Raw genomic sequence first — 115343 nt, forward strand, 5'->3', positions numbered from 1 at the left:
GCGCGTTCCCGATTGCGTCGGCCTGACACCGCAGAATGTGCGCACCATCAGCTGGCTGCCCAGCACCTGCGGCTACCGGCTGGTGGCCGAGGGCCGCGACCTTTATTGGTGGCACCGGCTGGTGTCGGGCAGCGCCGAGACCGTGCACGAGGCCGGCATTTCGATCCGCGGCCGGGTCAAGGCCAGCGAGACCGAGCTGGCCGAGCCTGAAGATTATTTTGACTATATGCTCGATGAGGAGCCATAGGGCCCGCGCCGGGACGATGAGCTCGTGCCCGCGGGGCGCGCGGGAGCCAGAGACCGGGCAGGGCGTTTGGGGACATATTTTGAAGGCTGGCGCAGATTTCACGCCACATGAACCGCAGATGAACGGCAAGTTCGTAAACAGTTCAGACAGGCCAGTGCATTGTCACTGCATCGATTTCACGAGGACGGGCGCGAGCCTGCAATAAGGAGAGAGAACCATGTTCAATACGATCAAGACAGTAGCCCTTTCGGCGCTGGTCGGCCTCGGCACGCTGGCGGCCATGCCCGCCCATGCCGACAACCTCTATCTCGGCTTCGGCAACAACAACGACCCGCGCGTCGGCGTCTATGTCGGCGAGGACGGCTATCGCCATCGCCGCGACGAGCGCCGTGACGATGACCGTCGTGACGGCTGGCGCCGCGGCTGCTCGCCGGACCGCGCCCTCGACAAGGCAGAGCGCATGGGCCTGCACCGTGCCCGCATCGTCGATGTCAACCGCCGTACGGTTAAGGTGATGGGACGCCAGGACGGCGACCGCGTCGTCATCGTGTTCGCCAATGAGCGCGGCTGCCCGGTAATCTATCGCTAAGGCTTTCGGCATAACCCTCTGCGAGGGTTAGCCTGTGCCGGGGCTGCTCTTCTTTGAAGAGCAGCCTGGGACATGACCCCCAAATGGGTCAGTCCGGAGACACGACCTTCTGCGAAGCTCGGTCTGTGGTAGCTGAGACCCCCGTACCTCTGGACGGGCGCGGCTCAAACAAAACCCCGCGGGAGCGATCCCGCGGGGTTTTTCATGCGCAGCAGTTGTCGTTGGGTGGTGATGCGTGCCGGGCAAGTCCCGACCACGCATCATCCGAGTGGCCTACTTCAGTTCGAACGTCACAGTAACCTGCACATTGTAGGCGTTCTCGCCGGCTTGCGTAGGCACTGCCGCACCGGCGGCCGCGTCGAAGGCCTTGGCGTTGATCGCCATCGGCGGCGGCGCGATGTTCTGGTCGGAAATCTCCAGCACCCGGCCGATGGTCACGCCGGCGGCTTCCGCAAGCGTCTTGGCCTTGGCCACGGCATTGGCCACCGCCTTCTTGCGCGCCTCGGTGATCGTGGCGTCCGGGTTGTCGTTGGTGAAGGAAATGCCGCCGCCCTGATTGACGCCGAGCGAGACAGCCTTGTCGAGGATCTCACCTGTTTTGTCGATGTCGCGCACACGCACCGCAAGCGTGTTTGTCACCTGGTAGGCGACAAGCTCGGCATCCTGGCTGCCATCGGGCTTGTTGGTGTAGTTGTAGCGCGGGTTGATCTGGATGCCTGCCGTCTGCAGGTCGCGATCCTTGATACCGGCCGCCTTCATCGCCGCGATCACGGCGGCCATGGCGTCGTTGTTGGCGTCGAGTGCCGCGCGAGCCGTCTTGGCCTCGCGCATCACGCTGAGCGACAGCAATGCAAGGTCCGGCGGCGTGGTTGCTTCGCCTTCACCCGTAACAACGATGCGGGGCGGCGTCGGCAAATCGGCGGCTCCAGCCATCGCCGGAAAAGCGATTGCAGCGGCGAGCGCGAGGGGCAAAAGATGTCTGGTCATGAAAATCTCCTTGGTCTGCGATCAGGTCGCAGGCGTCGCGTAGGGCGCGATTATGGGTTGATTTGGGCGATCTGTGAAAGCCCGCCGGGAAAGCCTTGTGCCGCGAGGCGAAAAACATTAATCCAGCCCGCGTGGGGCCTGTAGCTCAATGGTTAGAGCCGGCGGCTCATAACCGCTTGGTTGGGGGTTCGAGTCCCTCCGGGCCCACCAGATTATTACATATCAATATTTTACGCCTAATTCCTCGAGTTTGAATTGGACGTCATCGGGTAAGCCTATGGCTTCGGCGGAAAATGGTTTTGGGCCTGTTCGTCAATTTTCTGGTAACTCCGGTCCCCTCGGTCCGGTCCGAAAGGACAACCTTCTGAAGCCCACGCCTAGATAACCGTTTCTCCGCCATCGATAACCAGAATCTGGCCCGTCATGTACGAGGACCGGTCGGATACGAGAAACAGCACGGACTCGGCGATTTCCTCGACGCTTGCCCAACGACCAAGCGGCACTTTTTCGCGGATGTAGGCTTCGATGGCTTCCCGGCCTCCCATCTGGGCGATGAAAGGGCCATTGAACGGCGTGTCGACCCAACCGGGGCAAAGCGCGTTGACGCGAATGCCAAAGCGGCCATAGTCGCCCGCCATCTGCCTCGTCATCGCGATCACCGCGTGCTTGGTCGTCGTATAGGCGATCATCTCGCGGTCGTAGAGCACTCCGGAGCTCGACGACGTGTTGAGGATGACCCCGCGACCTGCCTCTTTCATGAACGGCATGACGATGCGGGCGCCCAGAAAGTGAGCCCGCACGTTGAGCGTCCAGGATGCGTCGAAGCCTTTGACACTCACAGCAAGCAGGTCACCCTCGACCTGTGCGCCGGCATGATTGTGGAGGATGTCGATCCTGCCTTGCGTGTGGATGAAATCGTGAAAGCCGGCTTCAAGCGCCTGATCGTCGGTCAGGTCGAACACAAGCGCCTTTGCCCGGCCACCGGCAGCAAGAATCTTTTCGACGGTCGCGTTTGCGCCGTCAGCGCTGCGGTCCGCCACACCAACCACCGCACCCTCGCGCGCGATGATCAGCGCTGCCGCCCTGCCGATGCCCGATCCTGCCCCGGTGACGATCGCGGTCCTGTTCTTCAGGATCATCTTTCAGCCCCCTTTCTCGCCAGCCCGTAATCCTGCATCATCAGGCGGACGAGCCTCGCCCGCTTGGATGCGCGCCGATCAATCTCTGGGGAAAAAACAGGCATGTACGAGTTCGGCCCCTTCAAGTTCGAGTCGAAGCAGGATTTTTTCGACAAGGCAATCCGTTTCTGGAATCCCGACAAGACCAGGTTCTGGCAGAAAGCCGGGATCGATCTGGTGATCGGCAGGCGTGAAGGCTATTTCCTCTACGACATGTCGGGCCGCCGCCTGATCGACCTGCACCTCAATGGCGGCACCTACAATCTCGGTCACCGCAATCCGGAGCTGGTCGAGACGCTGAAGAGCGCGCTCGACTATTTCGATATCGGCAACCACTGGTTCCCCTCCGTGGCGCGAACGGCGCTGGCCGAATCCCTCGTCAATGTCTCGCCCGGAATGAAATACGCGATCTTCGCGCCGGGCGGCGCCGAGGCGGTGGACATCGCCATCAAGAGCGCTCGCTATGCCACCAAGCGGCGCAAGATCGTGTCGATCATCAAGGGGTATCACGGGCATTCGGGGCTCGCGGTGGCGACTGGCGACGAGCGCTTCACCAAGATCTTTCTTTCCGACCAGCCGGACACGTTCATCCAGGTTCCGTTCAACGATATCGACGCCATGGAGCAGGCGCTGAAGGGCGAAGACGTCGCGGCGCTGATCATGGAGACGATCCCCGCCACGTACGGCTTCCCAATGCCGAAGGACGGCTATCTCAGCGCCTGCAAGGCGCTGTGCGAAAAGCATGGCGCGATGTACATCGCCGACGAGGTTCAGACCGGGCTCATGCGCACGGGCAGCATGTGGGGCTGGCAGGCCTATGGCGTCCAGCCGGACATCATGGTGACGGCAAAGGGCCTGTCCGGCGGGCTCTATCCGATCAGCGCGACGCTGGTGAACGACAGGGCCGGCGGCTGGCTCAACGAGGACGGGGCGGCCCACATCTCGACCACCGGCGGGGCCGAACTCGGCTGTGTCGTTGCTCACAAGGTCATCGAGATGCTGCAGCGACCCGAGCTGGTGGCCAATGTCGGCACCGTGACCGAATTCATGGCGCAGGCCATGCGTGAGATGCAGGCTCGTCACGGCGACATCTTCACCGGGGTGCGCCAGAAGGGCGTGATCCTCGGCCTGGAGTTCAGCAACCACAGGGAAGGCGCCGTCTTCGTGTCACGCGCACTCTACGAGCAGGGCGTCTGGGCGATCTTCTCGTCGCTCGACAAGCGGGTGCTGCAATGGAAGCCCGGCGTTCTTCTCGATCACGAAACCTGCCGGGACATCATGGATCGCTTCGATGCGGCAATGCCGCGCGCCCGCGAGTTGCTGCATCAGGCAGGCAAAGCGAGTTGACATGTCCCGAACCTGGTTGAAACTGCCAGGCGTCCAACTCGGGCTGGACTCTGGACTTGCCGGGATCTCGCAGGTTCCGCAAGAAGACAAGGGCACAGGGATGGGGCAGGGCGGACAGTGACGGATTTCGACGCGCTCACCCATGATCAGCAGCTCGGCATCCTGCAGGAGACGGCGGAGGCGGCGATCGCCAACTACGATCTGCCGGCGGATGTTTCCGTCGCGATGATCAACCTGTCGGAGAACGCGACTTACAAGATTGCAGCTCGCGACGGCAGGCGCTGGGCGCTGCGCATCCATCGCGACGGCTACCATTCAAGGACGGCCATCCAGTCCGAACTGGCCTGGCTGACCGATTTGCGCCAGACCGGGATTGTGCTCACCCCCGTGCCGGTGGCGGGCAAGGACGGCGAGCACATCCAGCGTGTCGGCCATGCCAGGCTGGCGCAACCCCGCAATGTCGTGCTGTCGCAATGGGAGACCGGTTCGGAGCCGGGCATAGGCGAAGCGCTCGCCGAACCTTTCGAGGTGCTTGGCGAGGTGACGGCCCGCATGCACATCCACGCCCGGCAATGGAAGCGCCCATCCTGGTTCAGCCGCCATGTGTGGGATTTCGAGACAAGCCTCGGCGAGGAAAACCCCCATTGGGGACGCTGGCGTGACGGGATGGGCGTCGACGCCGCGAAAGCCAAACTCTTTGGCCGCACCGCGGACCTGATCGGCCGCAGGCTCGACGCCTTCGGCAAGGGCCATGACCGATTCGGCCTCATCCATTGCGACCTGCGGCTCGCCAACCTGCTGATCGACGGCAAGACGGTGAAGGTCATCGACTTCGACGATTGCGGCTTCGGCTGGTATATGTACGACGCGGCGACGCCCATCTCTTTCTACGAGCACGAGCCGCAGGCTGCTGATCTTATCCACTCGTGGACGACCGGCTATCGCCGCGTGCTTGACCTGCCCAAGGCGGATGAGGACGAGATCCCGACCTTCGTAATGCTGCGCCGCCTGCTCCTGGTTGCGTGGATCGGCTCACATGCGGAGACGGACCTCGCCAAGTCGATGGGCTTGCCCTACACCGAGGGAACCGTCGGGCTGTGCGAGGCCTATCTACGCAAGTTTTCCTAGACGGTCGCTATCATCATGCCAGTGCTTCCAGGCTCTCGGGCAGGATCTGGCCGCCGTCGACGATGATCGTCTGCCCGGTCACGTAGCCGGCTTCCTTCGACGCAAAGTAGAGTGCGGCGTAGCCGATGTCCTCCACGGTTCCGAGCCGCTTGAGCGGGACAGAGGCGGCCATGGTCTTCTGATAGTCTTCGCCCAGGCCGGCAAGCCCCTCGGTGATGATGTTGCCCGGCATGACGGCGTTGACGGTGATGCCGTATTTCGCCAGCTCGATGCAGGCCGTGCGCATGAAGCCGAGTTGCCCGGCCTTGGTGGCGCCGTAGTGCGACCAGCCGGGAAAACCGGTGACCGGGCCGGTGATCGACGAGGTCAGCACGATGCGGCCCTGGTCGGATGTCTTGAGGTAGGGAACCGCCGCCTTGACCGCGTGGAAGGTGCCCTTGAGGTTGGTGTCGACAACCTCGTCCCATTGGTCCGAGGTCATGTCTTCGAGCCGCGCCTGCGGGAAAATCCCGGCATTGGCGCACAACACGTCGATGCCACCGTTTCTCGCGGCCACTGTAGCAAACGCGCTCTCGATGCTGGCGAGTGAGGTGACGTCGCCCACCACGCCAAAGGCGCCGTGGCCGATCGCGGCGGCCGCGGCTTCAGCCTGATCGATATGGCGCCCAATGATAGCGACCTTGGCGCCCGAGAGCGCGAACACCCCCGCTATGCCCTTGCCGATGCCTTTCGATCCGCCGGTAACGACGACGGACCGACCCTTCAAAGACTGGGTCATGATTTGAAGCTCCAAAATGAGACGGGGACAGAGTGATACTCTGTCCCCGTTACCGAAAAGGATTCCAGGGCGATGGACGCCCTAGCCTTCGTTCACCATGTGACCGATGTTCTGGTACGCCTGGGGGTTGGCGGACTTCAGCACGAAGCCCCAGATCAGGCCGACGATAAGGATCGCAAGCCCGACATAGGGAATGCTCCTGGCGAAGCCATTGGTGCCGCCGAGCGTCGCGAGATTGGCCACCAGCGTGTAGACGAGGACAAGCTGGACAACCAGCGAGATCAACGGCGCAATGACGGTCGTCAGCACGCCGCCGCCGCCGTTCTTCTTGAACCACATGTAGATCGCCAGCGAGACAACGGCCTGCAGCACCAGCAGGAGTCCCGTGCCAAGCACCGCAAAAAGCGTATAGACACCAAGCCAAGCCTGTCCCGACGGATCGTCGAAGCCGTAGCCCAGACCGTAGAGCAGGACCCATACCGCCGCCAGCACCGATTGCAGGGCCGAGGCCTTGTGGGGGCTCTTGTGGTGGTCATGCGTCTCCGCGATCACCTGGGGCAGGACGCCTTCGCGTGCCAGCGAGTACAAATAGCGGGAAGCGGTGTTGTGGAAGGCCATGCCGCAGGCGAAGGAACTGGTCAGGATTAGAAGCGACATCAGCTGGTAGCCCCAGCCGCCGACAAAACTCTGAACCGGTGTCAGGAAGAAGTTCACCCCGTCGGAGAATGCCTTGGCCACCATGTCGGCCTCGGTGGGATAGGCCGCCACCGCGCACCAGCTGACGAAGGTGTAGAACAGGCCAAGGCCAATGACCGAAATCAGCAGCGACTGCGGAATGATGCGCTTCGGATCGCGGGATTCCTCGGCATAGTTCGGCGCCATCTCGAAGCCGACCCACGACCAGAACGCCATGAAGATGCCGACGGCCGCGGCGCCCGCGGGTATGGCTACGGTTCCGACTGTTTGCTCGGCGACAGGCGTGAACACCTTGAACACATTCAACGAATCGCCGGAAAAGTTCGTCCCGCCATGGGCGAAAAGCACACCCAGCGAGAAGATCACCAGCATGATCACTTCAAGAATGAGGGCGATCCCGAGCAGCCGTGCCGACACCTTCACGTCGCGATAGGCGAGTGCCGCGATGACCACGATCATGGCGAGCGCCAGCACGATCCACGGTACGTTGATGCCGAAATGCTGGGAGATCCAAAGATTGCCGAAAAATGCGAACAGCCCGGTGAGCGAGGCCTCGAAGAGAGAGTAGCAGGCGAGCGAGCCTATGCCCGCCGACATGCCGACCTCACGGCCGAGCCCCTGGCTGATGAAGGAGTAGAAGCCGCCGACGGACGATACGCGCGATGCCATCGCCGCATAGCCGACCGAGAAGATGGTCAGCACGATCGTGGCCATCAGGAAGGCGGCCGGCGTGTACTTGCCGATGCCGTAGCCTGCCGCGAACGGTACATTGCCCAGCATCGCCGACATTGGCGCCGCGCCGGTGACGGCCAGGAAGAGCACTCCCGCGAGCCCCACGGCCTTGGAGTGCAAAAGATTGATGCTGTTACTCTTCGAGACGTCGATCGTCCCGCGTGCAGTTTCTATGGCCATGAAGCCCTCTCCATTCGTGACAGCTGTATTTGGTCCCCGCACGTGGCGGCCGATGTGTCCCGGCCTGCGAGTGCAGCCATGACACTACGGACGTAGCGTCATTTTGCCAAGGCCATGATTTTGCATAGCTCGACGCTCGACATCACGTGGCAGTAGATCATGTTGATGATTTCGAGCTCCTTGCGATGAAGCTCCTCGGTCGCCGCCGCGCAGCAATCCTCGAGTACGATGACAGCGTAGCTCTCATCCGCCAGGCTGCGCACCGTCGAGGACACGCACTGGTCCGTGAAGATGCCGCAGCAGATGACATTCCTGATGCCGAGATTGTGAAGGATCAGGCGCAGATTCGTCCCAGTCAGCGCGGAATCGGTGGTCTTGGTCACGACGATTTCGTCGCCGGCCGGCTGAAGCTCGGCAACGATCTGCGACGGCGGGTCGTTCTTTGGCAGCAGCAGATTGTTCCAGCCCGGCATTTTCTGGGACAGCGAGCGATCGCGCCCGTCCCTGGTGTGGCAGGCGATGCGGGCAAAAAGGCATTCGATACCATTTTGTCGTGCCAGCTCCAGCAATCTTGCCGTGTTCGGTATGACCGTGCCGTGCATGCGCTCGTGGAACGGCGTCCACAGATCGTAGCGGTGCTGTTCCTGCGCAGAAAGCGAGGCGCGATCCGGCCGTTCCAGGTAGGTGTTCTGAACGTCGATGACCAGGATGGCCGTTTGCGCCGGCACCAGCACCGGATCATCCGGCTCGGGCGCGCCGAGGTAATAGAGCGAACGGAATCCGGTTTTCCAGTCCATGCGGTCCTTTCAGAAGCGGAAGGTGAAAAGGCCGCGCGCCGCATAGGTCTCGGCGGCCTCCTCGATGAAACGGGCGATGCGTTCGGCCTGGTAGGTGTCGCGCATCGTGGCGGCGGCCTCGAGCAATTCTTCCTTGGACTTGGCGCGGCCTGGGCGCAGCAGTTCGTAGACCTGCATGATGAAATCCTGCGGCACCTCGACCAGCTCCGCCCCGCGCTCGAAATTGAGGGCGAGAGTCGGCCGGCCGACATCGCGCGCCACGTCGGCCTGGGCCTGCAGCGCTTGCGGCGTGATGCGAAGGTCTTCCATGGTCACGTCGCCGGCAAGCACCGCATCCAGCGTGATCTCCGGAAGCGCCTTGCCGTGCTTGCCGGTCACGGCGCCGGGCTGGGTTTCGGCGAGCGGATAGTCGGCGCGCGTATGGGTCACGATTTCGCTCCCGTCAGGGTGATGTCGACCTCTTCGGGAGCGGCACCGGCCTCGATCAGCCCGGTTTCTATGGCGTAGATGAGGGCGACGCGGGCGTGGTAGCGCGACCCCATGGCCTCGCCACGCTGCGGCACCACGATGGGCTCCGGCATTTCGCCCAGCGCATAGGCCGCGGCATTGGCGCCGAGCGCACGATAGTGCTCGAGCCTGGTGATCGGCGCATTGGAAAACAGTTCGAGATTGTTGTGCGGCTGGCGGTCGCGCTGATGGATGACGGCCGTGCCCTTGGCCTGGATGCCGATGCCGATGCCGCTGCCGGCAAGCCTGGCGGCGGACAGACCGAGGAAGGAGGTATCGGCCGTATGGCGAAAGCGAACGACGCGCGCCTTGAGCCCACGCGCGCGGATCGCATCCAGCATCGCGCCAAGCACTTCGGAAAGCCGATGTCCGGCCGTCGTCCGGTAGAGCTTCAAGCCGAAGGCCGGACTGATGCCGATGACGACATCGTCCTTCGCCGATCCGTTGGCTGCCGGCCCAAGGTTGCGATAGCGGATGTGCCTTGCTTCGTCCTTCTCGTGCAGGGCTTCCGAGCGCAGCACTTCCTTCTGATCCAGCACGTCGCGGATATCGTTGAGCTGCAGGCGCCGTTCTTCGGACACACGATAGCCGGAGCCGGGGCCGAGATAGTCGTTCGGATCGTTCACCGCGCTGACGATCCGCCCGTTGCGGATCATGGCCGAGGTCTGGAGATAGTCGCCCGAAAGGCGCAGCTTCACCACGTTCAGCAGATTCTCGGCCTCTTCGCGGAAACCGCGGTTGGCCAGCGCCTTGACCACATCGATCACAGTGATGCCGCGCTCCTTGATGGCCTCGCTGATGAACGACACGTCGCGCGGCATCAAGCTGCGCGTATCGTCGGAGCCGGAGGCGTAAACCACGCTGGTCTTCATGTCCTCGGTAGGCGTCGACAGGCCGAGCTCCTCGAACACGGCGGCGATCGCCTCCACCGCCCGCTCGCGCAGCTCGATCGCGCGTGACTCGGGCAGTGGCGTCAACCCGCCATCGGCCTCGAAATCGCGCTGCAGCACCAGATAGTCTTCCAATTCCTCGCCGTTGATCAGCGACGGGTTGAACGAATTGTCGTATTTCAGGATCGATCCCATTCCCGAACAGATCAGGTCCGAGCCGGCGATCAGATAGGGAAGGATCTTGGCGCCGACACGAATTTCGGATTCGGTGGAGCGCGCGTCATTGCCGGACGCGCATTCGAGATCGAGCCAGACGGCGATGAGGTTCTCGGCCATCAGCTCGCGAACGCCACCCGGTATCGTCGCGGTCAAGGGCGCTCCGTCAATGCCGCCATTTTGCGTGCCCTGCACGCCCATGCCACGCTGCAGGCAGAGGCAGCGCGCTTCCAGGTAAAGCAGCGATTTTGCTTCATGGAAGCCCATCAGCAATTCGGAGCCGGCACCCGATGTGCAGCGCATCTTGACGCCGCGCGAGGCATAAGCGGCGGCCAGAAATGCCTTGGACCACGGCGTGTCGTCGCCATCGGTGAACGATTTCTCGGTGCCGTAGACGGAAACGGTTTCGGCGTAGGAGGTAAAGCCTGCCATGGCGATGCGCAGCTCCTCCGCTTCCTCGCTGGAGCACTGGAACAGCGTCCCCCAGCGGCCGACCGCGCCGCCCACCGCACACGCCACCGCGTTGGACCAGGCGTTGCGTGATACGCGCATCGTCGTTTCGATCTCGTCGAAGCCAAAGGCGACGGCGGTTGCGGCATCGGCGGCGAGCTGGAGCGGGTCGTCCTTGGCGTTGGTGACATGCGCCTGGTTGCCCGGCGTCTTGCGTGCCCGCATTTTCGAATAGGCGAAGGCGATCTCCAGCGCGTTGAGCTGCGCCACCACCTCGGCAAGTTTCGCGGGTGTCATGCCGTGCGCGAGCCGCACCAGCGTTTCGCGCGGCACATTCATGTCGACCAGCCAGCGTGCGACGGTCGCCGAGTCCAAAGCCATCGCTTCAGGCGCCACCTCCGGGTCGATGTGGTGGCGGGCAATGAAGCGGTCGATCATGTCGTAGTCGTGTTCGAGCACGCCGTCGAGGGACACAACGCGCCCGCCCTTGATGCCGATGCCGGGTTTGGGATCGGCCGGGCTGGAGAAGGCGGAGAAGCCGTTGGCCGGGTCTTCCGCCGCGAACTTGTCCAGCCGCAACGGCCGCTCGTCCCAGTCGGCGAAGCGCTTCCAGCGGTTCAGTTTCGGCGTCATGCGTGCATTTCCCAGCCTAACGGGAAGACTAGTGAATGCCCACTCTTCACACAATGGCCTGGATCGAACGTCGCCGAAGGGCCTGCACGCCAGTACTTACTGCAAGCAGATCTCGCACGAAGCCCGGCTACTTTCCGCTCATCGACAAGCCCAAGCGCTGGAACAGCCGGGCCCAGGCGATCTGGCCGATTTTGAAATTCTCGAGCCGGAGGAATTCGTTCGGCGCATGGTAGTCCTCGTCGGAGGTCGAGAACGAGAAGAAGATGGTACCGACGCCAAGGTGCTCCTTGAAGACGCTGCCGATCGGGATCGTTGCGCCCATGGCAACCCGCAACGATTTGGCTCCCATCATCTCGCCGAGCAGCGTTTCGGCGATGGCAAGGGCAGGCAGGTCGGGATCGATCGAGAACGCCTTGGTGCCGGGGCCGTGGCGTTTGACGTCGAGCGAATAGCCAGTCGGCAATTGTGCCTCAAGGTGGCGCCGGATCGCCTCGGCGACCTTGTCGGGCTCCTGACCGGCGACGAGGCGGCAGGTGATCTTGGCGCCAGCCGACGAGGGGATGACCGTCTTGGTGCCGGGTCCCGAATAGCCGCCGAACATTCCGTTGAATTCGAGCGTTGGCACCAGCCACTGGCGGACCAGAAGCTCGTGGCCGCTGGGCAGTGGATCAGGTGCCGGAGCGCCGATCTCGGCGAAATAGGCGGCGGTGTCGAACGCGGCAGCATCGATCGCGTCGAGAATGGCGGGGTCGGGCGGTGTGATGCCCTCTGTGAAGCCCGGCACGGTGACGGCGCCGTCCCTGTCGTGCAGGCTGGCCAGCAGGGCGGCGAGCGCGCGAATGGGATTTGGCGCACTGCCGCCGTGGCGACCGGAATGAAGATCCTTCGCCGCGCCCGTCACCACCACGTCCAGCGCGACCATGCCGCGGCTGGCCACCGTCATCGATGGCCGGTCGGCACGCCACATGGCGCCATCGGCTGAGACAACGAGGTCGCAGGTCAGGCGCTGGCGCATTTTTTCGACCAGCGGCGAGAAATGCGGGCTGCCGGATTCTTCCTCGCCCTCGACCAGCATCTTGATGTTGAGCGGCAAGCGGCTGGTCGTCTTCAGGAATGCCTCGACAACCAGGATCGGGATCAGCACCGGGCCCTTGTCGTCCGAAACGCCGCGCCCATAGAGCCTGTCGTCGCGGACCGTCGGCTCGAAGGGCGGCGTGGTCCATTTCTCGACCGGATCCGGCGGCTGCACATCGTAGTGGCCGTAGACGAGGATGGTCGGCGCTGCGGCGTCGCCGATGATTTCACCGAACACGGCCGGATGGCCATCTGTCTCGATGATCTCGACGGTTGGGAATCCGGCCCGCGTCAGCCGCTGCGCGACAAAGTCTGCCGCCGAACGGATGCCGTCGCGATAGGCCGGATCGGTGCTGACGCTTGGAATGCGGCAGAACGCCTTCAAGTCTTCCAGGGCTTCGCTGGCGTGGGCGACTAGGTAGGCCTCGACAGCACTCACTTGCCGCCATCCACGCTGATCACCTGACCGCTGACCCAGCCGGCGAAATCGGAGGCGAAGAACATCACCATCGCGGCAATGTCGTCGGGTGAGCCGAGCCGCTTCATCGCGATATTCTGCAGCAGCTTTTGCTGGCCTTCCTCGCCCATCGCCTCCCATTGCCGCTCGGTGGTGGGATTGGAGCGCACGAAACCCGGCGCGACATTGTTGACGGTGATGTTCCAGGGGCCGAGTTCATGCGCGAGCTGCCGCGTCAGCCCGATCTGGCCAGCCTTGGCGCTGGCATAGGCCTGGATGCCGGTGAGGCTGATGCCGAGCCCGGCGCCGCTGGAGATGTTGATAATACGCCCATAGCGCTGCTTTTTCATGCCGGGCGCCACGGCCTGCGTCATAAAGAAGGCGCCCGAGAGATTGACGTCGAAAATCGTCTGCCAGTCGGCCTGGGAGATTTCTTCCAACGGTCGCCCGACCTGACCGCGCACGCCGCCGGCGTTGTTGACGAGAACATCCACCGCGCCCGCATCGGCCTCAATCGCGCCGACGACCGCCTGCACGGCATCGCGGTCGCCGACATCGACGACATGCGAGCGGCAGTGTTCGCTGCAGAGTTGGCGCGTTTCGGCAAGGCCGGCTTCGTTGACGTCCAGGATATGAACCGCCGCGCCGCGTTCGGCGAAAGCTTTGGCGATCACACGGCCAAAGCCGTGTGCGGCGCCGGTGACGATGACGGTGCGCCTGTCGAAACCGATGTTCATCTGGCGCCTGCCGGAGTGATCGGCATGGCTTCGGCCAGTTCATCGAGATTGCTCAGAACCAGGCGCCGTTTGCCGTCCTCGATTTCGTGGATCATCTCGACGGTACGCGCCGTCAGCGGCGTCGGCATGCCGAGCTTCTGTCCGATCTCGACGATCGGGAATATCTGCGCATCGACTTCCGTCTTGCGCTTGCGGATGGCAAGGTCGCGCCAGATGCCGGTGTGAGACTTCGCCGATCGGCGGTTGTGCACGACCATCTCGTCGAAGGAGCGGTCGGTGGCGGCGGTGGATGAGCCGGGCGCGAAAGCGCCGGGGTCGAAGCCGTCGAATGCCTCTGCCCTGACGCCATTCGCCTTGGCGACGGCGCCGACTTCCAGCCCCACCGCCGCGAGTACCGGGCGATAGCGGCGGTCGGCGAACACATCGGCGATGGAATCGTCGGTCAGCGCCGTGGCGAAGAGCAGCGCGCCGTAGATCATCTTGCCCCAGAGATAGCCCCAGATGTTGTCGGTGAGCACCGCTTTCGGCTCGAAATCCTGCATCAGCCGGTGAAGCTCTATGATGCGCGGGGTGCGCTTGCCGTCGAGTTCGCCGATGACCACGGCGCCATGGCCGCTGTAATGGACCACGCCCGGCTCCAGGTAATCCGCGCCGAAATTGACGAAACAGCCGATCGTGCGCTGCTCGCCCACGATTTCGGCGATGGTGAGTTCGTTCAACCCGTTCTGGGCCGAGACCACGCAGCCGCCATTGGCCAGATGAGGCAACAGCGCTGCGGCGGCAATGCGCGTATGATGTGCCTTGACGCACAGGAAAATCCGCTCGAAGCGGCCGGTGACGGTGGCCGGCAGGAAGGCCGGTGCCATGACGGTATCCTGGAAAATCGGCCCGTCTATACGCAGGCCATTCGCGTTGATCGCGTCGACATGGCCGGCATCGCTGTCGACGAAGGTGACGGCATGGCCGGCGCGGATGAAGGCGGCACCAAGCGTGCCGCCGATCGCTCCGGCGCCCCAGATCAGGATCGGTCCGGTCTCATTCATGACCATGGCCCTTCGAGCAGATCGCGCGTCTCCTTGACCGCGATGTCCCAGATCGCCTGCATGTCCTCATCCGGCCGCTCGTAGTAACCGCCGAAATTTCCGTCACCGAGATAGTCGCGAACCGCCTTGGGCGACATCAGACGCATGCGGGCAAGATCGATCATCGGTTTCTGCTGCGTCGGAGGTTTCACGCCGGCCAGCCGGGTCCAGGGGAAATTCTCCATCCAGGAGGCGTGCGAGGCGACCGGATCGATCTCCAGCACCTTGCCCATCGTTGCAGGGGCAGCCCACCAATTGTGGAATTTTATCGCGGTATCCGGATTGTCGGCCATCCATTCGATCGCCAGGGCGCCGGCCGGCTGGTTGCCGCCATGGCCGTTGACGATCAGGATGCGCCGGAACCCTTGCGCGCGCATGCCGTCGAGAATGTCCCTGACGAGACGTATATAGGTTTCGGTGCGCAGGCTGATCGAACCTGGATAGGCCATGAAATAGGGCGTCAGCCCATAGGCCACGACCGGAAATACCGGGATGCCGAGCGGCTCGGCCGCTTCCACCGCGACGCGCTCGGAGAGGATCGAATCGACCGACAATGACAGCTGCGCGTGTTGTTCGGTGCTACCGAGCGGAAGGATCGCACGGTCGTCCTTGCCGAGATACTGCTCGACCTGCCGCCAGTTGCATTCGGAAATTCTCACGATGCTTTCCTTTCCTCGTCCGTCGCATTGATAAGCGGCACCAGCACACGCTCGATCTCGGCGGTGTCGGGGGCGTGCCGGTATTCGAACGCAGTGACACCGGCCTGCAATTTCGCCAGGACATCCTCGGAGCCGCTGGCGAACACCACGACATCGGACCTGCTGAGCAGGTCCTCCAGATTCGGCGTTTCAAGCGTGGCGCCGGTCAGATGCTCGACATGGGGGGCGAAGCGCTGGACGCCGGCTTTCATGATCGGCAGGAAGTCCGGAAACCTGGAGATGACGGCGACGCGCGCCAGCGAATCCAGCGCGGCCAGCGCCTTTCGCGTTTCTTCCGAAGGGATGAAGCTGATCGACACCACCTTGGTGTTGGTGACCAGCGACATCACCTCGCGCTGACGATTGACGAAGGTGACGGCGAGATCGGCCGAATTGGCGCGCGCGCGGGCGGCAGGATCACGTTCGATGGCCGAGATTGTCAGCGGCTCGACGGTTACACTATTTCCGAGGCGCGCGGCGATGAAGCGCGCATAGCTGGCGGTGGCGTCGGTGAACAGTCCGATCATGACGATCCTGGTCCTGGCACCTACGCTGTCGCGATAGAAGGCGCGCGCGCTGACCAGCGAGACGAGTTCGGCCGGCCGGATCCCGGCGGCGGTTCCGGCATCAATCAGCGCGTCGATCCGCCTGTGCAGTTCCGTCGCCTCCGGGCGGGCGGCCAGCCTCGCACGCCCGCTGCTGGTGACGAACGTGCCGGAACCGGGACGCGTTTCGATCATGCCTGAAGCCTTGAGGTCGCCATAGACCTGGCTGACTGTCATTGGGGCCACGCCGATGCGCTCGGCCAGTTCCCTGACGGACGGAAGCAGCTCCCCCGGCACCAATTCGCCGCAGGCGATGCCGTACTCGATCAGTCCCTGCAACTGCGTGCGCAGGGGAACTGGCAGATCGCGATCGACCGAGAACTCCATTCAGGTCCCAATTCAAGTGTATTGCTTACCTATAACGCTTAGTCCGGTCGTTCTTGGGTGACAAGCGCGTTGTTACGCCAGAGTGCCGCTTTCCTTGGGACAATCCCGTTGACACGATAGGCCTTGCGTGAAAACGTTATAGCCAACAAGAACACTTGAAAATTCCTCTGGAGATACGGGAGCCGTCATGAACACGCTCGTCAAGGCCGCGCTGAGCGCGGCACTTCTCGTTGGAACCAGCTACAACGCGCTTGCGGTGGAACGCGGTGGCACCCTGAAATACGGCCGCTATGCAGACAGCCTCTTTCTCGATCCGGTGCTCAACGATGCAAACGTCGACATCTGGGTACTGTCCAATCTCTACGACACGCTGATCCTGCCCACCGACGACGGCAAGGGCCTGAAGCCGGGCCTGGCGACGGAGTGGAAGGTGTCCGGCGACGGGCTCACCGTCACGCTGACCTTGCGCGATGGCATCAAGTTTTCCGACGGATCGCCGATAACCCCGGCCGACGTGCAATGGTCGCTGAAGCGCGCCGCCGATCCGAAGAAAGGCATCTGGAATTTCTTGGTCGGTTCGATCCAGGACGTCACCACCGATGGCGATCACACCGTCATCATCAAGCTCAAGAACACCGATCCGGCGATCCTCGCCGCACTCACCGTGTTCAACACCGCGATCCTGCCGATGAAGGCGTTTGAGGCCTCGGAAGGGACAACCGACGAGGAAAAGGCGAAGAGCTTCTCGGCGCACCCGATCAGTTCCGGTCCGTTCGTCCTGCAATCCTGGGACCACGGCCAGTCGATGAAGCTGACCCGCAACGAGAACTACTGGGCGAAGGGCGAGGACGGCAAGCCGCTGCCTTATCTCGACGGCATCGATTTCGAGGTGATCCCCGATGATGCCACCCGCATCCTGAAATTGCAGTCGGGCGAGATCGACGGCGCGGAATTCATCCCCTATGCGCGCGTCGACGAGTTGAAGCAGGCCGACGGTATCGACATGAAACTCTACCCGTCGACCCGCGTCGAATACATCACCATGAACGTGCGCCCGAAGATCGGCGACAAGGACAATCCGCTGTCGAACGAAAAAGTCCGCCAGGCGATGAACTACGCGACCAACAAGGAGGCGATCATCCAGGTGGTGACGCATGGTGTGGGGTCACAGATGACTTCGTTCATGTCCTCGGCGACGCCGCTGCACAAGGGTGACAAGCCGCTCTATCCCTACGATCTCGACAAGGCCAAGCAGTTGATGAAGGATGCCGGCTTCGAGAACGGCTTCGAAACCAGCCTGCTCGTGCTTGCCGGCAACCAGGACGAGATCGGCATCGCCACGGCGGTGCAGCAGATGTGGGGGCAGATCGGCATCAAGCTCGACCTGCAGCAGGTCGACAATCCGAGCCGCACCCAGCAATACCGCGACGGCACGTTCACGATGCGCGAGGCGGCGTGGACCGACGACATCGCCGACCCGAACGAGATCGCATCGTATTTCGTCTATTCGCCGACCATCGGCGCGCTGCACAGTGGCTGGAAGAGCGACGAGGCCGACAAGCTTTTCGAAGCTTCACAAAAAGAGATCGACGCCGCCAAGCGTGCGGATCAGTATGCAAAGATGCAGGACATCTACAACGCCAGCGGACCGATCCTCCCGCTCTACGAAACGCCTTATCCGGTCGCGTTGAGCAAGAAGGTGCAAGGCTTCGTGCAGATCCCGCTCGGCAACAATATCTTTGGTGCCGCCTGGCTGCAGAAGTAGGCTGATCGCGTTAGGCGGCGCACGCCCGATCGTTCGCCGCCATCGTGCTGCTAGAGCCGGGATGATTTCAGGTCGAATCGTGCTGAAATCTGAATCCGCCTCTAAGTCAAAGAGATAGAGCATGACGTCGTCCGAAAACCGCTTCACACTTTTCGGCATCATGCTCTAGTCAACAAGGTCTGGATCGCCGCTTGCCACTGTTGGGCTTCATTTTCCGACGAGTTCTGCAGACCATTCCGACCATTGCCTTCATCCTGGTGGTCACTTTCATCCTCGTTCGGCTTTTGCCGGGCGATCCGGCCAGCGCCATGCTCGGCGACCGCGCCATCGACGCCGACGTCCAGCGCATCAATGCCAAGCTAGGGCTCGACCGGCCGATCCCGGTGCAGTTCCTCTACTTCACCAAAGCGGTCTTCACCGGCGATCTCGGCAACTCGATCGGGCTGAAGCTGCCGGTGATCGAGCTGATCTCACGCCGCCTTCCCGTCACATTGATGCTTACCGGAATGGCCGCCCTGATCGCGCTGCTGGTGGCGGTGCCGCTGTCCTTTGTTGCGGCGCTCAACCGTGGCGGCGCGCCGGACGCCATCATCCGCGGCACCTTCCAGATCGGCCTATCGATGCCCGTCTTCTATGTCGGGCTGGTGCTGCTGACCGTGTTTGCCGCAAAATTGCGCTGGTTTCCGGTCGGCGGCTATGGCCAGAACTTCTTCGACGATCTCTATCATCTCTTTCTTCCCGCCACGACGCTGGCGCTCAGCCTTTCGGCCGTGCTCATGCGCAATCTTCGGGCGGCGATCATCGGGGTGGTCGGCGCCGACTATGTCGACTTTGCCCGCGCCAAGGGGCTTCGCGCGCGGGTGATCATGGTGCGCCATGTCCTGCGAAATGCGCTGATTTCGACAGTTACGCTGTTCGGCCTCTCAATCGGCACTCTGCTCGGCGGCGCGGTCATCACCGAAACGGTATTCGCCATCCCCGGCGCCGGGCGGCTGATGATCGAGGCCATCTACGGCCGCGACTATCCCGTCATCCAGGGACTGACGATCGCGCTGGCGCTGCTCGTGTCATTCACCTTCCTACTGACCGACATCGTCCAGGCGTGGCTCGACCCACGGGTGGTCCGATGAGCGCGGGCGCCGGCCAGATCGCCTTGCCGGCGAAACGGCGCCGGGCATTGCCGGGCACGCTGGTCGGCGCGGTCATCGTGCTTGGCGCCAGCCTTGCCATGGCGTTCTTTCCTAGTCTCTTCGCGCCCTACGATCCGACCGCCTTCGACTACAACGCCATCATGCATGGGCCGAGCTGGGCGCACCCTTTCGGCACCGACAATTTCGGCCGCGACATGCTTTCGCGTGTCATCCACGCCTATCGCATCGACATGCAGATCGCGGTGTTCGCGACAATCGGACCGTTCCTCTTCGGCACCATCGTCGGCGCCATGGTCGGCTATGTGGGCGGCTGGGTGGAGGCGGTGTTCGGCCGCGTCGTCGATGCGGTCATCACCTTCCCGTTCCTCGTGCTGGTCATAGCCATCGTCTCGGTGCTCGGCCCCGGTCTGCGCAACATGTACATCGCCGTCGGCGTGGTCGACTGGGTGTTCTATGCAAGGCTGGTCTCCGCCGAGGTCAAGATCCAGCGCCGGCTCGACTACGCCGACGCGGCACGTGGCATGGGTTACGGCCATACGCGCATTATCTTCCGGCATCTGCTGCCCAACGCGATAACGCCGGCGGTGGTCTATTTGATGACCGACATGGCGCTCGCCATCCTGCTCGGCTCCAGCCTCGGCTATCTCGGCCTCGGCGCGCAGCCGCCGGCCGCTGAGTGGGGTGTGCTGATCGCCGACGGCAAGAATTTCATGACCACCGCGTGGTGGGTGTCCGTATTCCCCGGCATTGCCATCGTCATCACCGGCCTCGGCTTCAGCCTTGCAGGCGACGCGCTGGCCGATCTTCTAAGGGTCAACCGATGACGGCGCCGTCGCCAGATCCAAAGACAGCCGGCGCCGGTCTCAAGGTGCGCGGCCTGACCACCACCTTCGCCACACCGGGAGGCCTGGCCACCGTCGTCGACGGCATCAATCTCGATGTCGCGCCGGGCGAGATCGTCGGCCTGGTCGGCGAGTCCGGATCGGGCAAAAGCATGACACTGCGCTCGATCGTGCGGCTGGTGCGCGAACCGGGCAAGGTGAGTGGTCAGGTCGAATGGCAGGGCCGCGACCTGATGGCGATGAGCGAGGCGGACCTTCGCAAGGTGCGCGGCGCCGAGATCGCGATGATTTTTCAAGAGCCGATGACGGCGCTCAACCCCGTGCTGCCGGTCCGCCTGCAGATCGAGGAAAATCTCAGCGCCCACACCACCCTGGACCGCCGTGCCCGCCGTCAACGCGCGCTGGAACTGATGAACATCGTCGGCATTCCAGCCGCCGAGCGGCGACTCGACGAATACCCGCACCAGTTCTCCGGCGGCATGCGCCAGCGGGTGATGATCGCGATTGCGCTGGCCAATTCGCCGAAACTGCTGCTCGCCGACGAGCCGACGACGGCGCTCGACGTGACCATCCAGGACCAGATCCTGAAGCTTATCCTCGACCTGCGCGACCGTTTCGGCATGAGCGTGGTGTTCGTCACCCACGATCTCGGCGTCGTCGCGGCGACCTGCGACCGCATGGCGGTGATGTATGCCGGGCGCATCGTCGAGACCGGCACGGTGGCGCAGGTGTTCGCCGAGCCACACCATCCCTATACGCGCGGGCTGCTTGGTTCCGTGCCGCGCATCGGCGCCGAGCGCAGCATGCTTTTATCGATCGAGGGTACGCCACCGGGCCTGATCGATTTGCCGGACGGCTGCGCCTTTCATCCGCGCTGTTCCTTCGCCACGGACCGCTGCCGCGCCGAACGGCCGCCGCTCGAAAGCTTCGCCACCGGCAGAGAGGTCGCCTGCTTCCACCATCGGACAGTGGCCGGGATGGCGGAGGCGGCCTGATGCGGGACATGCCGCTGATCTCCGTCGAAGGCGTCTCCAAGCGGTTCCGCTTTGCCCGGACCGCGTCCGACATACTCACCGGCAGACCGCCTGCCGCTGTCCATGCGTTGAACAATGTCGACCTGGAAGTGCATCGCGGCGAGACGCTCGGCATCGTTGGCGAATCCGGCTGCGGAAAATCCACGCTGGCGCGTTGTCTCGTGCGGCTCCTGGAGCCTGACGAAGGACTGGTGCGTTTCGACGGCAAGGATATCGGTCTGCTGCCTCAGGCGGAACGGCGCGCCTTCAACCGCCGCGTCCAGATGATCTTTCAGGATCCCTACTCCTCGCTCAATCCGCGCATGTCGGTGCGACAGGTTCTGTCCGAAGCACTGAGCGTGCATGCGATGCGGCCGAAGGCCGATATCCCGGCGCGCATTACCGAGCTGCTGGGCCTTGTTCGCCTCCCGGCGGACGCCGCCGACCGCTATCCGCATGAGTTCTCCGGCGGCCAGCGCCAGCGCATCGGTATCGCACGCGCTCTTGCCGTCGAGCCGGAGGTGCTGGTCGCCGACGAACTGGTCTCCGCGCTCGACGTCTCGGTGCAGGCGCAGGTCATCAACCTTTTGCTGGACCTCCAGGAACGGCTGAAGCTTACCGTCGTCTTCGTCGCCCATGACCTCAGACTGGTGCGCCACATCTCACACCGCGTCGCGGTGATGTACCTGGGCAAAGTGGTCGAGATCAGCCCAACGGAAGCGCTGTTTGCAACACCCCGCCACCCCTATTCGAAGGCGCTGCTCGATGCCGCGCCCGAACTCGATCCGGCGCGGCGAACGCGGGTGGCGGCGGCACGCGGTGAACTCCCCAATCCGCTTGACCTGCCCACCGGCTGCCTGTTCAACACGCGATGCCCGTTCGCGTTCGAGCGTTGCTTTGCCGAGCGGCCGAACCTGTCCAACCGGGGGCCGGCCCACTTTGCCGCCTGTCACCTGACTGACTTCGGCAAACCGACGCCCGCGACAATCGCTGCACAATGAGCTGCTGAAGAACCGAATTTCCCAAATGGCCAAGAGACGCCGATGAGCTATGCCGCATTCGAAGCCGAGATCGCGAAGGTCAACGACATCTTGTGCGCGGTGAACGTGCTTGTCTGGGATTCGCGTACCATGATGCCCTCGCTTGCTGCCGAGGCGCGCGGCAGGCAATTAGGCACGCTGGCGACGGTCGCACGCGAAATCGCTACTGGCGATACTATGCAAAAGGCGCTCGATGCCGCGCGCCTGGAACTCACGGGAATGCCCGACGAGCAGCTTCGAAGGCGTGCGCTCGATGACGCGACGGGCGCGATCGCCACACTCGGCCGCATCCCGGCACGGCTGGTCCAGGAAGCAGCAGAGCGGCGGACCGAGGGCCAGGCGGTCTGGATCAAGGCGCGTGCCGAGAACGATTTCGCCGCCTTCGCGCCGGTGCTTGAGCGAACCGTCGCGCTGCAGCGCGAGATCTGCGAGCATATCGGCTATGTCGACCATCCCTACGATGCGGCGTGCAGCACCTTCGAGCCCGACATAGACTGGGCGCGGCTCAAGGGTTTGTATGCTGAACTGAAATTGGCGATCGGACCGCTGCTTCAGGCTGCGCTGCAAGCGCCGCCTGCGCGCATCGATGTTCTGGAGCGCACCTATCCAATCGAAAGGCAGAAGGCCTTCTCCAAGGCAGTGGCCGCCCGCATGGGGTACGACTTCGAGCGCGGCCGGCTTGACGACACGGTTCATCCTTTCGAGATTTCCTTCACGCGTAGCGACGTACGCATCACTGGCCGCTTCCGTGAGAACTGGCTGCCAGGCGGCCTCTTCGCTGTCTGGCACGAAGCTGGCCACGGCATCTACGAGCAGGGCGTTTCGCCCGCATTCACCCGCTCGATCTTCACGACCGACCTCGTCAATCTCTACGCGGTCGGCGGCACCAGCTTCGGCATGCATGAATCGCAGTCCCGCCTGTGGGAGAACCGCGTCGGCCGCTCCCGCCGCTTCTGGGAGCAGAATTTCGGGGCATTGCAAGCCGAGTTTCCCGACCAACTCGCCGACGTCTCGGTCACCGACTTCTGGCGGGCGGTGAATGCGCCACGTCCTAGCCTGATCCGGGTGGAGGCCGACGAACTCACCTATGACCTGCACATCATTCTGCGTTCGGAGATCGAGGCCGGATTGATGGACGGCAGCCTGCGCATCGCTGACCTTCCAGCGATCTGGGCGGACAAGATCCGCGGCTATCTTGGCCTTGACGTGCCGACCGACACGCTGGGCGTCTTGCAGGATGTGCATTGGTCGGCGGGCATGATCGGATCCTTCCCGACCTACACAATGGGCAACGTCATGTCCTCCCAGCTCTTCAAGGCGGCGACCAAGGTGCCTGGGATTGAGCGCGGGCTCGAGACCGGCGACTATGCGCCGCTGAGGACGTGGCTGGCGGACAATGTGCATCGTCACGGCCGCTCGCTGACGCCAGCCGAAATCCTGAAGGCCGCAACCGGCAAGGTGCTAGGGACCGACGACTACATTGACGATCTCCGTCGCAAGGTGGCCGAGCTTGACGCATAGCGCCTGTCTGGAGCTTGTGTCGTCAATGATAGGCAGTCTGTGCGGAACGATGCGGAAAGATCCTCCGGGCCTACCATTATTTACCCCCACCGTTATTTGCAGGCGTGGTCGAGCCGATGCTGACCTGCCTTCGGCGCAAGCCCAGGCGCCATCTCTGCGGCCGCTGCGACTGGAATGGTCTGCCTGTCTTGCCGCAATGGGTACTTTTCGCGGCCTTTGCCTGATGTAGACCGAGGTTGCAAGGGAGCAACCGGACGTTGGCGGAATTCGACTTCATCATTGTTGGTGCCGGCACCGCCGGTTGCCTGCTCGCCGAGCGTTTGACGAAATCCGGAAAGCATCGCGTGCTTTTGCTGGAAGCTGGCGGCAGTGACCGTCGCTTCATGGTCCGCATGCCGATCGGCTACGGCCACAGCTTCTACAATCCGCGCGTCAACTGGATGTTCTGGTCAGGCGCGCAGGAGGCGCTGGCCGGCCGCAGGATCTACTTTCCGCGCGGCAAGCTGCTGGGTGGTTCGAGTTCGATCAACGCCATGGTTTTCGTGCGCGGACAGCACCGCGATTTCGACGATTGGCGCGATGCCGGCAACCCCGGCTGGGGCTGGGATGATGTTCTGCCCCACTTCAAATCGTTCGAAAGATTTCATGGCAAGGCGAGCGTCGAGCGCGGGACCGACGGGGCGCTTGATGTCATCGACATGGCCGGCGGCGTGCATCCCATGAGCCACGGCTTTCTTGCCGCAGCCGGGCAGGCTGGCTTTGCAGCGACACCGGATTACAACGGGTCTCAGCAGGAAGGTGTCGGCATCTACCAGATCACCACACGCAATGGCATGCGGGCGTCCTCGGCAACCGCATTCCTTCACCCGGCATTGAAACGCGACAATCTCCAGCTTGTGACCGGCGCAGTGGCTGCCAGGCTTGTTTTCGACGGTCGCAAGGTCATCGGCGTCGACTATTCCACGGGCGCTACAAAACACACGGCCAGGGCACGTCGCGAGGTGATCCTCTCGGCAGGGGCGGTCGGTTCGCCAACCCTGATGCAGCGCTCGGGCGTTGGCGCGGGCGATAGGCTTCGAACGCTGGGCATCCCTGTCGTCCACGACCTGCCGGCGGTCGGCGAGCATCTGCAGGACCACCTCGGTATCGATTATCTCTATCGCTCCCGCAAACCGACATTGAACGGTCAATTGCGGTCGTGGACCGGTCGCCTGATGCTGGGCATGCGTTATCTTGCGTTCCGCGACGGGCCGCTGTCACTCAGCGTCAACCAGGCCGGCGGCTTCGTGCGTTCCGATCCCGCGCGCGATTATGTCGACACCCAGCTCTACTTCTCGCCGGTCAGCTACAGCAAACCGATATCGGGCGTCCGGCGTCTGACCCTGCCCGACCCGTTCCCGGGGTTTTTCATCGGCATCTCGCACTGCCGGCCAAGGAGCTGGGGCAGCATTCGCATCGCCTCGGCCGATCCAGATACGGCCCCGGTCATAGACCCCAACTATCTCTCCCACCCAGCGGATTTGGCGGAAATGCTGGCGGGTGTGCGGCTGATACGCAAAATCGCGGCGCAGCCGGCGATGGCGGAGCTGATCGAAGAAGAGTTCGAGCCCGGCGTTGCAGTGACGACCGACGAGGAACTGTGTGACGACATTCGCCGCCGCTCGGGCAGCATTTTCCACGCCTCCTGCACCTGCCGCATGGGCCCGGATCCGCAGTCTTCGGTCGTCGACCATCGCCTCAAGGTCCACGGTCTGTCGGGACTGCGGGTGATCGACGCTTCGATATTCCCCCAGGTCACATCGGGCAACACCAACGCGCCGACGTTCATGGTGGCGGAGAAGGGTGCTGCGATGGTGCTTGAGAACCACGCCTGATCGATGACTGCTCCAACACGTTCGCCAGCAACTCGACCCCCTTGCGGATGCTGCGCGGGTCGATGGCGCTGACGCCGAGCACGAGACCCTGATCGGCGACGGGGTCGATGCAAAATCGCCCGATCGTGGAGACGAGGACGCCGGCGGCTTCCGCTGCGGTCTGCACCGCATCTTCCCTGTGCCCCGGCTGGGCGAACCGCGCGACGACGTGAAACCCGGCGTTGGAGCGCGCCGTGTCGAGCAGGCCGCCGAGCAGCCGGTCGGCCGCGTCGTGGAAAACCTCATGCCTTTCCCGATAGATATCGCGCATGCGGCGAAGGTGGGTCGAGAAATGCCCCTCGTTGATGAAGGCCGCCATCACCGCCTGGACGCTCGACGGGACCCCTTGGAGGAAGGCGCCGGAAACTCTCTGAAAGACCGCGACCAGCGGCCGTGGGGCGACATAGAAGCCGAGCCGCAGCGACGGGAACATCGACTTGGAGAACGTGCCGACATAGATCACGCGCTCGGCATTGTCGGCGCTCTTCAGCGTCGGCAGCGGCCGGCCGTCGTAACGGAATTCGCCATCATAGTCGTCCTCGATGATCCAGGCATCGCGGTCGTTGACGACGCGCAACAGGTGCGCTCTGCGCCGCAGGCTCATCTCCACGCCCAAAGGGTGCTGGTGTGACGGCGTCACGAACGCCAGGCGGAAGTCTGGCGCCTTGCTCAGTCCCGCCTCCACGGACAGGCCTTCGGCATCGACCGGAACCGGAACCATCGTGGCGCCGCAGGCGATCAGCGAGTTGCGCGCGCCGATCGCGCCGGGGTTCTCGAACCACACCGCATCGCCGCGATTGAGCAGCACGCGGCCGATCAGGTCGAATGCCTGCTGTGCGCCGTTGACGATGAAGATTTGCTCGGCCTCGCAGACCACACCGCGGCTGGCGCGCAGATGCTCGGCGATCGCCTGCCGAAGCTGCGGCAAGCCATTCGGGTCGGAGTAGCCCATGATCGCGTCGCGCGGCTGGCGCCAGTGCTTGGCCGACAGCCGCGACCAGATGGCCAGAGGAAACGCGTCGAACGCCGGCATTCCGGTGACGAAGGCGCGTGGCTTTTGCGGGTGCGACAGACGCTGCAGGAAGCGCGGCGAAGCTTCGGCGATAAGGTCCGCCAGCTTTGTCGTGGCCGGGCGTTCGTTGCCCACCGTCACCGTGGCGCGTGGGCGCTGGGCTTCCGCGACATCAGACACGAACGAGCCTGAGCCGGTGTGCGACACGATCAGGCCTTCAGCCGCCAGCCGTTCGAACACGGCGATCGCCGTTGTGCGCGACACGGCGAGTTCCCTGGCAAAGGTGCGGCTGGATGGCAGACGCTTGCCGACCGCCAGATCGCCAGAGACGATCATCTGCTTCACGGCGCTGTAAACCTGCGCGGTGATTGACCGTGTGGAGCTGCGATCGATGGCGATCGCAAACAGCAACTCGCCCCCTGACCGCTTGACCATTTCGCTCGCTCCATCGATGACGAGCTATATCGGCTCGCGCATTTTTCGATAATGGACCTTATACGCGCGGTCCGTCAGGTTGATAGACCTAAGCAGGTTCCGCAAAAGTGTCCTGCGGTTTTGCGACAAGAACCTGCGACAAACAAAGAAACCTAGGCAGACGACGCGTTGGCGAAGCCAGCGGAGTCTGCCTAGGTATCGAGATCGACCGGGCTGGCCACATGCGTATCGACTGTATCGAGACTTTCACGACCCGCGACATCGGTTTCGTTCGCATCACCACCGCCGACGGCGGTCACGGCATCGGCCAGGTATCGACCTACCACTCCGACGTAACCTCGACGGTGCTGCACCGCCAGGTCGCGCCGTGGGTGCTCGGCGTCGAGTTTGACGATGTCGATGCGCTCACCGACAAGGTGATCGAGCGCGAGCACAAATTCCCCGGCTCGTACATGAAGCGCGCCCTGGGCGGGCTCGACACGGCGATCTGGGATTGCCGTGGCAAACAGGCCGGCAAGCCCGTGGTCGAGCTTCTCGGCGGCACGCCGGGCAAGCTGCGGGCCTATGCCTCCTCGATGAAGCGCGATATCACGCCGGAAGCCGAAGCCCGGCGTTTCAAGCGGCTGCAAGGCGAGTTCGGTTTCGATGCATTCAAGTTTCGCGTCGCGGCAGAGTATGGCCACGATGTCGACGAATGGCCCGGCCGCACGGAGCAGATCGTGCCGACGATCCGCAAGGCGCTTGGCACGTCGGCGTCCCTTCTCGTCGACGCCAACAGCGGCTTCTCGCCGGCGCGGGCGATCGAGGTCGGCTCCATCCTTGCCGATAACGGCATCGAGCATTTCGAGGAGCCGTGCCTCTACTGGGAGCTCGAGCAGACCAAGGAGGTGGCGGACGCATTAGACGTTGCCGTCACCGGCGGCGAGCAAGATTGCGAGATCGCTACCTGGCGGCGGATGATCGAGATGCGCGCCGTCGACATCGTCCAGCCGGATATCCTCTATCTTGGGGGTATGAGCCGTACCATGCGGGTGTGCAAGATGGCGAAGGCCGCCGGCCTGCCGGTCACGCCGCACTCGGCCAATCTCGGACTGGTGACGTTGTTCACGATGCACTTGCTGCGTGCCATCGATGGCGCCGGCAAATATCTCGAATTCTCTATCGAGGGTCCGGACTACTATCCCTGGCAGGAAGGCCTGTTCGTGAAATCGCCCTACGGCGTCGAGGATGGGCAGGTCTGCGTCTCCGACGAACCCGGATGGGGTGTCGAGATCTGCCCGGAGTGGCTGGCCAAGTCCGCCTACCAGAAGAGCGAACTGAGCTGACGGATATGCTTGGTGCGGCGCGATCTTTGGATCGGCTCGCCGGCTTGCCCGACAGCCATTTCATCGACGAAGGCTGTGGCTGCCGCAATCGGCGCTCCGGCATCGGCCGGAAAAAGGGGCTGATCGCCTTGGCCAGCCAATGCAAGACCAAATCGGTCACGATCCGCATAGGACGGCCTTGGCCACATCCGCCGCGCGGGTATCTCGGTCGCCGACACTTCAGCGACTCGACGGATGGCGAATGGTCTGCCATTTTGTTGAGAATGGCAGTGTCCTGGGACAATTCAGGCCCTAACACTGTCGGATGGCAAGCTGCGCCGGCTTGCAAGGAAGCCTCCCGGCATCGTTTCGGTGTGCCGGTAAGAAAACAAAATTCAGGGGAATCCCGCTTCCGAGAACGCCGGCCGGCCGAAACGTGAACGATCAACGTTGGGAAAATGGGAGAATTGACTTGAACAGGTTCACCACATCAGTGAGCCGCCGCACCTTGTTGAAGGTGACGGCGGTAGGCGCAGGCGCTCTCGCGGCTCCTGCTTTCATCTCGCGAGCAGCACTCGCCTCGTCGGGCGAGTTGAACTTCATGGGCTGGGCGGGCTATCCCGACCTCGCCGCAAAGGTCTTCCCGGCCTTCGAAAAGGCGACCGGCATCAAGGTTAACTTCAACGAGCAGCCTGACCAGGATGCAATGTTTGCCCAGGCCAAGCTGTCGCTGCAGACCGGTGCCATCGACGTCGCCGAGCCGACCGTCGACCGCATCGGCGGCTGGGCTTCGAACGGGCTCACCCAGGGCTGGGACGTCAGCAAGCTGAACATCGACAACTATCTGCCCGGCCTGGCCGACGGCAAAATGGGTGAGATGGCGACAGTCGGCGGCAAGCGCATGATCGTGCTGAGCGTCTGGGGCACCGAGGCGATCGTCTATTCCAAGGCCGATGCGCCGACCGAATACGGCAAGGCGAGCCTCGGCGATCTGTTCGATCCGAAGTTCGTGGGCAAGGTCTGCCTGCGCCCGCATTCGGCGCTGGCCGCCATGGGGCGCTACCTCGAAAGCGAAGGCAAGCTGCCCAAGCCATGGCTCGACGGCTACAAGGACGAAGCCACCATGAAGCAGCTTTGGGACATCGCGCTCGCCGAGGCGGTCAAGACCAAGTCGAATGTCGTCCAGTTCTGGTCGGGCGAAAATGAAGCCCAGGCAGCCTACCGCACCAACGGCGCGGTGATCGGCCTCAACTGGGACTCCACCGGCTATAATCTGCGTGCCGACGGGTTTGGCTACATCGCGCCGAAGGAAGGCGCGTTCGCCTGGAATCAGGGTTTTGCCCTGCTGTCCAACGCCAAGAACGTCGAACAGGCGCATGAATTCGCCAAATGGGTCGCCACGCCCGAAGGGTCGGCAGGATGGGCTGCCGCTTTCTCGGCCAACCCGGTCGCCAAGGGTGCGATCGACCTGGCCAGCGCCGAGGTGAAGGCGTTCTACACTTCAGCGCTTCCGAGCGACGCGACGCAGAAGCTGTGGTGGTGGCCGGAACAGCAGGCCTGGTTCATCAAGCTGCGCGGCGAGTATGCCGACAAGTACAAGGCGGCCTAGTCAGTTCGCGACAAACCGCCGGATTCTGACGGAATCCGGCGGTTTTTTGCTGCACTGCGGCAATCTGGACTAGCATATTTCTCTTGAATTGGGGCAGACTACGCACAGCATGAGCGCGGGCGTCGATCTCGACAACGTATGTGCGGACTTCGGTTCCTTCCGGGCCGTCGACCGCGTAACCGTTCACATAAAGCCGGGTGAGTTCTTCTCGTTCCTGGGTCCGTCGGGCTGCGGCAAGACGACGATCCTTCGCATGGTCTCCGGATTCATCAGGCCGAGCGAGGGGAAAATCACGATCGGTGGCCAGGACATGCGCGACATCCGCCCGAATCAGCGGCCGACTGCGCTGATCTTCCAGAACCTGGCGCTGTTTCCGTTGATGCCGGTCTGGGAGAACATCGCCTTCGGGCTGGAAGTACGCGGTGTCGACAGGAAGGCGCGGCGCGACAGGGCCGAAGAGCTGCTGCGTCTGGTCGACCTGCCGGGAGCCGCGGACAAGACGATCAGCCAGCTTTCGGGCGGGCAGAAGCAGCGCGTCGCCATCGCGCGTGCGCTTGCCGTCGAGCCGAAGGTGATGCTGCTCGACGAGCCATTGTCAGCGCTCGACCTCAAACTCAGGCAGCACATGCGCGCCGAGCTGCGCGCCATCCAGAAGCGCACCAACGTGACCTTCATCTACATCACCCACGACCAGGGCGAGGCGCTGGCCATGTCCGACCGCGTCGGCGTGATGTCGCAAGGCCGGCTACAGCAAGTGTCCGTGCCTCAGGACATCTACAACCAGCCGGTCAACGGCTTTGTTGCGTCGTTCGTCGGCGAAAACAACATCTTTGCCGGCAAGATCGGCAATATCTCCAGCAACATGGCGCAGTTCGAGACCAGCGTCGGCACGTTCAGGGCGACCGTCGGCCCGGATGCGGGAACTGCCCACAATCCAAAGCTCTATGTCAGGCCCGAGCACGCCAGGCTCGTAGCCAAGCCGGTCAATGGCGAGAACGCGATCGCCGTCGAGATCGCCGATGTCGCCTTCGAGGGCAATTTCATCAGCATCCAGGCCCGTGATGCGCATGGCGGCATTCTCGTGGCCGAGGCCCGCAACGACGGCCAGGGCTCGGTGCCGTCGCCGGGCGAGAAGCTGCACATGGTCTTCGACGCCGAGCGAGCCGTTATTCTGGCCGACGAGACGCCGGCCGCGAACGCCGCGCCATGAACGATCTCCTGCGCCGCTACGGACCCGTGCTTTCTATTCTGTTCGCGGCGCTGACGGCGTTCTGGCTGCTGGCGCTGGTGGTGCTGCCAGACCTGTATCTGTTCGAGAATTCGTTCCGGCCCTATTTGCCGATTTCCGAAGTTGGCGGGCCGAAGGATTTCTACAGCTTCGACAACTACCTGACCTTCTTTCACAGCCCGATCCACATCCAGGTGTTCGTCTGGACGATCGTCTACAGCACGGTCGTCACGGTCCTCTGCTTCGTGATCGCCTATCCGCTCGCCTACTATCTGTCCAAGGTGGCGCGCAGCAATCTGCTGCCGACGCTGTTCCTGCTCATCCTTGTTCCGTTGTGGGTGAGCGAGGTGCTGCGGTCGTTTGCCTGGTTCATCATCCTGGCGCTCAAGGGGCCGCTCAATATCCTGTTGCTCGGCATCGGTGTCATCGACCAGCCTATCCGCTGGCTTACAGGCTTTCGCGGCGTCATCATCGGCCTGGTGTATACCTACGTGCTGTTCATGCTGTTTCCGCTTTACAACGCCATCCAGTCGCTCGACACCAACCAGATCGAGGCCGCCGAAGATCTGGGGTCACCGTGGTGGCGAACGCATTGGCGGGTGATCCTGCCGCACGCCAAGCCGGGTATCGCATCGGGGTCGGTGATGGTGTTCATGCTGTCGGCCGGCTCGATCCTGGTGCCGACGCTGCTGGCATCCACGTCGTCGCGGTGGTTCACGGAGATCATCCAGCAATGGATGTTCGAATCGCAGGACTGGAACACCGGCTCGGCCTATGCCTTCATGCTGCTGCTGCTGTGCACGATCTTTGTCTCGGTGGTGATGCGGCTGTTCCGCGTCAAACTGTCGGACATCGCGAAATGAGTCCGTCATGAGCCAGGCGCGCCGATCCGATTGGCTGTTCCACGCCTACATGGTGGTGTTCCTGCTCTATATGCTGCTGCCGCTGGTGGTGATGGGCGGTGCCGCCTTCAACGATTCCCGCTTCCCGTCCGTCTATCCGTGGGTCGGCTTCACCGATCGCTGGTTCGTCGAGTTGTGGAATGACGGGCGGCTGTGGGGTGCGTTCCGCAACACGCTGTTCGTGGCGCTCGCGGTCGTTGGATTGTCCATTCCCATCGGAACCGCTGCCGCCATCCTGATCAACAGCCTGTCCGGCGCCGCACGCTCGGTCCTCTATGGCCTGATGGTCGCGCCGGTGCTGACGCCCGGCGCCGTGATCGGTATCTCGACCCTGCTGTTCTGGAACAAGTTCTCGGTTCCGGCCGGGCTGCATTTGTCGGTGCTCGGCCAGGTCTCCTATATCGCCGCCTTTGTCATGCTTCTCGTGCTGGCCCGGCTGCAGAGTTTCGACCGGCAGTTGGAGGAGGCAGCGCTCGACCTCGGCGCAAGCCACGCGCAGGTGCTGCGGCGCATCTTGCTGCCGCATCTCTACCCGGCGATCGGCGCGGGTGCGGCGATCGCTTTCTTTCAGTCGATCGAGAATTTCAACACGACGCTGTTCACGCGCGGAACTTACGACACGCTGACCGTCTATGTGTTCTCCAAGGTGCGCAGCGGCATCACGCCGACCATCAATGCACTGGCGCTGATCCTGATCAGCGTGACGCTCGCCTGCGCGATCTGCTATGAAATTTCTCGCCGGCGTTCCGAGAAACGCGCGGCCAGGACAGCTGAGTAGCGCAGAGTGGGGGGCGAGGTTTGTTGGCGACCTTCAGCGAAAACTTGACTGCTCCCCATGCCAGACGTGAGCTGCTTCGCCTTTCCCTGACCGATTCACGATGAGGATTCTGACGTGACCGATGGGCTCCGCATCGCTGTCGAGGAAGACCTGCCTTTTGTCGAGGCGATCGTCGAGGCCGCCTACTCTCACTATATCCCCATCATTGGCCAAAAGCCGGGGCCGATGGTCGACGACTATGCCGCGCTGATCGGCGATCGGCGGGTCCATGTGCTGCAAAGCGACGGGGTCATCAAAGGCGTCCTCGTGTTGATTCCCGAAGAGAACGCCATGCTCCTGGACAACATTGCCGTCATTCCCGCCGCCAAGGGGGCGGGCCTTGGCCGAGAGATGTTGATGTTCGCCGAGCAGTCGGCCCGAGACGCCGGCTACAAATCGATCCGGCTCTACACGCACGAGAAGATGACGCAAAATATCGCACTTTATTCTCGCATTGGTTATGTCGAGACGCACCGAGGCGAGGAGAAGGGGCTGCGCCGGGTCTACATGACCAAAGCGCTCGATTGAAATCGGCATCGGGAATGGCATCGGGCGGGGCAGGGATGGCCAGATGCCGCTGGGAAACACCGTCCCGCGATAGATAATCAGCACAACGGCATTTTGAAGGTTTGCTGGCTTCTTGCCGTACCTCTGCCGCTTGCGGTCCTTTTGGCCGGAGTCCTCTGCTGGAGGTGTCGGCTTTTTTGTCTCGCCCTGGAACAGGCCTGATCTTTTCGTCCAGTTGAAGGAGATATCTTTTCGACCTGTGTACCAGGTGCCTGAGGCACCTGGGGTGCCTCAGGTAGCGCCCGAAATCATATTCAGCGTCAAAAAAGCGAAGCGGGATTGCGCCGCAAATGCTCTTGTTGTACGAACGTTCAACAAGAGCATTTGCGGGTACCTGCCGTGGTACGAACCGAGTTTCCCGTTGCCGTCGAAACCGTCGATCCGCTGTGGATCACGCTGGCCGACGGCACCCGTATTGCCGCGACGCTGTGGCGTCCGCGCACCGAGGGCAAGGTGCCTGTCGTCGTCGAGATGGTGCCCTATCGCCGCCGTGACGGCACCGTTGCCCGCGACATCGACATCCATCCCTGGCTCGCCGGCCACGGCATTGCCTGCGCCCGCATAGACATTCGCGGCAGCGGCGATTCCGACGGTGACCTGGCCGACGAATATCTGCCGCGCGAACAGGAAGATGCCTGCGAGATCATCGCGCATCTCGCCGCACTTCCCTGGTGCAACGGCAATGTCGGCATGACCGGCATTTCCTGGGGCGGCTTCAACGCGCTGCAGGTCGCGGCGCGCCGGCCGCCGGCCCTGAAGGCGATCATCGCCAACTGCGCCACCGACGACCGCTACGCCGACGACATCCACTATATGGGCGGCGCGCTGCTGACCGAGCAGGAGATGTGGTCGAACTTCATGCTGGTGAAGAAGGCGATGGCGCCCGACCCGCAGATCGTCGGCGACGCCTGGCGCGCCATGTGGGAAAGCCGGCTTGCGGCGACGAGCTCGCTGTCGGAGGTCTGGCTCGCGCATCAGCGCCGCGACGATTACTGGCGGCAGGGCTCGGTCTGCGAGGATCATTCCGCGATCGAATGCGCCGTCATGGCCGTCTGCGGCTGGGAGGACAGCTATTCCAACTTCGTGCCGCGCCTGCTCGAGCATCTGCCGGGGCCTAAGCTCGGCATCGTCGGGCCTTGGTCACATGCCTATCCCTGCCGCGGCGCGCCGGGGCCGCTGATCGGCTATCTGCAGGAGGTGCTGCGCTGGTGGCGTCACTGGCTCGTCGGCGAAGACACCGGCATCATGAATGAGCCGCTCTACCGGGTCTGGGTGACGGGCGAGGAGCGGCCGCAGCCCTTCTATCTCCCCGACCATGCCGGAAGCTGGGCCGCCGAGGACCAATGGCCGTCGCCGCGCATCGAGCGCCGCGCGCTGCATCTGAACGCTGGCGGGTTGAGCAGTGAACCTGCACCGGGCGCGGTGCTTTCGGTACAATCGCCCGCCACCGCCGGGCGCGATTGCGGCCGCTGGGGCGGCTATGGCGGCTCCTGTCCTGATATGCCCATCGACCAGCGCCGCGAAGACGGCATGGCGCTGTGCTTCGACACGCCAGCGCTCGACGACGACCTGATCTTGCTCGGCGCGGTTGAACTTGACCTACTCGTCAGCGTCGACCAGCCGCATGTCAATCTCGCCGCCCGGCTCTGCGATGTCTATCCCGACGGCACCTCGGCGCTGATGACCTATGGCGTGCTCAATCTCAGCCACCGCGACAGCCACGAGCACCCGACGCCGTGTCCCGTGGGAACGCCATTTCGCGTCAAGCTCAAGCTCAACGATTTCGCCCGCACGGTGCCCAAGGGCCATCGCATCCGGCTGGCGCTGGCCAACCAGCATTGGCCGATCCTGTGGCCGCAGCCGCATTTGTCGACGCTGTCGGTCGTAACCGGCGACAGCGCGGTGATGCTGCCGATGCGCCCGCCGTCACCTCGCGATCGCGACGTCCGCTTCGAGCCGGCCGAAACCGCGCCGCCGGTTCCGACCACGACATTGGACGAGGGATTTGATCGCCGCATCGTCACCGACGATGTCGGCTCGGGCGTGCAGACCATCGCGTTGAATTCAGACCATGGACGCCGGCGCTATGACGATCGCGCCATCACTGTCTCCTCGGCCAACAGCGACACGATGAGCATCAGCAGTGACGACCCGCTATCGGCAAAACTCGTCACCGAATATCGCTGGGCGATTGCCAGCGGCGAGGCCGACACCGAAGTGATCGCCGTGACCGAACTGACGTCAGATGAAACGCATTTCAACCTGAGTTGGCGGCTCGAGGCGCGAGAACGGGGCACGCTCGTCCACAGCGCCTCGGCGACACGGCGCATCAGGCGCGATTTTGCCTGAGGGGAGGAGGAGACCATGCTCGCATATGCAGTGAAGCGCATCGGTCTCGGCCTCCTGATCCTCATCCTCGTCATGATCGCCATGTATGCGGCGGTCTTCCTGGTTCCCGGCGACCCGGCGACTGTCGCGCTCGGCCCGCGCGCCACGCCGGAACTGAAGCGGCTGCTGATCGAACGCATGGGGCTCGACCAGCCGGTGTGGTGGCAGATCATCGAATTCTTCCGCAACGCGCTGACCGGCAATCTCGGCTACGACGTCTGGTCGAACCGGCCGGTCTCGACGCTGGTGCTGGAGGCGCTGCCGAACACGCTGATCCTCGGCCTGACCGCGCTTGCCGTAGCTCTCCTCATCGGCGTGCCGCTCGGCTGCCTGTCGGTGATGCGGCGCGGCACGGCGGCCGATGCCGTCATCGGCGTGCTTTCGGTCGGCGTCATTGCCGTGCCGTCCTTCGTCGTCGCCATCTATTCGCTGCTGCTGTTTGCGGTCACGCTGCGCTGGCTGCCGGCGATCGGCGCCGGCGAGGCCGGCGACTTCGTCAGCCAGGCCAAGGCGCTGGTCATGCCGGCGGCGGCGATCGCGCTCGGCTGGATCGGCTACATCGCCCGCATGGTGCGCGCCTCGATGATGGAGGTGATGGGCGAGCCGCATATCCGCACGGCGCGCTCGTTTGGTCTGCCCGAGTGGAAGATCGTCTCCAAATACGCGTTGCGCATCGCCATCATCCCGACCATCTCGCTGGTCGCCGTCGGGCTCGGCAGCATCCTGTCCAGCGCCGTCTTCGTCGAGGCGGTGTTTGCTCGGCCCGGCATCGGCAAGCTGATCACCGACGCCGTCAATACCCGCAACTATCCGGTGGTCATGGGCACGGTGCTGATCATGACGGCCATCTATGTCTCCATCACCATTGCCGCCGATCTGCTGATCGCGCGGCTCGACCCGAGGGTGCGCGATGTCTTCCGTGGCTGAGGCCTCCCTGTCCACGCCCGATCGACAACGGTTCGCGCTGCTGCGCGCACTGCTTGCCGATCCGTTCACTTGCGTGGCGTTGATCCTGGTCACCGGCTTCCTCGTCACCGCTGTCTTCGCGCCGTTTCTGGCGCCCTATTCGCCGGTCAAGATCGACGTGCTGCACAAGCTGCAGCCACCATCGATGGAGCATTGGTTCGGCACCGATCATCTCGGCCGCGATCTCTTGTCGCGCGTTATCTATGGCGCGCGCACGGCGCTGACGATCGCCATCGTGTCGGTGGCGATTGCCGGCGCCATCGGACTGATCCTTGGTCTCATCGCCGGCTACGGCCCGCGCTGGCTCGACGCCATCCTGGTGCTCAGTTTCGACAGCCTGAATTCGCTGCCGATGATCATGTTCGCGCTCGCCATCATCACCGTGCTCGGCGCCGGCACCGGCACGCTGATCATCGTCATCGCCGCGACCTCATTCCCGAGCTATGCCCGGCTGATCCGGGCGCAGACGCTGGCGCTGAAGAACAGCGACTACATCCTCGCCGAGCGCCTGATCGATGCCAGTGCGGCGCGCATCATCTTCATCCATCTTCTGCCCAATGTGGTGGGACCGCTGATCATCCTTTTGTCGATGGACATTCCGGTCGTCATCATGGTCGAGGCTGGCCTGAGCTTCCTTGGCCTAGGTGTCCGGCCACCGACGCCATCCTGGGGCTCGATCCTCTATGACGGCTACACCTCGATCCGCTCGGCCCCCTTCATGGTCATCTTCGGAGGCCTGCCACTGGTGCTCGCCACGCTCGGCTTCACCTTTCTCGGTGAAGGCCTGCGCGACTATCTCGACCCACGGCTGCAATTGCGGAGGCCGGCATGAGCGGTTCACTCGCCGCCAGCGATCTCAGCGTCCGCTACGAGACGCCGCATGGCGCGGTGCATGCTCTGCGCCACGTCGACATCGAGGCGCATCCGGGCGAGGTCATCGGCATTGTCGGCGAGAGCGGCTGTGGCAAGTCCACGCTGGTCACCGCTCTGGCCAATCTGTTGCCGGCTAACGCCCGCGTCGACGGATCGATCCGTTACAACGGCGTAGACCTGGCCAAGCTCGACGCGCACCGCCAGCGCCTGCTGCGCGGCGACGAGATCGCGCTGGTCAGCCAGGATCCGATGACGGCGTTCAACCCGGTGCTGACCATCGGCGACCAGCTCGTCGATTTCCAGCACCACCGCAAGGACCTTGGCCGGGCGCAGAAGCGGGCGCGCATCGCCGCCATGCTTGGCCGCGTCGGCATCGCCGACGCCGAACGGCGCATGCAGAGCTATCCTCATGAACTCTCCGGCGGCATGCGCCAGCGCGTCGCCATTGCCGCCGCTTTGTTGACCGATCCCGGCCTGCTCATCGCCGACGAACCGACAACGGCGCTCGATGTCACCATGGAAGCGCAGATCATCCATCTGCTGCGCGAACTGCGGCGCGAGTATAACGGCATCATCATCGTCATCTCGCATCATCTCGGCGTCATCGCCGAACTCTGCGACCGGGTCTATGTCATGTATGCCGGCGAGGTGGTCGAAGGCGGCGAGGTCGACACCATCTTCCACGATGCGCGCCACCCCTATACCCAAGCGTTGCTCGCCTGCGACCCCGCCCGTTTCCATGAGCGGCTGGACAGGCTGCCGACCATTCCGGGCTCGTTGCCCAATTTGACCCAGCCGCCGTCGGGATGCGTCTACGCACCGCGCTGCGACCGCGCCTTCGCACCGTGCGGCTCCATTGCTCCACCGCTGGTGAAACTCGCCGATGCCCATGTCGCGCGCTGCCATGCGGTGACGCCATGAGCCCGCTGCTTGCCGTGGAAGACCTCTCTGTGAGCTTCGCTCGTGGCGGCTTGCTCAACCGGCTGATCAATCCGTTCCCGCTGCCCGGCTTCAACGTCATCGACGGCGTGACGCTGTCGCTGATGCCGGGCGAGACGCTCGGGCTGGTGGGCGAATCCGGCTCGGGCAAGACGACGCTGGCCCGCACCATCCTAGGCCTTATCAGGGCCGCCGCCGGCCGCATCATCTTCGAGGGTAGGGACGTGGCGACGCCTGCCGATTTCCGCGCCATGCGGCGGCGCTCGGCGATGATGTTCCAGGATCCGGTGGCATCGCTCAGCCCGCGCCTGCGCATAGGCACGCTGCTCACCGAACCGCAAATCATCCAGGGCCTGCCGATGCCGGATCGCCGCGCTGCCGCCAAGGCACTGCTGGCGCTGGTCGGGTTGCCGGCCTCCTTCGTCGACCGCTTTCCGCACGAGCTGTCGGGCGGACAGGCGCGCCGCGTTGGCGTTGCGCGGGCTTTGGCAATGAAGCCGCATCTTCTGCTCGCCGACGAGCCGACCGCAGGCCTCGATGTCTCGGTGCAGGGTGATGTGCTGAACCTCATCGGTGAACTGAAGCGCGAGCTCGGTTTCGCCGCCATGATCGTCACCCACAACCTGGCGATGATCCGCCATGTCAGCGATCGGCTGGCCATCATGTATCTGGGACGGCTGGTCGAGACGGGGCCGACGCAGGAGGTTTTCTCCGCGCCGATGCATCCCTATACCGCGACGCTGATACAGTCCGAGCCTATTCCCGATCCGCGCCGGCGCAGCCACAACCCTGCCGTCACCGGCGAGATCCCGAGCGTGTTCCGGCGGCCTTCGGGCTGCGAGTTTCACACGCGCTGCCCGATCGCGCGCGACCGTTGCAAGACCGAGGCGCCAGCCTATCGGCCGATGGGCGCCGATCGCATGGTGCGCTGCCATTTCCCGCTGGAGACAGGCGGGCAAGAACGGGAAGCCTTCTCACGTGCTTCCACAAATCAAAGGGGAAATTGACATGACAGAATGGTCCATCAACAGACGTGCATTCCTGAAAGCGGCCGGCGCACTAGGCGCCGGCGTGGCGATGAAGCCGGGCTTTGCCTGGTCGGCCGCCGGCGACACGTTGCGCATTCGCATGGAGGGCGATCTGCAGTGCCTCGATCCGGCCTTCATGAATGGCGGCATCGAGGATGTCATGATGCGCGGCATCTATGTCTCGCTCAACCATTTCGGCGACATCCGCAAGGGCTCGCCCTGGTCGCTGTGGGGCGCGGAAAAGCTTGAACAGAAAGACCCCAAGACCATCGCCTTCACGCTGATCGACGGGTTGAAATGGTCTGGTGGATTCGGCGCGGTCACCGCTGACGACGTAAAATTCTCGTTCGAGCGCATCGCCGACAAGGCGCTGGCATCGCCGTGGGCCTACCAGTTCGAGAAACTCGATCGCGTCGAGGTGGTCGATGCGCGCAACGGCATCATCCATCTGAAAGAACCCTACCAGCCGATCTTCGTCACCAGCCTGCCTTACTATGGCGGCCACATCATCAGCCGCGCCGGCACCGAGAAGGCGGGCGGCAAGTTCACCACGCAGCCGCCGGCGACCTGCGGTCCCTATCTCTTCTCGGACTGGCAGCAGAAGCAGAAGGTGACGCTGACCGCCAATCCGGATTGGCCGGGACCGAAGCCGGATTTCTCAAAGGTCGAAATCTATGTCGTGTCGGACGATCAGGCAGCGCAACTCGCCTACGAGGCCGATGCCTTCGACTACACCAAGATCGCGATTTCGGCGACCAAGGCGGTCAAGGCCAGCCCACCCGCCGACACGACCCTGATCGAGGCGCAATCGACCCGCTATGTCTGGTTGACCATCAACATGCTGAGCCCACGCCTCAAGGATTTGAAGGTCCGCCAGGCGGTGCAGTATGGCGTCGATGTCGGGCAGGTTCTCACCGGCGTTTATGACGACCTCACCAAGCGCTCCACCGGTGTCGTCCAGCCTGGCACGAAGTTCGCTCGTGCCAGCAATCTGATCGCGTCGCCCGACTATGAGAAGTCGATCGCGTTGCTTAAGGAAGCAGGTGTCGGCGATCTGTCGCTGACCTTGACAGTGATGAACGATTCCATCCGCACAGCCACAGCACAGATCATCCAGGCCAGTCTCGAACAGGCCGGCATCAACGTCGAAATCCAGCCTTATGACGAGGCTGCCTTCTGGGGCGTTGGCGACAAGACGCAGGGCGATGGCTACAAGAATATCGACCTGGCGCTGATGGATTTCGCCGGCGGCATCGATCCTTCCGAAAACCTGGTCTGGTTCCGCCCCGACCAGATCGGCGCCTACAATTGGTCCGGCTTCGACAGCCCCGAATTCGAGACCAGCTACCAGCAATTGGTGGCCGAAAGCGACGATACCAAGCGCATCGCGCTGTCCAACCGCATGGAGGATCTGATGGAGCAGTCCGGCGGTTTCGTCTTCATCTGCCACCAGCCGCTGGTCGCCATCCACAAGACGGCTTTCGAGCCGGTCATCTATCCCGATGGCCATCCCAATCCGGTGCTGTTCAAGAAGAAGGCGTGATCCCTTCCGTGGACAGGAAGGGCGCAATCGATTAGCTGAGGTCCATGACGGAAGCCCAACCAGACGGTGCAAAAAGGAAGCGCGGCGCGAAGAAGGCTCCGCCGCGCTTCAGCCGCGAACAGGCTGACGTGCGCCGCTCCATGCTGATCGAAGCGGCGACGCGCTGCCTGTCGGTCGGCGGTATCGGCGCCTTCACCATCGATCGCATCTGCAAGGAGGCTGGCGTCTCGCGCGGCCTCATCAACCACCATTTCGAAAGCCTCGACGGGCTGCTGGTCGAGGTCTACAAATCCTCGCTCTATGCCAGCGTCAACAACCAGATCGCCGAAGCCAAGCGCCGCCGCGCCGAAACATCGGACTGGTCGCCGCAGGCAGCCCTTGCCGCCCTGGTGCATTCCAACTTTTCACCGGAGTATTTCAGCCGCGAGAACCTGCTGATCTGGCTGTCGCTGTGGGGCGAGATCGCCGTCAATCCGCGCCTTAAGGCGGCGCACCGCGAACTCTACGATGCCTATCGGGCGGAGCTTGCCGAGGACATCGCCGCAGTCGCGGTGCCGCGCGGCAGGCACGTCGATGCTCCGGCGCTGGCCCGCAATTTCATCGCGCTTGTCGATGGGCTGTGGCTGGAGTGGTGTCTTGATGAAAGCGTTGTGACGCCACAGGGGGCGGAGGCGGCGGGGTTTGAGATGCTCGAGGCGCAGGTGGGGCCTTTGCGGGGCGAGTAACGATTGCAGGTCGGCGCTGCACCCCCCTCTGCCCTGCCGGGCAGAGAGGGGGGCTCGTGCTGACCTCGAAAATCAGCTTCGCCCCCTCATCAATTCAGCGGCGAACCGCCCTCGCGTTTGCGCCGCTCCATATAGTCGCGCAGCGCCTCGTCGATGCCGGGATCGATCGGCGGCTGTTCGTATTCGGCGACCATGCGCTTCCACACGACATTGGCGCGCTCGCGCGCGGTGACCTGGCCGCGCTCCATCCAGGTGTCGTAATTGTCCCAGTTGGACACCATCGGCGAATAGAAGGCGCGCTCGTAGCGCTGCATGGTGTGCGCGGCGCCGAAGAAATGTCCGGCCGGGCCGACCTCGCGCACCGCTTCCAGCGCCAGCGTGTCGATGTCGACCACCGGCGGGTCGAAATAGGCAGACATCATCTGCAGCATCTCGGCATCGATGACCAGTTTCTCGAACGACGCGGTCAGCCCGCCGCCGAGCCAGCCGGCGGCATGCAGCACGAGGTTGGCGCCACCCATCAGGCAGCCCCACAGCGACATGGCGCTCTCATAGGCGGCCTGCGCGTCGACCGAATTGGCGGCGGTGACATTGCTAGAGCGGAACGGCACGCCGATCAGCCGGCAGAGCTGCCCGGTGATCTGCGCGGCTTGCGTGTATTCGGGCGTGCCGAAGGCCGGCGCGCCGGTCTTCATGTCGACATTGGATGTGAAGCCGCCATACATCACCGGCACGCCGGGGCGCACGATCTGCGTCAGCACGATGCCAGCCAGCGCCTCGGCATGCTGCTGCGACAGTGCACCGGCAAGCGTCACCGGGCTCATCGCGCCGGCCAGTGTGAACGGCGTGATGACATTGACCTGGCCGTGCTCGGCCAGCGTGATCAACCCCTCCGCCATCGGTTCGTCGAGCTGCAGCGGCGAATTGGTGTTGATGATGCCGGTGAAGACCGGCATTTCCCGCGCCAGCTTCTCGCGCGTCGTGCCGAGCGAAATCGCCACCATTTCCAGCGCGTCGGTGGCACGACCCCGGCCAAGGGTTTGCGGTTGCCAATTCTTGTCGAGCAAGGTGATCTCGGCGTAGTAGAGGTCGAGATGGCGGGTGTTCTGGTGCAGGTCGAGCGGCTCGAACGGTCCGCCGCCTTCCTGATGCAGCACGTTGAACGACTGGATCAGCTTCAAATAATCGCACATCTCGGCATAGGTGCCAGGGCGGCGTCCCTTATCATTGTCCATGACATAGGCCGGACCGCCGACCGACGACAGGATGCAGTGCCGTCCACCGACCTTGACGTTCTTCGCGGGATTGCGGGCGCGCAGCTCGAACGATGACGGCGCCATGGCGACCCGCTCCATGACCATGGCGCGGTCGAAGCGCACACGCATCTCGCCTTCGTCGATATCGCAGCCGGCCGAGCGATAGAACTGCCGCGCCTGCGGCTGCAGCACGCGCATGCCGATCTCTTCGAGAATGGTGAGGCCCATTTCGTGGATCGTCTGGACCTGGTCGGCCGACAGGATCTCGATCGGCGCATAGGGACGTGTCAGCTGCTTCCAAGGCCGCTGCTCGATGCCGCCGATCTCGCGTTGCGGACGGCCGGGTCTGCGACGTGCAGCGATACGCTCCATAACCTCTCCTATTCAGCAGCTGTGCGCATATCGAAATCCGCCACCGCATCGACGATCGACGTGTCGCGGCGGTAGGGCCGCACGTGGATTTCTGCACCGATCTCTCGCGCAAGCTTGTGGCCGCTGTGCACGGCATGGGCGATGGCGCCGGGCGCCAGCGTGTCGCCGATGCGATCGACGCTGCGGATGCCGGCAGCGGTGAGCGCCTCCGCGCGTTCCGTCAGCGCCTCGAACAGCTCGTTGCGCGGCAAGCGCAGCCCGACGATCAGCACCGAGCGGCAGGCGATGAGGGTCTCCTCGCCGGTGAACAGATGCGCCAGCGTCGCCGTCTCGCCGTCGAAGGATTTCAAGAGATGCAGCGTCGTTACCGGCACCTTGCGCCGCGCCAGCGCGCGATGCACCAGCGGCAGCTCGTTGGTCATGATCGTCCAGGCCGACGCCTGGCCTGCCGGGGTCACGTAGCTGACCGGAATACCCTGCGCGGCAAGATGCTCGGTCAGCACGCCGCCCATGTAGTAATTATCGAAATCGAAGACGAGTGTTGGCCCTTGCGGAAGCCGACCGGCGGCGATGTCGTCGGGCGTGAACACTTCCGGGTGGTCGAGCCGGCCGACCGGAATCTCCATCGAGGAATAGAGCATGTTGGTCCAGCGCGCGCCGGTGGCCAGCACCACACGGTCGGGCGCCAGATCGATGATCTCGTCAACGCCCAACGCACTCTCGGGGTAGAGCGAGACATTGCTCATCTCGCCGAGGCGGCCGAGACGGTAGTCGACGACCCGGTTCCACGCCGACAGGCCGGGCAGGGTCTTCTCGAAGGTCAGCCGTCCGCCAAAGTTGCGGCTTTTGTCGGCGAGCATCACTTCATGGCCGCGACGGCCAAGCGTCAGTGCGCATTCGAGCCCGGCCGGTCCGCCGCCGACGATCAGGATGCGCTCCGGTCTGTCGGTACGGTCGGTGCGTTCGGGGTGCCAGCCGCGCCGCCATTCCTCGCCGGCGGTCGGGTTCTGCGTGCAGCGCACCGGCACGCCGTCATGCCAGCTCGAAATGCAGATGTTGCAGCCGATGCATTCGCGGATTTCGGCCTCGCGGCCTTCGCGGATCTTGGCCGGCAGGAAGGGGTCGGCGATCGAGGGACGCGCGCCGCCGATGAAGTCGAGCACGCCGCGTTTGATCTGCGACACCATCGTGTCGGGCGAGGTGAAGCGGCCGACGCCGACCACCGGCTTTTTGGTCAGCGATTTGACGAAATCGATGACCGGCTCATGGCTGCCTTCGCCGGTGAAGCGCGACGCCGAACAGTCGGTCGGGCTGGAATCCATCTTGACGTCGAACAGGTCAGGCAGGTCGGCCAAAAGCTCGATCAGTTCGTGCGCTTCCGAGGGCTGGTTGCGGCCGGGCCGGCCGCGCAGTTCTTCGAGACTGACCCGCAAGGCGACGCCGCAATCCTTGCCGACGGCATCCTTGGTGACCTCGATCATCTCGCGCACGAAGCGCACCCGGTTCGCGATCGGTCCGCCGTATTCGTCCGAGCGGTGATTGTATTCGGGCAGCAGGAATTCGTAGCCGAGATAGCCCATGCCGGCATAGACGTAGACCACATCGAAGCCGGCCGTGCGCGCCTTGCGCGCCGCTTCGGCCTGGCACCGCAGCACCTCGCGGATATCAGCCTTGTCCATGGTCTTGGGCCGCAGATTGCCCATGAAGCCGACATGGGTGGCCATCCAGGGAATTCCCGACGGTGACAGCGGCGGCAGGCGGCTGGTCCTGTTCATGACGGATGCGCCGCCGTGCCAGAGTTCCACCCCTGCAAGCGAACCATGGCGGTGCACGGCCTCCGTCATCAGCGCATGGGCGCGGATGTCATTGTCGTCCCACAGCGTGGCGAAAGGGAGCGGCGCGTCGTCCGAGCTCGGATCGATCGAACAGGCGCCGGTGCAGATCACCCCCCAGCCGCCCTCGGCCTTGGCTTCGCGAAAGGCGGCGCGGACGCGCGGCAGCGCGTTGGTCATGCCGCTTGCATGCGGCACCTGATAGAAGCGGTTCGGCGCGGTGACCGGCCCGATCCGCATCGGCTCGAACAGGATTTCGTAGCGGGGATTGCATGTCATCAGGGCTTCGCGAATATGCTTGTTGAACGATCGTACAACAAGCATATTCGCTGATATGGCAGAACGCAATGGCCCAAAGCACCGGGACAGTCGGAGGCCCGAAAAAGCAGTGAACGTGCGATGGATACTGGGCTGATGCGTGGCCTTGTCACGCGATCAGGTCGGGACCGATCTGGCTGAACGCGGGCGTGCCGGCGAGCTTGAGGCCGTTGGCGATGTCCTCCAACAGGATGTCGAGCACCCTGGCCACGCCGGCTTCTCCGGCCGTGGCGCCGAACAGCGCGGCCCGGCCGATCGCCGCCGCGGAGGCGCCAAGCGCCCCGGCCTTTATGATGTCCATGCCGGTGCGGATGCCGGAATCGATGAGGATCGGCACCTGGGAACCCAGCGCATGGCGGATAGCGGGCAGGGCATCGATGCTGGAAATGGCGCCGTCGAGCTGGCGGCCGCCATGGTTGGACACCCAGATGCCGTCGGCGCCGGCCGCCACCAGGCTTGCCGCATCCGTGGGGTGCAGAACGCCCTTCACCAGCAGCCGGCCCTTCCACCAGTCGCGGATCCGGCGGAAATCATCCCAGTCGAAACCGGCATGGAGATTGGAGCCGACCCTTGCGGCGATGGTCAGTCCGGCGCTGGTGTCGCCGAGATAGCCGCGGACATTCTCGAACCGCGGCAGCCCGCCGCGCAGCAGACGCAGCGACCAGCCGGGATGAGCCAAGCCTTCCAAGAGGTGGCGAGGCGAGGGGCGCAGCGGGATCGAGATGCCGTTCCGCAGGTCCTTCTCGCGCCTGCCGCCAGCCTGCAGGTCGACGGTTACCACCAGCGTCGAATAGCCGAATTTTTCCGCCCGCCGCACCAGCTGGAGGTTGAAGTCGAAATCCTTCAAGACATAGAGCTGGAACCAGAGCGGTCCCTCGACCGCTTTGGCCATGCGCTCGATGCTGGTCGTGGCCATGGTGGAGAGCGTGTAAGGAATGCCACGCGCGCTCGCCGCCTTGGCGATGGCGATGTCGGCCCCGGGCCTGACCAGCGCGCAGGAGCCCATCGGGCTGATCACCAGCGGCGTCGGCAAGGTCTGCGACCACAACGACGTGGAAAGGTCTGGCCGGGAGACGTCGGTGAGCACGCGCGGTATGAGCCGGATCCGCTCGAAGTCAGCGCGGTTGGCGGCGAGCGTCAGTTCCTGTCCTGACCCGCCATCGACAAATTCGAAGATCGATTTCGGCAGCCGGCGGCGCGCAAGTCTGCGGAAATCCTCGACCGAAATCATGCGATCGAGCGCAGCCATCTCAGGCGTCTCCCGCTGGCCTGGTCATGGCCGCTTCATGCCGGGACCATCGCCAGCCCGTCGCAGACGGCATGGGTGATCGCACGGGTCGACGCGCTGCCTTTCAGGTCGGCGCTCAAGAGCCCGCTGGCCAGGCAGTCTTCCGTCACGCGGCGGATGCGATCGGCGGCCTGGTTGAGCCTGCCGTCGCCGTGCTTGTGGCCGAGCCAGTCGAGCATCGAGGCGCCCGACAGGATCGTGCCATAGGGATTGGCGATGCCCTTGCCGGCAATGTCGGGCGCCGAGCCATGCGCGGCCTGGAAGAAGCCGTTCGCCGCGCCGATCTCGGCCGACGGCGCCATGCCCATGCCGCCGACGGTCGCGGCGGCGAGGTCGGACAGGATGTCGCCGAACATGTTCTCGCTGACGATGACATTGAAATGGCCGGGCTTCAGCACGAGGTGCATCGCCATGGCGTCGACCAGCGCATGTTCGGTCGCAATGTCGGGATAGTCCTGCGCCACCTCGTCGAAGACGGAGCGGAAGAAGGCATAGCTGCGCAGCACGTTCGCCTTGTCGCAGCAGGTGACCCGGCGCACGCCGTCGCGCGGCGCGCCGCTGGACTGGCGCGCCAGTTCGAAGGCCTTGCGCACGATGCGCTCTATGCCGGATCGGGTCTGCACCAGCGTGTCGACAGCGACCTCGCCGCGCAGCATGGCGCCCGAGCCGCGCGCGGCGTAAAGCCCCTCGCTGTTCTCGCGCAGGATGATGTAGTCGATGTCGCCAGCCTTCACGCCGTTCAACGGACTCGGCACGCCTTCGAACAGCCTGATGGGGCGGATGTTGGCGTAGAGGTCGAGCTCGAAGCGCAGCCTCAGCGTGAAATCGAGCCCGGCTTCGGTGCCGTCCGGGTGCACCACGCCGGGCAGGCCGCCGGCGCCATGCAGGATCGCGTCCGCGGCCCGGCAAGCCTGGAAGGTCGGCTCGGGAAAGCTCTGGCCGGTTTTCAGAAAGTGCTCCGCGCCGGCCGGATATTCGGTGAAGCGCAGCGGGCTCTCAGCCCCGAGCGCGGCCTTCACCACTTCGACCGTGGCGGCGCAGACTTCCGGGCCGATGCCGTCGCCATGCACCACCGCGATTTCGTAGATATCTTTCATCGGGATGCCTCAGATGCATTTGCCGCCATCGACATTGAGGTCGACGCCGGTGATCATGCTGGCCTCGTCGGAACACAGGAACGCGGCGGCGTTGCCCATGTCCTGAGGCGTCGAAAGCCGGCCGATGGGGATGGTGGCGACGACGCGGGCGCGGTTCTCCTCGCCGGAACCGATGAAGGTGGACAGAAGCGGCGTGTCGCCGGCGACCGGGTTGATGGCGTTGACCCGGATGCCGAAAGGCGCGAGCTCCACGGCCATCGCCCGGGTGGCGGCGATCGCCCAGCCCTTGGAGGCATTATACCAGGTCAAGTTCGGGCGCGGCGAGACGCCGCCGGTCGAGGCGACGTTCAGGATCGCGCCCGATTTGATCGACTTGAAATGCGGAACGACGGCGCGGGCGCCGTTGTAGATCGAGCGCATGTTGACGTTGGCTATCCTGTCGAACAGGTCTTCGTCCATCGTTTCGAGCGGCAGCGGCGGCTGCGCGACGCCAGCATTGTTGACCAGTATGTCGAGACCGCCAAAGGCCGAGCGGGCCAGGTCGGCCGCTGCCTCGAAGCTGTCGAGTTTCGAGACGTCACCAGTGATCGGCCACACGTTCTTGCCGACCTCGCCAGCAACCCTGCCGGCAGCGGCTTCATCACGGTCCATCAGCACGACCAGTGCGCCCTCGGTGACGAACTTCCTGACGATGCCTTCGCCAAATCCCGAACCGCCACCGGTGACGATGGCGACCTTGCCAGCAAGTCTCATATCTGTTCCTCCGTTGCCGGCACCATCGGGGAAGTCGCTTGCATTGCACAGTCCGATTATCTGAACGCCCTTTTAGCTTTCCTTGTTTGAGGTCGCCGGCAGCGGGAGTAAGAGTCGCCCCGGAATTCGTGAGGAGGACGCCATGACGCTGAATTTCGACCCGAGGGCGAAGGCCACGACGCTCTACCGTGGCGAATTCCGGCCGATGTTCATCGGCGGAAAATGGGTTGCGGCGCAGTCCGGTGAGGTGATGCAGGCGCTGAACCCGGCGACGGGCGAGGTGCTGGCGACCGTGCCGCGAAGCTCGGCGGCCGATGTCGATGCTGCGGTGGCTGCGGCGCGTGCGGCCTTCGAAGGGCCGTGGTCCAAATTCTCGCCCTACGAACGGCAGTGCGTGCTGTTGCGCATCGCCGATCTGTTCGAGACGCATTGGGAAGAGCTCAGCGTTTCCGACACGCTCGACATGGGGCTGCCGATCACCCGCACGCTGGCCAACCGGCGCCGCGTCATCGGCATGCTGCGCTTCTATGCCGGCATGGCGACGGCGCTGCATGGCGAATCCATCGACAATTCCATCCCTGGCGAGATCGTCTCCTTCACAAGGCGCGAGCCGGTCGGCGTCGTCGGTGCGATCATTCCCTGGAATGCGCCGACCGCCGCCTCGATCTGGAAGATCGCGCCGGCGCTCGCCACCGGCTGCACCATCGTGCTGAAACCTTCGGAGGATGCCTCACTGACGCCGTTGCTGATCGCGCGGCTGATGCAGGAAGCCGGCGTTCCCGACGGCGTCGTCAACATCGTCACCGGCACTGGCGGCGAGGCCGGCGCGCGGCTCGCCGAACATCCCGACGTCAACAAGATCGTCTTCACCGGCTCGACGCTTACTGGACAAGCGATCGCGCGGGCAGGCGTGACCAACCTCAAGCGCGTTTCGCTCGAGCTCGGCGGCAAATCGCCGATCATCGTCTGCCGCGACGCCGACATCGACAAGGCGGTTCCCGTCGCGGCGATGGCGGTGTTCATACATTCGGGCCAGATCTGCATCGCCGGCTCGCGGCTGTTCGTGGCGCGCGAAATCCATGACGAATTCGTGCGCCGCGTCGCCGAATTCGCCGGCAAATTGCGCATCGGCCATGGCATCGAGGCGGAGACCGAAATAGGGCCGCTGATCAATGCCAGGCAGGCCGGCAAGGTGGAAGGCTATATCAAGGCCGGCAGCGACGAGGGCGCGGAACTGGTCACCGGCGGCTCGCGGCTGACAGGCGCGCTCTATGATGGCGGCAACTTCATCGCGCCCACCGTATTCGGCCAGGTGTCGGACAAGATGACCATCGCACGCGAAGAAATCTTCGGGCCGGTCATTTCGGCGATGCCGTTCGACACGCTGGACGAGGCCGTCGCGCGCGCCAATGCCACGCCCTATGGCTTGGCCGCCGGCATCTTCACCACCCATCTCGGCACCGCGCACAAGCTGGCGCGGCGCATCAAGGCCGGCTCGGTCTGGGTCAACATGTACCACGCCATCGACCCGGCGGTGCCGTTCGGCGGCATGAAGATGTCCGGCTACGGCCGCGAAGGCGGCATCGAACATCTGCATGAGTATATGGAGACCAAGTCAGTCTGGATCCAGACCGACTGAGCCTGTGTCCACCACTTCGTCATCCTAGGGCGAAGCAAGGAGCGAAGCGACGCGCGCAGACCCTAGGATCCATTCCGTGACCTCAAGGCGTTGCAACAGCGCAGAACGCTCACCACCCGGTTCCACGGAAAAGCTCAAACCAATCCGGATTCGCTTTCTCGATGAGCTCAATCTTCCACTGCCTTAGCCAGCGTTTCAGCGATTTCTCTCGCTGAATAGCATCGGTGATATCGAAATATTCTTCATACCAGACCAGCCGCTGCACGCCGTATCGACTTGTGAACTGCGACCCTTGCCCGGACTTGTGTTCGGGCATGCGGCGGCCAAGATCATTGGTGACGCCGATATAGATCGTGCCGCGCTTCTTACTTGAGGTCATGTAGACATAACCGGTCATGGATGTACGTTAGCTGTCAAAGCGAACGCCTTCTATCCTGGACCGCTGCATTTTTGACTGATGTCACGGAATGGATCCTAGGGTCTGCGCGCGTCGCTTCGCTCCTTGCTTCGCCCTAGGATGACGACGTGGGGGATGCTTACTGACCTTAATCAATGCGCCAGTTCGCGCAGGTTGGTGCGGATCAGGTTCATCAGCTGTTCGGAGAAGGAGTGATGCACATAGCCCCGGGCGGTGATGATACCGACCGAGCGGTGAGCGTCGCGGTGGTCGATCGGCGCGACGCGCATACGCTCGTCGTTGCGCGAGATGGCGATGCGGGGCACGACGCAGACGCCGAGCCCCGATGAAGCCAACGCCACCGCCGTCTGCGCGCTCTCGACCTCGTATTGCGGCTTGAGCTCGATGCCTTCGGCCGCCGTCAGCCGGTCGACAAGGCCGCGCACGGCGGTCTTGCGGTTGAGCAGGATGAGGGGATAACGCAAGAGGTCGGAGAGCAGCAGCTTCTTTTCGCCGCCGTAGATTTCCGTGGGAATGCAGGCCATCAGCGGATCGTCGAGGATGGACTCGAACTGGAAGTCGCTCAGGTTCGGCAGTTCGGGGCCGATGTAGAACTCGACTTCCTGCTGCTGCAGCAGGCCAAGTGCCGCCTGCGGCGGGGTCTCGATGACCTCGACGATCGAACGGGGATAGCGCAGCTTGAAGGTCGCCAATATGTCGCCCAGCCGGCTTGCCGCGAGCGTCGGGGCGCAGGCGATCTGGACCTTTCCCTTGCGCCGCGCCGCGATCTCGGTCAGCCGGTCGAGGCTGCCCTGCACCTGCGACATCGCATTGGCGATCTCCTCGAACAGGATCTGGCCTTCCGGTGTCAGGCTGGCACGCTGCGCGGTGCGGATGAACAGCGAGATGCCGATCTGTTCCTCGAGGTCGCGGATCTGCATCGAGACCGCCGATGGCGAGCGGTTGCTCTCTTCGGCAGCACGACGGAAGCTGCCGTTTTCAGCGGCAAGCAGGAACGTCTGCAGAAGTTTGAGGTTGATGCTGGACATGTCCGCTCGGGCAGGTGATCTGACCTCCTGACCTATTCAGACGCGGAAGTGATTGCAAGGCAATAGGCCGGGCCAGCCATTGGTCCTGGCTTAGCCAGCAAAGATATTGCTCTTCAGCCCGGGATCAGTGGACGGCGGCGAACATAACCCGTTCCTCGGTGGCATCGGACAGCATCATCTCTTCCACCACGCGGCCGCGCTTGACGACCAGGATGCGGTCCGAAACGGCAAGGATTTCAGGCAAATAGGACGAGATGACGACGACGGCCATGCCCTGGTCGGCGAGATCGCTGATGAGCTGGTGGATCTCGACGATGGCGCCGACATCGACGCCGCGCGTCGGCTCGTCGAAGATCACCAGCTTCGGCTTCTGGATCAGCGACTTGGCGATCACGACCTTTTGCTGATTGCCGCCGGAGAGTTCGATCATTCGGGCGCGGTCGCTGGTTTGCCGCAGGCTGAGGCGCTCGCCCCATTCGCGGGCCAGCTGCCTCGCGCGGCTCAACGACACCATCGAGATCGGGTTGGAACCCTCGGTCAGCTCGCCCATCTGCAGGTTCTCGCCGGCCGTCATGGTCTCGAAGAAACCGTCGAGCTTGCGATCCTCGGTGACATAGACGATGCCGTCGCGCACCGCCGGCCTCGGCACGCGGTAGCGCACCGATTTGCCGAGCAGGCGAATTTCGCCGCCATGGAAGATGTTGCGCTTCAACAGGCCGGCAACAACCTTGGCCATCTCGGTGCGGCCGGCGCCGACGAGGCCGAACATGCCCGTGACCTGGCCCGAAAAGGCCGAGAAGGACGAGTTGCGCACCAGGCCGGCGCAGGACAGGTTCTCCACCGAAAGCACCTTGTCGCCATAGGGCCGCGCCGTGCGCTTGACCTCGCCATGCAGCGTTTCGGTCAGTGTGCGGCCGACCATGGCCTGCACGATCGAAGCGCGGGTGAAGCCCTTGGCGTCCCCCGAAGCGACGATCTCGCCGTCGCGCATGACGGTGATGCGGTCGGCGACCGCAAGCGCTTCTTCCAGCGCATGGCTGATGAAGATGATGGCGATGCCTTCCCTAACCAGCCGATGCAGAAGGTTGAAGAAGTGGCTCTTCTCCTCCGGCGTCAATGTGGCGGTCGGCTCGTCGAAGATGATGACGCGCGCCTTGTGGTGGACGGCGCGGGCGATTTCCACCATCTGCTTGTGCGCCGCGCCCAGCGTGCTGACCTGCGCGGTCGGGTCGACCTGAAACCCCATGCCGGCGAGGAACTGCCGCGCCTGGATGTAGAGGCCGCGCAGCCGGTTGAACATCTTCTCTTCGCCGAGATAGAGGTTCTGCGCGACCGTCATGGCCGGCACCAGATTGGTTTCCTGGAACACCATGGCGATGCCGGCGCGCAGTGCTTCGGCGGGTGACGCGAAGGACACGTCCTTGCCGTCGAAGGTCATCTTGCCCTCGGTCAGCTTGAACACGCCCGCCATGACCTTGGTCAAAGTGGATTTGCCGGCGCCGTTTTCGCCAAGCAGCGCGTGGATCTCGCCCTTGCGCAAGTCGAAATTGACGTTCTTGAAGGCCGGAATGCGCGAGAAGGCCTTGGTCGCATCCTTGAGTTCGATGATGTTATCCGACATCGCTTAACCCCGCTTGCCGCTGGCGGCGCCGGTCACGCGCACGATCCTGGCGCCGCCGCGCGAGGCGACCAGCAGATCGTCGCCCGTCTCGCAGGCGCTGACCGTGCCGTGCACCGTGCCGTCGGCGCGCGAATGGAAACTCGACAGCGGTTTCATGTTCTGGTCGCAATGCACCACCAGCCCGTAGGACCGGGTGACCGCGTAGGGCTTGAGCACATTCATCTGCTTGAGCTGGCTGCCTTGCATCGGCTCGCGGTAATCGCGCCATGAACTCAGCGACGGCGCCATCCAATAGGCTTCCGGGACTTCGGCCAGCATACGCTTGCGGTAGGTCTCTTCGCGCAGGATGAATTCCACCAGCTGGTTGCGGACGGAATAGAAGGTCAGCCAGTAGCCGGCATTGAAGGCGGGCGCGATGCGGGCGGGATAGGCTGGCAGATGTTCCAGCACCGGCGCCGTTGCCCTGGTGGCGAGGTCGATCGCCAGCACGCGGTGGACCCAGGCTTCGGTGACGTAGATGCGGTTGGAGCCGGTGGTGGCGATGCCGGCGGGCCAGGCGAGGCCGTCGCGGATCAGCTCCAGCCGGCCGCTCTTGAGGTCGAGACGCCAGAGCGAACCGGAAGCGTTCTTCTGCATCAGGTCGCGGCGCCAGCCGCTTGCCGGCAGCGAGGCCGAGCCATTGGCGATCAGCAGGCTGTTGCTGTCGAGGAAGGTGAGGGCGGTGATGCAGGAGAGCCGCAGCGCCTCGTCGCCCGTCGCTTCGCGCCCGTCATGCAGGCCGCCCCGTATGACGACGCCCTTGCCGTCGATCGCGATCGCCGTCATGCCGCGGGCATGGGCAAGCGCGGTGATCTCGCCGGGAAACTCCTGCAGCACCTCTGCCTGGGCCTCAGTGCCGAAACGCATCAGCGAAGCGGCGCTGCTCGCCAGCACGCCCTTGTCGGTGCGCACGAGATTGTCGGCGTCGGCGAGGCTGGCAAAAGTCTCGGCTTCCTCGAGGCCCTGGTTGGGCAGCAGGGGGCCGTCGAGCGTCGGCACCGTCACCGCCCAGTCGCCACGGCCGAGAAAACGGTCGAAAAACTGGCTCACGGCGCTCATGCCTTTTTGCCCCAGTAGGAGTCCGAGCTGAACCAGGTCTGGTCGACACCCTTCAAGGGCAAGGTGCCCATACGGTTGTTGAAGATGCCGCAGAGATAGAGCACGCCCTTGTGCTCGCGCATCGAGGTGATCATCGGATGTTTTTCGCCGGCGCGGTCCCACAGACTTTCGAGGATCTGGCCGTTCTCGTCGAAGCGCAGCACGCAGCCGGTGTTGAGGTTGGGCATCAGCCAGGCATCTTCCGAGACGCGCCGCGCCATGCGGCGGCGGAAGCCCGGCATTTCCAGCGAGAGATCCAGCGCCGGCGTGCGCATGCCCATCAGAGCCAGCCAATAGGTCCCGTCCGAGGCGCGGTTGATGTTGTCGGGATAGCCGGGCAGGCCCTCGATGACGCGTTCGACCTTGCCCTTCTTGGGACCGTCGAAATAGTAGCGGCTGATGCGGCAGGCCCAGCTTTCGGCGAACAGCACGGACTGGCCGTCGAAGGCCGTGCAGATGCCATTGGGGAAGACCAGGTTCGACAGCAGCGTGTGGGTCGAACCCGATTTCGGGTCGTGCACGATGATGCGTCCGTTGCCGCGACTTTCCAGGGCATCGGCGTACCAGTCGTGCATTTCGAAGCGCACGGTGGCTTCGGAGAAGACAATGCGGCCGTCCGGAAGGATGTCGCAATCGTCGGCGAGCTTCATGGTCGAGTCGTCGACGACCGAGGTCAGCGAGCGGTTGGTCTCGGCGGTCAGCAGCTTCACCGCGCCGTCCGGTGCCACGCGGTAGAGACCCATTCCGGCGACGCAGATGACCAGATTGTCGTCGCGGTCGAAGGCCATGCCGAGCGGCGAGCCACCAATATGGGCGAACACTTCACTCTCAGTATAATGCGGCGGCTGGAAGCGCAGGATGTCGCCCTGGCGGGTGCCGGTGTAGAGCCGGTCCTTGCGGTCGAAGATGACGTCCTCGGCGCCGTCGAGGACACCAAGGCCGATGACGCCGACATCCTTCAGCCGGTCGTTCACGGCGATCGGCGTGCCTGGCGCGGTGGAGATCGGCTCGCGCATCTTGGCGAAGGTCGGCGAGATGTAGACGCTGCGCAGGATCTTGTGGCGGTTCTTCACCCAGCGCACGTCGAGCAGGACCGAGAAAAGCAGCACGAGGCCGAGGATCAGGGAGTTGACCGGGCCGGACACGGACAGAGCGAGCAGGCTGTTGGACAGGATGAGCACGAAGATCGTGCCCATCAGCGCCTTGGCGACCGAGCCGCGCCCGCCGCCCAGCGAGATGCCGCCGAGCACGGTCGCGGTCAGCACCTGCAGTTCGAGGCCGGTGCCGATATCGGAAGCAGCGCTGCCGATGCGGGCCGAGAAGAAGAAGCCGGAGAGCGCGACCAGCACCGAGCAGATGACATAGGCGCTGAACAGTGTGAAGCGCACATTGATGCCGGCGTTGTAGGCGGAGCGGCGCGCGCCGCCGACCGCGAACAGCCGCCAGCCATAGCGGGCGCGCGACAGTACGAGGTGGATCACCAGCGCGATGACGGCGAAGACGACGAAGGAGGTCGGCACGCCCCAGACCGTGCCGAAACCGAGGAAATCATAGGTCGGTGAATTGGGGCCGCTCGTGACGATCGGTGTCGAGACCTGCGGGAAGATGACGTCGAAGGTCGAGCGGTAGATGATGAGCGTGACCAGCGTGGTCAGGAAGGCCCGCATGCGCAGGAAGCCGACCAGGAAGCCGTTGATGGCGCCACAAACGACGCCAAGTCCAAGGCAGGCCAGCAGGCCGGTGCCGAAACTCCATTGCCCGACATTCATGCCGTAGAGCGTCACCAGCACGGCCAGCGCGAAGGTCGAGCCGACCGAAAGATCGATGCCGCCCGAGACCATGACGATGGTCATGCCAAGCACGACCAGGCCAAGCTCGGCGGTCTGGCCGCTGAGGTTGGTCAGCGTCGCAACGCTCCAGAAGCCCGGCACGATCGAGCCGAAGATCACGCACAAAATGATCAGCGCCGTGAAGGGGATGACGCTATCGATCCACTTCTTGGTGAGAATCTCCCCGACCACGTGGTCGGGGAGCAAGCGGTAGCGCCAGCGTACAAGGCTTTCGGCCATGCTCATCAAGAATGTCCGTTACTTGAGCTCGTCCAGCTTCCAGCAGTTCCTGCCGGTGGCGTTGGTCTTGTCGACACGGGTGATCGGACCGAAGAAGATGGTCTTCTCGCTGCCCGCCTGCCGATCAGGATGCTGCAGCAATTCCGAAATCTGCTGTGCGGCGATCTCCGCCTGGATCGGCGAGTTGAAGTTGAAAATCACATCGAGCAGGCCGTTCTTGATGCTTTCGCAGCCGGTGGCGCTGCCGGCGCCATTGGTGACGATGGTGACCTGGTCCTGCTTGCCGGCGGCAGCGACCGCGGCACCGGCGCCGACTTCGGCGTTGTCCCAGATGCCCATGATGCCGCAGAGGTCCGGATGCTGCTGGAGCACCGTCTCGGTGATCTGGCGGGCCTTCTCGCTCATATAGTCGGCCGGCTGGTCGGAGACGAGCTGCAGCTCGGGATTGGCTTTGAGTACCTCGTCGATGCCGGTGCGCATGTAGATGTTGGCGGCGCCCGTCTGGACGCCGGCAAGCCAGACGACCTTGTGTGAGACGGCGTTCGGCCCGGTGCAGTGCTTGGCCAGTTCGCCCATTTCGAGGCGGCCCATCTCGATCCAGTCATTGCCGACATAGGAATCGGTCTGCGTCGCCGACTGCATGTTGACCTGCAGCACCTTGATGCCGGCGGCCTGCGCCTGCTTCAGCAGGCGAGCATAGGTCTGGACATCGGGGTTCTGGACGATGATCAGGTCCGGCTTCTCGGCGATGGCGCCCTGCATGGCGCGGATGCCGGCATTGGTGTCGCCGTTGGGGTCACGCACGTCGAGGCTGAAGCCGTAGCGGGCAGCGTGACGCTGCCACACCACCACCCAGGACTGGTTGAGGTCCATGCCTTGCGAGATCGGTATGAAGATGACCTTCTTGCCCTTGAGCGATTCCAGATAGGGCGCGCGCCCGACCTGATCGGTTTCCTGTGCGGTGGTGACGTTGGCCACGCTGAGCAGCGCCAGCGCCGTCAGGCCCGCGAACAGGCAATTCTTGAACAACTTCATGGTTTCCTCCCTGATTGATGTTTCGGGTTTCTTGTTTCAGATGTCGCCGCTCTGCGAGGTCTGCTCGTCGCGCGGATTGATGATGGCGTCGATGGCCAGCGCACCCAGCAGGATCACGCTCTTGATCAGGTTCTGGCTGGTGTAGCTGAAGTTCAGGATGGTCATGCCGTTGGTCAGGATGCCGACCAGGATGGTGCCGACAATGACGTTGCGTACGCCGCCCTGGCCGCCGGAGAGGCCGATGCCGCCAAGCACCACGACCAGCAGCACGTCGTAGATCAGGCTGGAATTGTAGAGGCGCGTGTCGATGCCGGTGACCAGCCCCAGCATGATGATGCCGGCGGTAAAGGCGATGAGCGCGCTCAGCACATATTGCGTCACGATGATCGGGCGCGTCGGCAGGCCGGTGGTGCGGGCCGCGTTGGGGTTGTCGCCCGTGGCATAGACCAGCCGACCAAAGCGGGTCTTTCTCAGGAAGAAGCCCATCAGTGCCGCGACCGCGCCGAAGATGACGACGGACATTGGGATGCCGAGGATGGTGCCGCTGCCGACGAATTTCAGCCAGGCGATGTTTGACGGGGCATAGAGCACGTCGGAGGCAAAGACGATGCGGCCGGACCCGTAGACCGAGGAGGCGATGGCAAGCGTGGCGAAGATCGGCGGGATTTCGGCCACCGCCACCATGATGCCGGTGAACAGGCCGATGGCAGCGGCAAGTAGCGCGCCGCAGACCACCGCCAGCGTGAAGTCGATGCCCCAGGTGGAAATCCAGATGCTGAAGGCGACGCCGACGACCATCACCGCCACCATGGTCAGATCAATGCCGCGGCCAACGACGATGAAGCCCATGCCGACGGCCAGCGTGCCGAGGATCGAGACGTTCTTGAGGATGGCAATGATGTTGCCCTGGGTCAGGAAATTGTTGAGCGTCGCCGAGAACACGACGAAGAGGATGACCGAGATCGCGACGACGACCAGCTCCTGGGACATTTTGATGCCCATGCGCGCGCCGTCGGATTTGCCCGAACCAGCCAAGTCTCTTCCTCCCTCGCTGCCAGCTTCAAGCGGCAGCTTGCCCGAGCAGCGTTGCCGCTCCGGCTCGTCCTCCACAGCCACCAAGCCGGCTGCCTCCGTAGAGACCATTGCGGCTGGAGCCGGCAGGGGCAATTTCGTTTTTCTGATGCGCTGTGCAGTTCGCTCCGGCGGCGGGGTCGGGCAGCCGGCAAATCACGGGGAGGTGAAAGCGCGGCCAAGCAGCCGTGACTGGGGAACCTTTGCCCGGCTGGCGGTTTTGCCTATATATCCGTATATGGAATGGCCAGGAGGGTGTTGCCGATGACGACGAAACGCTTTGCGATCTGTGCCCTGGCTCTCGTCATGGGCTGCGTGGTGTCTTCGTCGGCCTTGGCTGGGGCCAAGCACCGTCATCATCACAGACATCACCACCATCGGGAGCAGCACTACAGTCAGACCGGGACTGAACGCTATGTTCCCGCCGATGACGATCTTATCGGCTTCCTGTTCGGCGGCCCGCGCTATTACGACCAGCAGCTGTTCACCACCGCCGCCGGCCCCTGTGCGTACGATCGGGTGGGGCCGGACGCCAACGCATCGAACATGATCAACGGTCACTATTGCGGGAAGTAGCGGCAAGGCGCATCGTTCGCGGCTCGGAATGCCTGCGCCAGGCTTGGGTTAGCGCATCAGTTTGTCGTAGCGTTTGACCAGGCGGTCGCGCTTCAGGCGCGACAATCTGTGCGTCCAGAAGAGCCCGTCGAGCTGATCGATCTCATGCTGGTGGCAAACGGCCAGCAGACCGTCGGCGTCCTCATATTGCTCGATACCATCCAGATCCTGATAGCGGATGCGGACGCTTGCATGCCGCTCGACGTCTTCCGTGACGCCAGGCATCGAAACGCTGCCTTCCACATGACGGATCATGTCGGTGGAGGCATGGATGACAGATGGATTGACGTAAATCCCCGGCTTTGCGGCGGATGGCAGCTGGATCACGACCAGGCGCAGCAAGATGCCGACATGCGGGCCGGTGATGCCGATCCCCGGCGCCGCGTGCATGGTGTCGATGAGATCACCTGCCAGTCGCTGCAATTCGGCGTCGAACAGCGTCACCGGCTCCGCGACAGCGCGGAGAAGGGGGTTGGGGAATTTGATGATCGGCCGAACCGCCATGGACCTCGTCCTAACTCCTTCGTCGAGTGCCGCGGGCGACGCTTCACGACATTGTCACGGTTCCGTCAAGCCCGCGCGAATCTCGGCGTCATGCTCGCCGCGCGCCGGACTTTTCGCCGGCGTCCACGTGGTGCGACCGGAAAAGCGCGGCGCGGCCGCCGCCTGAAGGGTACCGTCCGCAGTCAGCCAGGAGCCGCGCGCGGCCATGTGCGGATGCTGCGCCGCCTGCCATGGATTGAGCACCGGGGAGACACAAGCGTCCGAACCCTCAAACAGACTGGTCCATTCGTCGCGCGGTTTTGCGGCAAAGATCGCGGCCAGCCGGTTGCCGAGCTCCGGCCAGAGATCGCGATCGAATTGGTCGGCGAATTGCGGATCGGCGGCGAGGCCAAGCCGGTCGAGGAACAGCGCATAGAATTTCGGCTCGATGCACTGGACGCTGATGAAGCCGCCATCGGAGGTGCGGTAGACGCGGCACCAATGCGGCCCGTCGAGAAGGCTGGTGCCTCGCTCTGCTGCGAGGCCGCCGATTTGGCCGAGCGCCATCAACAGGTTCATCATGTGGGCCGAGCCGTCGACGATTGCCGCATCGACAACGGTGCCCTGGCCGTTGGCACGCGCGTTCATGCTGGCGGCCAGCATGCCGATCACCAGATAGAGCGCGCCACCGCCTATGTCGCCAACCAGTGTGGGCGGCGCCATGGGCGGCTCGCCCGGCAAGGAGGCGTACCAGAGTGCGCCCGAGACGCCGGTATAGTTCATGTCGTGCCCGGCGGTATGGGCCAGTGGACCGTTCTGGCCCCAGCCGGTCATGCGCCCATAGACGAGGCGTGGGTTGGCTGCGTGGCAGGCATCGGGGCCGAGCCCGAGGCGCTCCATCACGCCTGGCCGAAACCCTTCGATCAGACCGTCGGCGGTGGCGATCAGGCGCATCAGCAGGGCGACATCCCCGGCATCCCTTAGGTCGAGCGCGATGGAGCGCTTGCCGCGATCGAGCAGCGAGCGTTCGGGCAGGCCCGGCACGGGCGCCTGCTTGCGGTGGACGACGATGACATCGGCACCAAGATCGGCGAGCAGCATGCCGGCGAAGGGTGCAGGCCCCAGCGCCTCGATCTCGATGATGCGCGTCCCCTTCAGCATTCCACCCTCCACGGCGTTCAACCCTTTGGCATGGCGCACTTTTGGCGTGCACGGGGCGACAGTGTGTAACCCCGCTGTTTTGGCATTGAAGCACGTGTCGCTCGCCTATACTTCAGGGCCATGAAAAAAATCGGTTTCCTGTCATTCGGGCATTGGACGCCCTCGTCGCAATCGCAGGTGCGCTCGGCTTCGGACGCGCTGCTGCAGTCCATCGATCTGGCCGTCGCGGCCGAGCAGCTGGGCGCGGATGGCGCCTATTTCCGCGTGCATCATTTTGCCCGCCAGCTCGCTTCGCCATTTCCGCTGCTGGCGGCGGTCGGCGCCAAGACCAGCCGCATCGAGATCGGCACGGCGGTCATCGACATGCGCTACGAAAATCCGCTCTACTTGGCCGAGGATGCGGGGGCGGCCGACATCATCGCCGGCGGGCGCCTGCAGCTCGGCATCAGCCGTGGCTCGCCCGAACAGGTGATCGATGGCTGGCGCTATTTCGGCTACCAGCCGCAGGAAGGCCAGACCGACGCCGACATGGCGCGGCATCATGCCGAGGTTTTTCTCGACACGCTGCGCGGCGAGGGTTTTGCCCAACCCAATCCACGGCCGATGTTCCCCAACCCGCCAGGGCTGCTCAGGCTCGAGCCGCATTCGGAAGGCCTGCGCGAGCGCATCTGGTGGGGTGCGGCCACCAACGCCACTTCGGAATGGGCGGCCAAGCTCGGCATGAATTTGCAGAGTTCGACGCTCAAATTCGACGAGACCGGCAAGCCCTTTCACATCCAGCAGGCTGAGCAGATCCGCATCTATCGCGAGGCCTGGAAGGCGGCCGGCCACGAGCGCGAGCCGCGCGTCTCGGTCAGCCGCAGCATTTTCGCGCTGGTCGATGATCGCGACCGCGCCTATTTCGGGCGCGGCAATGAGAGCCGCGACCAGATCGGTTTCATCGAAGAGAATACGCGGGCGATCTTCGGCCGCAGCTATGCCGCCGAGCCGGATGTGCTGATCAAGGAATTGGCGCAGGACGAGGCGATCGCCGAGGCCGACACGCTGCTGCTCACCGTGCCCAACCAGCTCGGCGTCGACTACAACGCCCATGTCATCGAGGCGATCCTGAAGCACGTCGCGCCTGGGCTGGGCTGGCGCTGACCGCCGCACCGTGTAACCATCCGCCATGGCGGGCGGTTCACGGAGGTTCACGGTATGGCGAAGAAGGCCTTGATTGCCTGGGGCGGCTGGGAAGGCCATACGCCGGAACGCAGCGCCAACGTCATCCGGGCGCTGCTTCAGCGCAACGGCTTTGATGTCACGCTGGGCGCGGGCACGGCGCTATTCGCCGATCCGGAGCTTTCCTCATTCGATCTCATCGTGCCGGTCATCACCATGTCGACGATCGAAAAGGCCGAGCTGCAAAACCTGACGCAGGCGGTTCGCGCGGGAAGCGGGCTCGGCGGCTTTCACGGCACGATGGGCGACAGTTTCCGCAACGAGCCGGATTATCAGTTCATGACCGGCGGCCAATGGGTCGCGCATCCCGGCAACATCATCGATTACAGAGTGGCCATCACCCGGCAGGACGACCCGATAACCAGAGGCATCAGTGATTTCGCCTACCGCTCCGAGCAGTATTACATGCATGTCGACCCGAGCAACGAGGTGCTGGCGACCACAACTTTCACCGACGCGCATTTCCCCGGCATTGGCGGGGTTGTCATGCCGGTGGTGTGGAAGCGCAGGTATGGCGCGGGGAAGGTGTTTTACAGCTCGCTTGGGCATACGGCGGATGAGTTCGCGGTGCCGGAAATGGCGCTGATCATGGAGCGCGGTTTGCTTTGGGCGGCGCGGGGGTAGCGGTGAGGGCGGCTTCCCACGCCTTCGTCATCCTAGGGCGTAGCAGTCGCGAAGCGACGTCGCGGAGACCCTAGGATCCATGCCGCGACTTTCGAGCGATGCGACGGTGCAGACGTTGGATCACTGTTGCGACGGGTCTCGACTATCTGGCGATGGGTGCCGACGATTGTTCTGGACCGTTGTGCTCGTGTGCCGGTCACGGAATGGATCCTAGGGTCTGCGCCGCGTCGCTTCGCTCCTTGCTCCGCCCTAGGATGACGAAGCGAGGGGGCCGCAACCCTCACCCAATCCCGCCCGTAACCACGTAGGCGCCAGCGCTGCGTCCATCCTCCAGCCGCACCACTGCTGTAACCATCGAGCCATACGAGCCACGCCAGACACTGTGGATCCGCTTGTGCTCGGCGGCCGGAACCAGAGCGCTTCCGCTGAAGCGCGTGCCGGCTCGCCGCATCGCGACGACCTCTCCATTGACATGCACCGTGATGCTGGCCTTCTCCGCCTCTGCGTCGCCGGGCAAGTCGAGGGTGATGGTGATCTCGTCCTGATCGCCCGAAGTGTGCGTCTCGGCGGCAAGCGTGATTGCAAGGGTTGCCTTGCCATCGCCAGTTGGGAACGTCGGCCTCGAAAACACATCATCCGCCAGTTCCGGCGTGCGCGGCGGACTTGTGCGGCGCTGCGTGGCGCGCTCGTAATCGCCGGCCATGCGCAGCAAGCGTTCGTCGTCATAAGCCTTGCCGGCGAAGGTCAGGCCGACCGGCATGCCGATGTCGGCCATGGTGCCCATCGGCACGGTGACGGTTGGGATGCCGAAATGGCGCCAGACCAGATTGCCGTTGGCGACCCAGGTGCCGTTGCGCCAGGCGAGGTCGGCCGAGGTCTCATTGATGTCGGCATCGGCCGGGCCGACATCGGCGGCGGCGGGCAGCACCACGGCGTCGAGGCCTTGCGCATCGAGCCAGTCCTCGAAATCGATCCGCCTCGTCGCTTCAAGCCCCTTCAGGCCCTCTTCCAGCGAGGGGATATCCCTGAAGGGCGTGACGCCCGACTTGGCGCGCTCGACATACTCCCTGAGGTCGAAGCCACCTTCATAGCGGTCGGGCAGCGTGCCGGGCGGCTGCGGGAAGATTTTCGGGCCATCAACAGAGACGAGATCGGGCAGCGCCGGATCGGCATTGGCGCGCAGGAAGCCATCCCAGCCCCAGATGCAGAGATCCCAGAGTTCGCGGTTTGCGAACTCTTCCGGCACCAGACCGCGCTCGACCATGGTGCGCGTGCCCGGGCGATCGCGCTCATAGTTGGAGACGACGGGGAAATCGACCTCCACCACTTCGGCGCCAAGCCGTTTGAGATCCGCCGCAGCCTGCTCCCACAAGGCAAGCACTGAGGCGCGGGTTTCGATCGGCCGGTCGACCTCGCTATCGCGGCCGATATACATGCGGGGCACGCCGAGCCGTTTGCCCTTTAGCGATCCTGCAAGAGCCAGGTCGGTGTAGCGTTGCGGCCGCACCTCGGCGCTTTTCGGCAAGTCGACCCAAGGCTGCGCGCGCCAGAAATCGCCCCGCGTTTCCTGATCATCGGCGACGATCACATCGAGCAGTTCGAGCATGTCGGGCATTGTCCGCGCGTGAGGCACCACGACATCCATGGTCGGCACCAGCGGCCAGTTGCCGCGTACGGAAATGACGCCGCGCGACGGCGTGTAGGCGACAAGCGCGTTGTTGGTGGCCGGTGCGCGGCCGGACGACCAGGTCTCCTCGCCAAGACCGAAGGCGCAGAAGCTTGCTGAAGTCGCCGTGCCGGAGCCGTTCGACGAACCCGACGCGAAAGCGGCGGTCAGATACTCCGCATTGTAGGGGCTTTCGGCGCGACCATAGACGCCGCGCTGCATGCCGCCATTGGCCATCGGCGGCATATTGGTGAGGCCGATCAGCACGGCGCCGCCGGCCCGCAGCCGGGCGATGGTGAAGGCGTCCTCATTGGCGACGAGATGCTCGAAGGCGGGCGAGCCGGCGGCGACCGTCAGGCCTTTGACCTTGTAGCTGTCCTTGGCGGTGTAGGGGATCCCGTCGAGCAGCCCGAGCAGGGCGCCATTGCGACGCCGCTGGTCGGAAGCGGCGGCCTCCTCGAACATCGCAGGATTGAGTACGGGGACGGCATTGAGGCTGATGCCATGCCGGTCGAAATGCGCGATGCGGCGGAGATAGGCCGCGACCAGCTCGACGCTGGTGACTGTGCCGTCCTCAAGCGCGCGCCGCAATTGCTCGATCGTCGCGTCAACGAGATGAAGGCTGGCATCGGTCATCACGGGTCCCGGGTTGTTATTTGCCTGCCATGGATGAGCGAGGCCGCCGGCTTCGGCAAGGGCCAATCAACAGTCTTTGCCGGAACATGTTGTTCCTGTGGATGCTCAGGCGTCTCCCGCCGTCAGTTTCATGCGCTCGATGATCTGCGCCATCAGCGCCAGGTCGCGGCGCGAATCGGCAAGGTCGGTCAGCGGCTTCGTGCTGTCGGTAATATGGCGGTGGAAAATCTCCAGCTCATTGGAGAAGGCGTCGCCATAGAGCGGGCCGAAGCTTTTCGTCACCGGACCGAGCGGGCCGGCATCGGTCACTTCCAGTCGCGTCGGCAGGCTACGTATATACGGCGTGTCGTAGATGATGCGCACGCGCCTGGTGTTGGAGCGCACCTCGATCATGGCGTCGAACAGGCCGAGATCGTCGACCACTGCATCATAGAGGCAAGCGAAATGGCCGTAGTCGAAAGTGATGCTGGTGTTGGCGCCGCCATTGGTGCGGTGCGCAGACACCACGCCCTTGGGCTCGCCGATCAGCCCGCGCATCGCCGAGATGTGGTGCGAGGACAGCGCTGTCAGCCCGCGATAGGCACGCACCAGGTCGGCTGGGGCATCGGCACCGACAACTTCATGGATCAGCGCGTCCCGCTCTTTGGCGCCGCGTTCCAGCAGGGCAGGGTCGATGTCCCTGGGGTAGAGGACATTCTGGCTCTTTTTGAGGAAATGCCGGCCTTCCGAGATCAGGTCGAAGATGCGGACATGGGTGATGTCGGCATAAGCGGGTAACTCATCCCTGGCCGCTAGATATGCCGGTGCGTAGCGGCGCATGTAGCCGACGAAAAGGGTCTTCTTGTAGGCCGGCATCAGCGCCAGCAACTCATCGATCTCGCGCACCGTGAGACAAGCGGGCTTTTCCAGCAGGATGTGTTTGTCGGCTTGCATGGCCGCGTGCACGAAGCGGCTGTGAGTGTCGTCGGACGACAGCACGAAGACCACGTCGATGTCGGGTGAAGCGATCAGCGCCTCGGCGGTTTCGAACGGTTTTGACTTCGTATGTTGCGATGTGACGAGCGACACCAGGCTCGGCGAAACATCATACACGCCCGCGATCACCCAGCGGTCGCGCTGGTCGGCCAGAACAGGCAGATGAATTGACTGCGCGACTTCTCCAAGACCCACAAGCCCGACACGAAGTGGTGCCACTCTCAAACTCCCTTGATTTCAAGCCTGATGCCGGCCGCGCCGGCGGCGAGCCGTTCATGTGTTTCAGTCCGTCACGCCGCGCCGGTGACCAGCGCGACGAGCTCGTTGCCCGTTGTTTCGGAAGCGCGTACCGTCGCTGCCATCTTTCCTGCCCGCATCACCCAGATCTGGTCGGACAGGCGGCGCACCTGATCGAAATTGTGACTGACCAGGATGACCGAGACCGACTGGTCGCGCAGGCGCCGGATCAGCGCCTCGACATTGGCGGTTTCCTGAACGCCCAGTGCTGCCGTCGGCTCGTCCATCACTACCAGCTTGGCGCCGGAGCCGACGGCGCGGCAGATCGAGATCGCCTGCCGCTGGCCACCCGACAGGCGGCGCACGCGCTGGTTGATCGACGGCACGTTGATCGACAGGCGCGACAGCATCGAACGGGCCTCGCGTTTCATCGCCTTGCGGTCGAGGAAAGCGAAAGGGCCGATGCGGCGCACCAGCTCGCGATTGAGGAACAGGTTCTGCGCCACCGTCAGTTCGTCGATCAGCGCCAGGTTCTGGTGCACGGTTTCGATGCCGGCCTTGCGGGCGCCGTCGGGATTGGAGAAGGGGTGCTCGCGGCCATCGAAGACGATCGAGCCGGTATCCGGCACATGCACGCCGACCAGGCAGCGGATCAGCGTCGACTTGCCGGCGCCATTGTCACCGATGACGGCGGTGACTTCGCCGCGGCGTGCCTGGAAAGCGACATCGGTGAAGGCGCGCACGCCGCCGAAATGCTTGCTCAGGCCATCGCAGGCGATGATCGCCTCGGAGGAGGAGGCGCTCATTTCTGGTACCGCATGATCAGGGCTGCCAGCACCACGATGGCACCCACGGCAAGCGGTTGGTAGAAGGCCGAGACGCTGAGCAGCGTCAGGCCGTTGACCAGCGCGGTCAGCATCAGGGCGCCGATGGCCGGACCAAGGATGCTGGCGCGGCCGCCGAACAGGCTGACGCTGCCCAGCACCACCGCCGCCACCGAATTGAGGAGCAGGCTGGTGTTGATCAGCGGTTCGGCCGAGCCGATGCGCGCCACCAGCAGGATTGCCGCGATGCCGGCGCAGAACCCCGAAATGGTGTAGGCGGCGATCTTGACCCGATTGGTGCGGATGCCGAGCGCGCCGGCGCTCTCGGCCTGGCCGCCGGTCGCCAGCAGATGGACGCCAAAGCGCGTATGGTAGAGTGCGACATGCGCCACGATGACGGCACCGATCGCCACCCAGACCGGATAGCCGAATGGACCGAAGGAGCCTGAAGCGAGCTTCAGCAGGAAGGTCGAGCCGACCATGGTCGGCTCGCCGCCCGACAGGATCAGGCCAAGGCCTGTGATGGCCGACAGCGTGCCGAGCGTCACCACGAAGTCAGGGATCTTGCCAATGGTGATGATGAGGCCGTTGAGGAAGCCGATGGCGCTGGTGGCCAGAACCGCCAGCACACAGGCGATGAAGATGCCGTAGCCGGCCGCATTGACGAGACCCAGCACGATGGCGCCGAGCATGACGGAAGCTGCCAGTGAGAGGTCGATGCCCGAGGTCGCGACGACGAAGGTCTGGCCGATCGACAGCACGACCAGGATCGCCGATGCCAAAAGCAGCGCCTGCAAATTGGCGACGCTGAGAAAGACCGGCTGGGCAATGCCGAAGATGATGACGAGGCCGACCAGGCCGACGACGGATGCCCAGTCGGCCCAGAAGGAGGGATCCAGGAGGAGAGCCGACAGGGAGGTGCGGCTCTCCTCCTGCGTGCCCGCCGAATGGGCGGCGGGCGCGTTATCAGTGGAATTGCTCACTTCAGCAACTCACGCAGCGGATCGGGATAGTCGCCGCCGGGGCGCGGAAAATTCTTCAGCGAGGCATCGGCATTGGCCTTGTTGATCAACAGCACAGGCGCGGGCACGTTGGCGGGCAGTTCCTTGCCCAAGACCGCCGCCTTGCATGCTTCGACCCCCATGGCGCCGACGACATAGGGGTACTGGGCGACGGTGGCCGAGAGCTCGCCTGAGGCAATCGACTTCAGCGCGTCGACAATGCCGTCGAGGCCGATCACCTTGACGTCCTTGCCCGAGGTCTGCACGGCGCGTTCGACGCCGAGCGCCATGATGTCGTTGGCGGCGAAGAAACCTGCGAGATCGGGATGGGCGGCGAGAATGTCGGTGGCCGCCGTCAGGGCCTTCTCGCGATCCCAGTCGGCGCTCACCATCACCACCACTTCGAGCTTGCCTTCGACTGCCTGCTTGAAGCCCTTGATGCGGGCATTGGAGCCGACATCGCCGACGATACCGGCAATCAGCGCCACCTTGCCGCCCTTTGGCACCAGCTTCAGCATTTCCTCGCCGGCCAGCGCGCCGGCGGCGACATTGTCGGTGCCGATATAGGTCGAGACGGCAAAGCCGGCGGCCTTGGCCTGTTCTGCGTCGATGGTCGAGTCGATGTTGACGATCGGCTTCTTCTTCTGGGCGACCGGCACCAGTGCCTGGACAAGGTTGGAGACGCTGATCGGGTTGACCAGGTAGCAATCGAAATCCTGCATGGCCATGGCGGTCAGGCGGTCGGCCTGGCCGGTGGCGTCGCCCATATTGGCGGCGGCCTGGACGCTGACATTGACGCCGTTGGCCTTGGCCTGCTCCTCGATGCCCTTCTGCATGGTCTGGAAGAACGGGTTGTCGAGGCCTTTGACGATGGCCGCGACCTTCGCCGTGTCCTCGGCATGGGCCGAGACAATGGTTGCCAGCAGGCCCGCGCCAAGCGTCAGGCCTGTGCCGAGCTTTAAGCCATTAAATACGCTCATAGTTTTCCTCCTCCTTATTGTTTGATGTGCCGTTGCATCAGTTTCGGTGTTCGGCGAACGAAATGGCCGACAGGACGCAAGCGACCCCAACGCTTGGTGTCACGAACCGCCGACATGTCGCTGCCAGCCGCTGGATATGCGGCTCGTGGCCCGGTGCGGGCGCTCGTTCATGTCAGGCATTGCTCCTCCCAGAGCGCCGGCTGATGCCTTGCCGGCGTTTGCGCATGTTTCAGAAAAAATTTACACGCGTCAATATTTAAAATGCTGCGAAGCGATTTTCGCCGCTCCGCCGCACGACATCACCGGCATGTCGACCGGCGCCAGCGGCACATCCGTTCCATGGCGAAAAAAAAAGCATCACCCGTTGCAACTTTCGGCGGGCGGTTTGCGTTGCTGGTTTTCCAGGGGGTATACGAGGTTTGCATTGGACCGATTCGAGATCCTGAACGAGCCGCCGGGCATCTATTCCATTTTCGACACGGAAATGCCGGCAATGGCGGGAGGCGGGACACTCATCGGGCTCTACCGGCACGAAGTGCCGCTGGCTCGGTTTGCAGCCACGGAAGCGGGCGGCAAGCCGTCGGCGCTGCCGCCGCTGTCATCGCTGAGCAACTGTCAGACAAATAATACAGATCCGACGCACCAAAACGGCTTGCAAGCGTAAGCTATGGCTCGCAGAAGTTGCGCAAAAAGCATACCGTTGGAGAAAAACTTATACCGTCATCCAGCATGAAAGGGGAATCATGCCTGACCAGAATGCTCTGATCCAAGCGGCCATCGGACGGCTGCTTTCCGAGAAAACCGGAATGGCGGTCATTTCCATGAGAGAGAGTATTACCGAGCTGCTGGCCATAACCGGTGCGACGCTGGCCGTCGAAACCCTGCAGGACTTGCTGCTGGAAATGGCCGAAGTGCGCGGCATGATGGTCGTGCTCGACGTTTAGAGGTCTGTTTTATGCATGCCGTTCTCCCAAAACCGAGGTCACTTTTGGGCGACATTCATCAGAGCGCGGCGGGTACCCGCTCAGCCATGGCATGGTCAAGGCGTCCCGCCTTCCGGGCCGACGCCAGCGTGCCGTCGCCGTAGATCATGCGGCCGGCGCGGAAGGTGGCACGGACACGTGGCACTGGCTGGCGGTCGGCCACGACGAGATCTGCCAGAAGGCCGGGTTCGATGGCGCCGCGGTCGGCAAGCCCCAGGGCCATGGCCGGATTGGCGCTTGTGAGTGCCGCCGCCGCCGCGAGGCCATCACCCCGCAGCTTGGCCAGGCCAAGCACGGCCGGCAGGATCGAGGCTGGGTGGTAGTCGCTGGCCAGCATGTCGAGCAGTCCGGCCTGGTAGGCCTGCCGGGCGGAAAGATTGCCGGAATAGGATTCTCCGCGCAGCGCGTTGGGCGCGCCCATCGCTGTGTACATGCCGAGCCTGCGGGCTTCCTGCGCTGCTTCCAGGGTCACCGGGAATTCCGAGAGCGCGGCACCCAGGCCATGGACCAGCTCCACCTTTTCCAGCGTGTCGTCGTCATGGGAGGCGAGCACGATGCCGGCGGCGTGCGCACGCGCCGACAGATCCTGCAGGGCGTTCAGCACATCGCCCTGGCCGTTGCGGCCGGCCATGCGCTTGCCGACGACTTCGGAGGCCGCCGCAACCGACATGCCGCGCTCCTTGGCGATGCGGGCGATGTAGAGTTCGACGTCGCGGTACTGCCCCTGTCCGGGCGTATGATCCATCAGCGAGATCAAATGAAGCCTGCCGGCGTCCATCAGCTTCTGCAGCTTGGGAATCGCAGGGGTGAAGGTCACTTCGAAGCGGGCATGGATGCGGTGATCGACCAGCAGATCGTCCTTCATACCGGCGATGGTGTCGATGATCGCAGTCGTATGATCTTCTGAGCGCATGACGCCGCTGGTGACGCTGGCGCCGATGAAGGAAAGCGCGGCATAGGCGGTGGTGACGCCGCAGGAGGCGAGCTTCTTGTCGAGCTCGGCAATGCCGATCGGCATCGGCACGTGGACGCCGATGCGCGGCTCGACTTCCCTCTCCACCATGTCGCCATGCATGTCGATGAAGCCGGGCAGCAGCAGGCGGCCGCCGCCCTCGATATCGGCATGCTCGACAGGCTTGTCGCGGATCTCGGCGATCCGGCCATTCTCGATCCTGACCGCGCCGTTCGGGATGACGCGGTCGCGCAGGACAATTTCGAATTCACTCAGCCACATCAGGGTTCTCGTCAATCGCGGCGACATCGTCGGGGTGTGGAAGACCGGGATCACGATGATGATGCGCCGGCTTGGCCGTGCCCCGATCATGATCCGTCCAGGACATTGCGGTGTTTTCTAGTTCACTCGAATGCCGGTTTCCATTTGATTTTTATGACATTTCCATGAAGGCCGGCCTGAGCGGCTCACCGTTTCATGGAAACGGCGGACCACTCCAACTCTTTGTTTTGACGCAATTCCCAAGGGAAAGCGCTATGCGCTTTTCCCGGGAAAACCGTTTACACTTTTCCTGGAATTGCTCTTGAGCGCTTGGCTCAGCCGGTACGGGATCGTTCCGACAGCCATTCGGCGGTTTGCTGGCTGGCCTGTTCGGCGGAAAGCTCAAGGCCAAGCCCCTGCAGCAGGCCATGCAGGAATATGCCGGTGAAGCAGTCGCCGGCACCGATCGTGTCGGGCACGGAAACCTGCTTCAGCGGCGTGACTTGTCTCAGGGCCTTGCCATCATAGAGCGAGATCGGGCGCGTTCCAACGGTCAGCACCAGCGTCTTCAGGCGCGGCCCGGCAATCCGTGACGCTCGCTCCCAGATATCTTGCGTGTCCTCGCCGGGAAAATCGGCACGCGATCCGATGACGATGTCGGCCGGGCGCGGTGAGGCGGTGCGCAGCGGGAACTGCGAAATGACCAGCGGGATCGTCTTCAGCGAGGCGACGATGCCGTCGTCAAGCACGAGGGCGTTGAGGTAGGCGGCATCGCCGGTGACGGGTTCGGGTGCGGCGTAGGGCGGGCGCATCTGGCCGCCACTGTTCAGAATGGTGCGCTCACCACTCGGCTCGAGCAGGATTTCGGTAAACTGGGTTTCGCCAGCCCGCATGGTGACATAGCCGGTATCGATGCCGCTTGCCTGCAGTGTCGCAAGGGCTGCCCGGCCATGGTCGTCGTCCATCAGATTGCTGACCAGCCGCACATCGTTGCCGAGCTTCGCCAGTTGGGTGCTGGTGTGGAAGCCGCCGCCGCCGAGCCTGACGCTGCGGTTGGAATAGACGATGCGCGCGCCCGAGGCGAGCGGCGAGGACAGTGCCCAGACCTGGTCGTAATTGACATGGCCGACAACGATGACTGTGCTCATGGTCCCTGCTTTTCGCGCGGCGCATCGACGATGAAGCGCTGCGCGAGCAGGCTTAGCACTATGACCGGCACCAGGGACAGCAGGCTGGCGGCCATCGGAGCGCCAGCGGACGATACGGCCGGTTGCTCGGCGTTCTGGCGCAGGCGGCCAACGCCAAGGATTGAACAGCTGCGTTACCCGCCCAGGATAAAATCGGCGCAGCGGTCGGCGATCATGATCACCGGGGCGTTGGTGTTGCCGCTGATCAGGCGCGGCATGATCGAGGCATCGCAGATGCGCAGGCGCGGCACGCCGCGCACGCGCAGTTGCGGATCGACCACGGCGTCGCCGTCGCTGCCCATCCGGCAGGTGCCGCAGGGGTGATAGACCGTCTTGGCGTGTTCGAGGATGTGGTCTGATATGGATTGATCGGAAAGATCGGCGTCCTCGCCCGGCGACAGCTCCTCGGCGACCACGGCCTGCAGCGCCGGCTGGCGCAGGATAGTGCGGGCGATCTTCATGCCGGCGAGCAGCAGAGCGAGATCACTGGCATCAGACAGGAAGCCGGTTGTGAAGCGGATCGGGGCGGCCGCGTCACGCGAGCGCAGCCTGACCGTGCCGCGTGACTTTGGCCTGAGCACACAAGGGTTGAGCTCCATGCCGTGGCGCTCGATCGAGCCGTGCTCGGCGCTTTCGATCATCACCGGCAGGACGTGGAACTGGATATCGGGCCTTCCGTCGCCATCGGTGTCGAAGAAGCCGCCGCTCTCGACGACGTTGGAGGTGAGCAGGCCGGTGCGGAACATCAGGTATTGCAAGCCGTGGCGCAGCGCCCGCAGGCCGCGATCCTCACCCAGCAGCGAGATCGGCTGGCGTGTCAGCGCATAGACGGGCGCAGCGACATGGTCCTGCAGGTCGCGGCCGACCGATGGCATGTCGCGGATGACGGGAATGCCAAGCCCGGCCAGGTGTTCGGTCGGGCCAAGGCCTGACAGCATCATCAGCTTGGGCGTCGCCAGCGCACCGGCGGCGAGGATGACTTCGGCCTTCGCCGTCGCCACATGGTTCTGGCCGTCCGACGTGGTGTAGGCGAGGCCGCTCGCCGCACCGTTTTCCAGGGTCACGCCGGTGACCAGCGCATCGGTGATCACGGTGAGGTTGGCGTTGCCGGCCAGCGGCCTCAGGAACACCTTTGCCGCCGACTGGCGTTCGCCATTGGCGGTCGTCGTCTGGTAGAAGCCGACGCCTTCCTGCCTGGCGCCGTTGAAGTCGTCATTGTAGCGGTAGCCAGCCTGCTGCGCGGCCTTGATATAGGCCAAGGAAAGCGGGTGGCGGTGGCGCGGGTCGGAGACCGGCAATGGTCCCTCGGTGCCGTGGCGCTCGCCGGCGAGGCGCTCATTGCGCTCCAGCCGCCGGAACACCGGCAGCACCTCGTCCCAGCCCCAGCCGGGGCAGCCGAGGTCGTGCCAGCCATCATAGTCCTGTGGCTGGCCCCTGATGTAGAGCATGGCGTTGATCGACGAGCCGCCGCCCAGCGTGCGGCCCTGCGGCACCGGCAGCCGGCGGCCGCCGACGCTGGGCTCAGGCTCGGATTCATAGATCCAGCTGCGCGCCGTGCCGATCACCTTGGCGAAGGTGGCGGGAATGTCGATGAGGCGCGTGTTGTCGGCCGGGCCGGCCTCGACCACCAGCACGCGCTTGCCCGCATTGACCAGCCGGTTGGCCAGCGTGCAGCCGGCCGAGCCGGCGCCGGCGATGATGTAGTCGTACGCAGCGCTCATCGTGTCAGGCATACCGCATGATGACGGTCTTGGTCTCGAGATAGCCGTCTATTGCCGCGCGGCCATGCTCGCGGCCGATGCCGGACTGTTTGAAGCCGCCGAACGGTGCCGCCGGGTCGAGTGTGTTGTGCGAATTGACCCAGACGGTGCCGGCCTTGAGGCCATGGATGGCGGTCATCGCCTTGCCCATGTCGCGGGTCCATATCGAGGCCGAGAGGCCGTAGCGCGTGTCGTTGGCGATGCGGATCGCCTCGTCGAGGTCGGCGACCGGCATTGCCGCCACCACCGGCCCGAACACCTCCTCGCGCATGATCTCCATGTCAGGGCGGACATTGTGCAGGATGGTCGGCGCCACATAATGGCCCCTGGCCGGCACAGGCCGCGCGCCGCTGACCCGTTCGCCGCCCGCCGCCAGGCCGCGCTCGACAAAGCCTTCGACGCTTCTGCGGTGCTTGGCCGAGACCAGCGGGTTGATCTGCGCCCCCGCGTCGCGGCCGGCGCCCAGCGTCATGCCATCGGCGATTTCGGCAAGGCGAGAAAGCGTGCGGTCGTAGATCGACTTTTCGATCAGCAGCCGCGACGCCGAGGTGCAGACCTGGCCCTGGTTGAAGAACATGCCGAGCCCCGCGATCAGCGGCTCGATGCCTTCCTCCATGTCGGCAAGCAGGATCATCGGCGATTTCGAGCCAAGCTCCAGCGTGAAGCGCGCAACACGGTCGACCGCCGCATGGCCGACGCGCTTGCCGACCTCCGTCGAGCCGGTGAAGGTCAGCTTGTCGATGCCGGGATGGCGGATCAGCGCTTCGCCGGTGACGGAGCCGCTGCCGGTGACGATGTTGACGACGCCCGGCGGGAAGCCAACGGCTTCGATCAGTTCGGCCAGCCTGAGCAGGCCCAGTGGCGTTTCCTGTGGCGGCTTCAAAACCACGGTGCAGCCGCAGGCCAGCGCCGGGGCGATCTTCCACATGCCAATCAGCAGCGGGAAGTTCCACGGCACGATGGCGCCGACGACGCCGACCGGTTCCATCACCGTCATTGCCTGGTGTTTCGCGCCCGGCGGCACGGGGATGGAGACCTGGAAGGTCGAGCCCTCGATCTTGGTCGCCCAGCCGGCATAGTAGCGCAGCCAGTCGACGGTGCCGCCGGCGCTCAGCATGCGGGCGACGCCGAGCGATTTGCCGTTCTCGATGCTTTCGATCTCGGCCAAAAGGTCGGCCTCGGCCTCGACAGCATCGGCGAGTTTCAGCATCAGGTTCTGGCGATCGACCGGGCGCATCGAGGCCCATGGGCCTTCGAGCGCCGCGCGTGCCGCACGCACCGCCTGGTCGACCAGTTCGACGCCGCTCTCGGGAACATGCGCTACGATTTCGCCGGAGGCGGAATCATCAACGGCGAGGCCTTCGCCGGCCAAGCCACCCATAAAGGGCCCGTCGACGAAGCGGCCATTGATGAATGGGCGGTGCGAACGCGCCAGGAAAGCGGCGGCCGCTGCGCTGATCGGCGGCACAATTCTCTCGTTCACGCCATCCTCCTCGATGCTTGATGAACATTTCACACGGAGGGTTATGGAGCGCATCGATTGTCTTCAAGGCGAAGGCGGCGCGAGTGCGCGTTCAGTCAAAACAAAGTTCCCGCTCGGACAAGACGCAGCGCGATCGGCTCGCCAAAATCAAGGTCACATCAAGCCGCGCGTTTCGCGCAGACCTTCCTGGTGTCGAAGAGGTGTCGGCCATTGAGCGCATTGCTGGGCAATCCGATGGTCACCACGGCGGCGCTGCCGTTTGTGCTCGGCATGGTCATGGCGCTGCTGGCGCGATTTGCGCTGGCGCCGCCTGTTCTTTCGCTGGTGTCGGCCGCTCTGCTGCTGTTCTTCTACTGGGACACGCTTGGTCCGCCGGTGGTGCCGCCGGTCGCCGCCAGCCAGAAGCTGATCTATCTCGCCTTTGCCGGCATCGTCATGGGTCTGTTGCCTGACCGCCTGCTCGGCGCTTCCTTGGCGAGCAAGCTTGTCGCCGCAGCGCTCGCGGCCGCGCTGCTGTGGCTTGGCTGGCGCCGCCTTGCCGGCGGCTCGCTCGACCTGCAGATGATCGCCGCTCTCATCACCGGCCTGCTGGCGATCGTTGGCGCCGCGATGCTGCTGTCCCTGAAAGCTTCGCCATCGCCTCCAACCGAGGAGCCGTTCCTGGTGCCGGCTGCGGTGCTCGCCCTTTGCCTGGCCGGCGCCATCGTCTCGGTGCTCGGCGCCTCGATCGTCACCGGGCAATTGCTGGGCTCACTGGCAGCGCTCGCCGGCGGTTGGTGCCTTGTCCAGTACATCGCGGTGCTGCGCGGCGGCTCGGCCGCCAGCTGGAGCAAAGGCACCTAGCTCGTCCTCATCTTCGCCGCCGCCACCGTGCTGATCCAGGTGGCGCTGCTGGCACCGAAGGCGAACCCGGTGGCGCTCATGCTTTCGCCTCTGCCGCTCGCCGTGGCCGCGCTGGTGCCCGGTCCGCTGCAAGGGCTTGTTCCCGGTGCCCGGCCGTTGCGGCCGCTGGTTGCCGGCCTGCTGATCGCCATGCCGGCGATATTGGCCATCCTGACGGCGATCGTTTGGGCGCCGCATGGGGCCGCTCTCGGCTTTTCCTGAGCCGGATTCGAAGAACGACAACCAACAATGGGGAGAGTTACGTGAGAACAAGAAAACTGACGGCCGCGCTGGCCTTTGCCTCGATATGCGCTTTCGCATCGGCAGCACACGCCGACAATTACGAGATCGATGGCCAGCATGCGTGGGTTACCTTCACCATCAAGCACGGCATCTATGGCACCGCGCACGGCCAGTTCGATGCGGTGAAGGGCGCGATCGTCATGGACAAAGCCGATCCGTCGAAGAGCAGCGTCAAAGCCGAGATCGAGGTCGGCTCGGTGCACACCGCCTATGACCAGCGCGACAGCGATCTGAAGGGCCCCGACTTCTTCAACGCGGCCGAATTCCCGGCGATCTCGTTTGAAAGCACCAAGGTCGAGAAGGTCAGCGATATCAAAGGCAAGGTCACCGGCAACCTCACCATCAGCGGTGTGTCCAAGGAGATCACGCTCGATGTGACGCTGGTCAACGAGGCGCCGGCGCCGTGGGACGCGACACTGACCAAGGCGGCGTTCACCGCCACAGGAAAAGTCAGCACGGCTGATTTCCCGATGGCCAATGCCGCCGCCGGTTTCGGCCTTGGGCCTGACGTTAACATCGTCATAGATCTCGAAGCGGTGAAGAAATAGGCCGCCGACATTCTCTTTGGTTTGGCGCAATTCCCAAGGGAAAGCGCTGTGCGCTTTTCCCGGGAAAACCGCTTCACACTTTTTCTGGAATTGCATTGGTGTGGCGTCCGCCGCGCGACCGATAGGTCGCGCGGCACTTCACCAGGCCGGCGCGAAGTGCGCGCTCAGTCAAAACAAAGTTCCCGCTCGGACAAGACGCGAAAACGGTGATGCCGCACTATCCCCAGCGAAGATCGGCGCATAGCCGGCGCACTCACCAATCGGGATGGATCCATGCGATTTCTTGGAAAAACGGCTTTCATCACTGGCGGCGGCACCGGCATCGGTGCGGCGGTCGCCAGGCGCATGGCGGCCGACGGCGCCAAAGTGGTGCTGATGGGCCGGCGGCGCGAGCCGCTGGAGGCCGTGACCAGGGACATTGGCGGCCTGGTCGTGCAGGGCGATGCCGCCGACCCCAAGGCGGTGCGGGCGGCGCTGGCCGACGTGCATGAGAAAATCGGGCCGGTCGACATTCTCGTTGCCAATGCCGGCGGCCATGGCGTCGGCCCGACCATTTCGATGAGCGACGAGACCTGGAGCCTGGCGACGCGCAGCAATCTCGACACCGCCTTCGTCTGCGCCCGTGAATGTCTGCCGGACCTGATTGCGCAGAAGGGCAACATCGTCGTCGTCGCCTCGATCGCCGGCCTGTTTGCTGGCCCCGACGCGGCCGGCTACGTCACCATGAAACATGCCTGCATCGGCTTCGGCAAATCGCTGGCGCGCGACTATGGCCGCAAGGGCGTGCGCACCAACATCATCTGCCCGGGCTGGGTGTCGACCGACATGGCCGACGAGCAGATGGAGGTGATCGTCGAAAAGCACGGGCTTGGCTCGATCGAGGAAGCCTACCGGCTGGTGACCAAGGACGTCCCGCTCGGCCGGCCGGCGACGCCGGAAGAGGTCTCCAACGTCATCTGTTTCGTCGCCTCCAGCGAGGCGGCGATGATGAACGGTTCGATCCTGACGGTGGATGGCGGCGCCACCGTCGTCGACCTGCCCACGCTTGCCTTTGTCGATTGATGTGGAGAGTGCGATGAACGACCAGAACAGACCGGCCGATTGGAAGCATTTTGACGATTTCGCCACCGGGATCGCCGCCAACCGGCTGGCGACGACGGATGCGCTGCGCGGCCAGACCTTCAAGATCACGCTCGACACCGGCCGCACCATCGACCTTGCCTTCACATCTGATGACACGGTGGCGTGGAGCGAAGGCAGCGAGGCGGGTGCCGACTGGTACGAGGCGCTGGAAGTCGCTTCCAACGTGTTCTTCATCAACATGATCTTCTCGGCGCGGCCAACGGAAGACGAGGCCTTCATCGTCAACACAAGCACGCGCCGCGTCCTGTCGGTGCGCGAACGGGTGCGCGATGCCAGTGAAGCGCCCGGCGAGCCGCTCGTGGCGCAGACCTGGTCGGCCGGCGTGCTCGGCGATCCCTCGGTTGCGCCGACCGGCATCGCGCCGGCGCCGACCCGCGACCTGATCGGGCTGACCGCGCACTACACATACAGCCCTAACCACGTCTACGAGCACATCTATCTCTCCTCCGAGCGCTATGCCTGGCAGAACCTCGTCGGCATCCAGCGCGGCCATGGCGATGTCGATTTGGCGACGACCTGGAAGTTCGCCGAGAACCAGTATGTGTTCGGCTTCCGCGAGTTCATCATCCCCGTCGCCTCGCTGTTTTTCTACAATTGGGACGTCATGCACTCGACAGGGAAATTCCTCGGCGTCACCAGCCAGGGCAAGATCGAGAACAAGCCGGCCGGCGCCCGGATCGAGAAGAAATCCAGAACCGCCTACGACAAGGGCAAGGCGCCGGTTTGAGCGCGCGGGGAGAAAGCCGTGAATAAAAACTACGAAGCGATCAAGGCGCATTACGCCGGCTCCGACGCCAAGGATCTCTCGGCGATGATGGCGCCGGTCACCAGCTGCACTGCCTGGACCGAGATGGCAGGGTTTCCCTATGCCGGCACCTATGTCGGCCCTGACGCCATCATCGAAGGCGTGTTCAAGCGCATCGGCGAGGAGTGGGACGGCTACGCCCTGAAGCTCGAAAAACTGGTCGATGGCGGCACCACCATTGTCGGCATCGGCACCTATTCGGGCACCTACAAAAAGACCGGCAAGCCGATGTCGGCGCGCGTCGTCCATGTCTGGGAAATGGAGGACGGCAAGGCGCTCAGTTTCGAGCAGTTCACCGACACCAGGCTGGTCGCGGCAGCGACGGCCTGAGGCATGGACACCGTCCGCATGATCCAAAACCTGGGAGGATGAAATGGGAAACAGTCTGAAGGCAATGCTGGCAGGCCTGGTCCTGTCGGCCGCGTTCGCGGCCGGCACCGGTTTGGCGAATGCCGGCGACACCGAGATCGTCATCGGCGCGCCGATCTCCCTGACCGGGCCGCTGGCCGGCGACGGCAAGGAGCAGAAATGGGCCTATGAGCAGGCCGTGGCCGACATCAACAAGGCCGGCGGCATCATGGTGAAATCGGCCGGCAAGAAGCTGCCGGTGCGGCTCGTCATCGCCGACGATGAAAGCTCCGAAGGCAAGGTTGCGTCCGCGCTGGAAAACCTGATCAAGGTGCAGAAGGTCGATGCGCTGTTGTCGACCCATTCGGGACCGATGAACATCGCTGGCGCCATCGTCGCCGAGAAGTACAAGAAATTCTACATGATCACGACGGCCTTCCCGTTCGAATGGCAGCCGCTGAAGCTGAAATATTCAGCCCTGTTCTTCTTCCATCCGGGGCCTGGCGCGGAAGTGCCATTCGAGATCTGGGACAAGCTGCCGGCCAACGAGAAGCCCAAGAACCCGGCGCTGGTCACCGAGGATTCGCCTGACGGCAAGGGCTTTGGCGGCGCCTTCGAGGCGGCGGCCAAGAAGTATGGCTACACCTTCGCCGTCGACGATCCCTGGGCGATTGGCGCGACGGATTATTCGGCGCTGATCACCAAGCTCAAGGCCGCCAATGTCGACGCCATGCTGGTGTTCGGCTCACCGGCCGACACGGTGACGCTGCTGCGCCAGATGAAGGAGCTCGGCTTCTCCGTGCCTTATCTGCATGGCTGGAAGGGCACCTGGACGGGCGAGTTCCACGAAGCGCTCGGGCCGGATTCCGATTATATCCTGACCGACGGTTTCTGGTCGGCGAGCTATCCCTACAAGGGCGCCAAGGAGCTTGGCGACCGCTACGAGGCCGAGTTCAAGAAGGACTCCGTCACCGTCGGCGCCTTCTACGCCAATGCGCAGGTGCTGGCGCAGGCAATCGAGAAGGCCGGCTCCACCGATGCCGGTGCGCTGCATGACGCAATCTTCGGCCAGGAGTTCAAGGACACGGTGGTCGGCGATCTCAAATTCGACCAGACCGGCTTTGCCCTCATCCCCAGCGTCGCCACGCAATGGTGGCAAGGCAAGCACCAGCTGATCTTCCCGAACGGCAACTGGACCTACAAACCGGCGCCGGCCTGGGACAAGCGCTGACAGCGGCGGGCGAGGCAGGCCGGTGCCTGATCGCGAAGCCAGGCACCCGCCTGCCGGCCTGACGACTTGGAGAAACGGAAACACGATGCAGCCTGACGAGATCCTGCTTCGCCTCGAGGCGGTCCAGAAGCGGTTCGGCGGGCTGGTCGTGCTCAACGACATCGACATCGCTGTTCGTGCCAATGAGCTGATCGGGCTGATCGGGCCCAATGGTGCCGGCAAGTCGACGCTGTTCAACCTGATCACCGCGCTCTACACGCCGACACAAGGGCGCATCCACTTTCGTGGCCAGGACATCACCGGCACGGCACCGCACCGCATCTGCCGGCTGGGCATCGCGCGCACCTTCCAGCTGGTGCGCACCTTCCTCACCATGACCGCCTTCGAGAACGTCATGGTCGGTGCCGTCTATGGCGGCGGTGGGCGCGTCAAGCATGCGACAGTCGCTGCCGAGGAAGCGCTGGAACTGGTCGGGCTGACGGCCAAGCGCGACGTCAAGACCGCGCACATGACGCTCTCCGATCGGCGCCTGCTGGAAATCGCGCGGGCGGTCGCCTCCAGCCCGGCGCTGCTTCTGCTCGACGAGCCGATGGCGGGGCTGAACCCGACCGAGATTCAGCGCACGGTCGATGTCATCCGCCGCGTGCGCGGCGAAAAGGGCGTGTCGATCCTGTGGGTCGAGCACAAGGTCGACGCCATCATGAAAGTGTGCAGCCGGGTGATCGTGCTCGACCATGGCGAGAAGATCGCCGACGGCACGCCCCGCGAAATCGTCGCCAACCGCAAAGTGATCGAGGCCTATCTTGGCGAACCGGCTGCTTGACGTCAAAAACCTGGAAGTCGCCTATGGCGATGTCGGTGCTCTGTGGGGCGTTTCGATCCATGTCGACGCCGGCAGCATCGTGTCCATTGTCGGCGCCAATGGGGCGGGTAAGACGACGCTGTTGAAGACCATCTCCGGCCTGCTCAAGCCGAAGCGCGGCGAGATCTTTCTCGCCGGCATGCCGCTGGCCGGCAAGGCGCCGGAGGAGATCGCCGGCATGGGCATTGCGCATGTGCCGGAAGGGCGCGGCCTGTTCCGGCAGATGACGGTGCTGGAAAACCTCGAACTCGGTGCCTTCCAGCCCAAGGTGCGCAAGCATTTCAAACAGTCGCTGGAGAAAGCCTACACGCTGTTTCCGCGGCTCAAGGAGCGGGCAGGGCAGAAGGCCGGCTCGCTCTCCGGCGGCGAGCAGCAGATGCTGGCGATCGCGCGCGCCACCATGTCGGACCCGTCGCTGCTCATCCTCGACGAACCGTCGCTGGGCCTGAGCCCGATCGTCGTGCAGCAGATGTTCGCGCTGATCGAGACCTTGCACAAACAGGGCGTCACCATCCTGCTGGTCGAACAGAACATCCACCAGGCGCTGAAGGTGGCCGACTACGGCTTCGTGCTGAAGACCGGGGAACTCGCCATGCAAGGCACGGGCGCCGAGCTCATCGCCGACCCCGAAATCCAGAAGGCCTATATGGGCGTGTTGGAGGTATAGTGATGGTCAACCTGCCGCCTCCCGAAATCCTGCTGCAGCTGTCGCTCAACGGCGCGCTGGGCGGCGCCATGTATGGCGTCGCCGCCGTGGGTTTGAGCCTCATCTTCGGCACCATGCGGCTGATCTTCCTGGCGCAGGGCGCCATGATCATTTTGGCTGCCTATTTCGCGCGTGCGCTGTTCTACGGGCTGGGCATCGACCCGTTCCTGTCGCTGCTGATCGTCGTGCCGGTCGGGCTGGTCGTCGGCTGGCTGGTCTACCAGGGCCTGTTCCGCCGCGCGGCGGCCGCGGAGGACCGCAACATCTCGCTTTTGATCGCCGTCGGCCTGATGTTCCTGGTCCAGAATCTGATGACGGTTATCTGGGGCGGCAACACCGCCGCGATCGTCACCTCCTACACGGCGAGCGGCATCGAGATATTGGGCGTGCGCACCTCGTTCACGCGCTCGATGGGTTTTCTCATCGCGCTCGCCGGCACCGGGCTGGTGGTGCTGTTCCTGCGCCAGACGATTGTCGGCAAGGCGGTGCGCGCGGCCTCCGAGGACATGGAGGCGGCGACGCTGATGGGCATCAGCCCGCACCGCGTCAACGCCATTGCCTTTGCCATCGGCATCGCGCTGGCGGGTGCCGCTGGCGTGGCGGTGGCAACCACATTCCCATTCAATCCCTTTGCCGGGTTCATCTTCAGCCTCAAGGCGCTGGTGGCGCTGGCGCTGGGTGGCATCGGCAATGTCGCGGGCGCGCTGGCCGGCGGCATCATCCTTGGTCTCATCGAAGCCTATGTGCAGTATTTTATCTCAGGCGGCTGGACCAACGCCATCGCCTACGGCGTGTTCCTGGCGGTGCTGATGTTCAAGCCGGAAGGCCTGTTCAGCCGGCCTTACAAGAAGGCTTGAACAGCATGTTGAAACAAGCCTTTTTGGAACGAGCCTGGCCAAGACAAGCCTGGATAGGGATCGCGATTGCCGTCGTCGCGGCGCTCGCCCTGCTGCCGCTGCTGCCCGGCGCGATCGACAGCTACACCTTCTCGTTCCTGTTCTTCGTCTTCATCTACGCCATCATGGCGCAAGGCTGGAACCTGGTTGCCGGCTTCGGTGGCCAGATCAGCCTGGGTAATCACGCTTTCTTCGGGCTCGGCGCCTACACCACCGCGATCCTGTGGAGCGGCAACTATCTCTGGGGCTCGCTCTATGACGCTTACCCGCGCCTCTACTATTTCGATCCGGTGACGATGGTGCTGGGCGGGCTGGTGGCGGCGCTCGCCGCTGTCATCATCGGCCTGCCGCTGCTGTCAAAACTGCGCGGCGACTATTTTGCCTTGGGCACGCTCGGCTTCGGCGAGATCGTCAAGGTGATGTTCATCAATGGCGGCGACTTCACCGGCGGCGCCTTCGGCGTCGTCGCGCCCGCCGGCACCTTCGACACGCTCTTGCCGCACTATGTGGTCGGGCTCGGCCTGATGGTGGGCACGGCACTCGCCATCCATTTGCTGATGCGCTCGCGCTACGGGCTGGCGCTGATCGCCGTGCGTGACGACGAGATGGCGGCGTCGGCCAACGGCATCAATGTGCTCAGGGTCAAGGTATCAGCCTTCGCCGGCAGCGCCTTCATCGCCGGCATCGCCGGCAGCCTCTACACCTACTACATCTTCCATGTCGGCCCGGATTCGGTCTTCGACCTCGACTGGATGCTGCTGCCCCTCATGATGACCGTCGCCGGCGGCACCGGCACGCTGCTCGGGCCGATCCTGGGGGCGTTCGTGATGTATGCAGTGTTTGATCTGGCGCGCATCGTGGTGCCGGATTACCACCCGGTGATTTCGGGGCTGACGATTATCCTGGCGATGCTGTTTTTGCCGAAGGGGCTGATGCGGAGTTTTGGGGGCAGGGTGCGAGTGGTGTGAGGAGGGCAGGGCTCAAATCGACGGGTTGCTGAAGTCAGGAATGGGGCCGTGTCCGGACGGCCTGCTTCCAGCAAGCGCTCGTCGGTAAGCTGCGGTTCGAGTTCGCAGTCATCGGGCAAAGTTTGCCTTGTCAGCTGACGACGAACTGGGCTCGAAGTCGGCCTGGAACCTATGCTGCGGTTAAGGCATCCGACGTGTTGATCGCGGTCGACAACCAGGTCGGCGAATTGGAAATGAACCGCAACTCCAACAAATCTGCGTTAGATTGCACGCCGGCTTTGCTGTGCGCAGCAGAGCCAATTCCCTTGCGATGTGGCCCCGCTTGCGACAGGATTGCCGCAACTGGAGCTTAGCCTATGACGCCAGATACCTTGCGACGCGACCACCCGCCACTCGACACTCCGCCCGTGCAATACCTGAACCTGGACCCGTCGCTTTATGTCCGCGATGATATCTGGCAGCAGGAACGGCGCAGCATCTTCGCGCGCACCTGGCAGTTCATGGGGCCTGTCGCCTCGGTCGCGATATCAGGTCAATACCTTGCCATCGACATCGCCGGCACGCCGGTCTTCGCCATCCGGGGCCGGGACGGGACCTTGCGCGGATTCAAGAATGTCTGCCGCCACCGGGGGGCGAAACTTCTGGCCGATGGCGCGGGCAAATGCGGGCTGATCGTTTGTCCCTATCACAAATGGTCCTTTGCCGACACCGGACGGCTGGTGCAGGCCCCATGGTATGGCAAGGATCCCTCGATCATCGCCGAAGACTGGCCGCTGGAGACAGTGCAGTTGTCCGAATGGCGCGGGCTGCTCTTCGCGGCACTCGACCCGAAGGAAAGTCTTCTGGATCAACTTGGCTCTCTGCCCGCCGAACTGGCGGACGAGCCGTTGGAGACCTATGCCGCCACCGATCAGGCCACTGTCAGCTTTGCGGCGAACTGGAAGATCTACACCGACAATTTTGTCGAAGGCTACCACATCCCCGGCACGCATCCCTCGTTTTACGCTGCCATCGACTTCGAAGCTTTCCAGACCACCGCCCATCCCGGTTATGTCCGGATGACCGCACCGCCGAAAGACGGTCTGTTCTATCGCGGCAAATGGCTTTGGATGTGGCCGAACTGGACGCTGTCGCTTTTCGAGGGCGGCATGAACGTTAGCCGCATCAATCCGACCTCACCGCATCACACGGACCAGCACTACCATTTCTTCTTTGCCGACACCTCTGCAGAAGCAGCCGAGAGCAGGGCGAAATCCGTGCAAGGCACCCTGGCCGTGGTACGCGAGGACTATACCATCTGCGCCGATACGCATCGCAACTATGCCGCGGGGGCCTATAGCTCCGGCCCGCTCTCGGGGCGGCATGAGCGGGGCGTGCAGTATTTCCAGGAACGGGTCGCCGCGGCACTGGGGCTGTGACCGCCCCTGGCGTCCTCGTGCGCCGGCTCGGCGCCGGCACGAGAGCCCCGGGCCAATCGAGGGTATAGGGCGGGCACGGTGAGACGAGTTACGACCGTCGCGGCGCCCGCCGGCACCTTCGACACGCTGTTGCCGCACTATCTGGTCGGGCTCGGCCTGATGGTGGCACGGCGCTCGCCATCCATTTGCTGATGCGCTCGCGTTACGGGCTGGCGTTGATCGCGGTGCGCGACGACGAGATGGCAGCGTCGGCCAACGGCATCGATGTGTTCAGAGTCAAGATATCAGCCTTCGCCGGCAGCGCCTTCATCGCCGGCAGCCTCTACACCTACTACATCTTCCATGTCGGCCCGGACTCGGTCTTCGACCTCGACTGGATGCTGCTGCCGCTGATGATGACCGTGGTCGGCGGCACCGGCACGCTGCTCGGGCCGATCCTGGGGGCGTTCGTGATGTATGCGGTGTTCGACCTGGCGCGCATCGTGGTGCCCGACTACCACCCGGTGATTTCAGGGCTGACGATTATCCTGGCGATGCTGTTTCTGCCGAACGGGCTGATGCGGAGTTTTGGGGGTGGGGTGCGGGTGGTGTGAGGGGGAGCGCAGAGTCCATAATTTGTGCGCTGCCCAATCGCTCAGAAGGAGTGAGCAGGCACTAATCATTTGCGGCTTGCCGACAATGTGCTGCTAGCCCCGAATGCTTACTCCAGATACAGTGCAAAAAGTTTGAATCCTGAAGCGAGTTGCCGTGCCCAAGAACGATAATCTTCCTGTTGTCGAGCCCAATCAGCCCCAGCCTGAGCAACCCGCCAAGGTCGAGACCAAAAAAGCCGCCAAAGAGCCGAAACTCGAACAAGCGGTGCCCGTAAAAGACGCGGGGATTGATATGTTTCTTTTAGAGAAATTGTTTCCGGATGCCCGTGATGTTTTTCGCTCGAGCTCATTGCCAGACCCCAACACCGATTGTCTTGTGGCGCTCGATACCAATGCCCTCCTGCTTCCTTATTCAGTGGGAAAGGACGACCTTAAGAGCCTTGGAGACGTGTATTCAAAGATCGCCGGCGAAAGTAGACTTTTTCTACCCGAGCGGGTCGCAAGGGAGTTTATTAAACACCGGGACCGCAAGCTTGCCGAAATGGTTCAGGCCATCGGGGATGTAAAGTCGAGAATCAATATCGGTCAAGCTCGGATATCACCACTCTTAGAGGGACTTGATGCACACGACAGCTTGGCGAAAGCGAGCGAGGATTTGGCTGCCGCAAGGAAGGCATACGTGGCGGCTCTCGAAGGCTTATCGTCCCAGATAAGATCGTGGCGTGGGAACGATCCAGTGACTTCGCTTTATGCAAGTCTATTTGGAACGGACCAGCTGATCGGCCCCGTCGGGTCGCAGGCTGCGCTTGAGGCCGAATTGGCTTACCGCTTTCGGAATAAGGTGCCCCCAGGTTACAAAGACGGCGGGAAACCAGATGGAGGCATTGGAGACTTTGCTATTTGGAAGGCGTTGCTCAATCTCGGCCAGACAAAGAAGAAGGATCTGATCTTTGTGACAGGCGAAGAGAAGGCAGATTGGTTTATCAGGATGGGCGGCGAATCGGTTTATCCTCGTCCGGAACTCGTCGATGAGTATCGTCGAGCATCAGGTGGGTGCACCATCCGGCTCTCTAGCCTACACGATCTTCTCCGAGAAATGGCCGCTCCAGATGATCTAGTGGCTGAGGTAAAAGCGGCAGAAATTAGCGCGAATACGGCCGTTCTGCAGGCATCTGCCTCGTCTCCGGTAGGCGCTTTTGCTAGCTCCTCCCATACCTCTCTTCCGGTTCAAAAACTGACCTTCGATTATTCGACAAACGACGGTAAGATTACGATCAATTTTCTTGGAAAGAGCTTCGATCTGTCATTCTCGAAAGCTAGCGACGTAAACATCCATTTGTATCGCTCTGGCACTACAAAACGGATTGCGCGCGTTAAGGAGATGGTTGTTAACTTACCAACGTTCATCGATGCACAGGAGACATCGTCACGAGTTTACACGGTCCAGCTAGGAGAGGGATTTCTCGTTGAGAATAATACAGGCGATGTGCTCGCTGGCCGGATCATCGCAATCCAAGACGATAGTCGCGGTGCGGACCGCGACGAGGTCACGTTTTGTTATTCGGTATTTGAGCGCGGAGAGCGTATCCTCGTACCGTGAAGGTAGAATGGGTTTCTTTCCGGAATTGCGTCGTCTGCTCGGTCGCCGGCTGCTCTCTGTTGGCCGGCGGCATTCATGCGTAGGGTACCGCCGCCGGTCAAGAGTTTAGCGCCGCCTAGTCTACCCCCGCTTCTCAATCACGGCGTACAGCACATTGCGGTTCTCGCCGAAATACACCTGCGCTTCGACCGCGTTGAGGTCGACGCTGGCGTTGATGATGTTCCACATGTCGACTTCCGTGCGCAGCAGCAGCAGCACCCAGTCCATGAAGGTTTCGTGGTAGCCGGCATCGGGCGTGCCATCTGCGTAGTTGGCAAACAGGAATATGCCGTTTTCCTCGTCATCTCATTGATGTATTGGCGCTGCTTACATATTGGCGCAGGGCAGCATTCCTGCGCCATAAGTCGCGTCAGCCGCCAGGGGTTGGTTGTGACGAAGACCTTCCACCGCAGCAGGACGCGACCGTAGCCAAACTTGAGGACTTTCTCCCAGCACAAAACCGCTGGCGATTTAAAACAGATCAAAATCGCCGAAGATCTCGTTGCGGGACAACCAAGGGATCTGGCGGCCATTGGTTTGTTCGGCGACCCGGGATTTCAGTGCGCCGTAGAGTTCGTTGACGCTTATTCTCCCATTGCCGTCGCTGTCGGTCTGGCGACGTTGGTCGGTCAAAGCGTGCTGGAATGCCACCGAAAAACGGCCGCCGCCGATCGAAGCGGCCTCCTCGCTGAATTGCCGGCCCTTGGAGGCCGATATGATGACGACGCCCGCGCCAGATCGGGTGGTGAGCAAATTCACGGCATCGTCGTTAGACGCAACATTGATCTGACCAGAGGCGCCTGCGTGGCACACATCGAGCAGAACCACCACGCGGGCCTGGGCTTTCGCGACGCGGGACGCTATCTCGTCGAAATCGAGCGTGGTTTCTTCGATCGCTTTCGTTGTCGTCGAAGACAGTGCGAGCCTGAGGCGACCGTGGGAATCGAGCAGACCGTGGCCCGCGAAGGCCAGCACTATGGTGTCGCCGGGTTGCGCGCGTGCAACGATATCGTCCAGCTTGGCCTTGATGGTGTCGGCGGATGCGGCCTGGTCGAGGAGTGTTTCGATTTTGACACCGCTGTAATGAGCGCCCGCATGCACGGTGGATGCCACGCGCTTCGCATCCGAGACCGCGTATTTGAGGTCACTTCCAGGTATCAAGGGGTACTTGTCGATGCCAACGGCAAGCGCGAACAGCCGCCCTTTGCTTTTCCGGTCACGGGTGCCAAGACTGAATTCGATCGGAGCGCTTGCCAAGCCAGCCATATCGATCGCCGTCACGCTTGCAATACCGCTGTCGCCCAGCTCACCGGGCGAGAGCGAGACATGCGCTTGCTTGCCATTGAGCGGGACGTTTTTGACCACCCGACCATCCGCGAGCACATGCAGCGAGCGCAAGCCCGTCAAACTCAAGGCATCCAGCCGGGCAATCTTCTTTCCGTCAGCTTCGTCGAAGGAAACCTGGAGCGATGGCGGGGTCAGCGGCGCAGGCGGCGGGCCAAGGTTCCTGCCCTGGATAACCGCGTTGGCGAGACCGGGGAAACGAAGCTGGCTGGCAAACTGCGAAAGCAATTGCCGTCCCTGTAGCCCTGGAATCTTCAATTCCACATAGGCGCTTGCATCCGCAGACCCGTCAAAACGTCCGCTGCCGTCCGTCACAACGAGTTCACCATCGGTCAGAATTCCGCTGAGCATGCGTATTGCGTTCGCGCAGGAGTACACTTCGACGGCGCCCCCCTTGTCGATCTGTGCCATGTTGCGCGCGCCTTCCATCAGCGCCAGGCGCTCGATCGCGGCTTGATTGTAAGGCTTTGCAATGACGCAGACGGGCTTCCAGGTTTTGAGATCGAAGGCGATCAGCCTGACCACTGGACGCGTTACCAGCAAAAGATAACGGCTCTCGACAATCGAGACGAAACTCGACCTGTCGAAGGCCGCCTGAAGGCCGGTGCGCAAATCGCCGCGCTGAATGAGGCCTGAGACGCCGCTCTCTTCATCCGAAATATCGGCTTCGACCGATTTGTCAGCCAGCAGATCGGCCATCCGCACGCTGCCGCCGTCTTCACCGAGCAAGGTGAAACTGAAGGAATGGCTGAGCCTGCCGGAATAGACAGTCTGGGTCAGCCAGTATCTCCTGCCACCCGCCACCCAGCGCCATGTGTTGCGGCCGGGAAGGTTCATATCGATCAATATCGGCCCGTCCTCTCCCGCGCTTTTGTCGGGCTGCGGAAAGGGCTCGGTGTTGTATCGAAGCGGTTGGTCGGCCGGCCATTTGCCGAACTTGACGGCTTTGGGATCGTAGAATTTCGAGACTTCCCTGGCGATGTCGTTCAGTGCCTTGGTTTGCGTTCCAGACCGCAGTGCGGGAATCTCCATTCCAGAGTCGAGCCCCAGACCGATATCCGCACCCACCACCGGTGTTGAGGTCGCAGCAATGGGAACCGCGCTGCGCACATGGAAATCTCCCGCTGACACGGCAACATCCTGACCTGCACCGATCTCCTTGGTCGTCTGCGTTGGTTCCGCGGAGAATTCGATCGGGGGTTTGGGCTCGTCGTCTGCTCCGCTGGGATCCTCGGGAGCGTCATCTGCTGCTGCTTCCGCTGCTCTCATGCGACGATAGGATTCGCTGCTGTAATAATCGAAGCTGCGCCTGATCGTTTCATGCGCGTTCCAGCCGGCCACAGACGGCTCCCGAACTTCGAACGAAGAGGCAAGCGTTGCATCGAGTTCGGTTCTGGTGGTGGTCTTGATCATCGCGTTGCCGCGACAGAGATCGATGACCAGCCCATCCACCACATCGCCGGGCTCCTGATAGTCGTGCGCGCCAAGGCTCCAGCCGACGAATGCCATGACGCCGCCCTCTAACGACAGATCGAAGCGCCAGGCCTCACTTCCGGCCGTAAAGGACAGCCCGAGCGCGCCGGGATCGATGTCTTCGGATGTGGTGTCAATCCCGCCGTCCAAAGGGTCGTTTGGCAATGGGCTGTCATCCTGCCGATAGCTCGTAAGCAGCGCCACTCTAGGCGCGGAGTCGATGCTCTCGCGCGCGCCATGCAGCGTGCGAATAATTTGCATGTCAGCTCCCCATTCCTGGTCAAGGTAGAGGAAACTGTCGGCGTGACTCCAGTACATGGCCACGCTCTGAAAGCGCCCGATCCTGCGCTCTGCCACCAGATCGAACACGTCGCTGATCTGTGCCTCATCGGTGACGACGGTCAGGAAGCGGCCTGTTGGCGAAAAGGTGGGCTCGTGACCGGTCGTCTGCAGCACAACTTCGCCGGTAGAGAGGTTACGAACTTCGACAAATCCCTGAAACACGGTTGCTCGAAACGGTCCCGCGCTGGGCGTGATTTCCTGATCCGGCCCTGTGCGGGTGAATTGGTTGCTGGCGACGAGCTGCGGTGGTCCAGGCAGGACCTCGATCGCTCGTTTGCCTGACAGTTCCGAAACACGCTCGCCGCAGCTGTCAGCCTGCACGATGGCCCACTCAACGCTCATTTCGCCCGCGCGATAGGGGATGATCCCGACCTCGCCGGCGGTTTTTGAGAACCGGGTGTGGAGCGGCACGATCACCCTTGTGCGACCCTGTCCAAACTTCATGCGGTAGGGTCCCTGCGCGCCGGCCGCAAGCCCGAAAAAGCCAGTGCCTTCGAACCGGACGGCCTCAGGCGTCAGGATGACAAGATAGGCAGGAACCTCGAATGCCGCGGTGCCGCGAAGGGCAGAACCATTCAGCTTCCAATCAAACGCAATTGGTTTGCCAACCACCGATTTGTCGGACCAAGGCGTCGCGTCAAGACTTCCAGGAAATGTCGGCCAGCCGACGGTACAGTCACGGCTTTCGGCGTTGGCCTCGGCACCTGCGGTCTGGGTTGTCGAGGTGATCAGGAGGACTATGAGAACGATCGTCGCGGACCACTGAGCCACAAGCTGCAAAGACCGCGAAAGCGCGCGCATTGAAATCTCCCCCAGTCAATCAATGCACGGACGCTGATCTCTTAACAACAGGACATATGAGCGAATCGTGAAATGGCCCGATGTGCGGACCCGGTTTGCAAAGTTGGACCTGTCGGAGCTGCCTGGAGATCGAGCGCTCAAGCGCTTGGAATGGTAACGGTTTGCCCTCAAACCGAGAAACGCCTTGAAGCGTTCATGAACGCGCACGATTCGCCCAAGGCCCAATAGCCCTTCGATGCTGTTTTGGCCGAAGGGGCTGATGCGGAATTTTGGGGGGAGGGTGCGGGTGGTTTGAGTTGGAGAGGCGCGGGGGCTAAGATCAATGGGTTGCTGAGGTGAGGAAAGGCGACTTTAGGTGGCGAGGCCGGCAAAGCAGCCGTGTCGCTTACAATAGCCTCGCCCATGACAGCCATCCAACTGGAAGCCTTTACCGCAACTGGCGGGGAGTCTATCACCGAGACAGCGATTGGGTCTCAATGGAATTCCAAGGGTGAAAAGACGACGCCTCCTGTTTGTCGGCGGAAGCGGGGATCCAGGCGGTCTTCATGTTCATACGGCCGACGTGGCCTACACCGCTGCGTCGCTTGGGTTCCCTGTCAAGATCATCTCCGTCAACAGAGATTATTTTTCCGATCTGCTGCCTCGCGAACTGATCGATGTGGAGCATATCGAAGGCCTTTCTTACATAAAACTTGTCCTCAAGCCGCGAAGGTTTCGGATTTCGAGATTGCTCCTGTGGGGGGCTGTGCTGATCAAGCACCCCGGCCACGATATCATCTTCTGCCGGGGGGCTTTCGCGGAGACACCGATCACCGAATTGCTCATGGCCAAGGCCGCGGGCCGGCGAATTTACACGATCGAACATTCGCCATTGGAGTTTGCGTGGCGGGCCATGTTTTCAAAGCGCAGATATGGCGCCGTGATGAATGCCTGCGTCCAACGGACCATCGTCGTGTCGAGCCAATTGTCCGAGATTGCAACGCGGACGTTTGGCATGGCTGCCGAGAAGCTACGTGTCTGTCTCAATTGGGTAGATCCAATCTTCGTGCCACCGACTGTCGCCCAAAGACGTCTGGCACGCGAAAGGCTTGGACTGTCAGACGATGTTCAGGCAATCGGATATCTCGGCCGGCTCGGACCGGAAAAGAACATCGATGTCTTGATCGACGCTTTCGCAGCTGTCCGCCAGCGGCCGGACGCATCTAACACAGTCCTGATCATTGCAGGCGACGGCTGGTTCCGCGCCGAAGTGGAAAGGAAGGTGCTGTCATCGCAAGCTGCTGACCATATTCGACTTGTCGGCTGGCAAGGCGATCCGCGGGAGATTTACCACGCACTCGACGTCTTCGTCCTGGCCAGCCCGATTGAGGGCTTTCCCCTCAGCTTGATGGAGGCGATGGCGACGGGGCTGCCCTGCATTACTCACCCCATGGCAAGTACGGTGGAACTGATCCAAGACGGCAGCAACGGCTTCGTGTCCGATATATCGGCGGCGAGACTGTTGAGCGACAGGCTGATGGAATTTCTGGGTGCGGACGCAGCGACAACAAGCCGTCTTGGTCAAGCCGCGGCCCAGACCATTGCGACAAGATTCTCGCGTAATGTCCGCCTGAAGGCGGTCCTCGAAGCCCTCGACATTCCGCTGGATGGTTCGGACCTGCCGCTACCATTTCCACGTGTTCTCACCTATCGGGGCTCTTAGCTGGCACCGACGCGCCGCATGATCGCGCGGCGCAATCCGGCCGTCCAATGTTTGAGCCAGACAGTTCTCCGACCTGTTCGCCATGCTGCCCTGGCGCAGTTCTTGTGAAAGTAATCAAGACGGTCGTCCATCAGGGAGTTCAGCGCTGGAGAAAGCTTGTACCGTTCCCGGATCCGCTGCATGAGCGCGAGCTGGTGCTCCCAATCCGTGTATTCGTCATGGCGTCGCGACTGTGCATGCGCCTGGTAGCGCTCTCCTTCTGCCGCATCTCGTCCAGTGATGTCATGGGTCGCCAGTAGTAGGTCAATAAAGATGAAGCGTCCGCGCTCGTTGAGACGCAGCCACAGGTCAATATCCTCGGTACGCGCAAGGCTTTCATCGAAGCCGCCGACGGCCAATATCGCGTCTCGTCGCGCGAGTACGGAGGACGTGTGGATCCAAAGGAATCCGGCGACGGTCGTGGCGAACACGATATCGGAGCGGGCTAATAGCGAGCGATCCTGCTTCAATTCCCGGCAGGGCAACAGATCGACAGTTCGAGCGTAGGTCTCCCACCATGGCATCATGGTGCGATAGATCACGTCGCAGGCGGTCCTCGACGTGTTGGCCACCTGGTCGATCATGCGATAGTCGCTGCCAATCAGGATTGCGTCGGGTTCGGCGCCGGCCACCTCCATGAATTGCGCGAGCTTGTCCTCATCCCACAAATCATCGCTGTCCAGAAAGGCGATGTAACGCCCGCGCGCTTCGACGATCGCGGCGTTGCGCGCACCGGCGGGGCCGCCCCTGCCGGGATTTCGCAGGATACGAAGACGCGGCTCGGCCAGCGAAAGCGCCGAGATGGCAGCGAAGGTGTCGTCTGTACTCCCGTCGTCGACAACCAGCAGTTCCCAGTCGACGAACGTCTGGGCGATAACCGAGGCGATCGCCTTCCGCAGATAAGGCAAGCGGTTATAGGTCGGAATGATGACGGTACAGTCAGGCTCTGGCATGAAGGCCCTTGTGTTTGGAAAGCAGGCGCCACGACGCGTGGCCATAGCGTCAGGAGAGACTGCAACCACGTTGGAAACACGAGATCGACCAAGCGCCATCTTTACGAGACAATCATATATCAGGATTGGCTGAATAACAGGTGTCAGCGTCGCCTTCACTCGGCAAAGAGCCTTAGAATTCCCTCTTCCCCAGCTGGGCAAAGTCGACGTGGAACAACCGGTTAAAACCTTGATCGTGTCTGAGTATTTTCCTTATCTGCCAGAGCAGATGGTGCATGGGGTTTTCCAACGGCTGAGGCGTCATACCGAAGCCTTGAGCAGCATCGGGTCCGTGGATTTCGTCTTTATCTGGCCGCTGCACTGGTCCGCAAGCCAAGACCAGAAACGTGAATCGCTCGAAGCCTTCCGGCGATCCTGGTCCATTACCGGACGCATCATTCTCATTTCGCCGCCGGCCTTGCCCCATCGGTTGCGGCGTTGGCCGCGCGACCTTGGTGTCGGCGACATGATTGCCGCGACGCGCGGTGCGCTCAGTTTCACCAAGGGGTGGGCCACGATGCGCTCGAGTCGTATTGCTGAGGTTTGCCGGCTTGAGCAAACGATCCGCGATCTCAGGCCAGACCTCATCTTCGCGTACCGATTGGCGTCAACAGCAGCGCTGATCCGCATAACGGCGCCTTTGCCTCCCGTGCTGGCCGACTTCGATGATCTGGAACATGTCGCCCTGAGCCGGTCTCGCGAGATGGAACGCTCGCGCGCAAAACGCCTCAGACTGAGCGTGATGTCAAAGGTGGCACGCCGGACGGAAAGGCTGGTCGCCCAGTTCGCGACAGTTGGGCTGGTATGTTCCGAGCATGATCGCAGGATCATAAAGGATCTCGCGCCAGACGCCCGCGTTGAACTCGCACCCAATGCCGCCGTGGCGACGGATCGTTTTCCACTACCCTTGGAGCCGACCGCGCTGTTTGTCGGCTACGCCCGATACCCACCCAACGCCGAGGCTATCCTCTGGCTCGTCCAAAAAATCTTTCCACTGGTCCGCGCGTGCTTACCTCAAGCGCGGCTCATTATCGCCGGTGATGGCAGCCGCGAGATCGGCATTGATGACGCCGACCAGGGGATAGAGACGCTGGGATTTGTCCCCGATATTGCATCGACCTATGCAAGGGCAAGGGTGGTCGTCTGTCCCATCAAGCGTGGCGGCGGCACGCGGATCAAGATCATCGAGGCCGCGCTGTATGGACGACCAATCGTGTCGACTTCTGTTGGGGCGGAAGGACTAGATTTCGTCGATGGGGAAGACGTGGTTTTGGCCAATGAGGAGGAGACCTTTGCGCAGGCAATGATCGAACTGATGAGCAACGATGAGAAGTCGTCTCGCATTGGCGCCGCAGCGGCTGAACGGGCGCGCTTGCTTTACGGAGCGGAAAAGGTTCGATCCGATCTTGCGGCTTTGGCAAGATCGCTGGCCGTTCAGAAGATTGCGCAAGACATCTAGGGCATTGGACGCGGATCTATTTCGTCTGTGCCGGCCCAGCTTTGTTCACGAAAGTGTGAAGGCGCGCTCATTGTTTTGTCGCATTCCTTTGTTTTTAAACAGTTTCTGACTGTGGGGGTCTAATCAGCGTGTTTTACCGGGATTTCTTTCGCGCCGAAGGCTTGTGAATGCGCCTCGGCATAGCGATCAGCAACCTGTCGGCTTACGGCGGGCTGCAACGGGATTGCCTGTCCATTTCCAGGAACATCGTGGCAGCAGGCCATGACGTCACGATTCTGACGACGGAGATCCGTGGGTCGATCGCGAATCCAGGCTGTTCCATTCGGATCATCGAAGCCAACAATCGAACCAATCCTGGCCGCGATCTCGCGCTCGGCACCGCACTGAAAGCGCATCGCGCGAACTTTGACCGGATGATCGGTTTCAACAAGCTTCCGATGCTCGACATCTACTATTCCGGCGACCGCTCCTACGCGAAGATTAAGAAGGGTGCGTGGCGATCCTTCTCGCCACGCTACCGAACCCAGATGCGACTGGAGGAGCTTTGCTTTGCACCAGGTTCCCACACCAGGCTCATCATGCTGACCGAGCGCCAGCAAGATGAATATCAAAGCGTCTGGAAGACCCCGGAGAAAAGGTTTCGACGCATCTCGCCCAATCTCGATTCTGCCAGACGCATGCCGCATCTGCGCACCGACGGAACGCGCGAACGAATCCGCGCCGAGCTGGGCATCGCGCCCAACACCAAGGTATGGCTGTCGATAGGCTCCTCGGCCTGGGTGAAGGGTTTTGACAGGGCAGCCGCCGCCCTGGACGCATTTCCCGATACGATCTGGGCGGTGGTCGGCGTTCTGCCTTCAAGCGATATGGGCAGCCGACTGCTGCAGAACGTGGCGGCGCGCGCTCGGGGCCGCGCGAAAATGCTGGGTATCCGGCAGGATATACCGGCAATCATGGCGGCGGCCGACGTGCTCATTCATCCCGCCAGGATTGAAACCACCGGCACCGTCATCGTCGAAGCCCTTGCCAACGGACTTCCTGTGATCACCACGGATACTTGCGGCTTTGCCCCCTTCGTGGAAAAGGCGGACGCTGGCGTCGTCATCACCGGCTCGTGCTCTTACCGGAATCTGGTTGAGGCAGTTGCCAAGGCAAGGGAGTCGGGCCAGCTGGAGGTTTGGTCGTCACGCGCCGAGGTTTTCGGCAGCGATCCCTCTCTGTCCCTTGGGCACGAGGAAGCAGCTCGCCTGTTTGTCGGAGAACTTTGGTAGTAAGGCTCACAGATCTACAGAGCGATGGTCGAGATCAGGTGTTTCGGCGTGCCCGAGACTGCTGATCACCGAGGGCGGTGCCGGCACGATGAAAATTCCACGTATCTCATCATTCGTTAGTGCCCGCATGCCCGAAGCCGGGACATTGCCAAGGAAAGTCTGGCTTACGCTCGACGACGGTCCGGAGCCCATTCACACCGAGGAGATCGTCAGGGCACTCGACCGGCATCGGATCAAAGCGACATTCTTTGTCATTGGGCAAAAGGTGGCCACCCATCCGGCCATCGTCCAGCGCGTCTTCGATGCGGGGCACAGGATCGGAAACCACACTTTTTCGCATCGTCGCATGACAGAGCTGACCCCGGTGGAAGTTCGCGAGGAGATCGAGAGCACGAGCAGACTGATCGCCGCATTCACGCCAGGGCAGAAAATCTTCCGTCCGCCTTTCGGGGCTTTGAGTCCAACCGTCTCAGAGATTGCGGATGAACTCGGCCACCGCACCGTTCTATGGGATGTGGATCCGAATGACTGGGACCCCCAGCGCCAGCCGAAGGGCTGGATCAAGGCCGCACTTCACGAGATGCGGCAGAAGCAAGATTGCATTATCCTCACCCATGATGACCGGCGCACCACCGCGGAGAATTTCGACCTGTTCATCAGCCTGTTGAAGAAATCCGGCCCGATCACGTTTGAGGATCCGTCGACGCTTTGCGCGACCGGATCCGAGGGACCCGCGCCAACTGGTTGAACCAAATCTTGAGCCGATAACGCCAGAACCGCCATTGCGTCTTGCGGTCCTTCGGCAAAGGCGCGGCGATCCTCAGGAACCGTTTCGCTATGCGGAAGCTGCCGCGCAGGTAGTGAACGCGGGCAATCTTGATAGCCAGAAGCGCCTCTCGCCTACGCAAGATGTCGTCGCTGACCCCGGCAGCGCCTAGCTCCCGCAACGCCTTGCGCCAAATGAAGAACCGCTTGGCCGGCTCGACCATAAGCCGGTTGTCGGCTCGCGCCGTCGATATCTGGTAGGTCAGCACCGGGTTCTGTACCTTGTCGACGTTGGCCTGCGTCAACAACCTCGCCCAGAACAAAGTGTCCTCCTCGTAGGAGAGGCGTTCGGGAAAGCGGACAGTGCCGATCGCCAGGCTTCTGATCAGGGCCGCACCGACATTGATTGTCTGGCATTTGTCGACGAGATAATTGCCTGCATTTTCTAGCCGCGACGAACCGTATCCGGCCGGCGCGTCAATGAGCCGGTCCGTGCCATCGGTGCGCCTGATATAGGAGCCGACGACGATACCCGTATGAGGATGCTCGGTCGCCTTGCGCAGCAAATTGCGCAACCCGTCCTTCACATGAATGTCGTCGGCATCGATGAAATACAGCCATGGCGCGACAGCTAATTCCATCCCGGCATTGCGGGCCGCGCCCGCCTCAAATCGAGCGACCCGCTTGACGAACACCGGCAGTCCATTTCGCTGGCCGGCTTGTTCGGCTATCTCACCGGTCCCGTCCGTCGAACCGTCGTCGACGACGAGAATTTCCTCGATGAGGTCGGCTTCCGAAGCGAGTGAGAGGATAGTCGAGGCAATCGAACGCCCCGCATTGTGTGCAGGGATGATGACCGAAATGTCTTTCATTCAAACGCTCCCCCCGACACGAGCAGTTGAGATTTGCTGGTTACGGCCAGGCTGGAGCTTGGCACATTGCAATCTCTCCAAGGTAAACTGTCCGTGACGGGAAGAGAGCTAGTTTCCCACCCCGTCTTTGCCCTTTTTAACAGTATATAGAAGCCGCTCTCGGGGGGAGAAGCCGCAGCAAGGATGCTGTCCACTCTTCAACGGTTTCTCAAACGGCAGCCGCTGACGAAGGCTCACCCATAGGCTATAAAGCCGCTGCGCCTGCAACCTATTGGTTCGCTTGAAAGCCAGCCGATGACGAGGCGATGCTCTGGTGCGCGGCAATCTGGCAATGCGCGAATTCAAAGGTTTTGGAATCCCTTGAGTAAATTTTCGCGCATCAGACGTTCGTTCAGTGAAAAGCGCCTCGCAAGTGAAATCCCGGTTACTGGGCTTCGGATGGACTATTTCAGGGAGCGAGAGCTTACGTCCGATTGGACGTCCTCTCATCTGCCGCTTTGGGAAAAGCTGCTGGCCGACAAGGTAGACGTCGCTGCGAGCGTGCTCGAAGTCGGTTCGTTCGAGGGCCGTTCGGCGCTGTTTTTCCTCCAGTTTTTGCCGAAGTCGAAACTCACTTGCGTCGACACCTTCGGCGGAAATGTTGAACACAACACGCCTGGAGACGAGAGGCTGTCCGACATGATGAAGGTCGAAGCGCGCTTCGACGCCAACATGCGACCGTTCGGTGACCGGGTGGAAAAACGCAAGGGGCCGTCCATCGTCATCCTGACGGAATTGCGGGCACATCAGCGATCGTTTGACGTCGTTTACATCGATGGTGACCATCATGCCGCATCGGCCTTCACCGACGCGAGGCTGGGGTGGGAACTGCTCGCCAATGACGGCATCATGATCCTCGATGATTATCTGTGGGAACCGCATTTCCCGCTCGTTGACCGCCCGGAGGCCGGCATCAAAGCGTTCCTCCAGGAAATCGTCGGTGAATTTGAACTACTGCATGACGGTTATCAGGTCATCATCCGTAAGCTCGCTTCCGCTGCGGCGTTGGCTCGTTCTTGTACGGTAACAAGTACAAGCGATCCGCTGGCAAGTGGTGTGATTGGATCGCCGCTCGTCAGTTTCGTCGTCATCAACTGGAACTACGGCCGCTATGTCGGCGCAACCATCGATTCAATCAGAAATCAGGATTATCCGCATTTCGAGTGTATCGTCATCGACAATGGCTCGACGGATGACAGTGCCGAGATCATCGCCCGGCACACAAAAGGAGACCCTCGTTTCAGGGTCGAGACCATGGCGCGGAACCATGGTCAACTCGGCGCCGCGCTCTGGGTGCTCGACAAGATCAAGGGCAGCTTCGTCACTTTCGTCGACGCCGATGACGTGCTCGTTCAAAACTATGCCTCGATGCATCTCCAGGTGCATTTGGCGCTGCCGACAAGCGTCGCCTTCACATCGGCCAACGTTATCGAGATGGATGCGTCGGGAAGGGCTTTGACGTCCTCCCACGCACACTTCCGGCCGAATATGGAGGAGGCGGTGAGAGGATTACGTGACGAAGGAATCGCGCTTCGTCTGCCGAGCGTTTCGTCTTCGCAATACAGCTTGCTGACGGCCAACACGGCGAGCATTCCGAGCTGGGTTGCCGGTTGGCTGTGGGCACCTGGAACCGCGAACATGTTCCGCGTTTCGCTGCTGCGGCTGGTTAGGTTCAACGATGGCAGCAAACCGCTGCTGCAACCGGCGGATGGCTACTTCAACAAGATTTGCCATGCCTTGGCTGGCAGCGCGCTGATCGATGTGCCGCTGTCGGGATACCGCCTCCATTCCAGCAACGATTTCGCGACCGGTGAAAGCATCCGTGTATTGCGTGGCGGCACAAGGCAAGTGGTCCGCAAATCACATGATTTCTCTTACGAAATCATCGACTACCTGCTAGCGGAAAGCGACCGTTTCGGCTGGCTTCTGAACACCAATTTCTGGCCTTTCCTAAACCAGATCACCAGCGAAAGCTGGGTCCCGGATCGATCCTATTTCAGCAATCCTAAAGCGGTGGAGATATTCATCCGACACGCCCCAAAGCTGGTCTCCAATTTCGGCGCTGCCTTGTTCAGCCGCGAAATCGTGGCACGGTTTTCCGGAACCCAGGCCAGATCCATCCTGCGCGCCGGGTTTGGTGGTCAACTAAGCTGGCAACACCATCGTAAGGTGATTTCCAATGGTTTTCGGTTGTGGCTGCAACCAAAAAAACGCAGGAACGGCGCTCGAGTTTAATTTCCGAACTCCCTAATAGCCTTTGTTAGGGAATACGTTTCGCTTGTCACTCACCGGATGTCAGCCCCGCCCGCCTACCCCCGCTTCTCGATCGCCGCATACAGCACATTGCGGTTCTCACCGAAATACACCTTTGCCTCCACCGCGTTGCGATCGACGCTGGCGTTGATGATGTTCCACATGTCGACTTCCGTGCGCAGCAGCAGCACCCAGTCCATGAAGGTTTCGCGGTAGCCGGCGTCGGGCGTGCCTTCGGCGTAGTTGGCAAACAGGAATGTGCCATTCGGCTTCAGCATCTGCAGGCAGGTCTTGGTGAGTTTCACCGCGACATTGTGCTGGAGATAGTCGTAGAGGCCGGAGGCATAGATCAGGTCGAACTTGCCGAGCTTGTGGCCCCGGGTCAGCACGGTCCGCACCGAGCCGTCGATGGCTTCGACCGCGGTGCCCTGGAAGTCACGCGCGATCAGGCCGACGCTCTGCGGATCCTGGTCGAGGGCGACCCAGCGCTTGAGGCCGCCTTCGGCGAGCGCGACGGAGCGGTTGGCTTCGCGCAAATGGCCGGCCGCGATCGCCAGCACTTCCGTGTCGGGGCCGTTCTTGACTGCTGCCTCATCGACATAGCGGGTCAGGAGATCGCGCCGTTCGCGGGCCGCCACGCAGGACGGGACGTTCTGGGTATGGCTGTAGAGCGCCTTGCCAATCTCGGAGGCGCTGGCCACGCTCTCGGCCACGTGCGGGTCGCAATAGATGTAGTCGAGGAGCTCCGCGTCACCGGAATAGCCCCTTGGCTTGGTGAACGACCAGTGCGTCAGCGGATCCTCGAGAAAGTACTTCTGCAGCGGGTGGTTCTGCGCCACCGGGATCAGGGCCTGCCAGACATCCGGGTGAACCTTGTCACGCAACGCGTTGAGCAGCGACAGCAGGCGGCGAACGATCTCGGCGGGAAATTTCTGCTGCTCGACCTGCTGCTGGGTCGAATGCAGGATGAGCGCCAGCTCGGCGCGGGCGATCTCGAACGCTTCGCCATGAAATTCGGGCTTTCGATGGAGGCTACCGGCGATCATCTCGGCCGTGATCAGACTCTTGCCATCAAAGACAGTTTGCACCACATCGCTCCATAGTTAACAGTCAGTTAACTTATTGCGTAGAATGCATGGTTTGCCAATGTGGGTTCCACTGCAATTTAGCGATATGATTAATTTCTCGCTAACCATCTCCGCTCATTAGAGACCTTGCACATAAGATTCGGGGGTCGAGTTAACGCAAACTTGTCTTGCGCCATTGCATTTTACTGCGTGGCAATTCGTGCCGTGACCCAAGGAGTCGGCCTGCGTTGGGGGCAGAAGCTGGAAAAGATTTTGAAGCGCAAAATCCCCCGCAGCCGGGGTTCATCGTGAACGAACGCGCGTCATCCAGATTGGCCGACACGGCGCCTGTGGAATCGTTTGATCCGCGCCAGGAATTGGGAGCCGACGAGCTCCGCATCCTTTACCACACCGAAGCCCAGGCAAAGCGAAGGAAAGACGCCAGGCCGGGGCTCTGGATCGCCGTTGCCATCTATGTGCTGTTTTCGGTATCGGACCTGATGCTGATACCCGACGTGGCGGCCTATACGATCACGGCGCGCTTCGCGGTCGGACTGAGCGCATTGCTGGTGCTGGAAGCACAGCTTCGCCGGGGAGCCGCCACCAAATGGCTCGACCTGACCTGTGCCGCGGCCATCATCTTCGGCTATATTGGCTGGTTGTACCCGGCCTCCATGGGTGCGGACAGGGAAAGCGTCGCCTACTACATGGTTTTCGGCACCATCTTCATGATGAGCGCCAATCTCTTTTTCACGTTCAGCTTCAAGGTTTCGATCATCACGTCGACGATCATCCTGTGCATCCTGTATGTCGTGAATTATTTTGTGCCGGCGTCGATGACGTACAAAATGGTGTTTGGCACGTTCTACGTTTCATGCTTCACCTTCACCTCCTATGTGAACTGGAAGCTGAATGAGGAGCGCTACAACGTCTTCCTCAACGCGCTCGAAGCCAAGATCCAGCACAAGGAGGCCACCGAACGCGGCAAGGCGCTTTTGAGACTGTCGCGGACCGATCCGCTGACAGGGCTGGAGAACAGGCGCGCGATCGACGAGAAGCTGCGCGACTACTGGAGCGACTGGCAGAAGCTTGGCAACGGTTTCGCGGCGATCCTCATCGACGTGGATTTCTTCAAGAAGTTCAACGACTGCTACGGACATCAGGAAGGCGACCGTTGCCTGATCCACGTCGCCAATGCGCTCAGCGATCTGATCAAGAACTACAATGGCTCGATCGGGCGCTATGGCGGTGAAGAGTTCATCGTGCTCGCGCGCATGGACAAGAAGGACCAGGTCGCGGAGCTCGCCGAAGCCATTTGCCGCACGGTGGAGAACTTGGCGCTGACGCACGAGCTGCGGCGAGACGGTATCTCGATCGTGACGGCGAGCGTCGGCGCCGCATTCACCAGGAAGCAGACCGGCGCCAAGCTGGAGAAGATCATCCACGAGGCCGACCGCGCGCTCTATCTGGCAAAGGCCAGCGGCCGCAATTGCGCCCGCCTGTTCGATCCGACCGATCCGCAGAGCAGCGACGAGAGCGAGAACCTTGCCGCCTTGCTGAAGATCGCCATCGCGCAGGACCTGGTTTCACTCGTCTATCAGCCGATCCAGGATGTCAGCTCTGGCCGGGTTGAGGCCGTGGAGGCGCTGATGCGTCTCAAGATGCTGGACGGCACCCTGGTTCCGCCGAGCCTGTTCATTCCTGTTGCTGAACGAACCGGCGCGATCCTGGAACTCGGGCGCTGGGCCATACGCACCGTCTGCGCCGAGCTTCTGGTGGACGATCACGTCCGTACCGTCAGCGTCAACGTCTCGCCGATCCAGCTCAAGACGCCCGGCTTCGCGGCGTCCGTCGCCACCATTCTGGGCGAAACCGGCGTGACCGGCAACCGGCTGGCCTTCGAAATCACCGAAGGCCTCGAGATGGAGATGCACTCGGACATTCTGCGCTGCATCAGCGACCTGAAACTGCTGGGCATCAGGATATGGCTCGACGATTTCGGCACCGGCTTTGCCGGCCTGTCGTGGCTGCGCCTGATCGATTTCGACACGGTCAAGATCGACCGCTCTTTCCTGCATGATTGCGGCACCCCGAAGGGCATGGCGATGCTCCAGGACATCATCGCACTGGTGCGCAATCGCGGCCACAAGATCCTGGTCGAAGGGGTGGAAACCGACGAGCAGATCGCGCTCATGCGCGCGTTCGGCATCGACAAGATCCAGGGCTTCCGCGTCGGCCGTCCGGTTCCCGCCGCCAGTTACCAGTCCAAGCGGGGCGTGCAGAAACGCCCCTTCCTCAGATCCGTGGGCTGACGCGGGTTCGGGGTTCGAGGCGGCCTTTGCCCGCCGACGGACTCATCCCAGCAGGTTGCGCGCTGTACGCATGAAGATCTTCGAGCCGATCGGGATCAGATCATCGGGAAAATCATAATCCGGATTGTGCAGCGCCGGGTGCCGCTCGCCGGCGCCCAGGAAGAACATCGCCGATTTGGCGCTGTGGCCGAAGAGGCCGAAATCTTCCGAGGCGCGCATCGGCAGGGCTTCCTCGCCATGCACGACACCTTCCTCGTCGAGCGCGCGTTGCAGATGCTCCACCGCATCCGCCGCGTTGACGCTGGCGACGAAGATCTCGTGGTAGTCCCAGCGGGCGGAGAGGCGATGCCGGCCGGCAATCTCCGTGACGAGTGCTTCGGCCCGAGCGCAGAGATCGGCCATGTTCTCATCGCGGCGGGTGCGCAGCGTCGCCCAGACTTGCGCATGCGCGGGCGCGATACCGAACACGGCTTCGCCCATCTCGGCATGGGTGACGGTGACCATGGAAAAATCGTCATCGGCGAAGGTGGCGCGGCCGAGCGCGGGCAAAGCCGGCATCAGCTCTGAGATCGCCAGCATGGGCGAGACGCCGGTCTCGGGCATGGAGGAATGGGCGGTCTTGCCCTCCAGCACGATGCGCAGGCCACGCGAGGCGCAGTTGACGACGCCGGGCTTGAGCCGCACCTCGCCGAACGGCACGCCGGGCAGATTGTGCAGCGAGAAGGCGAAATCCGGCGCGATCTCGCCAAAGCGCGGATCGGCAACGACACCGGCAGCACCATTGCCGGTTTCTTCCGCCGGCTGGAACATCAGCACGACGCGGCCGCTGGCCGGCCGCTCGCGGCCGAGCTGGCGGCCAAGGGCTGCCAGGATCGCGGTGTGCCCGTCATGGCCGCACATATGCGACTTGCCCGGCACTTGCGAGGCATGCGGCACGCCTGACAGTTCCTCGATCGGCAGCGCATCGATTTCGCTGCGGAACAGCACGGTCGGACCTTCCTTGCCGCTGTCGTAGATGGCAGCGACGCCATGCCCGCCGAGGCCGGTCAGCACCTTGTCGGGCCTGGTGTCGGCGAGGAAGGAGACGACTTCTCCAGCCGTCTTCTCCTCCTCATTGGAGATTTCCGGCTGCCGGTGCAGCTTGCGCCGCCATTCGGTGATCTCGACGATATCCCGGTTGGTGAGGGTCACGCGTTTGCGTCTCCGTTGCTCCGATCGGTGCAGTGTCGCAAACGCTTCTAGCGTACGCGATTGGGGCAGAGCGCTTTGAACTGGTCCAGCGTCACATCGTATGACGAGGCCCCGGAGCCATCGAGCACGATTTTCTCATCGGTATCGGTAATCAGATAGTCGGTCGTCACATCCGTGCCCTTGTTGCGGCCCTGGAACAGCATGTTGGCGCCATAGAAATTGGTGAATGTGCCGGTCTTGCAGTTGGCCGTGATCTCGAAATGCAGAGGCGCCTTCATTTCCGCGTCAATGCACGCCTGCGAGAAATCATGGCCATATTCGCGGCAGTAGATCCTCGCCTTCTGCCTGTCGTGTTTGGCCAGGATGCTGGCGTGGGTGGAGCCGATGCCGGTCTTTTTGACGATGGTCAGTTCCATTCCCACCTTGTTGCCGTAGTAGATGGTCTTGGCGCCGGCCGGCGAGACCATCATCAAAGTGGAAAGCGCAATCAGCAAACGTCGCATGGAACTCCTCCCTTTGGCTGGACGAGGATTCACGCGCGGCGTTGCCCAGTCAAGCGCCCCGCTGCTGGATCAGCGTGCGCGCCGCATCTTTGCCGGCCTCGAGGATGCGATCCGATAATTCCGTTCCGTTCACCGCGCGGGCCAGCTGAAGCGCGCCGATGAGCGTCGCAAAGACACCCATGGCAACGCCTTCCGGATCCCTGCTCGACGGAAGCGCCGCGGACAACTGGCGCACCAAAACCAGCAAGCGTTCGGTGTAGACTTCGCGCGTTTCGGGCGGCTGACGCGCGAGTTCAGGCAGCAGCGCGGCGTTGGCGCAGCCCGTTCCCGGATTATCCCGGTGCTCAGCCGACAGATACGTCGCTATACCCATCTCCGGGCCACCGGCGGCCAACACCTCCTGCAGTTGCTGCGCCTGGTTCTCCAAGGCGGCCACCAGGCTCTCACGCACGAGCTCCGCCTTGGATTCGAAATGCGGATAGAAGGCTCCGTTCGTCAGCCCGGCGTCACTCATGATTTTTGCAAGCCCGGACGCGGCAATTCCGTCGCTTCGAAAGCGGTCGGCGGCGACTTCCATGATCCGGCCTCGCGAGGCGTCCTTCCTGCCCTTTTCGTAGCGCATGGCTGCCATTCCCTTTCGTCATTGCATTATGGTCATAATTTGGTATTATGAATGTAATTCAACGGGCGCGAAAAAGCCAGCCCTCATGATTTTGGAGCGCGAAATGAAGACGAATTCCGCAAAGACCGCTGTCGTAACCGGAGCTTCCGGGGGCATCGGCCGCGCCAGCGCCGAGGCGCTGGTGCGGGCAGGGTTTACCGTCTTCGGCACGAGCCGTAAGGGCAGCAACGGGCCGGACGGAGTGACCATGCTGGTCTGCGACGTGACCGATGGTGAGGCTGTCGCCGCATTGGTCTCGACGGTGCTCTCGAAGACCGGCCGGATCGATCTCCTGGTCAACAATGCCGGCATCGGCATGCTTGGGGGCGCCGAGGAGTTCTCGATCGAACAGGTGCAGGCCCTGTTCGACGTCAATCTGTTTGGCGTCATCCGCATGACCAATGCGGTGCTGCCGTCGATGCGGCAGCAAGGCGAAGGGCGCATCATCAACATCGGCTCGATTCTGGGGTTGGTACCGGCGCCATACTCGGCTCACTACTCGGCGGTCAAGCACGCGCTCGAGGGCTATTCGGAATCGCTCGATCACGAGGTTCGTGCCTTCAATATCCGCGTCTCGGTCATCGAGCCGGCATTCGTGCGCACCGTTTTCGACCAGAACGGCATCGAGCCGGATTCGCTGTTGAAGGAATACGATCAGGCTCGAGCCGGGTTCAAGGCGCTGCTTGCCGATGTGATGCCCAAGGCCGATCGGCCGGAAATCGTGGCCGATGCGGTCGTCAAGGCGGCGACCGATGCTCGTCCGCGACGGCGCTATACCGTCGGCAAGGCAGCGCGCCAGGTCAGCCTGCTGCGCCGCTTCGCCCCCGCGGGGCTATTCGACAAGACCCTGCGCAAGCAGTTTCGCCTGCCGGTCTGAACAACGATGAGGAGATTCCACGCTCATGCGATACATCAAAATCACTTTTCGAAAGGCACGGCCATGAAGGCATTCGTCGTCGACAAATACAACAAGAAGGGCGTTCTGCGGCTGGCCGAGATGCCTGTGCCGGAACCGGGCGACAGCGATGTCCTGGTCGAGGTCCATGCAGCAGGGGTGAACCTGCTCGATTCCAAGGTCAGGACCGGAGAGTTCAAGCTCATCTTGCCCTATCGCCGGCCCTTCATCCTGGGTCACGACGTGGCCGGGACGGTTGTCCGCGTGGGACCGAAGGTCCGCAAGTTCAAACCCGGCGACGATGTCTATGCGCGGCCGCGTGACGGTCGGATCGGGGCGTTCGCGGAATTCATCGCCATGGATGAAGCTGACGTGGCCCCGAAGCCCAAAAACCTCAGCATGGAAGAAGCGGCTTCCATTCCCCTGGTCGGCCTGACCGCCTGGCAAGCACTTATCGAGAGGGCGAAGCTGAAGAAGGGCCAGAAAGTCTTCATCCAGGCTGGCTCCGGTGGGGTGGGGACATTCGCCATCCAGCTGGCAAAGCACCTCGGTGCGACCGTTGCGACAACGGTGAGCGCGGCGAGTGCCGATCTGGTCAGAGGACTCGGCGCCGATGTCGTCGTCGACTACAGGAAAGAGGATTTCGAGAAAGTCCTGTCCGGCTACGACGTCGTCTTGAACAGCCAGGACGCCAAGACACTTGAAAAATCCCTGGGAGTGCTGAAGCCGGGCGGCAAGCTCATCTCCATCTCCGGGCCGCCGGATCCCGAGTTTGCCAGAGAAAAAGGGTTGAACCCGCTGCTGAGGCTGGTGCTGCGCTTCTTAAGCCGCGCCATTCGGGCCAAAGCCAGGCGCCGTGGCGTGAGCTTCTCGTTCCTTTTCATGTGGGCGCAAGGTGATCAGCTGAGCAAGATCACCTCGCTTGTCGAAGCCGGAACGATCCGGCCGGTTGTCGATCGGGTCTTTCCCTTCGAAGCGACCAACGAGGCCCTGGCTTACGTCGAAACAGGGCGCGCCAAGGGCAAGGTCGTCATCAAGGTCAGATAGCGGTTCTACTGATTGATCTCGGGCTCGACGAGCTTCGCCAGGTTCCGGAGCGATTCCTGCCAGCCGAGATAGCAGGCCTCGACCGGGATGGCGTCGGGAATGCCGGCCTGGGTGATGTCGATTTCGGTGCCGACCAGGACTTTTTTCAAGATGACCGTCACCTGGATCTCGCCGGGCAAATTGGGGTCGTCGAACCTGTCGGTGTAGCGCAGGCGCTCGCCCGGAACGAGTTCGAGATATTCGCCGCCGAAGGCATGGCTGCCGCCGGTGGTGAAGTTGCGGAACGACATCTTGAACGTGCCGCCGACCTTGCCCTCGAACTGATGGACCGTGCAGGTGAAGCCGTTCGGCGGCAGCCACTTGGCCAGCGCATCGGCTTCGACGAAGGCGCGATAGACTTTTTCGGGGCTGGTGGTGAGAACGCGGTGCAGACGTACGGTGCCGGGCATGTTCTGTATCCTTTCATAATGCCTGTTCGATGCCCCAAGGACGAACGGGGTTTGGCCAATCCGACATGGGCTCGCGAATTTTTTGAGAACCCGGCCGGCTGGCCCCGCTGACGTAACCCGCTTCAACTTGTTTTGGGACTCGATTTTTTGCTGCTGGCCCAATCGCCTCGGCCCAGCAAGCGGGTGGCCTTTATGAGGTGATTGTTTATAACGGTCGGCGAAATCGCCATGACCTAAAGGGGAGACGATGCGTTACATACGTCCGCTTTCAATCGAAGATGCCGTTGGCCAACTGGCCGGATCGGCCGGCATATCAGCCATTCTGGCCGGAGGCAGTGATCTGCTGGTGAGGATGAAGGGTGGCTTCATCGAACCCGACCTGATCATCGACATCAAGTCGATCGCCGGTTTGAGCGAAATCCGCGAAACGGCCGAGGGCTTCAGCATTGGTGCTGCCGTGCCTTGCGCCGTGCTGGGCGAGCACTCAGGCCTGAAGAAGGCATGGCCAGGCGTCGTCGAGGCGGCCAAGCTGATCGGCTCGAAGCAGGTGCAGGGCCGTTGTACGATAACAGGCAATCTCTGCAACGCCTCTCCGGCGGCGGACAGCGTGCCGGCGCTGGTGGCTGCCGGGGCCAGGGCGGTGATCGCCGGACCCTCGGGCAAGCGCACCATTGCCGTGGAGGCCGTGCCGATCGCACCGGGCAAGACCTCGCTCGCCAAGGGCGAGATCATCGAGGCGATCCTGCTCGACAGCCAAGCGCCGCATTCGGGCGACGCCTATCTCCGGTTCATACCGCGCACCGAGATGGACATCGCCGTGGTCAGCGCCGGCGTGAATTTGACGATCGACGCGCATGGCGTCGTCACGGCGGCTCGCGTGGCGCTGGGCGCGGCGGCGCCGATGGTGCTGCTGGTCGAGGAGGCGGCCGAGGCGCTTATCGGCAGGAAGCTGGATGAAGCAGCACTCGAGCGGCTTGCCAAGGTCTGTTCGGGCGCCTGCCGCCCGATCGACGACAAGCGCGGTACGATCGATTTCAGACGCAAGGTTGCGGGTGTGCTGGCCAGGCGTGCCGCATTGACCGCCTACGCACGTGCAGGAGGCAAATGATGGCCGGTATAGCGGTTTCAACCACAATCAACGGCGACCATGTCGAGTATCTCTGCCAGCCTGACGAGCCGTTGCTCGACGTGCTGCGCGACCGGCTCGGCCTGACCGGCGCCAAGGAAGGCTGCGGCACCGGCGATTGCGGCGCCTGCTCGATCATCCTCGACGACCGGCTGGTCTGCTCGTGCCTGGTGCTGGGCGCCGAAGCCGAAGGCCGGCGGATCGAGACCATCGAAGGCATGGCGCATGGCGACCAGCTGCATCCGCTGCAGCAGAAATTCCTTGAGCACGCGGCGCTGCAATGCGGCATCTGCACACCGGGTTTCCTGATCGCGGCGAAGGACCTTCTGGCCAAAAACCCCGACCCGACCGAGGAGGAAATCCGCTTCGGTCTCGCCGGCAACCTGTGCCGCTGCACCGGCTATGACAAGATTGTGCGCGCCGTCCAGGACGCCGCACATGTGATGAAGGGAGCCTGAAGATGAATTTCGATCCGCGTTTTTCCGGGCGTAAATTCACATCCGTCGGCACACGCCCCGTCCGTCCCGACGGCGTCGACAAGGTGACGGGCCGCGCCCGCTACGGCGCCGACTTCAACATGGCCGGCCAACTGGTCGGCCGCGTCCTGCGCAGCCCGCACGCGCACGCAATCATCCGCAAGATCGACACCTCGAAGGCGGAAAAGCTTGCGGGCGTGAAGGCGGTGATCACGGCCAAGGACCTGCCCGATCTCACCGATGGCGATGCCGCCATGTACGACATCCTCGACAATTGCATGGCGCGCACCAAGGCGCTCTATGACGGGCACGCGGTGGCCGCTGTCGCCGCGATCGACGCCCGCACGGCCAGGCAGGCGCTGAAGCTGATCGAGGTCGACTACGAGATCCTGCCGCATGTCACCGATGTCGACCTGGCGATGGAGCACCACGCGCCGCTGATCAACGACACGATCTTCACCGAAGGGCTGGAGGAAAAGCCGGTAAAACCCTCCAACGTCACCAAGCGCAGCCAGTTTGGCCATGGCGATGTCCATCAGGGTTTCGGCCACGCCGACTTCATCGTCGAGCGCTCCTTCAAGACCGAGCAGACGCATCAGGGCTATATCGAGCCGCATGCCTGCGTGGCGAACGTCTCGTCGGACGGCACCGCCGATCTCTGGGTCTGCACGCAGGGCCATTTCGTCTACCGCCAGCATTGCGCGCAATTGCTGGGCATGGAAGCCTCGAAGCTGCGCGTCACCTCGTCGGAGATCGGCGGCGGCTTCGGCGGCAAGACCCATGTCTGGGCCGAACCGGTGGCGCTTGCCCTGTCACGCAAGGCCGGACGCCCGGTCAAGCTGGTGATGACCCGCGACGAGGTGTTCCGCGCCTCCGGCCCGACCAGCGCCACCTCGATCGACGTCAAGATCGGCGCCCGCAAGGACGGCACCATCACCGCGGCGCAAGCGACGCTGCGCTACAGCGCCGGCCCTTATGCCGGCTCCTGGGCCGAGATCGGCGCCATGACGGCCTTCGCCTGCTACAAGCTCGATAATGTCGAGACGGTCGGCTACGAAGTGCTGGTCAACCGGCCGAAGACCGCGGCCTATCGCGCGCCGTCGGCGCCGATGGCTGCCTTCGCGGTGGAAAGTGCGGTCGATGAACTGGCCAAGGAGATCGGCATCGATCCGGTCGACTTCCGCATCAAGAACGCCGCGCAGGAAGGCACACGCTCGTCCTACGGGCCGGTCTATGGCCCGATCGGCATCGGCCCGACACTGGAGGCGGCGAAGAACCATCCGCACATGAAGGCCAAGCTCGGCAAGAACCAGGGCAGGGGCATGGCCTGCGGCTTCTGGTTCAACTTCGGCGGCCAGACCTGCGTCGACCTCAACATCGGCATGGACGGCTCGGTGTCGCTGGCCGTCGGCACGGTGGACGTGGGCGGGTCCCGCGCCTCGCTGTCGCTGGTGGCGGCGGAGGAGCTCGGCATCGATTATGCGCAGCTCAAGGCTGTTGTCGCCGACACGTCCTCTCTCGGCTACAACGACATGACCGACGGCAGCCGCGGCACCTTCTCGTCTTCCATGGCGACCATCTCGGCCGCCCGCAACGCGATCAAGATCCTGCGTGAGCGCGCAGCGCAGATGTGGGACATTTCCGTCGATGACGTGGTCTGGGAACAGGGCCACGCGGTCGCCAAGGGCGACAAGCACGGCAATCTCGGCAAGCTGTCGCTGAAGGAGATCGCCGCCCAATCCGGCAAGACTGGCGGGCCGATCGCCGGCCATAGCGAGCTGGTCGCCGACGGCGCCGGCGTCTCCTTCGCCACCCATATCTGCGACATCGAGGTCGACCCCGAGACCGGCTCGACCCGGGTGATCCGCTACACGGTGGTGCAGGATGCCGGCAAGGCGGTGCACCCGACCTATGTCGAGGGCCAGTACCAGGGCGGTGCGGCGCAAGGCATCGGCTGGGCGCTCAACGAGGAGTATATTTACGGCAAGGATGGCCGGCTGCAGAACGCCGGCTTCCTCGACTACCGCATCCCGGTCTGCTCCGACCTGCCGATGATCGACACGCAGATCCTGGAAATCCCCAATCCCAACCACCCCTATGGCGTGCGCGGCGTCGGCGAAACCTCGATCGTGCCGCCGCTGGCGGCGATCGCCAACGCGGTCTCGAACGCGGCGGGCGTGCGCATGACCCACATCCCGATGTCGCCGCCACGGATCCTCGCGGCGATCGAGGCGGAACGGGGATAAGGCCGGGGCTGGCGGCAATGGTCGAAGTCACCCTCTGGGGCGCGCTCGGCCAGCTTGCCGGCGGCAAGAGCAAGGTCGAGGTCGAAGCCAGGGATATCAGGGAGCTGTTCAGGAAACTGGCTGAACAGTATCCCGCCTTCGAGCCGTGGATCGAGAAGGGCATCGCGGTGGCGATCGACGGGACGATTTATCGGGATACGTGGGGGAAGGAGCTGCCGGCGGGGGCGGAGATTTTTCTGCTGCCGCGGTTGGCTGGGGGGTGAGGGTGGGGAGGACCCCGCATAAGCAGCACTTACTGGTTCCGTCGGAAAATTAGTCAGGCCCTAGGGTGCCACAGAGAACTGGCTATAAAGGCGAAGATGTTGCGCGATTTGATCCCCTGAAGCTACGACACCGAAAGCGTCCGAACCCAAGGGCCGGTCGCTTGGTAGGAATGTTGTTAGCGTTCAGCGAAGGTTACAATTTTCTCTTGCCCCCGACGGTGTCTCGACATGAATGGCACATGTCAGGCACTATCGTAGCGATTTGGAAGCAGGAGGTTGTTCGCCATGGTGATTCCGCGAGGGCGAACGGGGGATTTTTGTGACTGCTGAGCAGCGAAAACTACCATTCAAGGTATCAGCCAAGGCAGCGAGACTGATCGGCCGCGAAAATGTCGCGAATGCCGAAGGTGCTATCGTTGAACTCGTCAAGAATACGTATGACGCCGATGCTGACAACTGCCTGCTTATTTTGGATCGCCGATACAACAGTCTTCCCGAGCAGATTTCGGATGCAGAGCGATCTTGGCTATCGGTCAACTTAGACAAATTCGATGATGTCTATGTGGCGATTGACGCTGGCTGGCGCCTGAAGCCCGATATGGAACCTGAAATCGCCGCAGCGGCTGAGAATGTCGTTCGACAAGCGCTCGACCTTTGGATCATCGACAACGGCAAGGGAATGTCGGCGAAGATTATTGAAGATTATTGGATGGTCATCGGCACCAATTTTAAGGAGGAGAATGTCTTCTCTGATGACGGGCGCGTCCGTACTGGCGCCAAGGGCATCGGTCGGTTCGCACTCGACCGCCTCGGGACGTTTTGCGAACTGCATTCAAGTCGCGTCGCGGGCGATACGGTTGAGTCTTTGCAGTGGAGTGTCGACTGGAGCGCGTTCGAAGGTCCTGGCAAGACGCTCGACGAAGTGAATGCCACACTGGTCGACACCTCTAGGAGTGTAAGAGATGTCATTCGTTCGCTGTCATGTTTCGAGCATCTCAAGAAGCGGTTTGAGGAAGTCGAGCGCAATCATCCGTGGAAGACGGGGACTGCGATATGTGTGAGTGGCCTGCGCGATCCATGGACGGCGCGGGAAGTTTCTCATCTGCGTAGCACGCTGTCGTCGCTGGTGCCGCCAGCGGAGCAGCCGCCGCTGGCACTATTCCTGATGGATTCTCGTGCCCCCGAAGGTGCGGCCGAGGTCGTATCTGGGGCGCCATCGGATTTCGACTATCGGTTGCATGCTGAGGTCGCAAGTGACGGTGGTGTCGCGATCACGATTGACCGGAACGAGTTACGAGTTGAGGCTCTCGGTGATGCAGTTTTTGAGCGTCAAGAGATGCAACGCCAGCGATTCAATCGTGACAGCTTCACAAAGCCGGTCAAGTATCAGACTAACTTGGCCGAATTATTCGCGGGCGCAAGCGAAATGGATCTCGCGACGCTGCGTGGGATCGGACCGCTAAGTTTCACCCTTTCATTCTACAAGCGGACTTTGCCCTCAAGCGAAGACACCA

Annotated in this window: 101 protein-coding genes, 1 tRNA gene and 1 pseudogene (2 of these 103 only partly in view); 58 read left to right on the top strand and 45 right to left on the bottom strand. The window is 62.9% G+C overall.

What is annotated here, in order from left to right; genetic code table 11:
• Together EB235_RS13730 and EB235_RS13735 are read left to right on the top strand one after the other, a co-directional pair.
• Positions 1-247, top strand: the 3' portion of a protein-coding gene (locus EB235_RS13730) for a YcgN family cysteine cluster protein (RefSeq protein WP_027030446.1). It extends 200 nt beyond the left edge of the window; 247 of the gene's 447 nt are visible here — the last part of the coding sequence; its start codon lies off the left edge, out of view; the stop codon is at positions 245-247.
• Between the two features lie 217 nt (positions 248-464).
• A complete protein-coding gene (locus tag EB235_RS13735; RefSeq protein WP_027030445.1) occupies positions 465-836 on the top strand; it encodes a hypothetical protein in 372 nt (123 codons plus the stop codon).
• 273 nt (positions 837-1109) lie between these two features.
• On the opposite strand, the gene EB235_RS13740 is transcribed toward EB235_RS13735, so the two are convergent.
• Positions 1110-1823 carry an SIMPL domain-containing protein gene (locus EB235_RS13740; protein WP_027030444.1) on the bottom strand — a complete coding sequence of 238 codons (714 nt, stop codon included), beginning with the start codon at positions 1821-1823 and terminating at the stop codon, positions 1110-1112.
• Between the two features lie 134 nt (positions 1824-1957).
• On the opposite strand from EB235_RS13740, the gene EB235_RS13745 reads away from it, so the two are divergent.
• Positions 1958-2033: transfer RNA gene (locus EB235_RS13745), tRNA-Ile, on the top strand.
• 167 nt (positions 2034-2200) lie between these two features.
• Here EB235_RS13745 and EB235_RS13750 read toward each other — a convergent pair.
• A complete protein-coding gene (locus EB235_RS13750) occupies positions 2201-2962 on the bottom strand; it encodes an SDR family NAD(P)-dependent oxidoreductase (protein ID WP_027030443.1) in 762 nt (253 codons plus the stop codon).
• A 102-nt stretch (positions 2963-3064) separates the two neighbouring features.
• On the opposite strand from EB235_RS13750, the gene EB235_RS13755 reads away from it, so the two are divergent.
• Positions 3065-4348, top strand: a complete 1284-nt coding sequence (locus tag EB235_RS13755; RefSeq protein ID WP_027030442.1) for an aspartate aminotransferase family protein — start codon at positions 3065-3067, stop codon at positions 4346-4348.
• 117 nt (positions 4349-4465) lie between these two features.
• Positions 4466-5476, top strand: a complete 1011-nt coding sequence (locus EB235_RS13760) for a phosphotransferase enzyme family protein (RefSeq protein ID WP_027030441.1) — start codon at positions 4466-4468, stop codon at positions 5474-5476.
• Positions 5477-5489: 13 nt separating this feature from the next.
• Here EB235_RS13760 and fabG read toward each other — a convergent pair whose 3' ends face one another.
• The 10 genes from fabG to EB235_RS13810 form a co-directional block, all read right to left on the bottom strand.
• A complete protein-coding gene (gene fabG / locus EB235_RS13765; protein ID WP_027030440.1) occupies positions 5490-6254 on the bottom strand; it encodes a 3-oxoacyl-ACP reductase FabG in 765 nt (254 codons plus the stop codon).
• Positions 6255-6335: 81 nt separating this feature from the next.
• The gene (locus EB235_RS13770) at positions 6336-7862 is read right to left on the bottom strand and encodes an APC family permease (protein ID WP_051429651.1); all 1527 of its coding nucleotides are present in this window, start codon (positions 7860-7862) and stop codon (positions 6336-6338) included.
• Between the two features lie 98 nt (positions 7863-7960).
• Positions 7961-8659 (bottom strand): cysteine hydrolase family protein, encoded by a 699-nt coding sequence (locus EB235_RS13775; protein WP_027030438.1) that lies wholly within the window; start codon positions 8657-8659, stop codon positions 7961-7963.
• A 9-nt stretch (positions 8660-8668) separates the two neighbouring features.
• Positions 8669-9088, bottom strand: a complete 420-nt coding sequence (locus EB235_RS13780; protein WP_027030437.1) for a diol dehydratase small subunit — start codon at positions 9086-9088, stop codon at positions 8669-8671.
• The gene (locus EB235_RS13785; RefSeq protein ID WP_027030436.1) at positions 9085-11355 is read right to left on the bottom strand and encodes a propanediol/glycerol family dehydratase large subunit; all 2271 of its coding nucleotides are present in this window, start codon (positions 11353-11355) and stop codon (positions 9085-9087) included. The genes EB235_RS13780 and EB235_RS13785 overlap by 4 nt, the downstream gene beginning before the upstream one ends.
• 127 nt (positions 11356-11482) lie before the next feature.
• Positions 11483-12868, bottom strand: a complete 1386-nt coding sequence (locus EB235_RS13790) for a dipeptidase (RefSeq protein ID WP_027030435.1) — start codon at positions 12866-12868, stop codon at positions 11483-11485.
• Positions 12865-13623 carry an SDR family NAD(P)-dependent oxidoreductase gene (locus EB235_RS13795; RefSeq protein ID WP_027030434.1) on the bottom strand — a complete coding sequence of 253 codons (759 nt, stop codon included), beginning with the start codon at positions 13621-13623 and terminating at the stop codon, positions 12865-12867. Before EB235_RS13795 ends, EB235_RS13790 begins: the two co-directional genes overlap by 4 nt.
• Positions 13620-14666 (bottom strand): ketopantoate reductase family protein, encoded by a 1047-nt coding sequence (locus EB235_RS13800; protein WP_032926425.1) that lies wholly within the window; start codon positions 14664-14666, stop codon positions 13620-13622. Before EB235_RS13800 ends, EB235_RS13795 begins: the two co-directional genes overlap by 4 nt.
• Entirely contained in the window at positions 14663-15364 is a 702-nt protein-coding gene (locus tag EB235_RS13805) for a creatininase family protein (RefSeq protein WP_027030433.1), read from the bottom strand. Before EB235_RS13805 ends, EB235_RS13800 begins: the two co-directional genes overlap by 4 nt.
• On the bottom strand, positions 15361-16335 hold the full coding sequence (locus EB235_RS13810; protein ID WP_027030432.1) for a GntR family transcriptional regulator: 975 nt from the start codon (positions 16333-16335) through the stop codon (positions 15361-15363). The genes EB235_RS13805 and EB235_RS13810 overlap by 4 nt, the downstream gene beginning before the upstream one ends.
• Positions 16336-16522: 187 nt before the next feature.
• On the opposite strand from EB235_RS13810, the gene EB235_RS13815 reads away from it, so the two are divergent.
• From EB235_RS13815 to EB235_RS13845, 7 genes are all read left to right on the top strand, one after another.
• Positions 16523-18100 (top strand): ABC transporter substrate-binding protein, encoded by a 1578-nt coding sequence (locus EB235_RS13815; protein ID WP_027030431.1) that lies wholly within the window; start codon positions 16523-16525, stop codon positions 18098-18100.
• Between the two features lie 191 nt (positions 18101-18291).
• A complete protein-coding gene (locus EB235_RS13820; protein ID WP_027030430.1) occupies positions 18292-19230 on the top strand; it encodes an ABC transporter permease in 939 nt (312 codons plus the stop codon).
• A complete protein-coding gene (locus tag EB235_RS13825) occupies positions 19227-20075 on the top strand; it encodes an ABC transporter permease (protein ID WP_027030429.1) in 849 nt (282 codons plus the stop codon). The genes EB235_RS13820 and EB235_RS13825 overlap by 4 nt, the downstream gene beginning before the upstream one ends.
• Complete coding sequence (locus EB235_RS13830; RefSeq protein ID WP_032925500.1) at positions 20072-21088, top strand: ABC transporter ATP-binding protein; 1017 nt, start codon at positions 20072-20074, stop codon at positions 21086-21088. Before EB235_RS13825 ends, EB235_RS13830 begins: the two co-directional genes overlap by 4 nt.
• A complete protein-coding gene (locus EB235_RS13835; RefSeq protein WP_027030427.1) occupies positions 21088-22107 on the top strand; it encodes an ABC transporter ATP-binding protein in 1020 nt (339 codons plus the stop codon). The genes EB235_RS13830 and EB235_RS13835 overlap by 1 nt, the downstream gene beginning before the upstream one ends.
• A 42-nt stretch (positions 22108-22149) precedes the next feature.
• A complete protein-coding gene (locus EB235_RS13840; RefSeq protein WP_027030426.1) occupies positions 22150-23667 on the top strand; it encodes a carboxypeptidase M32 in 1518 nt (505 codons plus the stop codon).
• A 257-nt stretch (positions 23668-23924) separates the two neighbouring features.
• Positions 23925-25541, top strand: coding sequence for a GMC family oxidoreductase (locus tag EB235_RS13845; protein WP_027030425.1), 1617 nt, complete (start codon positions 23925-23927; stop codon positions 25539-25541).
• On the opposite strand, the gene EB235_RS13850 is transcribed toward EB235_RS13845, so the two are convergent.
• Positions 25492-27027, bottom strand: a complete 1536-nt coding sequence (locus EB235_RS13850; RefSeq protein ID WP_051429650.1) for a PLP-dependent aminotransferase family protein — start codon at positions 27025-27027, stop codon at positions 25492-25494. The genes EB235_RS13845 and EB235_RS13850 overlap by 50 nt on opposite strands.
• Positions 27028-27248: 221 nt before the next feature.
• Here EB235_RS13850 and EB235_RS13855 point away from each other — a divergent pair, with 221 nt between their 5' ends.
• The 13 genes from EB235_RS13855 (at position 27249) to EB235_RS13915 (ending at position 41916) form a co-directional block, all read left to right on the top strand.
• A complete protein-coding gene (locus tag EB235_RS13855) occupies positions 27249-28352 on the top strand; it encodes a mandelate racemase/muconate lactonizing enzyme family protein (protein WP_027030424.1) in 1104 nt (367 codons plus the stop codon).
• Positions 28353-28803: 451 nt separating this feature from the next.
• Positions 28804-29940 (top strand): extracellular solute-binding protein, encoded by a 1137-nt coding sequence (locus EB235_RS13860; RefSeq protein ID WP_032925498.1) that lies wholly within the window; start codon positions 28804-28806, stop codon positions 29938-29940.
• A 109-nt stretch (positions 29941-30049) separates the two neighbouring features.
• Positions 30050-31150 (top strand): ABC transporter ATP-binding protein, encoded by a 1101-nt coding sequence (locus EB235_RS13865; RefSeq protein WP_027030422.1) that lies wholly within the window; start codon positions 30050-30052, stop codon positions 31148-31150.
• Entirely contained in the window at positions 31147-32031 is an 885-nt protein-coding gene (locus EB235_RS13870) for an ABC transporter permease (RefSeq protein WP_027030421.1), read from the top strand. Before EB235_RS13865 ends, EB235_RS13870 begins: the two co-directional genes overlap by 4 nt.
• A gap of 7 nt (positions 32032-32038) precedes the next feature.
• Positions 32039-32848, top strand: a complete 810-nt coding sequence (locus tag EB235_RS13875) for an ABC transporter permease (protein WP_027030420.1) — start codon at positions 32039-32041, stop codon at positions 32846-32848.
• Between the two features lie 114 nt (positions 32849-32962).
• Complete coding sequence (locus EB235_RS13880; protein WP_032925496.1) at positions 32963-33415, top strand: GNAT family N-acetyltransferase; 453 nt, start codon at positions 32963-32965, stop codon at positions 33413-33415.
• A gap of 378 nt (positions 33416-33793) precedes the next feature.
• The gene (locus EB235_RS13885) at positions 33794-35803 is read left to right on the top strand and encodes a CocE/NonD family hydrolase (RefSeq protein ID WP_027030418.1); all 2010 of its coding nucleotides are present in this window, start codon (positions 33794-33796) and stop codon (positions 35801-35803) included.
• 15 nt (positions 35804-35818) lie between these two features.
• Positions 35819-36769: an ABC transporter permease gene (locus tag EB235_RS13890; RefSeq protein WP_027030417.1), complete on the top strand. Its 951-nt coding sequence runs from the start codon at positions 35819-35821 to the stop codon at positions 36767-36769.
• On the top strand, positions 36753-37640 hold the full coding sequence (locus tag EB235_RS13895; protein ID WP_051429648.1) for an ABC transporter permease: 888 nt from the start codon (positions 36753-36755) through the stop codon (positions 37638-37640). The genes EB235_RS13890 and EB235_RS13895 overlap by 17 nt, the downstream gene beginning before the upstream one ends.
• Positions 37637-38602, top strand: coding sequence for an ABC transporter ATP-binding protein (locus tag EB235_RS13900; protein ID WP_027030415.1), 966 nt, complete (start codon positions 37637-37639; stop codon positions 38600-38602). Before EB235_RS13895 ends, EB235_RS13900 begins: the two co-directional genes overlap by 4 nt.
• Positions 38599-39627 (top strand): oligopeptide/dipeptide ABC transporter ATP-binding protein, encoded by a 1029-nt coding sequence (locus tag EB235_RS13905; RefSeq protein WP_027030414.1) that lies wholly within the window; start codon positions 38599-38601, stop codon positions 39625-39627. Before EB235_RS13900 ends, EB235_RS13905 begins: the two co-directional genes overlap by 4 nt.
• Position 39628: 1 nt before the next feature.
• Positions 39629-41191, top strand: a complete 1563-nt coding sequence (locus tag EB235_RS13910; protein WP_027030413.1) for an ABC transporter substrate-binding protein — start codon at positions 39629-39631, stop codon at positions 41189-41191.
• Between the two features lie 44 nt (positions 41192-41235).
• Positions 41236-41916 (top strand): TetR/AcrR family transcriptional regulator, encoded by a 681-nt coding sequence (locus EB235_RS13915; RefSeq protein WP_027030412.1) that lies wholly within the window; start codon positions 41236-41238, stop codon positions 41914-41916.
• Between the two features lie 89 nt (positions 41917-42005).
• Here the strand turns inward: EB235_RS13915 and EB235_RS13920 are convergent, their stop codons facing one another.
• From EB235_RS13920 to EB235_RS13940, 5 genes are all read right to left on the bottom strand, one after another.
• Positions 42006-43544, bottom strand: coding sequence for a trimethylamine methyltransferase family protein (locus EB235_RS13920; RefSeq protein WP_027030411.1), 1539 nt, complete (start codon positions 43542-43544; stop codon positions 42006-42008).
• A gap of 8 nt (positions 43545-43552) precedes the next feature.
• Complete coding sequence (locus EB235_RS13925; protein ID WP_027030410.1) at positions 43553-45655, bottom strand: FAD-dependent oxidoreductase; 2103 nt, start codon at positions 45653-45655, stop codon at positions 43553-43555.
• 148 nt (positions 45656-45803) lie between these two features.
• Entirely contained in the window at positions 45804-46943 is a 1140-nt protein-coding gene (locus tag EB235_RS13930) for an alpha-hydroxy acid oxidase (protein ID WP_027030409.1), read from the bottom strand.
• Between the two features lie 35 nt (positions 46944-46978).
• A complete protein-coding gene (locus EB235_RS13935) occupies positions 46979-48079 on the bottom strand; it encodes an isocitrate/isopropylmalate dehydrogenase family protein (RefSeq protein ID WP_027030408.1) in 1101 nt (366 codons plus the stop codon).
• 9 nt (positions 48080-48088) lie between these two features.
• The gene (locus EB235_RS13940; protein WP_027030407.1) at positions 48089-48832 is read right to left on the bottom strand and encodes a glucose 1-dehydrogenase; all 744 of its coding nucleotides are present in this window, start codon (positions 48830-48832) and stop codon (positions 48089-48091) included.
• Positions 48833-48974: 142 nt separating this feature from the next.
• Between EB235_RS13940 and EB235_RS13945 the strand changes: the two genes are divergently transcribed.
• Positions 48975-50471 (top strand): aldehyde dehydrogenase family protein, encoded by a 1497-nt coding sequence (locus EB235_RS13945; protein ID WP_027030406.1) that lies wholly within the window; start codon positions 48975-48977, stop codon positions 50469-50471.
• A gap of 109 nt (positions 50472-50580) precedes the next feature.
• Here the strand turns inward: EB235_RS13945 and EB235_RS13950 are convergent, their stop codons facing one another.
• From EB235_RS13950 to EB235_RS13980, 7 genes are all read right to left on the bottom strand, one after another.
• Positions 50581-50868: a GIY-YIG nuclease family protein gene (locus tag EB235_RS13950; RefSeq protein ID WP_027030405.1), complete on the bottom strand. Its 288-nt coding sequence runs from the start codon at positions 50866-50868 to the stop codon at positions 50581-50583.
• Positions 50869-51020: 152 nt separating this feature from the next.
• Positions 51021-51917: a LysR family transcriptional regulator gene (locus EB235_RS13955; protein WP_027030404.1), complete on the bottom strand. Its 897-nt coding sequence runs from the start codon at positions 51915-51917 to the stop codon at positions 51021-51023.
• A gap of 124 nt (positions 51918-52041) precedes the next feature.
• Positions 52042-53538, bottom strand: a complete 1497-nt coding sequence (locus tag EB235_RS13960) for a sugar ABC transporter ATP-binding protein (protein WP_027030403.1) — start codon at positions 53536-53538, stop codon at positions 52042-52044.
• Between the two features lie 3 nt (positions 53539-53541).
• A complete protein-coding gene (locus EB235_RS13965; RefSeq protein WP_027030402.1) occupies positions 53542-54636 on the bottom strand; it encodes a hypothetical protein in 1095 nt (364 codons plus the stop codon).
• A complete protein-coding gene (locus EB235_RS13970) occupies positions 54633-56750 on the bottom strand; it encodes an ABC transporter permease (RefSeq protein WP_027030401.1) in 2118 nt (705 codons plus the stop codon). The genes EB235_RS13965 and EB235_RS13970 overlap by 4 nt, the downstream gene beginning before the upstream one ends.
• Before the next feature lie 12 nt (positions 56751-56762).
• Complete coding sequence (locus EB235_RS13975) at positions 56763-57779, bottom strand: sugar ABC transporter substrate-binding protein (protein ID WP_027030400.1); 1017 nt, start codon at positions 57777-57779, stop codon at positions 56763-56765.
• A 36-nt stretch (positions 57780-57815) separates the two neighbouring features.
• On the bottom strand, positions 57816-58814 hold the full coding sequence (locus EB235_RS13980; RefSeq protein WP_080681031.1) for an ABC transporter permease: 999 nt from the start codon (positions 58812-58814) through the stop codon (positions 57816-57818).
• A gap of 300 nt (positions 58815-59114) precedes the next feature.
• On the opposite strand from EB235_RS13980, the gene EB235_RS13985 reads away from it, so the two are divergent.
• Positions 59115-59426, top strand: coding sequence for a hypothetical protein (locus tag EB235_RS13985; protein ID WP_027030398.1), 312 nt, complete (start codon positions 59115-59117; stop codon positions 59424-59426).
• Between the two features lie 48 nt (positions 59427-59474).
• Here EB235_RS13985 and EB235_RS13990 read toward each other — a convergent pair whose 3' ends face one another.
• Entirely contained in the window at positions 59475-59969 is a 495-nt protein-coding gene (locus EB235_RS13990; protein ID WP_027030397.1) for a peptide deformylase, read from the bottom strand.
• Positions 59970-60023: 54 nt separating this feature from the next.
• Positions 60024-61109, bottom strand: coding sequence for a CaiB/BaiF CoA transferase family protein (locus tag EB235_RS13995; protein ID WP_027030396.1), 1086 nt, complete (start codon positions 61107-61109; stop codon positions 60024-60026).
• 120 nt (positions 61110-61229) lie between these two features.
• Between EB235_RS13995 and EB235_RS14000 the strand changes: the two genes are divergently transcribed.
• Together EB235_RS14000 and EB235_RS14005 are read left to right on the top strand one after the other, a co-directional pair.
• Positions 61230-62252 carry an LLM class flavin-dependent oxidoreductase gene (locus tag EB235_RS14000; RefSeq protein WP_027030395.1) on the top strand — a complete coding sequence of 341 codons (1023 nt, stop codon included), beginning with the start codon at positions 61230-61232 and terminating at the stop codon, positions 62250-62252.
• A 54-nt stretch (positions 62253-62306) separates the two neighbouring features.
• Positions 62307-62954: a ThuA domain-containing protein gene (locus EB235_RS14005; protein WP_027030394.1), complete on the top strand. Its 648-nt coding sequence runs from the start codon at positions 62307-62309 to the stop codon at positions 62952-62954.
• 280 nt (positions 62955-63234) lie between these two features.
• Here the strand turns inward: EB235_RS14005 and EB235_RS14010 are convergent, their stop codons facing one another.
• The 5 genes from EB235_RS14010 to EB235_RS14030 all read right to left on the bottom strand — a co-directional run bounded on the left by EB235_RS14010 (position 63235) and on the right by EB235_RS14030 (position 69273).
• Positions 63235-65256: an amidase gene (locus tag EB235_RS14010; RefSeq protein ID WP_027030393.1), complete on the bottom strand. Its 2022-nt coding sequence runs from the start codon at positions 65254-65256 to the stop codon at positions 63235-63237.
• A 105-nt stretch (positions 65257-65361) separates the two neighbouring features.
• Positions 65362-66450: a Gfo/Idh/MocA family protein gene (locus tag EB235_RS14015; RefSeq protein ID WP_027030392.1), complete on the bottom strand. Its 1089-nt coding sequence runs from the start codon at positions 66448-66450 to the stop codon at positions 65362-65364.
• Positions 66451-66521: 71 nt separating this feature from the next.
• On the bottom strand, positions 66522-67274 hold the full coding sequence (locus tag EB235_RS14020) for an ATP-binding cassette domain-containing protein (RefSeq protein WP_027030391.1): 753 nt from the start codon (positions 67272-67274) through the stop codon (positions 66522-66524).
• Entirely contained in the window at positions 67271-68275 is a 1005-nt protein-coding gene (locus EB235_RS14025; RefSeq protein WP_027030390.1) for an ABC transporter permease, read from the bottom strand. Before EB235_RS14025 ends, EB235_RS14020 begins: the two co-directional genes overlap by 4 nt.
• A complete protein-coding gene (locus EB235_RS14030) occupies positions 68272-69273 on the bottom strand; it encodes a sugar ABC transporter substrate-binding protein (protein ID WP_027030389.1) in 1002 nt (333 codons plus the stop codon). Before EB235_RS14030 ends, EB235_RS14025 begins: the two co-directional genes overlap by 4 nt.
• Positions 69274-69442: 169 nt before the next feature.
• Between EB235_RS14030 and EB235_RS14035 the strand changes: the two genes are divergently transcribed.
• Positions 69443-69937: a hypothetical protein gene (locus tag EB235_RS14035; protein ID WP_167334866.1), complete on the top strand. Its 495-nt coding sequence runs from the start codon at positions 69443-69445 to the stop codon at positions 69935-69937.
• Positions 69938-70016: 79 nt separating this feature from the next.
• Complete coding sequence (locus EB235_RS14040) at positions 70017-70217, top strand: hypothetical protein (protein ID WP_027030387.1); 201 nt, start codon at positions 70017-70019, stop codon at positions 70215-70217.
• Positions 70218-70275: 58 nt separating this feature from the next.
• Here the strand turns inward: EB235_RS14040 and EB235_RS14045 are convergent, their stop codons facing one another.
• From EB235_RS14045 to EB235_RS14060, 4 genes are all read right to left on the bottom strand, one after another.
• The gene (locus EB235_RS14045; protein WP_027030386.1) at positions 70276-71490 is read right to left on the bottom strand and encodes an alpha-D-ribose 1-methylphosphonate 5-triphosphate diphosphatase; all 1215 of its coding nucleotides are present in this window, start codon (positions 71488-71490) and stop codon (positions 70276-70278) included.
• 314 nt (positions 71491-71804) lie between these two features.
• Entirely contained in the window at positions 71805-72617 is an 813-nt protein-coding gene (locus EB235_RS14050; protein ID WP_027030385.1) for a PfkB family carbohydrate kinase, read from the bottom strand.
• A 173-nt stretch (positions 72618-72790) separates the two neighbouring features.
• Positions 72791-74377, bottom strand: a complete 1587-nt coding sequence (locus EB235_RS14055; RefSeq protein WP_032926421.1) for a GMC family oxidoreductase — start codon at positions 74375-74377, stop codon at positions 72791-72793.
• A 4-nt stretch (positions 74378-74381) separates the two neighbouring features.
• Positions 74382-75899: an aldehyde dehydrogenase family protein gene (locus EB235_RS14060; protein ID WP_027030384.1), complete on the bottom strand. Its 1518-nt coding sequence runs from the start codon at positions 75897-75899 to the stop codon at positions 74382-74384.
• A 210-nt stretch (positions 75900-76109) separates the two neighbouring features.
• Between EB235_RS14060 and EB235_RS14065 the strand changes: the two genes are divergently transcribed.
• From EB235_RS14065 to EB235_RS14130, 14 genes are all read left to right on the top strand, one after another.
• A complete protein-coding gene (locus EB235_RS14065; protein WP_155256401.1) occupies positions 76110-76742 on the top strand; it encodes a hypothetical protein in 633 nt (210 codons plus the stop codon).
• A gap of 27 nt (positions 76743-76769) precedes the next feature.
• Entirely contained in the window at positions 76770-77003 is a 234-nt protein-coding gene (locus tag EB235_RS14070; RefSeq protein ID WP_027030382.1) for a hypothetical protein, read from the top strand.
• 41 nt (positions 77004-77044) lie between these two features.
• A complete protein-coding gene (locus EB235_RS14075) occupies positions 77045-77632 on the top strand; it encodes a YceI family protein (protein ID WP_051429647.1) in 588 nt (195 codons plus the stop codon).
• A gap of 273 nt (positions 77633-77905) precedes the next feature.
• Positions 77906-78694, top strand: coding sequence for an SDR family NAD(P)-dependent oxidoreductase (locus EB235_RS14080; RefSeq protein ID WP_027030380.1), 789 nt, complete (start codon positions 77906-77908; stop codon positions 78692-78694).
• Positions 78695-78707: 13 nt separating this feature from the next.
• A complete protein-coding gene (locus tag EB235_RS14085; RefSeq protein WP_027030379.1) occupies positions 78708-79502 on the top strand; it encodes a MoaF C-terminal domain-containing protein in 795 nt (264 codons plus the stop codon).
• Between the two features lie 18 nt (positions 79503-79520).
• A complete protein-coding gene (locus tag EB235_RS14090; RefSeq protein WP_027030378.1) occupies positions 79521-79910 on the top strand; it encodes a nuclear transport factor 2 family protein in 390 nt (129 codons plus the stop codon).
• A gap of 43 nt (positions 79911-79953) precedes the next feature.
• Positions 79954-81159 (top strand): amino acid ABC transporter substrate-binding protein, encoded by a 1206-nt coding sequence (locus EB235_RS14095; RefSeq protein WP_080680803.1) that lies wholly within the window; start codon positions 79954-79956, stop codon positions 81157-81159.
• An 85-nt stretch (positions 81160-81244) separates the two neighbouring features.
• On the top strand, positions 81245-81982 hold the full coding sequence (locus EB235_RS14100; RefSeq protein ID WP_027030376.1) for an ABC transporter ATP-binding protein: 738 nt from the start codon (positions 81245-81247) through the stop codon (positions 81980-81982).
• Positions 81963-82688: an ABC transporter ATP-binding protein gene (locus EB235_RS14105; RefSeq protein ID WP_080680802.1), complete on the top strand. Its 726-nt coding sequence runs from the start codon at positions 81963-81965 to the stop codon at positions 82686-82688. The genes EB235_RS14100 and EB235_RS14105 overlap by 20 nt, the downstream gene beginning before the upstream one ends.
• 2 nt (positions 82689-82690) lie before the next feature.
• Positions 82691-83584, top strand: coding sequence for a branched-chain amino acid ABC transporter permease (locus EB235_RS14110; RefSeq protein ID WP_155256400.1), 894 nt, complete (start codon positions 82691-82693; stop codon positions 83582-83584).
• A 5-nt stretch (positions 83585-83589) separates the two neighbouring features.
• Positions 83590-84591, top strand: a complete 1002-nt coding sequence (locus EB235_RS14115; RefSeq protein ID WP_027030373.1) for a branched-chain amino acid ABC transporter permease — start codon at positions 83590-83592, stop codon at positions 84589-84591.
• 356 nt (positions 84592-84947) lie between these two features.
• The gene (locus tag EB235_RS14120; RefSeq protein ID WP_051429645.1) at positions 84948-86009 is read left to right on the top strand and encodes an aromatic ring-hydroxylating oxygenase subunit alpha; all 1062 of its coding nucleotides are present in this window, start codon (positions 84948-84950) and stop codon (positions 86007-86009) included.
• A gap of 191 nt (positions 86010-86200) precedes the next feature.
• Complete coding sequence (locus EB235_RS14125) at positions 86201-86602, top strand: branched-chain amino acid ABC transporter permease (protein ID WP_155256399.1); 402 nt, start codon at positions 86201-86203, stop codon at positions 86600-86602.
• A gap of 154 nt (positions 86603-86756) precedes the next feature.
• On the top strand, positions 86757-88202 hold the full coding sequence (locus tag EB235_RS14130; RefSeq protein WP_027030372.1) for a PIN-like domain-containing protein: 1446 nt from the start codon (positions 86757-86759) through the stop codon (positions 88200-88202).
• A gap of 120 nt (positions 88203-88322) precedes the next feature.
• Here EB235_RS14130 and EB235_RS14135 read toward each other — a convergent pair.
• Both EB235_RS14135 and EB235_RS14140 read right to left on the bottom strand, forming a co-directional pair.
• A pseudogene (locus EB235_RS14135) lies at positions 88323-88535 on the bottom strand (class I SAM-dependent methyltransferase); the annotation flags it as partial.
• 177 nt (positions 88536-88712) lie between these two features.
• Positions 88713-92201: a caspase family protein gene (locus EB235_RS14140; protein ID WP_027030371.1), complete on the bottom strand. Its 3489-nt coding sequence runs from the start codon at positions 92199-92201 to the stop codon at positions 88713-88715.
• A 490-nt stretch (positions 92202-92691) separates the two neighbouring features.
• Between EB235_RS14140 and EB235_RS14145 the strand changes: the two genes are divergently transcribed.
• Positions 92692-93903: a glycosyltransferase family 4 protein gene (locus tag EB235_RS14145; RefSeq protein ID WP_155256398.1), complete on the top strand. Its 1212-nt coding sequence runs from the start codon at positions 92692-92694 to the stop codon at positions 93901-93903.
• On the opposite strand, the gene EB235_RS14150 is transcribed toward EB235_RS14145, so the two are convergent.
• Complete coding sequence (locus EB235_RS14150; protein WP_027030370.1) at positions 93900-94895, bottom strand: glycosyltransferase family 2 protein; 996 nt, start codon at positions 94893-94895, stop codon at positions 93900-93902. The two genes, EB235_RS14145 and EB235_RS14150, sit on opposite strands and share 4 nt — an antisense overlap.
• 208 nt (positions 94896-95103) lie before the next feature.
• Here EB235_RS14150 and EB235_RS14155 point away from each other — a divergent pair, with 208 nt between their 5' ends.
• The 3 genes from EB235_RS14155 (at position 95104) to EB235_RS14165 (ending at position 98412) form a co-directional block, all read left to right on the top strand.
• Positions 95104-96393, top strand: a complete 1290-nt coding sequence (locus EB235_RS14155) for a glycosyltransferase (RefSeq protein ID WP_155256395.1) — start codon at positions 95104-95106, stop codon at positions 96391-96393.
• 167 nt (positions 96394-96560) lie between these two features.
• Positions 96561-97664 carry a glycosyltransferase family 4 protein gene (locus tag EB235_RS14160; protein WP_027030367.1) on the top strand — a complete coding sequence of 368 codons (1104 nt, stop codon included), beginning with the start codon at positions 96561-96563 and terminating at the stop codon, positions 97662-97664.
• An 88-nt stretch (positions 97665-97752) separates the two neighbouring features.
• Entirely contained in the window at positions 97753-98412 is a 660-nt protein-coding gene (locus EB235_RS14165; RefSeq protein WP_080680799.1) for a polysaccharide deacetylase family protein, read from the top strand.
• Here EB235_RS14165 and EB235_RS14170 read toward each other — a convergent pair.
• Complete coding sequence (locus tag EB235_RS14170) at positions 98348-99301, bottom strand: glycosyltransferase family 2 protein (RefSeq protein WP_027030366.1); 954 nt, start codon at positions 99299-99301, stop codon at positions 98348-98350. The two genes, EB235_RS14165 and EB235_RS14170, sit on opposite strands and share 65 nt — an antisense overlap.
• A gap of 360 nt (positions 99302-99661) precedes the next feature.
• Here EB235_RS14170 and EB235_RS14175 point away from each other — a divergent pair, with 360 nt between their 5' ends.
• Entirely contained in the window at positions 99662-101575 is a 1914-nt protein-coding gene (locus EB235_RS14175; RefSeq protein WP_167334865.1) for a glycosyltransferase, read from the top strand.
• Between the two features lie 74 nt (positions 101576-101649).
• On the opposite strand, the gene EB235_RS14180 is transcribed toward EB235_RS14175, so the two are convergent.
• Positions 101650-102681 carry a class I SAM-dependent methyltransferase gene (locus EB235_RS14180; RefSeq protein WP_027030364.1) on the bottom strand — a complete coding sequence of 344 codons (1032 nt, stop codon included), beginning with the start codon at positions 102679-102681 and terminating at the stop codon, positions 101650-101652.
• A 287-nt stretch (positions 102682-102968) separates the two neighbouring features.
• On the opposite strand from EB235_RS14180, the gene EB235_RS14185 reads away from it, so the two are divergent.
• Complete coding sequence (locus tag EB235_RS14185) at positions 102969-104972, top strand: putative bifunctional diguanylate cyclase/phosphodiesterase (RefSeq protein WP_051429641.1); 2004 nt, start codon at positions 102969-102971, stop codon at positions 104970-104972.
• A 42-nt stretch (positions 104973-105014) separates the two neighbouring features.
• On the opposite strand, the gene EB235_RS14190 is transcribed toward EB235_RS14185, so the two are convergent.
• Genes EB235_RS14190 through EB235_RS14200 form a run of 3 tightly spaced genes read right to left on the bottom strand, consistent with a single transcriptional unit; the run spans position 105015 to position 107288 of the window.
• Complete coding sequence (locus EB235_RS14190) at positions 105015-106163, bottom strand: amidohydrolase (RefSeq protein WP_027030363.1); 1149 nt, start codon at positions 106161-106163, stop codon at positions 105015-105017.
• Positions 106164-106210: 47 nt separating this feature from the next.
• Entirely contained in the window at positions 106211-106666 is a 456-nt protein-coding gene (locus EB235_RS14195) for a hypothetical protein (protein WP_027030362.1), read from the bottom strand.
• Positions 106667-106715: 49 nt separating this feature from the next.
• Positions 106716-107288 (bottom strand): TetR/AcrR family transcriptional regulator, encoded by a 573-nt coding sequence (locus EB235_RS14200; RefSeq protein ID WP_027030361.1) that lies wholly within the window; start codon positions 107286-107288, stop codon positions 106716-106718.
• Positions 107289-107391: 103 nt separating this feature from the next.
• On the opposite strand from EB235_RS14200, the gene EB235_RS14205 reads away from it, so the two are divergent.
• Together EB235_RS14205 and EB235_RS14210 are read left to right on the top strand one after the other, a co-directional pair.
• Positions 107392-108204, top strand: a complete 813-nt coding sequence (locus EB235_RS14205) for an oxidoreductase (RefSeq protein ID WP_027030360.1) — start codon at positions 107392-107394, stop codon at positions 108202-108204.
• Positions 108205-108267: 63 nt separating this feature from the next.
• Positions 108268-109269: an NADP-dependent oxidoreductase gene (locus tag EB235_RS14210; RefSeq protein WP_027030359.1), complete on the top strand. Its 1002-nt coding sequence runs from the start codon at positions 108268-108270 to the stop codon at positions 109267-109269.
• Positions 109270-109274: 5 nt separating this feature from the next.
• On the opposite strand, the gene EB235_RS14215 is transcribed toward EB235_RS14210, so the two are convergent.
• On the bottom strand, positions 109275-109718 hold the full coding sequence (locus EB235_RS14215) for an SRPBCC family protein (RefSeq protein WP_027030358.1): 444 nt from the start codon (positions 109716-109718) through the stop codon (positions 109275-109277).
• Between the two features lie 247 nt (positions 109719-109965).
• Here EB235_RS14215 and EB235_RS14220 point away from each other — a divergent pair, with 247 nt between their 5' ends.
• From EB235_RS14220 to EB235_RS14240, 5 genes are all read left to right on the top strand, one after another.
• A complete protein-coding gene (locus tag EB235_RS14220; protein ID WP_027030357.1) occupies positions 109966-110826 on the top strand; it encodes an FAD binding domain-containing protein in 861 nt (286 codons plus the stop codon).
• Positions 110826-111302: a (2Fe-2S)-binding protein gene (locus EB235_RS14225; protein WP_027030356.1), complete on the top strand. Its 477-nt coding sequence runs from the start codon at positions 110826-110828 to the stop codon at positions 111300-111302. The genes EB235_RS14220 and EB235_RS14225 overlap by 1 nt, the downstream gene beginning before the upstream one ends.
• Before the next feature lie 2 nt (positions 111303-111304).
• A complete protein-coding gene (locus tag EB235_RS14230) occupies positions 111305-113566 on the top strand; it encodes a xanthine dehydrogenase family protein molybdopterin-binding subunit (protein WP_027030355.1) in 2262 nt (753 codons plus the stop codon).
• A gap of 17 nt (positions 113567-113583) precedes the next feature.
• Positions 113584-113829 (top strand): MoaD/ThiS family protein, encoded by a 246-nt coding sequence (locus EB235_RS14235; protein ID WP_027030354.1) that lies wholly within the window; start codon positions 113584-113586, stop codon positions 113827-113829.
• Positions 113830-114148: 319 nt separating this feature from the next.
• Positions 114149-115343, top strand: the 5' end (the start) of a protein-coding gene (locus EB235_RS14240) for a sensor histidine kinase (RefSeq protein WP_027030353.1). 1304 nt of this gene lie beyond the right edge of the window; the window shows 1195 of its 2499 coding nt (coding positions 1-1195); it begins with the start codon at positions 114149-114151; its stop codon lies off the right edge, out of view.

This window comes from Mesorhizobium loti R88b, assembly GCF_013170845.1.
In the GTDB taxonomy this organism is placed as follows: domain Bacteria; phylum Pseudomonadota; class Alphaproteobacteria; order Rhizobiales; family Rhizobiaceae; genus Mesorhizobium; species Mesorhizobium loti_B.

Coding starts and splice junctions, on each gene's coding strand:
- EB235_RS13735 (WP_027030445.1), top strand. CDS start 465: ATGTTCAATACGATCAAGACAGTAGCCCTTTCGGCGCTGGTCGGCCTC.
- EB235_RS13740 (WP_027030444.1), bottom strand. CDS start 1,823: ATGACCAGACATCTTTTGCCCCTCGCGCTCGCCGCTGCAATCGCTTTT.
- EB235_RS13750 (WP_027030443.1), bottom strand. CDS start 2,962: ATGATCCTGAAGAACAGGACCGCGATCGTCACCGGGGCAGGATCGGGC.
- EB235_RS13755 (WP_027030442.1), top strand. CDS start 3,065: ATGTACGAGTTCGGCCCCTTCAAGTTCGAGTCGAAGCAGGATTTTTTC.
- fabG (WP_027030440.1), bottom strand. CDS start 6,254: ATGACCCAGTCTTTGAAGGGTCGGTCCGTCGTCGTTACCGGCGGATCG.
- EB235_RS13770 (WP_051429651.1), bottom strand. CDS start 7,862: ATGGCCATAGAAACTGCACGCGGGACGATCGACGTCTCGAAGAGTAAC.
- EB235_RS13775 (WP_027030438.1), bottom strand. CDS start 8,659: ATGGACTGGAAAACCGGATTCCGTTCGCTCTATTACCTCGGCGCGCCC.
- EB235_RS13785 (WP_027030436.1), bottom strand. CDS start 11,355: ATGACGCCGAAACTGAACCGCTGGAAGCGCTTCGCCGACTGGGACGAG.
- EB235_RS13795 (WP_027030434.1), bottom strand. CDS start 13,623: ATGAACATCGGTTTCGACAGGCGCACCGTCATCGTCACCGGCGCCGCA.
- EB235_RS13800 (WP_032926425.1), bottom strand. CDS start 14,666: ATGAATGAGACCGGACCGATCCTGATCTGGGGCGCCGGAGCGATCGGC.
- EB235_RS13810 (WP_027030432.1), bottom strand. CDS start 16,335: ATGGAGTTCTCGGTCGATCGCGATCTGCCAGTTCCCCTGCGCACGCAG.
- EB235_RS13815 (WP_027030431.1), top strand. CDS start 16,523: ATGAACACGCTCGTCAAGGCCGCGCTGAGCGCGGCACTTCTCGTTGGA.
- EB235_RS13825 (WP_027030429.1), top strand. CDS start 19,227: ATGAGCGCGGGCGCCGGCCAGATCGCCTTGCCGGCGAAACGGCGCCGG.
- EB235_RS13830 (WP_032925500.1), top strand. CDS start 20,072: ATGACGGCGCCGTCGCCAGATCCAAAGACAGCCGGCGCCGGTCTCAAG.
- EB235_RS13835 (WP_027030427.1), top strand. CDS start 21,088: ATGCGGGACATGCCGCTGATCTCCGTCGAAGGCGTCTCCAAGCGGTTC.
- EB235_RS13840 (WP_027030426.1), top strand. CDS start 22,150: ATGAGCTATGCCGCATTCGAAGCCGAGATCGCGAAGGTCAACGACATC.
- EB235_RS13850 (WP_051429650.1), bottom strand. CDS start 27,027: ATGGTCAAGCGGTCAGGGGGCGAGTTGCTGTTTGCGATCGCCATCGAT.
- EB235_RS13855 (WP_027030424.1), top strand. CDS start 27,249: ATGCGTATCGACTGTATCGAGACTTTCACGACCCGCGACATCGGTTTC.
- EB235_RS13865 (WP_027030422.1), top strand. CDS start 30,050: ATGAGCGCGGGCGTCGATCTCGACAACGTATGTGCGGACTTCGGTTCC.
- EB235_RS13870 (WP_027030421.1), top strand. CDS start 31,147: ATGAACGATCTCCTGCGCCGCTACGGACCCGTGCTTTCTATTCTGTTC.
- EB235_RS13875 (WP_027030420.1), top strand. CDS start 32,039: ATGAGCCAGGCGCGCCGATCCGATTGGCTGTTCCACGCCTACATGGTG.
- EB235_RS13890 (WP_027030417.1), top strand. CDS start 35,819: ATGCTCGCATATGCAGTGAAGCGCATCGGTCTCGGCCTCCTGATCCTC.
- EB235_RS13895 (WP_051429648.1), top strand. CDS start 36,753: ATGTCTTCCGTGGCTGAGGCCTCCCTGTCCACGCCCGATCGACAACGG.
- EB235_RS13900 (WP_027030415.1), top strand. CDS start 37,637: ATGAGCGGTTCACTCGCCGCCAGCGATCTCAGCGTCCGCTACGAGACG.
- EB235_RS13905 (WP_027030414.1), top strand. CDS start 38,599: ATGAGCCCGCTGCTTGCCGTGGAAGACCTCTCTGTGAGCTTCGCTCGT.
- EB235_RS13910 (WP_027030413.1), top strand. CDS start 39,629: ATGACAGAATGGTCCATCAACAGACGTGCATTCCTGAAAGCGGCCGGC.
- EB235_RS13915 (WP_027030412.1), top strand. CDS start 41,236: ATGACGGAAGCCCAACCAGACGGTGCAAAAAGGAAGCGCGGCGCGAAG.
- EB235_RS13920 (WP_027030411.1), bottom strand. CDS start 43,544: ATGGAGCGTATCGCTGCACGTCGCAGACCCGGCCGTCCGCAACGCGAG.
- EB235_RS13925 (WP_027030410.1), bottom strand. CDS start 45,655: ATGACATGCAATCCCCGCTACGAAATCCTGTTCGAGCCGATGCGGATC.
- EB235_RS13930 (WP_027030409.1), bottom strand. CDS start 46,943: ATGGCTGCGCTCGATCGCATGATTTCGGTCGAGGATTTCCGCAGACTT.
- EB235_RS13935 (WP_027030408.1), bottom strand. CDS start 48,079: ATGAAAGATATCTACGAAATCGCGGTGGTGCATGGCGACGGCATCGGC.
- EB235_RS13940 (WP_027030407.1), bottom strand. CDS start 48,832: ATGAGACTTGCTGGCAAGGTCGCCATCGTCACCGGTGGCGGTTCGGGA.
- EB235_RS13945 (WP_027030406.1), top strand. CDS start 48,975: ATGACGCTGAATTTCGACCCGAGGGCGAAGGCCACGACGCTCTACCGT.
- EB235_RS13950 (WP_027030405.1), bottom strand. CDS start 50,868: ATGACCGGTTATGTCTACATGACCTCAAGTAAGAAGCGCGGCACGATC.
- EB235_RS13955 (WP_027030404.1), bottom strand. CDS start 51,917: ATGTCCAGCATCAACCTCAAACTTCTGCAGACGTTCCTGCTTGCCGCT.
- EB235_RS13960 (WP_027030403.1), bottom strand. CDS start 53,538: ATGTCGGATAACATCATCGAACTCAAGGATGCGACCAAGGCCTTCTCG.
- EB235_RS13965 (WP_027030402.1), bottom strand. CDS start 54,636: ATGAGCGCCGTGAGCCAGTTTTTCGACCGTTTTCTCGGCCGTGGCGAC.
- EB235_RS13970 (WP_027030401.1), bottom strand. CDS start 56,750: ATGAGCATGGCCGAAAGCCTTGTACGCTGGCGCTACCGCTTGCTCCCC.
- EB235_RS13975 (WP_027030400.1), bottom strand. CDS start 57,779: ATGAAGTTGTTCAAGAATTGCCTGTTCGCGGGCCTGACGGCGCTGGCG.
- EB235_RS13985 (WP_027030398.1), top strand. CDS start 59,115: ATGACGACGAAACGCTTTGCGATCTGTGCCCTGGCTCTCGTCATGGGC.
- EB235_RS13990 (WP_027030397.1), bottom strand. CDS start 59,969: ATGGCGGTTCGGCCGATCATCAAATTCCCCAACCCCCTTCTCCGCGCT.
- EB235_RS13995 (WP_027030396.1), bottom strand. CDS start 61,109: ATGCTGAAGGGGACGCGCATCATCGAGATCGAGGCGCTGGGGCCTGCA.
- EB235_RS14000 (WP_027030395.1), top strand. CDS start 61,230: ATGAAAAAAATCGGTTTCCTGTCATTCGGGCATTGGACGCCCTCGTCG.
- EB235_RS14005 (WP_027030394.1), top strand. CDS start 62,307: ATGGCGAAGAAGGCCTTGATTGCCTGGGGCGGCTGGGAAGGCCATACG.
- EB235_RS14010 (WP_027030393.1), bottom strand. CDS start 65,256: ATGACCGATGCCAGCCTTCATCTCGTTGACGCGACGATCGAGCAATTG.
- EB235_RS14020 (WP_027030391.1), bottom strand. CDS start 67,274: ATGAGCGCCTCCTCCTCCGAGGCGATCATCGCCTGCGATGGCCTGAGC.
- EB235_RS14030 (WP_027030389.1), bottom strand. CDS start 69,273: ATGAGCGTATTTAATGGCTTAAAGCTCGGCACAGGCCTGACGCTTGGC.
- EB235_RS14035 (WP_167334866.1), top strand. CDS start 69,443: ATGTCAGGCATTGCTCCTCCCAGAGCGCCGGCTGATGCCTTGCCGGCG.
- EB235_RS14040 (WP_027030387.1), top strand. CDS start 70,017: ATGCCTGACCAGAATGCTCTGATCCAAGCGGCCATCGGACGGCTGCTT.
- EB235_RS14045 (WP_027030386.1), bottom strand. CDS start 71,490: ATGTGGCTGAGTGAATTCGAAATTGTCCTGCGCGACCGCGTCATCCCG.
- EB235_RS14050 (WP_027030385.1), bottom strand. CDS start 72,617: ATGAGCACAGTCATCGTTGTCGGCCATGTCAATTACGACCAGGTCTGG.
- EB235_RS14055 (WP_032926421.1), bottom strand. CDS start 74,377: ATGAGCGCTGCGTACGACTACATCATCGCCGGCGCCGGCTCGGCCGGC.
- EB235_RS14080 (WP_027030380.1), top strand. CDS start 77,906: ATGCGATTTCTTGGAAAAACGGCTTTCATCACTGGCGGCGGCACCGGC.
- EB235_RS14085 (WP_027030379.1), top strand. CDS start 78,708: ATGAACGACCAGAACAGACCGGCCGATTGGAAGCATTTTGACGATTTC.
- EB235_RS14095 (WP_080680803.1), top strand. CDS start 79,954: ATGGGAAACAGTCTGAAGGCAATGCTGGCAGGCCTGGTCCTGTCGGCC.
- EB235_RS14100 (WP_027030376.1), top strand. CDS start 81,245: ATGCAGCCTGACGAGATCCTGCTTCGCCTCGAGGCGGTCCAGAAGCGG.
- EB235_RS14110 (WP_155256400.1), top strand. CDS start 82,691: ATGGTCAACCTGCCGCCTCCCGAAATCCTGCTGCAGCTGTCGCTCAAC.
- EB235_RS14115 (WP_027030373.1), top strand. CDS start 83,590: ATGTTGAAACAAGCCTTTTTGGAACGAGCCTGGCCAAGACAAGCCTGG.
- EB235_RS14120 (WP_051429645.1), top strand. CDS start 84,948: ATGACGCCAGATACCTTGCGACGCGACCACCCGCCACTCGACACTCCG.
- EB235_RS14125 (WP_155256399.1), top strand. CDS start 86,201: ATGCGCTCGCGTTACGGGCTGGCGTTGATCGCGGTGCGCGACGACGAG.
- EB235_RS14140 (WP_027030371.1), bottom strand. CDS start 92,201: ATGCGCGCGCTTTCGCGGTCTTTGCAGCTTGTGGCTCAGTGGTCCGCG.
- EB235_RS14150 (WP_027030370.1), bottom strand. CDS start 94,895: ATGCCAGAGCCTGACTGTACCGTCATCATTCCGACCTATAACCGCTTG.
- EB235_RS14160 (WP_027030367.1), top strand. CDS start 96,561: ATGCGCCTCGGCATAGCGATCAGCAACCTGTCGGCTTACGGCGGGCTG.
- EB235_RS14165 (WP_080680799.1), top strand. CDS start 97,753: ATGAAAATTCCACGTATCTCATCATTCGTTAGTGCCCGCATGCCCGAA.
- EB235_RS14170 (WP_027030366.1), bottom strand. CDS start 99,301: ATGAAAGACATTTCGGTCATCATCCCTGCACACAATGCGGGGCGTTCG.
- EB235_RS14195 (WP_027030362.1), bottom strand. CDS start 106,666: ATGCGACGTTTGCTGATTGCGCTTTCCACTTTGATGATGGTCTCGCCG.
- EB235_RS14200 (WP_027030361.1), bottom strand. CDS start 107,288: ATGCGCTACGAAAAGGGCAGGAAGGACGCCTCGCGAGGCCGGATCATG.
- EB235_RS14205 (WP_027030360.1), top strand. CDS start 107,392: ATGAAGACGAATTCCGCAAAGACCGCTGTCGTAACCGGAGCTTCCGGG.
- EB235_RS14210 (WP_027030359.1), top strand. CDS start 108,268: ATGAAGGCATTCGTCGTCGACAAATACAACAAGAAGGGCGTTCTGCGG.
- EB235_RS14215 (WP_027030358.1), bottom strand. CDS start 109,718: ATGCCCGGCACCGTACGTCTGCACCGCGTTCTCACCACCAGCCCCGAA.
- EB235_RS14220 (WP_027030357.1), top strand. CDS start 109,966: ATGCGTTACATACGTCCGCTTTCAATCGAAGATGCCGTTGGCCAACTG.
- EB235_RS14225 (WP_027030356.1), top strand. CDS start 110,826: ATGGCCGGTATAGCGGTTTCAACCACAATCAACGGCGACCATGTCGAG.
- EB235_RS14230 (WP_027030355.1), top strand. CDS start 111,305: ATGAATTTCGATCCGCGTTTTTCCGGGCGTAAATTCACATCCGTCGGC.
- EB235_RS14235 (WP_027030354.1), top strand. CDS start 113,584: ATGGTCGAAGTCACCCTCTGGGGCGCGCTCGGCCAGCTTGCCGGCGGC.